At 69.8% G+C, this 114,191-nt stretch carries 104 protein-coding genes (2 of these 104 cut by a window edge); 59 read left to right on the top strand and 45 right to left on the bottom strand.

Annotated features, from left to right (window positions below; genetic code table 11):
• The 3 genes from OG266_RS15820 to OG266_RS15810 all read right to left on the bottom strand — a co-directional run.
• Positions 1-17 carry the start of a hypothetical protein gene (locus OG266_RS15820; protein WP_266455172.1) on the bottom strand. 232 nt of this gene lie to the left of the window's left edge, so only the first 17 of its 249 coding nucleotides appear in the window; its start codon is at positions 15-17; its stop codon lies beyond the left edge, outside the window.
• Entirely contained in the window at positions 14-511 is a 498-nt protein-coding gene (locus OG266_RS15815; RefSeq protein WP_329545775.1) for a sigma factor-like helix-turn-helix DNA-binding protein, read from the bottom strand. The genes OG266_RS15820 and OG266_RS15815 overlap by 4 nt, the downstream gene beginning before the upstream one ends.
• Before the next feature lie 288 nt (positions 512-799).
• Positions 800-1,306: a MarR family winged helix-turn-helix transcriptional regulator gene (locus tag OG266_RS15810; protein ID WP_266463803.1), complete on the bottom strand. Its 507-nt coding sequence runs from the start codon at positions 1,304-1,306 to the stop codon at positions 800-802.
• A gap of 164 nt (positions 1,307-1,470) precedes the next feature.
• Between OG266_RS15810 and ilvA the strand changes: the two genes are divergently transcribed.
• The 3 genes from ilvA to OG266_RS15795 all read left to right on the top strand — a co-directional run bounded on the left by ilvA (position 1,471) and on the right by OG266_RS15795 (position 4,807).
• Positions 1,471-2,700, top strand: coding sequence for a threonine ammonia-lyase (ilvA, locus tag OG266_RS15805; RefSeq protein WP_266455168.1), 1,230 nt, complete (start codon positions 1,471-1,473; stop codon positions 2,698-2,700).
• A gap of 227 nt (positions 2,701-2,927) precedes the next feature.
• Positions 2,928-3,953 (top strand): ATP-binding cassette domain-containing protein, encoded by a 1,026-nt coding sequence (locus tag OG266_RS15800; RefSeq protein WP_326720965.1) that lies wholly within the window; start codon positions 2,928-2,930, stop codon positions 3,951-3,953.
• Positions 3,950-4,807, top strand: a complete 858-nt coding sequence (locus OG266_RS15795) for an ABC transporter permease (protein ID WP_371546297.1) — start codon at positions 3,950-3,952, stop codon at positions 4,805-4,807. Before OG266_RS15800 ends, OG266_RS15795 begins: the two co-directional genes overlap by 4 nt.
• A 114-nt stretch (positions 4,808-4,921) precedes the next feature.
• On the opposite strand, the gene greA is transcribed toward OG266_RS15795, so the two are convergent.
• Both greA and OG266_RS15785 read right to left on the bottom strand, forming a co-directional pair.
• Positions 4,922-5,419: a transcription elongation factor GreA gene (greA, locus tag OG266_RS15790; protein ID WP_266455162.1), complete on the bottom strand. Its 498-nt coding sequence runs from the start codon at positions 5,417-5,419 to the stop codon at positions 4,922-4,924.
• A 168-nt stretch (positions 5,420-5,587) separates the two neighbouring features.
• Positions 5,588-5,986: a DUF4307 domain-containing protein gene (locus tag OG266_RS15785; protein ID WP_371546295.1), complete on the bottom strand. Its 399-nt coding sequence runs from the start codon at positions 5,984-5,986 to the stop codon at positions 5,588-5,590.
• Positions 5,987-6,168: 182 nt separating this feature from the next.
• Between OG266_RS15785 and mca the strand changes: the two genes are divergently transcribed.
• The gene (gene mca, locus OG266_RS15780) at positions 6,169-7,029 is read left to right on the top strand and encodes a mycothiol conjugate amidase Mca (protein WP_266463800.1); all 861 of its coding nucleotides are present in this window, start codon (positions 6,169-6,171) and stop codon (positions 7,027-7,029) included.
• Positions 7,022-7,333, top strand: a complete 312-nt coding sequence (locus OG266_RS15775; protein ID WP_371546293.1) for a hypothetical protein — start codon at positions 7,022-7,024, stop codon at positions 7,331-7,333. The genes mca and OG266_RS15775 overlap by 8 nt, the downstream gene beginning before the upstream one ends.
• Before the next feature lie 209 nt (positions 7,334-7,542).
• Here OG266_RS15775 and OG266_RS15770 read toward each other — a convergent pair whose 3' ends face one another.
• Positions 7,543-10,746, bottom strand: coding sequence for a tetratricopeptide repeat protein (locus tag OG266_RS15770; RefSeq protein WP_371546292.1), 3,204 nt, complete (start codon positions 10,744-10,746; stop codon positions 7,543-7,545).
• 133 nt (positions 10,747-10,879) lie between these two features.
• Between OG266_RS15770 and OG266_RS15765 the strand changes: the two genes are divergently transcribed.
• The 5 genes from OG266_RS15765 to OG266_RS15745 all read left to right on the top strand — a co-directional run bounded on the left by OG266_RS15765 (position 10,880) and on the right by OG266_RS15745 (position 19,733).
• Entirely contained in the window at positions 10,880-12,919 is a 2,040-nt protein-coding gene (locus tag OG266_RS15765) for a thioredoxin domain-containing protein (RefSeq protein ID WP_371546290.1), read from the top strand.
• A gap of 201 nt (positions 12,920-13,120) precedes the next feature.
• Positions 13,121-14,374 carry a glycosyltransferase gene (locus OG266_RS15760; protein ID WP_266455148.1) on the top strand — a complete coding sequence of 418 codons (1,254 nt, stop codon included), beginning with the start codon at positions 13,121-13,123 and terminating at the stop codon, positions 14,372-14,374.
• A gap of 60 nt (positions 14,375-14,434) precedes the next feature.
• Positions 14,435-16,102 carry an ArnT family glycosyltransferase gene (locus OG266_RS15755; RefSeq protein ID WP_371546288.1) on the top strand — a complete coding sequence of 556 codons (1,668 nt, stop codon included), beginning with the start codon at positions 14,435-14,437 and terminating at the stop codon, positions 16,100-16,102.
• Entirely contained in the window at positions 16,099-17,310 is a 1,212-nt protein-coding gene (locus OG266_RS15750) for a glycosyltransferase family 2 protein (RefSeq protein WP_266455143.1), read from the top strand. Before OG266_RS15755 ends, OG266_RS15750 begins: the two co-directional genes overlap by 4 nt.
• A 155-nt stretch (positions 17,311-17,465) precedes the next feature.
• A complete protein-coding gene (locus tag OG266_RS15745; protein WP_371552802.1) occupies positions 17,466-19,733 on the top strand; it encodes a galactose oxidase-like domain-containing protein in 2,268 nt (755 codons plus the stop codon).
• Positions 19,734-19,764: 31 nt separating this feature from the next.
• Here OG266_RS15745 and OG266_RS15740 read toward each other — a convergent pair whose 3' ends face one another.
• The 4 genes from OG266_RS15740 to OG266_RS15725 form a co-directional block, all read right to left on the bottom strand.
• Positions 19,765-20,490 carry a Mut7-C RNAse domain-containing protein gene (locus tag OG266_RS15740; protein ID WP_371546286.1) on the bottom strand — a complete coding sequence of 242 codons (726 nt, stop codon included), beginning with the start codon at positions 20,488-20,490 and terminating at the stop codon, positions 19,765-19,767.
• 33 nt (positions 20,491-20,523) lie between these two features.
• Entirely contained in the window at positions 20,524-21,165 is a 642-nt protein-coding gene (locus tag OG266_RS15735) for a TetR/AcrR family transcriptional regulator (protein ID WP_371546284.1), read from the bottom strand.
• Positions 21,162-22,739: an MFS transporter gene (locus OG266_RS15730; protein ID WP_266455131.1), complete on the bottom strand. Its 1,578-nt coding sequence runs from the start codon at positions 22,737-22,739 to the stop codon at positions 21,162-21,164. Before OG266_RS15730 ends, OG266_RS15735 begins: the two co-directional genes overlap by 4 nt.
• 360 nt (positions 22,740-23,099) lie before the next feature.
• Positions 23,100-23,858: a hemolysin III family protein gene (locus tag OG266_RS15725; RefSeq protein ID WP_266455128.1), complete on the bottom strand. Its 759-nt coding sequence runs from the start codon at positions 23,856-23,858 to the stop codon at positions 23,100-23,102.
• 338 nt (positions 23,859-24,196) lie between these two features.
• Here OG266_RS15725 and OG266_RS15720 point away from each other — a divergent pair, with 338 nt between their 5' ends.
• The 10 genes from OG266_RS15720 (at position 24,197) to OG266_RS15675 (ending at position 36,984) form a co-directional block, all read left to right on the top strand.
• Positions 24,197-26,029 (top strand): phosphoenolpyruvate carboxykinase (GTP), encoded by a 1,833-nt coding sequence (locus OG266_RS15720; RefSeq protein ID WP_371546282.1) that lies wholly within the window; start codon positions 24,197-24,199, stop codon positions 26,027-26,029.
• Between the two features lie 306 nt (positions 26,030-26,335).
• Positions 26,336-27,346, top strand: coding sequence for a serine/threonine-protein kinase (locus OG266_RS15715; protein WP_323178274.1), 1,011 nt, complete (start codon positions 26,336-26,338; stop codon positions 27,344-27,346).
• Entirely contained in the window at positions 27,330-27,809 is a 480-nt protein-coding gene (locus OG266_RS15710) for a hypothetical protein (RefSeq protein WP_329545764.1), read from the top strand. The genes OG266_RS15715 and OG266_RS15710 overlap by 17 nt, the downstream gene beginning before the upstream one ends.
• Positions 27,810-27,938: 129 nt before the next feature.
• Positions 27,939-28,886, top strand: coding sequence for a hypothetical protein (locus OG266_RS15705; protein ID WP_371546279.1), 948 nt, complete (start codon positions 27,939-27,941; stop codon positions 28,884-28,886).
• Between the two features lie 41 nt (positions 28,887-28,927).
• Positions 28,928-29,689 carry a hypothetical protein gene (locus tag OG266_RS15700; protein WP_266455118.1) on the top strand — a complete coding sequence of 254 codons (762 nt, stop codon included), beginning with the start codon at positions 28,928-28,930 and terminating at the stop codon, positions 29,687-29,689.
• Between the two features lie 28 nt (positions 29,690-29,717).
• Positions 29,718-30,515: a PP2C family serine/threonine-protein phosphatase gene (locus OG266_RS15695; protein WP_371546277.1), complete on the top strand. Its 798-nt coding sequence runs from the start codon at positions 29,718-29,720 to the stop codon at positions 30,513-30,515.
• A complete protein-coding gene (locus tag OG266_RS15690) occupies positions 30,512-31,666 on the top strand; it encodes a hypothetical protein (RefSeq protein ID WP_329545761.1) in 1,155 nt (384 codons plus the stop codon). Before OG266_RS15695 ends, OG266_RS15690 begins: the two co-directional genes overlap by 4 nt.
• Before the next feature lie 155 nt (positions 31,667-31,821).
• On the top strand, positions 31,822-32,640 hold the full coding sequence (locus OG266_RS15685) for a hypothetical protein (protein WP_371552801.1): 819 nt from the start codon (positions 31,822-31,824) through the stop codon (positions 32,638-32,640).
• Positions 32,637-34,814 carry a bifunctional serine/threonine-protein kinase/ABC transporter substrate-binding protein gene (locus tag OG266_RS15680; RefSeq protein ID WP_371546274.1) on the top strand — a complete coding sequence of 726 codons (2,178 nt, stop codon included), beginning with the start codon at positions 32,637-32,639 and terminating at the stop codon, positions 34,812-34,814. The genes OG266_RS15685 and OG266_RS15680 overlap by 4 nt, the downstream gene beginning before the upstream one ends.
• Before the next feature lie 61 nt (positions 34,815-34,875).
• Positions 34,876-36,984, top strand: coding sequence for an ABC transporter substrate-binding protein (locus tag OG266_RS15675; RefSeq protein ID WP_371546272.1), 2,109 nt, complete (start codon positions 34,876-34,878; stop codon positions 36,982-36,984).
• A 20-nt stretch (positions 36,985-37,004) separates the two neighbouring features.
• Here the strand turns inward: OG266_RS15675 and OG266_RS15670 are convergent, their stop codons facing one another.
• From OG266_RS15670 to OG266_RS15645, 6 genes are all read right to left on the bottom strand, one after another.
• Positions 37,005-37,592, bottom strand: a complete 588-nt coding sequence (locus OG266_RS15670) for a hypothetical protein (protein ID WP_371552800.1) — start codon at positions 37,590-37,592, stop codon at positions 37,005-37,007.
• A 22-nt stretch (positions 37,593-37,614) separates the two neighbouring features.
• Positions 37,615-39,165 carry a substrate-binding domain-containing protein gene (locus OG266_RS15665; protein WP_371546270.1) on the bottom strand — a complete coding sequence of 517 codons (1,551 nt, stop codon included), beginning with the start codon at positions 39,163-39,165 and terminating at the stop codon, positions 37,615-37,617.
• Positions 39,162-40,337, bottom strand: a complete 1,176-nt coding sequence (locus OG266_RS15660; protein ID WP_371546268.1) for a toxic anion resistance protein — start codon at positions 40,335-40,337, stop codon at positions 39,162-39,164. The genes OG266_RS15665 and OG266_RS15660 overlap by 4 nt, the downstream gene beginning before the upstream one ends.
• A 13-nt stretch (positions 40,338-40,350) precedes the next feature.
• Positions 40,351-41,424 carry a hypothetical protein gene (locus OG266_RS15655; protein WP_371546267.1) on the bottom strand — a complete coding sequence of 358 codons (1,074 nt, stop codon included), beginning with the start codon at positions 41,422-41,424 and terminating at the stop codon, positions 40,351-40,353.
• A gap of 457 nt (positions 41,425-41,881) precedes the next feature.
• Positions 41,882-42,301: a hypothetical protein gene (locus OG266_RS15650; RefSeq protein ID WP_371546265.1), complete on the bottom strand. Its 420-nt coding sequence runs from the start codon at positions 42,299-42,301 to the stop codon at positions 41,882-41,884.
• A gap of 103 nt (positions 42,302-42,404) precedes the next feature.
• Entirely contained in the window at positions 42,405-43,616 is a 1,212-nt protein-coding gene (locus tag OG266_RS15645; protein ID WP_266455093.1) for a pyridoxal phosphate-dependent aminotransferase, read from the bottom strand.
• A 126-nt stretch (positions 43,617-43,742) separates the two neighbouring features.
• Between OG266_RS15645 and OG266_RS15640 the strand changes: the two genes are divergently transcribed.
• Both OG266_RS15640 and OG266_RS15635 read left to right on the top strand, forming a co-directional pair.
• Positions 43,743-44,366 (top strand): hypothetical protein, encoded by a 624-nt coding sequence (locus OG266_RS15640; RefSeq protein ID WP_371546262.1) that lies wholly within the window; start codon positions 43,743-43,745, stop codon positions 44,364-44,366.
• Between the two features lie 151 nt (positions 44,367-44,517).
• Entirely contained in the window at positions 44,518-45,390 is an 873-nt protein-coding gene (locus tag OG266_RS15635; RefSeq protein WP_266455087.1) for a serine protease, read from the top strand.
• Positions 45,391-45,409: 19 nt separating this feature from the next.
• Here the strand turns inward: OG266_RS15635 and OG266_RS15630 are convergent, their stop codons facing one another.
• Both OG266_RS15630 and OG266_RS15625 read right to left on the bottom strand, forming a co-directional pair.
• A complete protein-coding gene (locus tag OG266_RS15630; RefSeq protein WP_371546260.1) occupies positions 45,410-47,032 on the bottom strand; it encodes an amidohydrolase family protein in 1,623 nt (540 codons plus the stop codon).
• A gap of 20 nt (positions 47,033-47,052) precedes the next feature.
• Positions 47,053-48,330, bottom strand: coding sequence for an amino acid deaminase (locus OG266_RS15625; protein WP_371546258.1), 1,278 nt, complete (start codon positions 48,328-48,330; stop codon positions 47,053-47,055).
• Positions 48,331-48,476: 146 nt separating this feature from the next.
• Here OG266_RS15625 and OG266_RS15620 point away from each other — a divergent pair, with 146 nt between their 5' ends.
• From OG266_RS15620 to OG266_RS15605, 4 genes are all read left to right on the top strand, one after another.
• Positions 48,477-49,496, top strand: a complete 1,020-nt coding sequence (locus OG266_RS15620; RefSeq protein ID WP_371546257.1) for a sugar kinase — start codon at positions 48,477-48,479, stop codon at positions 49,494-49,496.
• On the top strand, positions 49,493-50,272 hold the full coding sequence (locus OG266_RS15615) for an IclR family transcriptional regulator (protein WP_371546255.1): 780 nt from the start codon (positions 49,493-49,495) through the stop codon (positions 50,270-50,272). The genes OG266_RS15620 and OG266_RS15615 overlap by 4 nt, the downstream gene beginning before the upstream one ends.
• 7 nt (positions 50,273-50,279) lie before the next feature.
• Entirely contained in the window at positions 50,280-50,690 is a 411-nt protein-coding gene (locus OG266_RS15610) for a RidA family protein (RefSeq protein ID WP_371546253.1), read from the top strand.
• Positions 50,691-50,813: 123 nt separating this feature from the next.
• The gene (locus tag OG266_RS15605; RefSeq protein WP_371546251.1) at positions 50,814-52,298 is read left to right on the top strand and encodes a GntP family permease; all 1,485 of its coding nucleotides are present in this window, start codon (positions 50,814-50,816) and stop codon (positions 52,296-52,298) included.
• 78 nt (positions 52,299-52,376) lie between these two features.
• Here the strand turns inward: OG266_RS15605 and OG266_RS15600 are convergent, their stop codons facing one another.
• From OG266_RS15600 to OG266_RS15590, 3 genes are all read right to left on the bottom strand, one after another.
• Entirely contained in the window at positions 52,377-52,634 is a 258-nt protein-coding gene (locus OG266_RS15600; RefSeq protein ID WP_371546249.1) for a hypothetical protein, read from the bottom strand.
• A complete protein-coding gene (locus OG266_RS15595; RefSeq protein ID WP_266455063.1) occupies positions 52,631-52,978 on the bottom strand; it encodes a hypothetical protein in 348 nt (115 codons plus the stop codon). The genes OG266_RS15600 and OG266_RS15595 overlap by 4 nt, the downstream gene beginning before the upstream one ends.
• A gap of 129 nt (positions 52,979-53,107) precedes the next feature.
• Positions 53,108-53,956, bottom strand: coding sequence for a helix-turn-helix domain-containing protein (locus OG266_RS15590; protein WP_371546247.1), 849 nt, complete (start codon positions 53,954-53,956; stop codon positions 53,108-53,110).
• 388 nt (positions 53,957-54,344) lie between these two features.
• Between OG266_RS15590 and OG266_RS15585 the strand changes: the two genes are divergently transcribed.
• A complete protein-coding gene (locus OG266_RS15585; protein ID WP_371546245.1) occupies positions 54,345-54,767 on the top strand; it encodes a hypothetical protein in 423 nt (140 codons plus the stop codon).
• Between the two features lie 159 nt (positions 54,768-54,926).
• On the top strand, positions 54,927-55,559 hold the full coding sequence (locus OG266_RS15580) for a hypothetical protein (protein ID WP_371546243.1): 633 nt from the start codon (positions 54,927-54,929) through the stop codon (positions 55,557-55,559).
• A gap of 86 nt (positions 55,560-55,645) precedes the next feature.
• Here OG266_RS15580 and OG266_RS15575 read toward each other — a convergent pair whose 3' ends face one another.
• The gene (locus OG266_RS15575; RefSeq protein ID WP_266455052.1) at positions 55,646-57,013 is read right to left on the bottom strand and encodes a M14 family metallopeptidase; all 1,368 of its coding nucleotides are present in this window, start codon (positions 57,011-57,013) and stop codon (positions 55,646-55,648) included.
• 335 nt (positions 57,014-57,348) lie between these two features.
• Between OG266_RS15575 and OG266_RS15570 the strand changes: the two genes are divergently transcribed.
• Positions 57,349-58,668, top strand: a complete 1,320-nt coding sequence (locus OG266_RS15570) for an Nramp family divalent metal transporter (protein WP_371546241.1) — start codon at positions 57,349-57,351, stop codon at positions 58,666-58,668.
• 37 nt (positions 58,669-58,705) lie between these two features.
• Here OG266_RS15570 and OG266_RS15565 read toward each other — a convergent pair whose 3' ends face one another.
• The 4 genes from OG266_RS15565 to OG266_RS15550 all read right to left on the bottom strand — a co-directional run bounded on the left by OG266_RS15565 (position 58,706) and on the right by OG266_RS15550 (position 63,164).
• Entirely contained in the window at positions 58,706-60,004 is a 1,299-nt protein-coding gene (locus OG266_RS15565) for a hypothetical protein (protein ID WP_371546239.1), read from the bottom strand.
• Positions 60,005-60,067: 63 nt separating this feature from the next.
• The gene (locus OG266_RS15560; RefSeq protein ID WP_266455044.1) at positions 60,068-60,583 is read right to left on the bottom strand and encodes a SigE family RNA polymerase sigma factor; all 516 of its coding nucleotides are present in this window, start codon (positions 60,581-60,583) and stop codon (positions 60,068-60,070) included.
• Positions 60,584-60,671: 88 nt separating this feature from the next.
• On the bottom strand, positions 60,672-61,322 hold the full coding sequence (locus OG266_RS15555) for a hypothetical protein (RefSeq protein WP_371546237.1): 651 nt from the start codon (positions 61,320-61,322) through the stop codon (positions 60,672-60,674).
• 150 nt (positions 61,323-61,472) lie between these two features.
• Positions 61,473-63,164, bottom strand: a complete 1,692-nt coding sequence (locus OG266_RS15550) for a chitinase (RefSeq protein WP_371546236.1) — start codon at positions 63,162-63,164, stop codon at positions 61,473-61,475.
• A gap of 411 nt (positions 63,165-63,575) precedes the next feature.
• Between OG266_RS15550 and OG266_RS15545 the strand changes: the two genes are divergently transcribed.
• The 17 genes from OG266_RS15545 to OG266_RS15465 all read left to right on the top strand — a co-directional run bounded on the left by OG266_RS15545 (position 63,576) and on the right by OG266_RS15465 (position 78,531).
• The gene (locus OG266_RS15545) at positions 63,576-64,517 is read left to right on the top strand and encodes a hypothetical protein (RefSeq protein WP_371546235.1); all 942 of its coding nucleotides are present in this window, start codon (positions 63,576-63,578) and stop codon (positions 64,515-64,517) included.
• Between the two features lie 73 nt (positions 64,518-64,590).
• Complete coding sequence (gene cpaB / locus OG266_RS15540) at positions 64,591-65,304, top strand: Flp pilus assembly protein CpaB (RefSeq protein WP_371546234.1); 714 nt, start codon at positions 64,591-64,593, stop codon at positions 65,302-65,304.
• A 138-nt stretch (positions 65,305-65,442) separates the two neighbouring features.
• A complete protein-coding gene (locus OG266_RS15535) occupies positions 65,443-67,062 on the top strand; it encodes a CpaE family protein (protein WP_371546232.1) in 1,620 nt (539 codons plus the stop codon).
• Between the two features lie 77 nt (positions 67,063-67,139).
• Positions 67,140-67,508: a TadE/TadG family type IV pilus assembly protein gene (locus OG266_RS15530; protein ID WP_371546231.1), complete on the top strand. Its 369-nt coding sequence runs from the start codon at positions 67,140-67,142 to the stop codon at positions 67,506-67,508.
• A gap of 24 nt (positions 67,509-67,532) precedes the next feature.
• The gene (locus OG266_RS15525; RefSeq protein ID WP_266455025.1) at positions 67,533-68,873 is read left to right on the top strand and encodes a CpaF family protein; all 1,341 of its coding nucleotides are present in this window, start codon (positions 67,533-67,535) and stop codon (positions 68,871-68,873) included.
• A gap of 25 nt (positions 68,874-68,898) precedes the next feature.
• Positions 68,899-69,843 (top strand): type II secretion system F family protein, encoded by a 945-nt coding sequence (locus OG266_RS15520; RefSeq protein WP_266455023.1) that lies wholly within the window; start codon positions 68,899-68,901, stop codon positions 69,841-69,843.
• A 13-nt stretch (positions 69,844-69,856) separates the two neighbouring features.
• Positions 69,857-70,747, top strand: coding sequence for a DUF5936 domain-containing protein (locus tag OG266_RS15515; RefSeq protein ID WP_371546229.1), 891 nt, complete (start codon positions 69,857-69,859; stop codon positions 70,745-70,747).
• The gene (locus OG266_RS15510; RefSeq protein ID WP_371546227.1) at positions 70,744-72,222 is read left to right on the top strand and encodes a sensor histidine kinase; all 1,479 of its coding nucleotides are present in this window, start codon (positions 70,744-70,746) and stop codon (positions 72,220-72,222) included. Before OG266_RS15515 ends, OG266_RS15510 begins: the two co-directional genes overlap by 4 nt.
• A complete protein-coding gene (locus tag OG266_RS15505) occupies positions 72,215-72,949 on the top strand; it encodes a response regulator (RefSeq protein ID WP_371546225.1) in 735 nt (244 codons plus the stop codon). Before OG266_RS15510 ends, OG266_RS15505 begins: the two co-directional genes overlap by 8 nt.
• Before the next feature lie 117 nt (positions 72,950-73,066).
• Positions 73,067-73,270 (top strand): hypothetical protein, encoded by a 204-nt coding sequence (locus OG266_RS15500; RefSeq protein ID WP_329545736.1) that lies wholly within the window; start codon positions 73,067-73,069, stop codon positions 73,268-73,270.
• On the top strand, positions 73,267-73,881 hold the full coding sequence (locus OG266_RS15495; RefSeq protein ID WP_371552798.1) for a pilus assembly protein TadG-related protein: 615 nt from the start codon (positions 73,267-73,269) through the stop codon (positions 73,879-73,881). Before OG266_RS15500 ends, OG266_RS15495 begins: the two co-directional genes overlap by 4 nt.
• Positions 73,882-73,896: 15 nt before the next feature.
• Entirely contained in the window at positions 73,897-74,487 is a 591-nt protein-coding gene (locus tag OG266_RS15490) for a hypothetical protein (RefSeq protein WP_371546223.1), read from the top strand.
• Between the two features lie 2 nt (positions 74,488-74,489).
• Positions 74,490-75,146: an OmpA family protein gene (locus tag OG266_RS15485; protein WP_329545734.1), complete on the top strand. Its 657-nt coding sequence runs from the start codon at positions 74,490-74,492 to the stop codon at positions 75,144-75,146.
• A 160-nt stretch (positions 75,147-75,306) separates the two neighbouring features.
• Positions 75,307-76,254, top strand: coding sequence for a hypothetical protein (locus OG266_RS15480; protein WP_371546221.1), 948 nt, complete (start codon positions 75,307-75,309; stop codon positions 76,252-76,254).
• A gap of 161 nt (positions 76,255-76,415) precedes the next feature.
• The gene (locus tag OG266_RS15475; RefSeq protein WP_371546219.1) at positions 76,416-77,051 is read left to right on the top strand and encodes a dihydrofolate reductase family protein; all 636 of its coding nucleotides are present in this window, start codon (positions 76,416-76,418) and stop codon (positions 77,049-77,051) included.
• Between the two features lie 40 nt (positions 77,052-77,091).
• A complete protein-coding gene (locus tag OG266_RS15470; protein ID WP_371546217.1) occupies positions 77,092-77,964 on the top strand; it encodes an LLM class flavin-dependent oxidoreductase in 873 nt (290 codons plus the stop codon).
• A gap of 45 nt (positions 77,965-78,009) precedes the next feature.
• On the top strand, positions 78,010-78,531 hold the full coding sequence (locus OG266_RS15465) for a GNAT family N-acetyltransferase (protein WP_371546215.1): 522 nt from the start codon (positions 78,010-78,012) through the stop codon (positions 78,529-78,531).
• On the opposite strand, the gene OG266_RS15460 is transcribed toward OG266_RS15465, so the two are convergent.
• Entirely contained in the window at positions 78,516-79,028 is a 513-nt protein-coding gene (locus OG266_RS15460; RefSeq protein WP_371546213.1) for a DinB family protein, read from the bottom strand. The genes OG266_RS15465 and OG266_RS15460 overlap by 16 nt on opposite strands.
• A gap of 130 nt (positions 79,029-79,158) precedes the next feature.
• On the opposite strand from OG266_RS15460, the gene OG266_RS15455 reads away from it, so the two are divergent.
• Complete coding sequence (locus OG266_RS15455) at positions 79,159-79,974, top strand: class I SAM-dependent methyltransferase (protein WP_371546211.1); 816 nt, start codon at positions 79,159-79,161, stop codon at positions 79,972-79,974.
• Positions 79,975-79,982: 8 nt separating this feature from the next.
• Here the strand turns inward: OG266_RS15455 and OG266_RS15450 are convergent, their stop codons facing one another.
• From OG266_RS15450 to mgrA, 3 genes are all read right to left on the bottom strand, one after another.
• Positions 79,983-81,134 carry a winged helix DNA-binding domain-containing protein gene (locus tag OG266_RS15450; RefSeq protein WP_371546209.1) on the bottom strand — a complete coding sequence of 384 codons (1,152 nt, stop codon included), beginning with the start codon at positions 81,132-81,134 and terminating at the stop codon, positions 79,983-79,985.
• A 403-nt stretch (positions 81,135-81,537) separates the two neighbouring features.
• Positions 81,538-81,873, bottom strand: a complete 336-nt coding sequence (locus OG266_RS15445) for a DUF192 domain-containing protein (protein ID WP_371546207.1) — start codon at positions 81,871-81,873, stop codon at positions 81,538-81,540.
• Positions 81,874-82,328: 455 nt separating this feature from the next.
• A complete protein-coding gene (gene mgrA / locus OG266_RS15440) occupies positions 82,329-83,369 on the bottom strand; it encodes an L-glyceraldehyde 3-phosphate reductase (RefSeq protein WP_266454989.1) in 1,041 nt (346 codons plus the stop codon).
• A 153-nt stretch (positions 83,370-83,522) separates the two neighbouring features.
• On the opposite strand from mgrA, the gene OG266_RS15435 reads away from it, so the two are divergent.
• The 4 genes from OG266_RS15435 to OG266_RS15420 all read left to right on the top strand — a co-directional run bounded on the left by OG266_RS15435 (position 83,523) and on the right by OG266_RS15420 (position 88,736).
• Complete coding sequence (locus OG266_RS15435) at positions 83,523-84,296, top strand: isoprenyl transferase (protein ID WP_266454987.1); 774 nt, start codon at positions 83,523-83,525, stop codon at positions 84,294-84,296.
• Between the two features lie 353 nt (positions 84,297-84,649).
• Positions 84,650-85,975: a PhoH family protein gene (locus OG266_RS15430; protein ID WP_266454984.1), complete on the top strand. Its 1,326-nt coding sequence runs from the start codon at positions 84,650-84,652 to the stop codon at positions 85,973-85,975.
• Between the two features lie 417 nt (positions 85,976-86,392).
• Positions 86,393-87,109 (top strand): transglycosylase SLT domain-containing protein, encoded by a 717-nt coding sequence (locus OG266_RS15425; RefSeq protein WP_266454981.1) that lies wholly within the window; start codon positions 86,393-86,395, stop codon positions 87,107-87,109.
• A 136-nt stretch (positions 87,110-87,245) separates the two neighbouring features.
• Positions 87,246-88,736, top strand: coding sequence for an AI-2E family transporter (locus OG266_RS15420; RefSeq protein WP_371546204.1), 1,491 nt, complete (start codon positions 87,246-87,248; stop codon positions 88,734-88,736).
• A 115-nt stretch (positions 88,737-88,851) separates the two neighbouring features.
• Here the strand turns inward: OG266_RS15420 and OG266_RS15415 are convergent, their stop codons facing one another.
• The 5 genes from OG266_RS15415 to OG266_RS15395 all read right to left on the bottom strand — a co-directional run bounded on the left by OG266_RS15415 (position 88,852) and on the right by OG266_RS15395 (position 93,789).
• Entirely contained in the window at positions 88,852-91,194 is a 2,343-nt protein-coding gene (locus OG266_RS15415) for an ABC transporter permease (RefSeq protein WP_371546202.1), read from the bottom strand.
• Complete coding sequence (locus OG266_RS15410) at positions 91,191-91,880, bottom strand: ABC transporter ATP-binding protein (protein WP_266463776.1); 690 nt, start codon at positions 91,878-91,880, stop codon at positions 91,191-91,193. The genes OG266_RS15415 and OG266_RS15410 overlap by 4 nt, the downstream gene beginning before the upstream one ends.
• Positions 91,881-91,903: 23 nt before the next feature.
• A complete protein-coding gene (locus OG266_RS15405) occupies positions 91,904-92,431 on the bottom strand; it encodes a PadR family transcriptional regulator (protein ID WP_266454972.1) in 528 nt (175 codons plus the stop codon).
• A 138-nt stretch (positions 92,432-92,569) separates the two neighbouring features.
• Positions 92,570-92,857, bottom strand: coding sequence for a hypothetical protein (locus tag OG266_RS15400; RefSeq protein ID WP_266454969.1), 288 nt, complete (start codon positions 92,855-92,857; stop codon positions 92,570-92,572).
• Positions 92,854-93,789 (bottom strand): SPFH domain-containing protein, encoded by a 936-nt coding sequence (locus OG266_RS15395; protein ID WP_371552797.1) that lies wholly within the window; start codon positions 93,787-93,789, stop codon positions 92,854-92,856. Before OG266_RS15395 ends, OG266_RS15400 begins: the two co-directional genes overlap by 4 nt.
• Before the next feature lie 259 nt (positions 93,790-94,048).
• On the opposite strand from OG266_RS15395, the gene OG266_RS15390 reads away from it, so the two are divergent.
• Entirely contained in the window at positions 94,049-96,343 is a 2,295-nt protein-coding gene (locus OG266_RS15390) for a transglycosylase domain-containing protein (protein ID WP_371546200.1), read from the top strand.
• Positions 96,344-96,404: 61 nt separating this feature from the next.
• On the opposite strand, the gene OG266_RS15385 is transcribed toward OG266_RS15390, so the two are convergent.
• The 4 genes from OG266_RS15385 to OG266_RS15370 form a co-directional block, all read right to left on the bottom strand.
• A complete protein-coding gene (locus OG266_RS15385) occupies positions 96,405-97,868 on the bottom strand; it encodes a catalase (protein ID WP_371546198.1) in 1,464 nt (487 codons plus the stop codon).
• Positions 97,869-98,039: 171 nt separating this feature from the next.
• Positions 98,040-100,184, bottom strand: a complete 2,145-nt coding sequence (locus OG266_RS15380; RefSeq protein ID WP_266454960.1) for a SpoIIE family protein phosphatase — start codon at positions 100,182-100,184, stop codon at positions 98,040-98,042.
• A gap of 370 nt (positions 100,185-100,554) precedes the next feature.
• Positions 100,555-101,247, bottom strand: a complete 693-nt coding sequence (locus OG266_RS15375; protein WP_371546196.1) for a DUF402 domain-containing protein — start codon at positions 101,245-101,247, stop codon at positions 100,555-100,557.
• Between the two features lie 115 nt (positions 101,248-101,362).
• A complete protein-coding gene (locus tag OG266_RS15370) occupies positions 101,363-102,748 on the bottom strand; it encodes a class II fumarate hydratase (RefSeq protein WP_329545718.1) in 1,386 nt (461 codons plus the stop codon).
• A 145-nt stretch (positions 102,749-102,893) separates the two neighbouring features.
• Between OG266_RS15370 and OG266_RS15365 the strand changes: the two genes are divergently transcribed.
• Together OG266_RS15365 and OG266_RS15360 are read left to right on the top strand one after the other, a co-directional pair.
• Positions 102,894-103,409 (top strand): SigE family RNA polymerase sigma factor, encoded by a 516-nt coding sequence (locus tag OG266_RS15365; RefSeq protein ID WP_326720891.1) that lies wholly within the window; start codon positions 102,894-102,896, stop codon positions 103,407-103,409.
• 65 nt (positions 103,410-103,474) lie between these two features.
• Entirely contained in the window at positions 103,475-103,912 is a 438-nt protein-coding gene (locus OG266_RS15360) for a PASTA domain-containing protein (RefSeq protein WP_371546193.1), read from the top strand.
• Between the two features lie 64 nt (positions 103,913-103,976).
• Here the strand turns inward: OG266_RS15360 and OG266_RS15355 are convergent, their stop codons facing one another.
• Entirely contained in the window at positions 103,977-105,644 is a 1,668-nt protein-coding gene (locus tag OG266_RS15355; protein ID WP_371546191.1) for a fumarate hydratase, read from the bottom strand.
• Between the two features lie 201 nt (positions 105,645-105,845).
• Between OG266_RS15355 and OG266_RS15350 the strand changes: the two genes are divergently transcribed.
• The gene (locus OG266_RS15350; protein ID WP_266454944.1) at positions 105,846-106,562 is read left to right on the top strand and encodes a DUF1707 domain-containing protein; all 717 of its coding nucleotides are present in this window, start codon (positions 105,846-105,848) and stop codon (positions 106,560-106,562) included.
• A gap of 208 nt (positions 106,563-106,770) precedes the next feature.
• Positions 106,771-107,148 (top strand): WhiB family transcriptional regulator, encoded by a 378-nt coding sequence (locus OG266_RS15345; protein WP_266454941.1) that lies wholly within the window; start codon positions 106,771-106,773, stop codon positions 107,146-107,148.
• 195 nt (positions 107,149-107,343) lie between these two features.
• Here OG266_RS15345 and glpX read toward each other — a convergent pair whose 3' ends face one another.
• Positions 107,344-108,375 carry a class II fructose-bisphosphatase gene (glpX, locus tag OG266_RS15340; protein ID WP_266454939.1) on the bottom strand — a complete coding sequence of 344 codons (1,032 nt, stop codon included), beginning with the start codon at positions 108,373-108,375 and terminating at the stop codon, positions 107,344-107,346.
• 126 nt (positions 108,376-108,501) lie between these two features.
• On the opposite strand from glpX, the gene OG266_RS15335 reads away from it, so the two are divergent.
• The gene (locus tag OG266_RS15335) at positions 108,502-109,020 is read left to right on the top strand and encodes a DUF4245 domain-containing protein (RefSeq protein WP_371546188.1); all 519 of its coding nucleotides are present in this window, start codon (positions 108,502-108,504) and stop codon (positions 109,018-109,020) included.
• 103 nt (positions 109,021-109,123) lie between these two features.
• Here the strand turns inward: OG266_RS15335 and OG266_RS15330 are convergent, their stop codons facing one another.
• From OG266_RS15330 to OG266_RS15315, 4 genes are all read right to left on the bottom strand, one after another.
• On the bottom strand, positions 109,124-109,714 hold the full coding sequence (locus OG266_RS15330; RefSeq protein WP_329545713.1) for a malonic semialdehyde reductase: 591 nt from the start codon (positions 109,712-109,714) through the stop codon (positions 109,124-109,126).
• Between the two features lie 165 nt (positions 109,715-109,879).
• On the bottom strand, positions 109,880-110,128 hold the full coding sequence (locus OG266_RS15325; protein WP_371546185.1) for an exodeoxyribonuclease VII small subunit: 249 nt from the start codon (positions 110,126-110,128) through the stop codon (positions 109,880-109,882).
• Between the two features lie 9 nt (positions 110,129-110,137).
• Complete coding sequence (gene xseA / locus OG266_RS15320) at positions 110,138-111,346, bottom strand: exodeoxyribonuclease VII large subunit (protein WP_329545711.1); 1,209 nt, start codon at positions 111,344-111,346, stop codon at positions 110,138-110,140.
• A 176-nt stretch (positions 111,347-111,522) separates the two neighbouring features.
• Positions 111,523-112,914 (bottom strand): APC family permease, encoded by a 1,392-nt coding sequence (locus OG266_RS15315; protein ID WP_371546183.1) that lies wholly within the window; start codon positions 112,912-112,914, stop codon positions 111,523-111,525.
• A gap of 97 nt (positions 112,915-113,011) precedes the next feature.
• Between OG266_RS15315 and OG266_RS15310 the strand changes: the two genes are divergently transcribed.
• Positions 113,012-114,016 (top strand): 4-hydroxy-3-methylbut-2-enyl diphosphate reductase, encoded by a 1,005-nt coding sequence (locus OG266_RS15310; protein WP_266454926.1) that lies wholly within the window; start codon positions 113,012-113,014, stop codon positions 114,014-114,016.
• A gap of 96 nt (positions 114,017-114,112) precedes the next feature.
• A protein-coding gene (gene ppgK, locus OG266_RS15305) for a polyphosphate--glucose phosphotransferase (protein WP_266454923.1) crosses the window boundary here: on the top strand, positions 114,113-114,191 show its 5' portion. Its footprint extends 668 nt past the window's final position; the window shows 79 of its 747 coding nt (coding positions 1-79); it begins with the start codon at positions 114,113-114,115; the stop codon falls past the right edge of the window.

Here is a 114,191-nt window from a genome sequence, read left to right as displayed (position 1 = left end):
CGCTCACGCACACTCATGACGGCACCACCTTCGCCAGGGCCGGTGCCGGTCCGCGCGGCGGGTGCAGCAGGGTCGCCATCGCGCGGGCGCAGATCGCCCGTACCCGTTCCGTGGGGAGCCCGAGCAGGGCAGCAGTCTGTTCCTCGGCGACCCCCTCGTACAGCCTGAGGACCAGGATCAGCCGCTCCTGGGGCGCCAGGCGCGCCAGGACACTGTCCGACGACGGGCGGGCCCGGCCGAGGCCTCCGTGCTGGTGCCAGGCGCCGCGTGCGAAGCGGACGGCCAGGTGCTGGCGGGCGTGGTCGTACGGATCCTCGCCGCGCAGCCTGTCCCAGGAGGCGTACGTCTGGGCGAGGGCCAGCGTCAGCAGGCGCCGCGCGCGTGGGTTGGCGTCCCGGGGCTCCGCCGTGAGCAGTGTGGCGGCATGCAGCAGTCGCCCTGCCGCGCCCGCGACGAACGCCTCGAACTCCCGGGCCCGGCGGGCGTTTTGGGACACCTGCCGTTCGCGCAACCGTGCCTCCCGCCTGAGGCCGACCCTGAAAGAAACGGGGCCCCGGCCGCGTACGACAGGCCGCACCGCGTACGACAAGGACCCGATCTCATATGAGGCCAGACGCGGCCTCCCGGTCAAGGGCCGGGCACACATGCACGCGCGCGGGGAGGGAAAAGCGAACCCCGCGCACGCGCGCGTGGAGGGAAAACGGAACCTCGCGCACGCGCGCGCGTGCTTGCAGGCATGGAGGGGCAGGACCTCGCGCGCGTGGAGGACCTGGGCGCCGGATCCGGCGCCCGGTGCGGCTCAGGAAGCCGGCTGCGACTCGCCCACCGGCGGGCCCTGGGCGGCCTGACGGGCCGAGAGCGCGCTGTTGAAGCGCGTCAGGAGCGTGCAGAACGCCTCGCGCTCCTCCGGCTCCCAGTCCTCCGTCAGCTCGGCCATCAACTGGCGCCTGGAGGAGCGCACTTCGTCGAGGCGGGACTGCCCGCGCGGCGACAGCTGGAGCACCACCGCGCGTCCGTCCTCGGGGTGCGAGGTGCGCTTGACGAGCCCGGTGTCGACCAGCGGTGCCACCTGCCGAGTGACCGTCGAGGAGTCGATACCCATGCTTGCGGCGAGCGCCTTGACGCCCATCGGGCCTTCCTTGTCGAGGCGGTTGAGCAGGAGGTAGGCGGCGCGGTCCATGGAGTTGCGCACCTGCCCCACCCCGCCGAGCCGGGTCTGTTCGGCACGGCGCGCGAAGACCGCGACCTCGTGCTGCAGGGTGTCGAGAAGACCGGTGTCACCGACGGTCGTCATGTCCATCGACATCTCTGGTGTTGTGGGCATGGCCGGGGGCTCAATTCATGCGTGGGGAGCTGGGTTGGGGGACAGGGTACGCGGCCGGGGCGCGGGCCGTACCGACGCTGCGTAAACCAGTCTCGGAGCGTGGTCACACCGGGAGGAGAGCCGTGTGAACTGCGAGACTGGTGGTCATGAGCTACAGCACGGCTGACTCCTTGCCCAGCGTGACTCTCGACGACGTACGCGGCGCGCAGAAGATGCTCACGGGTGTGGCGCGGATGACCGCGATGGAGGGCAGCAGGTACCTGTCCCAGCTGGTGGGCGCGCCGGTGCACCTCAAGTGCGAGAACCTCCAGCGCACGGGTTCGTTCAAGCTGCGCGGCGCGTACGTGCGGATCGCGGGGCTGCTTCCCGAGGAGCGCGCCGCGGGTGTCGTCGCCGCGAGCGCCGGCAACCACGCGCAGGGCGTCGCGCTGGCCTCCTCGCTGCTCGGGGTGCGTTCCACTGTCTTCATGCCCACCGGCGCGCCGCTGCCGAAGGTCGCGGCCACGCGCGAGTACGGCGCCGAAGTGAGGCTGCACGGACAGGTGGTGGACGAGACGCTGGCCGCCGCCCAGGAGTACGCGGAGCGGACGGGGGCGGTGTTCATCCACCCCTTCGACCACCCCGACGTCATCGCGGGGCAGGGCACGGTCGGCCTGGAGATCCTGGAGCAGTGCCCGGAGGTGCGCACGATCGTCGTCGGGATCGGCGGCGGAGGCCTCGCCGCGGGCATCGCGATCGCGGTGAAGGCGCTGCGTCCCGATGTGCGGATCGTCGGTGTGCAGGCGGCGGGCTCGGCGGCGTACCCGCCCTCACTTGCGGCCGGGCGCCCGTTGTCGATCGAGAACCCGGCGACGATGGCCGACGGCATCAAGGTCGGGCGGCCGGGCGATGTGCCGTTCCGGATCATCGGGGACCTGGTGGACGAGGTCGTCACGGTGTCCGAGAACCATCTGTCCAGTGCGCTGCTGCTCTGCCTGGAGCGGGCCAAGCTGGTCGTCGAGCCGGCGGGTGCGAGCCCCGTCGCGGCGCTGCTGGCCGAGCCGGGCGCCTTCGAGGGCCCGGTCGTCGCGCTGCTGTCGGGCGGCAATGTGGACCCGCTGCTGATACAGCGCATCCTGCGCCACGGCATGGCGGCGAGCGGCCGCTACCTTGCGGTCACGCTGCGTCTGACGGACCGCCCAGGCGCCCTGGCCACACTTCTCGGGGTGTTGTCAGTGGCCGACGCTAACGTCCTCGATGTGAGCCACGTACGGACCGATCCACGGCTCGGGCTCACGGAGGTGGAGGTCGAGCTGCACCTGGAGACGAAGGGGCCCGAGCACTGCGCCGAGGTGAACCAGGCGCTGCGCGAGGCGGGTTACACGGTCATCGACTGAGGTCCGCTGAGCTCGCCCGAGGTCGTCTTCGCAGGTCAGGGGCGTTGTCAGTGCGAGGTGGAAAAATCTGTTGAGTGACGCGATACATCGCGTTACGGTGTGTCCCTCGCCACATATCCCACCACAAGTCTGTCCGGGCGGTCGAACGCTTTTAAACGCCGGGCGGGACAAAACAGCGAAAACTAAGCTCCTTCCTAGGAATTCCCCAACCACTTGGGAGACCCCACATGCCAGGCGCCATCTATGCCGAAGGCCTGGTGAAGACCTTCGGTGACGTAAGGGCTCTGGACGGCGTCGATCTCGATGTCCCAGAGGGAACCGTGCTGGGCCTGCTCGGGCCGAACGGCGCGGGCAAGACGACGGCGGTCCGCTGTCTGACCACCCTGCTGCGGCCCGACAGCGGCAAGGCGATCGTCGCGGGCGTCGACGTCCTCAAGAACCCCGACGCGGTGCGCCGCCGGGTCGGTCTGTCCGGGCAGTTCGCCGCGGTCGACGAGTATCTGACCGGCCGCGAGAACCTCCAGATGGTCGGCCAGCTCTACCAGATGAAGGCGAAGGCCGCGAAGGTCCGGGCGGAGGAGCTGCTCGAGCAGTTCAACCTCACGGACGCCGCCGAGCGCACCGCCAAGACCTACTCGGGCGGTATGCGCCGCCGGCTCGACCTGGCGGCAGCGCTCGTCGTCTCGCCGCCGGTGATGTTCATGGACGAGCCGACGACCGGCCTGGACCCGCGCAACCGCCAGCAGCTGTGGGAGGTCATCAAGCAGCTCGTCTCCGGCGGTACGACCCTGCTGCTCACCACCCAGTACCTGGAAGAGGCCGACCACCTCGCGCACGACATCTGCGTGGTCGACCACGGCCGCGTCATCGCCCGCGGCACCGCCGACCAGCTCAAGGCGCAGACCGGCGGCGAGCGCGTCGAGGTCGTCGTGCACGAGCGCGAGCACATAGAGACGGCTTCCGAGGTGCTGCGAGGTTTCGGCAAGGGCGAGACCACCGTCGAGGAGCACACCCGCAAGCTCACGGTGCCCGTCACCGGCGGCGCCAAGCTCCTCGCCGAGGTCATCCGCGAGCTGGACACCCGCGGCATCGAGATCGACGACATCGGCCTGCGCAGGCCCACCCTGGACGACGTCTTCATCACCCTCACCGGCCACGCGGCCGAGGAGAAGGAAGAGGGCAACGGAGTGGCAGCCGACAAGGACGGCAAGGACAGCAAGGGCCGTAAGCGCAAGAAGGAGGACGCGAAGTGAGTGCCGTCACCGACGCCGTGCAGGTCGCGGCGCCCACCAACCCCGTCGGCCAGTCCATCCGAGACTCGCTGGTCATCGCCAAACGCAACCTGATCAGAATGTCCCGGATCCCGGAGATGGTGATCTTCGGACTGATCCAGCCGATCATGTTCGTGGTGCTGTTCAGCTATGTCTTCGGCGGTTCCATGCAGATCGGCGGCAGCACCAGCTCCACCGACTACCGCAACTTCCTGATGGCCGGCATCTTCGCGCAGACCGTCACCTTCGCCACCGCGGGCGCCGGAGCGGGCATCGCCGACGACATGCACAAGGGCCTCATCGACCGATTCCGCTCGCTGCCCATGGCGCGCGGCGCGGTGCTGACCGGGCGTACGCTCGCCGACCTCGTCCAGACCGCGCTGACCCTGCTGGTCCTCGCCCTGGTCGCCCTGCTGGTCGGCTGGCGGGTCGGGTCGGACGGCGACACCAACGCCGGCAAGGTCCTCGGAGCCTTCGGGCTGCTGCTCCTGTCCGGGTACGCGTTCACCTGGATCGGCGCGCTCATCGGCCTCTCCGTGCGCACCCCGGAGGCGGCCACCTCCGGCGGACTGATCTGGCTGTTCCCGGTCACGTTCATCTCGAACGCCTTCGTGGACTCCAGCAACATGACGCCCTGGCTGCGTCACATCGCGGACTGGAACCCCTTCAGCGCCACGGTGCAGGCATCCCGCGAGCTCTTCGCCAATCCGGGTGTCTCACAGTCGGACGCCTGGCCCATGCAGCACGCGGTCTGGGCCTCGCTGATCTACTCGGTGCTGATCGTCCTGATATTCAGGACGCTGGCGGTGCGCAAGTACCGGTCCGCCACCGCATGACCGGGGCATGACGATGCCCCCGGCGCGCGGCCGGGGGCATCGTCGCAGTACGTGGTCCTGGGCGAAGGCGGGTCCTGGACGTACCTGGTCCCGGACTCCGGGCGGGGCCTGGGATCAGGCCTGGTACGGCACGGCCTTGAGGATCTTCACCGAGGCGAGCTTCCCGTTCGGCAGCTCGTACTGGGCGTCCTCACCGACCTTCTTGCCGCTCACGCCGGAGCCCAGCGGGGACTGCGGCGAGTACGTCTCGATGTCGGCGCTCGCGTACTCCCGCGAGGCCAGCAGGAAGTCCAGGGTGTCGTCCTCGTCGCCGTCGAAGGCGATGGTGACGACCATGCCGGGCGCGACCGCACCGTCCGCCGCGGGAGCCTCGCCGACCTTGGCGTTCTCCAGGAGCTGGGTCAGCTGGCGCACACGGAGCTCCTGCTTGCCCTGCTCCTCCTTGGCCGCGTGGTACCCGCCGTTCTCGCGCAGGTCGCCCTCCTCGCGCGCCGCCGCGATCTTGGTCGCGATCTCCGTGCGCGCGGGACCAGACAAATACTCCAGCTCGGCCTTGAGCTGGTTGTACGCCTCCTGGGTCAGCCAGGTGACGTTCTCGCTGGTCTGGGTCACAGGTGCTCCTCGTAGGTACTGGGAATACAAAGCATCGCCCTACCCAGAAGAATGTTCCTTCACGGGTGGGCGAAACCACGAGCCTAACAATTCCGCGGCTGAAGGGGGAGGACATAAGACATCAGAATTACGTCAACGCAGGTCAGCACGTAAGTGCTGGGGGTGACGTCAGTCGTTGTGGCAGCCGAGCAGCTCTGCGGTGGTGCCCTTGGCGGTCGTGCGCAGTGTGAGGACCTGGTCGATGCGCGAGGAGTCCTGGTCGAAGCGGAAGTCCGCGCGGCCCACCTCGGCGCCTTCCGCGTCCTGTGAGCGCAGTGTGCAGTAGCCCTTGGCGTCGGCGTCCTTGCGTACTTCCAGGTGCACCTTGACCTCGGTGTCCGAGGCGCTGAAGGTGATCACCTCGGCGCTGATCTTCGTCCCGGCGATGTGGTCGTACCCGTACCAGCCGATCAGGACGAGCAGGATCACGCCCAGTGCACCGCCGACGACCTTGAGTTTCCGGTCGGCGCGCTCGTCCGCTGAGCGGCCGTACCGGCCCTCGGGCAGCTGCGTGCTCGCCGTACTCATGGTCGTCCTCTCGGCAGGAGCCCCGGCTCGGACCCGGGGAGGGCCAGGGGCCGGGCCCCGGAATTATTCGCCCTTCGGTTCCGTCACTATAGAAGCCGCCCTTCAAGCTGATTCACGCCGGGCGCGACTTCCCGACTGGCCGACTTACTGAGGATTGAGTCTTGACTGACCAGCTGCGACTGATGGCCGTGCACGCCCACCCCGACGACGAGTCGAGCAAGGGCGCGGCCACCATGGCGAAGTACGTGTCCGAGGGGGTGGACGTGCTTGTCGTGACCTGCACGGGCGGGGAGCGCGGCTCCATCCTCAACCCGAAGCTTCAGGGCGACAAGTACATCGAGGAGCACATCCACGAGGTACGCAAGAAGGAGATGGACGAGGCTCGCGAGATCCTCGGCATCAAGCAGGAGTGGCTGGGCTTCGTCGACTCGGGGCTGCCCGAGGGCGACCCGCTGCCGCCGCTCCCCGAGGGCTGCTTCGCGCTCGAGGACGTCGACAAGGCGGCCGGCGAGCTGGTGAAGCAGATCCGCACCTTCCGCCCGCAGGTGATCACCACCTACGACGAGAACGGCGGTTACCCGCACCCCGACCACATCATGACCCACAAGATCTCGATGGTGGCTTTCGAGGGCGCGACGGACACCGAGAAGTACCCCGAGTCGGAGTTCGGCACGGCGTTCCAGCCGCAGAAGCTCTACTACAACCAGGGCTTCAACCGCCCGCGCACCGAGGCGCTGCACAACGCGCTCCTCGATCGCGGCATGGAGTCGCCGTACGGGGACTGGCTGAAGCGCTGGTCGGAGTTCGAGCGCACCGAGCGCACGCTGACCACGCACATTCCGTGCGCCGAGTTCTTCGAGATCCGCGACAAGGCGCTCATCGCGCACGCCACGCAGATCGACCCCGACGGCGGCTGGTTCAAGGTCCCGCTGGAGCTCCAGAAGGAGGTCTGGCCGACCGAGGAGTACGAGCTCGCCAAGTCCCTCGTCGATACCTCCCTCCCCGAGGACGACCTCTTTGCGGGCATCCGCGACAATGCCTGACATGAGCGCAAGCCTGGCACTGACGCACCTCGTCCCCCTCGCCAAGGAGGTCGACGAGAACAAGGTCACCCCCGGCGTCCTCGGCTTCATCGTCTTCGCGGCGATGGCCCTGGCGGTGTGGGCACTGATGAAGTCCATGAACCGGCACATGGGGAAGGTCAAGGACAACTTCGAGCAGGAAGCGGAGGCGGCGGCCTCCGCGGCCGCCGCCGGCGAGAAGAGCGGTTCCGGGACGGCGCCCGCCTCCGGTGCCACCGGTGGGAAGGCCTCGCCCGCCAAGGCCTCGCCGGCGAAAGCCGAGTAGGGCCGGCCCGCGAAGGTCGAGCAGGGCTGACCCGCGAAGGCCGAGGCGGGTCGACCCGCGGCACGGCGCCCGCAGCACACCGGGAACCGGGACCGGAGGACCGGCAGGCGACCCGTCCCCGGCCGCGGCCGGTCGCCGTGGCGCTGGGACGTTCACCCTGCGTCGCGCCGACCGTCACCCCGGCACCGCTCCGACCGTCGCGCCGACTGTCACCCCTGCACCGCCCCGACCGTCACCCCCATCACATCCCGGGCATGCCGCTTGGGCACCATCTGCAGCCGCCACGCCTGCCACCCGGTCTCCAGGCTGACCCCCCGCTCCAGCAGCAGCTGATACGAATCGATGTAGTCGTCCAGCTTGCTGTCCCGTGACGGATGCCCGGTGCGGGACAGCTGGCTCAGCTCCTCCTGGGCCACGGCGGTGCCGATCTCGGAGCCGCCCGGGGCGGCATAGGGGAGCAGGGTGCAGCGCAGGAAGCGGGCCCAGTCCTCGCCGCGGCGGTCGCCGTACGAGGTGAAGAGGGCGATCGCCTCGTCGCACAGCTTCAGGGCCTGCTGGGTACGGGCGTTGCCCCCGTCGACCACGGCCAGCTCCAGGCACGTCCACGCCTCCCCGTGGGCGACGCCGATGCGCTGGAAGTCGGCGCGGGCGTCGACGAGGAGCTGGCGGGCGAAGCCGGAGTTCCGCAACGAGCCGGTCTGGCCCGCCCGTTGGTCGCGGGTGACGCGGGCCGAGTGGTGGCGGGCGCAGGCCAGCCCGTACACGTCGCGCATCCGGGAGAACATCGTGCGGGAACGTTCCAGCTCACGGACCGCCTGGTCCAGGTTGCCGGTCTCCTCCAGGGCCTGGCCCAGGTAGTACACCGTCCATGCCTCGCCGCGCGCGTCCTCGTTGTCGCGGTGCCGGGAGGCCGCCTGGCGCAGGCCGTCGACCGCGGGGGACGGGTCGCCGGCGACGAGACGGGCGCGGGCCAGCTCGGTCAGGGCCCACGCCTCGCCCCGCGGGTCACGCGTGCGGCCGTACAGGTCGAGGGCCTCGCGCAGCTCGCGCTCCGCACGCGGTACGTCGCCCATGCGCAGGCCCAGTTGGCCGAGGTGGAAGTGGGCCCACGCCTCACCGTGCACCGACTCGCTCTCGCGGTGCAGGACCAGGGACCGGGTGAGCAGGTCCAGAGCGATGGCGAGGCGGGAGCGGTCGCGCTCCACGCCGGCCAGCGCGTGCATCGTCCAGGCGCGGTCTCCGGCCAGCTCGGGCGAGGACTGGAGGTCGATGGCCTCCTGGAGCTTCGCCGCGGCCTCGGTGAGATTGCCCTGGTGGTGGAGGGTGATGCCGAGGGAGCAGAGCGCCAGGGCCGCGCCCGCGTCGTGGTGGGCCTCGAAGTAGAGGTCGACGACCGAGGAGAGTGTCGTGCGGGCCTTGTCCAGTTCGCCGAGCTGGCGGGCCGCGATGCCCGTACGCCACTGGACCGAGCGGACCAGGAGGCCCTGGTCGACCGCCTGCGTCAACTCGCTGATCTCGCCCAGGCGGTAGAGGTCGCCGCGCAGCAGGCAGTAGTCGCAGAGGGCGCCGAGGAGGTGGAGTACCGCGGCCTGGTCGACGCCTTCCGCGTGCCGCAGGGCCGCCGTGATGAAGCTCGACTCGTCGTCCAGCCAGCGCAGGGCAGCGTCGAGCGAGGTGAAGCCGTGCGGCCCGAACTGATCGGCCCGCGTGGACGTCTTGCCGTCGACCAGGCGGATCACCGAGTCCGCCAGCTCCGCGTAGTTCACGATCAGGCGTTCCTGCGCCGCCGTACGCTCGGCCGGTTCCTCCTCGTCCAGGAGGCGGGCCTGCGCGAAGGTGCGTACGAGATCGTGCAGGCGGTAGCGGCTGCCGCGGACATGGTCGACGAGGCCTGCACGCGAGAGCGCGGTCAGGTGGCGGGTGGCCTCCGCCTCGTCCGTGGCGAGGAGGGACGCGGCCGCCACCGCGCCCAGGGAGGCGCGGCCCGCGAGGGCCAGGCGGCGCAGAAGCCGGCGTGCCGTGTCCGTCTGGTCCGTGTAGCGCAGCCACAGGACCCGTTCGACCGGTTCGACGGGTCCGTACGCCGCCAGGTCGGAGGCCAGTTGGCGCGGGGTCCGGGGGCCGAGCGAGGAACCCGCGATGCGCAGGGCCAGCGGCAGACCGCCGCACAACTCCCTTACGAGGTCGGAGGATTCGGCGTCGTACGGGCCCGACTTGTCCTGCGCAGCGGCGTTCAGCAGCTCCTCGGCGCCCGCTGCCTCCAGTGCCTCGACCGGGAGCTGGTGCACCCAGGCGGCGAGGTCGGCGGGCAGGTCGAGGGGTTTGCGGGCGGTGACCAGGACCAGGCTGTCCGAGCGCTCGGGGACCAGGATGCGCACCTGCTCGGCGTCGTTCGCGTCGTCAAGGACGATCGTCACCGGCAGGCCCGTCAGATGCTGGTGGTACAGCTCGCTCAGCCGCCTGACCTGCTGATCCTGCGAGGAACGTTCCCGGAAGAGCAGTTGTTCGCGCGGCGCGCCGAGACGATTCAGCAGATGGAGCAGCGCGTCACGGGTCGTCAGCGGCGGCTCCTCGGCGCTGTCGCCGCGAAGGTCCACCACGCACGCGCCCCGGAACTGGTCCTTCAGGGCGTGCGCCGCCCGGATCGCGAGCGTGCTGCGGCCGGAGCCCGGCGCGCCGTACAGCACCACCACCGTCGGCTTGGTCTCCGTGCTCGCGCGGGCCGCGTGCACCCACTGCGCGACCCGGGACAGCTCGGTGCGCCTGCCCGTGAACGGGCCGTCCAGATCGGGAAGTTGGCCGAAAGACTGCTCCAGGACACTGCGCCGCCTCGCCGCGGCGCTCTTGTCGGTGCGGCGCAGCTGGGGCGCACCCTGCTTGGCGACCGTGGCGGCGCTGAGTACGCGCTGCTGATCGAGGAAGGGCCGGATACCGCGTACCTCCAGGGCCGTCAGCCACTGCAGCCGCAGCTGCTCGGCGCCCCCCGGCTGCCCGAGCGCCCCGGCCCGGCGGCTCGCGGCCGGCAGATGCGAGGCGGTCACCTTGACCACCGTGGCAGCCGCGCCCACCACCGCCACCGTCGCCCCCGCACCGAGCGCCGTCCCCGCGCCCGTGCCGAGCGCCAGGTCCGCGACGACGGCCGCGATCGCGGCAACGGCCGCCACCATCAAGGGAGTTCCGCCGCCCTCCTGGGCGTACCGCTGCCCGAACGACAGCTGCCCTGCCTCCGCCTCGTCGAGTGCCTGCGTATACGCCCCGTACTCCTCGGCGGCCGTCTCGCCCATCGCCTCCAGTGAACCCCGAGCCCGCGAAAGCAGCACGCCCCTGTCGGTACGTCCGCCCGACCGCCGTACCTCTTCCTCCACGGCCCGGGCCAACAGCCGCTCGGCATCCGCCCGGTGGCTGTCCCGCATGTCACGTCCCCCTCCGGCGGCAACATCTGTCGCCGTCAAGTGTCCTGCGTGCGGGGCATCCGCGCGAGGGTGCGCGCGGATCATCACGGTGCCTTCGCAGCGATGGGGGGTGCGGTGCGCGAGTATGGGAGCCATGCCGAACCGACTGGCCCATGAGACGTCCCCCTACCTCCTCCAGCATGCCGACAACCCCGTCGACTGGTGGCCCTGGTCGGCCGAGGCCTTCGACGAGGCACGCAAGCGGAACGTGCCGGTGCTGCTGAGCGTCGGCTACAGCAGCTGTCACTGGTGCCATGTCATGGCTCACGAGTCCTTCGAGGACGAGGCGACAGCCGCGTATCTGAACGAGCACTTCGTGAGCGTCAAGGTGGACCGGGAGGAGCGGCCGGACGTCGACGCCGTCTACATGGAGGCCGTGCAGGCCGCCACCGGCCAGGGCGGCTGGCCCATGACCGTCTTCCTCACCCCCGACGCCGAGCCCTTCTACTTCGGGACCTACTTCCCGCCCGCCCCCCGCCACGGCATGCCCGGTTTCCGGCAGGTGCTGGAGGGCGTGCGCAGCGCCTGGACCGAGCGGCGCGACGAGGTGGCCGAGGTCGCGGAGAAGATCGTGCGGGACCTCGCCGGGCGGGAGCTGAGCTACGGGAACGCCTCGGTTCCGGGGGAGGAGGAGCTCGCCGGGGCGCTGCTCGGGCTCACCCGTGAGTACGACGCCCAGCACGGCGGGTTCGGCGGTGCACCCAAGTTCCCGTCGTCCATGGTGATCGAGTTCCTGCTGCGGCATCACGCGCGGACCGGTTCCGAGGGCGCGCTCCAGATGGCCGCCGACACGGGGGAGCGGATGGCGCGGGGCGGGATCTACGACCAGCTCGGTGGTGGGTTCGCGCGGTACTCCGTCGACCGCGAGTGGGTGGTGCCGCACTTCGAGAAGATGCTGTACGACAACGCCCTGCTGTGCCGTGTGTACGCGCACCTCTGGCGCTCCACCGGCTCCGAGCTCGCCCGCCGCGTCGCCCTGGAGACCGCCGACTTCATGGTGCGTGAACTGCGCACGAACGAAGGGGGGTTCGCCTCCGCGCTCGACGCCGACAGCGACGACGGGAACGGCAAGCACGTCGAGGGGGCGTACTACGTGTGGACGCCCGGGCAGCTCAGGGAAGTCCTCGGTGAGGATGCCGAACTTGCCGCCCACTACTTCGGGGTGACCGAGGAGGGCACCTTCGAGGAGGGGGCTTCGGTCCTCCAACTTCCGCAGCACGAGGGCGTGTTCGACGCGGAGAAGATCGCCTCCATTCGGCAGCGCCTGCTCGCCGCCCGCGCGGAGCGCCCGGCCCCCGGCCGCGACGACAAGATCGTGGCCGCCTGGAACGGGCTCGCGGTCGCCGCCCTCGCGGAGACCGGCGCCTACTTCGAGCGCCCCGACCTCGTGGAGGCCGCGATCGGCGCCGCCGACCTCCTCGTACGGCTGCACATGGACGACCGGGCGCGGCTGTCCCGTACCAGCAAGGACGGTCAAGTCGGGGCGAACGCAGGAGTGTTGGAGGATTACGCGGATGTCGCCGAGGGGTTCCTCGCGCTGGCGGGAGTCACCGGTGAAGGGGTGTGGCTGGAGTTCGCCGGGTTCCTTCTCGACCATGTGATCGTGCAGTTCACGGACTCCGAGTCGGGTGCCCTGTACGACACGGCGGCCGATGCCGAGCGGCTCATCCGCCGTCCGCAGGATCCGACCGACAATGCGACGCCCTCGGGGTGGAGCGCGGCGGCCGGCGCGCTGCTCTCGTATGCGGCGCAGACCGGGGCGGAGCCCCATCGGACCGCCGCGGAACGGGCGTTGGGTGTCGTGAAGGCGCTCGGGCCGCGCGCGCCCCGCTTCATCGGCTGGGGTCTGGCCGTGGCCGAGGCGCTGCTCGACGGGCCGCGTGAGATCGCCGTCGTGGGCCCGATGGAGGACCCCGCCACCCGGGAACTGCACCGTGCGGCGCTCCTGGGCACCGCACCGGGCGCCGTCGTCGCGGTCGGCGCTGCGGACAGTGACGAACTTCCGCTGCTCGTCGACCGTCCGCTGGTCGGCGGTGAGCCCTCCGCTTACGTTTGCCGTAACTTCACATGTGACACGCCGACCTCCGATGTCCAGCGTCTGCGCGAGGCCGTGGGTGGCGGAAACGTCGCCTGACAAGGGATTACAGCGACCGTAAACCTCCGACGTAGCGGGATACGTCCGGGTACTCGCCGATACTCGACCGAGGATTCCGAAACATTCTATTTATCTGATGAGCTTTCTGGCTTCACAGTTCCCCCATAGTCTCTGCACGGTGACGCGGCAGGAGTGACTCACTGTCGCGACAGGGGGCTTTAGGGGATCTGGGGGGATCTGTTGCTCACGTCTGTCTTTATTGCTGCCGTTTCGCTGGCCTTGTTCTGGATGGCAGCCTTCACTTTGTGGTGGCAGATGCACGCCTGGCGTACGCCCGAGGTGCTCGCTTCCACCCGTTTCAGCAGTCCGGACGGCGGCGACGGGCTGTCGTTCTCGCTGCTGCTGCCCGCTCGGCACGAGCAGGCGGTACTCGACCACACCATCCAGCGGCTGCTGGAGTCGAGCCACGACGACTTCGAGATCATCGTCATCGTCGGGCACGACGACCCGGAGACCACCGAGGTGGCCCGCAGCGCCGAGGCGCGCGACCCGCGCGTCCGGGTCGTCGTCGACCACCACGAGAAGAAGAACAAGCCGAAGGCCATGAACACGGCGCTGCCGCACTGCCGCGGTGACGTCGTCGGAGTCTTCGACGCCGAGGACCAGGTCCATCCGGAACTGCTCGCCCACGTCGACCACGCGTTCCGTACGACGGGTGCGGACGTCGTCCAGGGCGGCGTGCAACTCATCAACTTCAACTCCAGCTGGTACAGCCTGCGCAACTGCCTGGAGTACTTCTTCTGGTTCCGGTCCAGGCTCCATCTGCACGCGCAGAAGGGCTTCATCCCGCTCGGCGGCAACACCGTCTTCGTACGCACCGACGTGCTCCGGGAAGCGGACGGCTGGGATCCCAACTGCCTCGCCGAGGACTGCGACTTGGGAGTACGGCTGTCCAGCGTCGGCAAGAAGGTCGTCGTCGCGTACGACTCCGACATGGTGACCCGGGAGGAGACCCCCGGCAGCCTGATGTCGCTGATGAAGCAGCGAACTCGCTGGAACCAGGGCTTCCTTCAGGTCTACCGGAAGAAGGACTGGAAGCAACTCCCGGGATTCGGGCAGCGGTTGCTAGCCCGCTACACCCTCATGACGCCGTACCTCCAGGCCGTCTCCGGCGTGGTCATCCCGCTCAACGTGGCCATCGCGCTCTTCCTGGACGTACCCGTCGGCATCGCGTTCATCACGTTCCTCCCGGCCGTGACCGCACTGGTCACCTTCGTCTTCGAGGTCGTCGGACTGCACGACTTCGGCAAGCAGTACGGGCTTCGCGTCCGGCTGGTCCACTACCTGAAGCTGATCGTCGGTGGCCCCTTCTACCAGGTGCTGCTGGCCGGCGCCGCCGTTCGCGCAGTGTGGCGCGAGCAACGGGGGCGCAATGACTGGGAGTTGACCAGTCATGTCGGCGCGCACCTCACCGAAGTCGAAGCGGCCCGCTAGCCGGCGGGATCGCGAGTTCGCCAGTCCGGTAGCCCGAGAGTCCCGAGAGGACATTTCCGCGTGACCTCCACCCTTCCCGCGGTGGCCACCTCCACGGTCCCCGCGCAACGGCCTTCCGCGCCCAAAAACGTCCCCGATCCCCGTCCGCCGTCGCGTTTTCGCCGCCCGAGCTCCGATCTGCTGCTGTGCGCCGCGCTCCTCGTGGCGATCATGCTCGTGCAGGGCTGGAACATCGCCGACTACCCGACCCTCAGCGACGACGAGGGCACCTACCTCGCCCAGGCCTGGGCCGTGCAGGAGGGCAACGGGCTCGCCCACTACACGTACTGGTACGACCACCCGCCACTCGGCTGGATACAGATAGCCGCGCTCACCTGGATCCCCGCCCAGTTCAGCCCGGGTCTGATGACGGTCGGCTCGATGCGCTTCGCGATGCTCCTGATCAGCGCCATCAGCGCGGTCCTCGTCTACGTCCTCGCGCGCCGCCTCTCGCTGCCGCAGTGGGCGGCCGGACTCGCGATGGTGCTCTTCGGACTGTCGCCGCTGTCGGTGGTGCTCCAGCGGGAGATCTTCCTGGACAACATCGCGGTGATGTGGACGCTGCTGGCGTTCTGCCTCGCCGCATCCCCGAGCCGCCATCTCTGGCACCACTTCGGGGCGGGCATCGCGGCCGCGGCGGGCGTGCTCACCAAGGAGACGATGCTCGTCATCCTGCCCGCGCTCCTTGTCACCATGTGGCGGCACGGCCACCGCGACACCCGGAAGTTCGCGCTCACCGGGGCCATCACCGCGTGCGTGCTGATCGGCATGGCGTACCCGCTCTTCGCCCTGCTCAAGGGCGAGTTGTTCCCGGGCTCCGGCCATGTGTCGCTCTGGGACGGCATCACGTACCAGATGAGCCGCCCCGGTTCGGGCTTCATCCTCGACTCGGGCACCGGCTCGTACGGCGTGCTGCAGTCCTGGCTGTACTACGACCGCGTGCTGCCCCTCGGCGGCCTCGCGGGTGCGCTGCTGCTCCTGCTCACCTGGCGCTGGTCGGTCACCGCGCGCGCCCTCGCCGGACCCGCGCTCACCGTGGCGATCCTCGCCCTGGTGGCGATGCGCCCGAGCGGCTACCTGCCCGCGATGTACGTCATCCAGGCCCTGCCGTTCCTCGCACTGGTCCTCGCCGGCGGCACCGCGAGCGTCGCCCACGCGGTGCTGCGCAGATGGCGCAGCGCCGAGGAGAAGCCGTACGTCCTGTGGGGACGGCGGGTGACGGCGGCCTTGCTCGTGGCGGGCGCCGCCTTCTACGTCGTACCGCGCTGGTACGACGGTGACCGCACCGCCGTCACCGTCGACGCCAACGCCCCCTACCGGGCGGCCTCTTCGTGGCTCAGGACCGAGGTCGAGAACCCGGCGGAGACCCGTGTCCTCGTCGACGACGCACTCTGGCTCGACCTCGTGCACGCCGGCTACGAACCAGGGCTCGGCGTCATCTGGTTCTACAAGGCGGACCTCGACCCCGCGGTGACCGAGACGATGCCGCGCGGCTGGCGCGACCTCGACTACGTGGTCGCCTCCCCGACGGTACGGCGCGACGCGGTCGACCTGCCCAACGTCAAGGCCGCGATGGAGCATTCGACGCCCGTTGCCACCTTCGGCAAGGGCGAGGACCGGATCGAGATCCGGCAGATCGACGACAGCGACGACATCACGACCACCGCGAGCGACGGAGGCAGTCGATGACCAGCTTCGAGAGCACCGTCCCCGACGAGCTGGGCGACCCGGCCGTACGAGCCGTGGAGGTTCCCGAACCCGGCGCCGTCACCATCGTCGTGCCGACCTTCAACGAGGCGGCGAACATCGGGGAGTTGCTGTACCAGATCACCGAGTCGGTGCCCGCGCGGCTGCCCTGTGAGGTCCTCTTCGTGGACGACTCCACGGACGACACCCCCGAGGTGATCCGCGAGGCCGCGCAGGACTGCCCGTTCCCCGTCACCGTGCTGCACCGCGCCGAACGCGTGGGCGGGCTCGGCGGCGCGGTCGTCGAGGGCCTGAAGGCCGCGACCTCCGACTGGATCGTCGTCATGGACGGAGATCTGCAGCATCCGCCGTCCCTGGTACCGGAGTTGGTCGCCACCGGTGAGCGCTCCTCCGCCGGACTCGTCGTCGCCTCGCGCTACATCAAGGGCGGCAGCCGCGAAGGGCTCGCGGGCGGCTACCGCGTCGCCGTCTCGCGCGGCGCGACCTGGCTGACCAAGACGCTCTTCCCGCGCAAGCTGCGCGGCATCAGCGACCCGATGAGCGGCTTCTTCGCGATCCGCCGCAGCGCGGTCACCGCCGAGATCCTCCAGCCGCTCGGCTACAAGATCCTCCTCGAACTCGCGGTGCGCAGCCGCCCCCGCGAGGTCACCGAGGTCCCGTTCGTGTTCCAGGACCGGTTCGCGGGCGAGTCCAAGTCGACGGCGCAGGAGGGCTTCCGGTTCCTGCGCCATCTGGTCGGACTGCGCACCGCCTCACCCGTCGCGCGCATGGTGGTCTTCGGCCTGATCGGCGCCACCGGCTTCGTACCGAACCTGCTGGGCCTGTACGCCCTCACCGCCGCCGGAATGCACTACCTGCCGGCGGAGATCGTCGCCAACCAGCTCGGGGTCGCCTGGAACTTCCTGCTCATCGAGCATCTCCTCTTCCGCGAGCGACGGAAGCACCGCCACTGGGGGGACCGCGTCGGCCGGTTCGCCCTGATCGCCAACGCCGATCTGGTGCTGCGCATCCCGCTGATCGCCCTGTTCGTGGGCCACTTCGGGATGGGCGCACTCTCCGCCACCGCACTGGCCCTGGTGACGACCTTCGTCCTGCGCTTCGTAGGGACCGAAGCGCTGGTCTATCTGCCGCGCCGCAGCAATGAGCCCGCGGGCGGGAGCCGTAGCCGCACAGCAAGGAGAGCCGCGTGACACTTCGCGTACGACCACGACTGAGACCACGGCGGAGAACATCACTTCTGGCCGTGGCGGGCCTCGCCGCGGGCCTGCTGCTCATCTCGCCGCAGCCCGCCTCCGCCGCCAACCTCGTCACCAACCCGGGCTTCGAGACGGCCGGCACGGACGGCATGCCGTACTGCTGGGAGAAGTCGGGCTGGGGCGACAACGACTTCACCTTCTCCACGGTGGCCGACGCGCACTCGGGCACCAAGGCGATGAAGGTCGAGCTGACCCGCCGGGTCTCCGGTGACCGCAAGGCGCTGATCACCGAGTCCGCCACCTGTGCGCCGGTGGTCACGGTCGGCAAGCAGTACGACCTCGGACTCTGGTACAAGACGACGACCCCCGACGCCTCCCTCACGCTCTTCCGGCACGACACGACGGCGGGCTGGCAGTACTGGACCGACCTCAAGACGCTGGAAATGCAGGGGAGTTGGACGCAGGCGACGGTCCGTACCCCGGAGGTCCCGGCGGGTACCGACCGCATCACCTGGGGCGTCTCGGTGTACGGCACGGGCTCCGCGACCACCGACGACTACACGATGGAGCAGGTCGCCGACACGCTCCCGCCGGCCACCTGCACGGGTACGGCCGAGCAGTGCGCCAACGGCAAGTGGGACGTGCTGCCCACGCAGAACCCGGTCCGCTCCATGCACTCCGTCGTCCTCAACAACGGCAAGGTGCTGCTGATCGCGGGCTCCGGCAACAGCGAGGAGCAGTTCAACGCGGGCACGTTCACCAGCGCGGTGTACGACCCGGTGAACGGCACGTACAAGACGATCCCCACGCCCAAGGACATGTTCTGCGCCGGTCACGTCCAGCTCGACGACGGGCGCGTGCTCGTGATGAGCGGCAACAAGGCGTTCCCGGTCGTGGGCGGGCACGGGTACGAGGGGTACAAGGACTCGTACATCTTCGACCCGGTCACCGAGACGTACAGCAAGACGAACGACATGAACGACGGCCACTGGTATCCGTCGGCGACCGAGCTCGGCAACGGTGACATCATCTCCTTCGGCGGTCTGCGCGAGGACTCCACCGGTTCGGTGACCGCCGAACTCTGGTCGGACGCGCAGCAGCAGTGGTTGCCGCTGTGGCAGGTCAACCAGACCTGGTCGTACTGGGGTCTGTACCCGTCGATGATCCTGATGCAGGACGGCCGCCTCTTCTACTCGGGCAGCCATGTCTTCGGCAACGGCACGCCGGGCACGGGTTCGGCGATCTACGACTACGGCGCGAACACGGTGACTTCGGTCCCGGGGCTCCAGAACAAGGACGAACGCGACCAGTCCGCAAGCGTGTTGCTGCCCCCGGCCCAGGACCAGAAGGTCCTGACGATCGGCGGCGGCAACATCGACTCGAACCCGGACGCCAACCGGCTCACCGACATCATCGACCTCAAGACCGCGAACCCGTCGTACACCGTCGGTCCGCCGCTTCCGCAGGGCACGGTGGATCTGGGCGCCGGTGCGGTGGCTCAGACGGGCAACCAGGGCAAGATGTACGTCTCCGCCGTACTGCTGCCCGACGGCAAGGTGTTGGAGACGGGCGGCGCTCTGCACAACCGCGCCAACCCGGTGTACGAGTCGTCGATCTTCGACCCGGCGACCTCGACGTTCGACCCGGTGGCTCCCGACCCGGAGGAGCGCGGCTACCACTCCTCCGCGTTCCTGCTGCCCGACGGCCGTGTGATGACGACCGGCGACAACCCGGGCAACGGCACGTGGAACCATGACGTGTCCATCTACACGCCGCCGTACCTCCTCAAGGGCACCCGCCCGACGATCACTTCGGTGATCGACAACGAGTGGGTGTACGGGGACACACAGCGCATCACCACCGACCGGCCCATCGCCAAGGCCGAGTTGATCCGTCCGGCCGCGGTGACGCACTCCTCGGACCCGAACCAGCGGTTCGTGGACCTGCCGCTGTCCGTGGACGGCAACAACGTGGACCTGAACGTGACGAGCAATCCCAACCTGGCGCCGCCCGGCTGGTACATGCTCTTCGCGGTCGACGCCAACGGGGTGCCGTCGGTGGCCAAGTGGGTGCATCTGCAGGGCCCGTCGGCACTCGCCGCCGAGTCGACCGCCGAGGCGCACGTCCACTCCTTCGCCGACTCGCTCCAGGGCACGGTCACCGAGCCCGGCAAGAAGCGGACCTCGCAGAAGGTCAGCCCGACGATCTCCGGCTGCGACCGGCACTACGGCTCGATCAACGTCTGCGTGCCGACCGTCTTCCCCGACGAGGTGAAGAAGACGACGGCCGCCCGGTGCGCGTGGCTGAAGACGAACGACTACGGGCGCCTGAAGGTCAACGGCAAGGACGACCCGCTCAAGCTCGATCCGAGCAAGGACGGGGTGGCTTGCGGGGCGAAGGATCTGAAGAAGCGGTAGGCATCTGAGGGGGCGTCAACGGTTCCTCTCCTCAGGTCCCGAACTCCGTGAGGGCGCGCTCCACGATGGCCTCCAGGCTGTCGTGGTGCGCGCCCTTCCAGTACGCGCGCCCGCACTCCTGGCATTGCGCGAAGACGTCGTACGACCGCTGAGTCCCGCTTTCCAGCCGCTCCGCGACGTCTTCCTTGCTCGCCTCCTTGAGCAGGCCGTTGCACGCCGTGCAGCGTGTCCAGGGCTTCAGTTCGGGCGCGAACCGGCCAAGGACGTCCCGGAGTTGGTCGTCCGGCTGGGTGCTGTAGATGAAGGCACCCGCCCACAGTTCGCGGCGGTGGAGCAGTCCGCGGTCGCGGCTGAGCAGCACGCGCCGCTCGGCGGCGGAACGCGCGGCGAGGGCCGGGTCGCCGATGTCCGTCGACTCGTACGCCGTGTCCACGCCGAGCAGCCGCAGCCGGCGGGCGAGGGTGCCGAGATGGACGTCGAGCAGGAATCGCAGGGGAGCGCCGGGAACCTGCTGCGGGCGCTCGACCGGTCGCACGCGCACGGACTCGCCCGCCGCCGGAACATGGGACACGGGCACCTCGTGGCCGTCCACGACGAGCGTGCCGACCTCGGTCAGCGGGACGCCGAGGGACTCGACGACGTGGCCGAGGGTCGAGACACCGTCGGTGACGACCTCCGTGACACCCGCACGCCGTCCGGGCGCGACGAACATTCCCAGCTCGGGGGCGAATTCGACGTGGATCTCCGGTCCGTTCACCGGATCAGGATGCCACGGGGGTGGGCTGCGGCCTCAGTCGTCCTTCGCGGGCAGGCCGTGCTCGATGACCTCCAGGGCGCGGTCCAGGAGGGTGAGGAGGTCGTCCTGGAAATCGTGTTCGGCCCAGTACTGGGTGATCTCCGCGAGGCCGCCGATGAGGGACATCGTGTAGACGCGCGCCTCCAGGCTGTCCGGGTCCCGGCCGGTGCGCTCGGCGACCGCCTGGGCGAGCATCCGGCCGGTGACCGACATGCTCTCCAGCATCCGGGAGCGCACCGCGGGGACCTGGACCATGAGGTGCGAGCGGAGTCGGGTGGCCTCGGGCTCCCTCTCCATCCCGAAGCCGATGGCCAGCTTCATGACGTACCGCAGCGAGTCCATCCACGGCTCGTCCGCCGGCCGCTTGCGCAGTTCCTCCATCAGGATCGGGTCGAACTCGTCCGTGAGGACGATGTCCTCCTTGGTGGGGAAGTAGCGGAAGACCGTGGACGGGGAGACCTCGGCCGCCTCCGCGATCTGCTCGATGGTCGTCGCGTCGTACCCCTGCTCCTGGATCAGCCGGTATGTCGCGTGGCGGATCGCGATGCGGGTCTTCATCTTCTTCCGCTCGCGGAGCCCGAGCGGGGGCTCCGCGGAGGGAGTGGAGCTGTGTGCGGTGGCGGCCATGGTGCTCATTGTCGGGCATCTGCGGCGGCCGGGGCCACGTCGGTCTCCTTCTCGGGGGTGGGGCGGCCGGCGGGCTCGGACGGCTTCGCGTTCGGCAGCAGCGCCGCGGCCAGCAGCGCGGTGATGAGCGCCGCGACCCCGCTGACCAGCAGGACCAGGTTCATGCCGTGGATGTACGAGGCGTCGGCGGAGGCGGCGAGCGCGCTGTCGCCGAGCCGGCCGGCGACGACATGGGCGCCGACCACCGAGTCGGAGGCGGTGTCCGCGGCGGCGCGCGCAAGGCCCGAGGTGTCGAGCCGGTCGCTGTACGCGCCCGCCAGCAGCGAGCCGAGCAGGGCGATACCGATCGCGCTGCCCACCTGGCGCACCGTCATGAGGAGCCCGGAGCCGCTGCCGGCGCGGTCGCGGGGCAGCGCGCCGAGGGCGGCGGACATCGCGGGGACGACGGCGAAGCCGAAGCCGAGCCCGGCGATGGACAGCCACAGGGCGGTGAAGCCGTACCCGTCGTCGACCGTCGTACGGCTGCCCAGGATCGCGGCGAAGGCGAGCGCGACCAGGCCCGCGCTGATCACCGCGCGCGCCCCGAACCTCCGGATCAGCGGCTCCGCGCCCCTCGCGGCCACCAGCAGTCCGCCCATCATCGGCAGCAGCCGCACCCCGGTGGCGAAGGCGTCGTACCCGAGTACCGCCTGCAGATACTGCGGCAGCACGAACAGCAGCCCGGACAGGACGAACAGGACGAGGGTCGCGGCGAGTGTGTTGAGGAGGAAGCCGCGCTGGGCGAGGAGGGAGAGGTCCAGCATCGGGCGCGGGCTGCGGCGTTCGCGTACGACGAGGAGTGTGATCAGGAGCGCGGAAGCCGTGAACAGGGCGAGGATCAGCGGGTCGCCCCAGCCGCGGTGCGGGGCCTCGATGATCGCGTAGATCAGGATGCTGAGGCCGGCCGCGGTGTACGCGGTGGAGACGGCGTCGACCTTGGGTGCGGCCGGGTCGCGGGTCTCGGGGAGCAGGAAGACGCAGGCGGCGATGCCGAGCGCGGCCATGGGCACGTTGACCAGGAAGACCGAGCCCCACCAGAAGTGGTCGAGGAGCCAGCCGCCGATGATCGGGCCGAGCGGCATGCCGAGGGCGGAGGCGGCGGACACCGCGCCGACGGCCTTGGTCCGCTCGTCGGGTGCGAACAGCGTGGGCAGTACGGCCATCGCGAGCGGCATCACGAGCGCGCCGCCGATGCCCATCACGGCGCGGGCGACGATCACGGGCGTGACGTCGTCGACGAGGGCGCCGACGAGTGAGCCGGCCAGGAAGATGCCGAGCCCGGTGATGAGCATGCGGCGCCGTCCGAAGCGGTCGCCGAGCAGGCCGGCGGGGAGCATCAGCGAGGCGAAGACGACGACGTACGCGTCGGCCATCCACTGCTGCTCGCCGGTGGACGCGCCCAGGTCCCGGGCCATCGTGGGCAGCGCCACATTGAGGATCGTCATGTCGAAACCGAGCACGAGCATGCTCGCGACCAGGGCCCCGAGGGCCCACCAGCGGCGGGGGTCGCGCCGTACGGCGCCATCGTTAGTGACAGTAACCATGAAATGAGAGTAGCTCTCAAAAGGTGGTTGCTGTCAATGTGTGGAGGGGGAGTGGACGGGGAGGGCGGGCAGGGGGAGCTGCGGGGAGGGGCTCATTGTCAGTGCGGCATGTCACTCTGAGATGGGGCTGATTCACGGTCCGTGATGGAGGAGGGGGCTCGTCGTGATGGAGGGAGGGGGCTCGTGAGGAGCACTGTCAATGTGCTGGCGCTGCTGGTCGCCGCGCTGTGCGTGGTCGCGTTCCTGGTCGGCGGCGCGACCGCGGTCCTGGGGGTCGTGGTGGTGGGTGTGGCCGCCGTGACATGCAAAGTGGCCGCGGCTTCGAAGCCACGGCCACTGAGGGTGAGTCGGTCAAAAAGATCAGCCGTGCTGATAGGCCACCAGCGAGATCCCGACGTAGTGCACGACGAACGCCCCGACGGTGAGGGAGTGGAACACCTCGTGGAAGCCGAACCAGCTGGGTGACGGGTTGGGGCGCTTGATCCCGTAGATCACGCCGCCCGCGCTGTACATCAGCCCGCCGACGATCACCAGTACGAGCACGGCGATGCCGCCCGTCCGCATGAAGTCGGGGAGGAAGAAGACGGCCGCCCAGCCCATCGCGATGTAGCAGGGGGTGTAGAGCCAGCGTGGGGCGCCGACCCAGAACACCCGGAAGATGATGCCCGCCGCGGCCGCGGCCCAGATGCTCCACAGGAGCCACTGTCCCTTGGCTTCCGGCAGCAGCAGCATCGTCAGCGGTGTGTAGGTGCCCGCGATGATCAGGAAGATGTTCGCGTGGTCGAGTCTGCGCAGCACCCCGTCCATGCGCGGGCTCCAGTTGCCCCGGTGGTAGAGCGCGCTGACTCCGAACAGGAGGCAGGCCGTCAGGGCGAAGATCGCGCAGGCGACGCGGGCGCGTGTCGAACTCGCGAGAGCGGTGAGCACCAGGCCCGAGATGAGGACGGCCGGAAACATGCCGAGATGCAGCCAGCCGCGGAGCTTGGGCTTGATCTCGTCCGACAGCGACGGGTGCGGCAGCGACAGATGTGTGGAGGACGAGCGCGACGAGGAGTGCGCGACGGAACCGTGGCCGGCGGCCGGCGAGTCCGTGGGCGCGTCGGGGACGGACGCAGTCATGCGCTGAATCGTACCTACGGAACCGTAAGTTACGTATCAGGATGCCCTTATGAAGGGCGAATAGTGGCCATCGTCTCACGGGCGCCCGGGGCGCGATAGGCCGCGGTGCGCCGGGTGATGGGGGGTGAACCCCAAATGGCGCGGAGAAAACCCGGAGATGAGTGGCGATCCTCACTTCGCTCGTCTGTGAGGCCCTCTGGACATATGCGCGGTCTAGTCGGATGATCAAATGAGTGCGGTCGGCACCGGATGAGCGCCAGGGGATCCACCATCGTGAAGCGTCCGGGTCGCAGCCCCCACGGGGCACAAACAACAAAACCCCTCATTTAGGAGCAATCGTGGCGCGCGACATCGCGGCTCCCACCGTCGTACCCACCAACCACAAAGCACTGATCTCGTGGGTGAACGAGATCGCCGAACTGACCGAGCCGGACAGCGTGGTCTGGTGTGACGGATCCGAAGCCGAGTACGAGCGACTGAGCGAGGAACTCGTCCGCAAGGGCACCTTCAAGAAGCTCGACCCGATCAAGCGCCCCAACTCCTACTACGCCGCCTCCGACCCGACCGATGTCGCGCGGGTCGAGGACCGGACGTTCATCTGCTCCGAGAAGGAAGAGGACGCCGGCCCGACGAACCACTGGAAGGCGCCCGCCGAGATGCGGGAGATCTTCCAGGGCACGGACGGCAAGGGCGGTGTCTTCCGCGGCTCGATGCGCGGCCGGACAATGTACGTCGTGCCCTTCTGCATGGGCCCGCTCGGCTCCGACCTCTCCGCGATCGGCGTCGAGATCACCGACTCCGCGTACGTCGCCGTGTCCATGCGCACCATGACCCGCATGGGTCAGCCGGTCCTGGACGAGCTCGGCTCCGACGGCTTCTTCGTGCGTGCTGTGCACACGCTCGGAGCGCCGCTGGCCGAGGGCGAGGCGGACGTGCCGTGGCCGTGCAACTCCACGAAGTACATCTCGCACTTCCCGGAGTCCCGCGAGATCTGGTCGTACGGCTCGGGCTACGGCGGCAACGCGCTGCTCGGCAAGAAGTGCTACGCGCTGCGCATCGCCTCCGTGATGGCGCGCGACGAGGGCTGGCTGGCCGAGCACATGCTCATCCTCAAGCTGACCCCGCCGCAGGGCGAGTCCAAGTACGTCGCCGCGGCCTTCCCGAGCGCCTGCGGCAAGACGAACCTTGCCATGCTGGAGCCGACGGTCGGCGGCTGGACCGTCGAGACGATCGGTGACGACATCGCGTGGATGCGGTTCGGCGAGGACGGCCGGCTGTACGCGATCAACCCCGAGGCCGGTTTCTTCGGCGTCGCGCCCGGCACCGGTGAGCACACCAACGCCAACGCGATGAAGACGCTGTGGGGCAACTCCGTCTTCACCAACGTCGCGCTCACCGACGACAACGACATCTGGTGGGAGGGCATGACGGAGGAGACTCCGGCCCACCTCACCGATTGGAAGGGCAACGACTGGACGCCGGAGTCCGGTACGCCCGCCGCCCACCCCAACGCCCGCTTCACCGTCCCCGCCGCGCAGTGCCCGATCATCGCGCCCGAGTGGGAGGACCCCAAGGGCGTGCCGATCTCCGCGATCCTCTTCGGCGGCCGGCGCGCGACCGCCGTACCGCTGGTCACGGAGTCCTTCGACTGGAACCACGGTGTCTTCCTCGGCGCGAACGTCGCCTCCGAGAAGACCGCCGCGGCCGAGGGCAAGGTCGGCGAGCTGCGCCGCGACCCGTTCGCCATGCTGCCGTTCTGCGGCTACAACATGGGCGACTACATGGGTCACTGGATCGACGTCGCCAAGGACAAGGACCAGGCGAAGCTGCCGAAGATCTACTACGTGAACTGGTTCCGCAAGAACGACGCGGGCAAGTTCGTGTGGCCGGGCTTCGGCGAGAACAGCCGTGTCCTGAAGTGGATCGTCGACCGCCTCGACGGCAGGGCCGAGGGCGTCGAGACCCCGATCGGCATCCTGCCGGCCAAGGGTGCCCTGGACACCGACGGGCTCGAACTGTCCGAGTCCGACCTCGACTTCCTGCTCACCGTCGACAAGGACGTGTGGCGCGAGGAAGCCGCGCTCGTACCGGAGCACCTCAACACGTTCGGCACGCACACGCCCACCGAACTGTGGGACGAGTACCGCGCGCTGGTGCAGCGCCTGGGCTAGTCCACGGAGATCTCCGCGGCCGGTCGGACTTGCCCTGACCTGCGACGTCGTCAAGACCGGCCGCGGTGACCGCAACTCGGGGGAGGCCGGGGCCGCGCACAACGGTGTGCGTGGCCCCGGCCTTCTTGCGCGTCGGACGCCATCTCGACGGGGTGTCGCACGTCGTCCCGCTGCGCGCGGCACGTGGTCCTGCTTGCGGGTCGAACGTAATCCCGGCCCCCATTTCCGCCATCACCTCTGCCACGGCGGGGATTTCGCGGGACACTCGGGACATCCTGCAACGAACCCTGGATCGAGGTGAGCGGGGTGCGCACGCCCGTCAGTGACCCCCTGAAGATCGGGCCGTACCGCATCGTCGGACGGCTGGGCTCCGGCGGGATGGGATGGGTGTATCTCGGCCGTTCGCCGGCCGGGCGCGAGGTCGCGGTGAAGGTGGTGCGGGCCGAGCTGGCGGCGGAGAGCGAGTTCCGGGAGCGCTTCGCGCGTGAGGTCGCGGCCGCGCGGGTGGTCAGCGGCGCGTACACCGCAGCCGTCGTCGACGCCGACACCCAGGCCGAACTGCCGTGGCTGGCCACGATGTACGTGCCCGGACCCTCGCTCGCCGAAGCCGTCCGCACCGACGGACCGCTGCCCGAGCCGCAGGTACGGCAGCTGGGCGCGGGCCTGGTCGAGGCGCTCCAGGCTATCCACGCCGCCCGCGTCGTACACCGTGACCTGAAACCGGCGAACGTGCTCCTCGCCTCCGACGGTCCGCGCGTCATCGACTTCGGGATCTCCCGCGTCGACGGCGTACCCGGGCTCACCCAGACCGGCATCGTCGTCGGCACACCGCCGTTCATGTCGCCCGAGCAGATCAAGGGCGCGAAGGTGGGGCCGCCCAGCGATGTCTTCTCCCTCGGCGGGGTGCTGGTGTTCGCCCTGTCGGGAAGGCCCCCGTTCGGGAGCGGCGACGCCGTGCGCTTCCGGGTCGTACAGAGCGAACCCGAACTCGACGCCGTACCCCGGGGAACGCGCGAGCTGATCGCGCGCTGTCTGGCCAAGCGGCCCGAGGACCGGCCTCAACTGGACGAACTGCTCGCCGCGTTGCTGGAGGAGACCCCGAAACCGGCGTCCTGGCCGCCGCCCACCGTGGCCCACAGCATCAAGGTGCGCACCAGTGATCTGGCCGACCGCCGCAGGGCCGCGGCCGCGGGGCGCGGGGCCGGTACGAGTGTGTCCGTGCCCTCCTGTCTGCTGCTGCACGCCCAGGCGCTGCTGGACGCCGGGCTGACCGACGCGATGGTCGCCGAGGCGGTGGGCCGTGGCGGCGACGCCTGATTCCTCACCCACGCGTTTTCCCGGCCGGGAGCCCGAGGTACTCGAGATCGGTGCGCACTGGCGGCGGATGGTGGAGAGCTGGGTGGCCGGACGGAACTACCACACCGTGACCGACACCGTTTCCGTGTCCATGCAATTCGATCTCAAGGAGACGGGACGGCAGGTCACCGTGAGATTCATGACCACCAAACGGCTACTGGTCGCCTTCGTGACGGATGGTCATTATCTGCGCCAGGATCAACTGGCGGTCGCCGCCGCGGCCTCGAACGCATGGAATACCGAACAACTGAATCCCATGCTCTCGGTATGGGACGTACGGGGGCCGCGGCCCTGTCTCGCCGGGGTCTGCGATCTGCCGCTGACCTGCCGGATGACGCAAACGGATTTCGATGCTTTGGCCAGTGATTGGGTGGAACGGGCGAGGCAGATGTTCATCCGCTGCCATCAGGTATTCAAGTTGTAGAAGTGAAAGCGGTGGTTTCCCTAAAACCCTTCCGGGCGCACGCCGGTTGCCCTCACTATGGGCGAGTGCCTTTTAGGCCACGGGGGGTTGCCCATGAGGCGTTCACTGTTTTGCGCGGTGTTTTTCGGAATGCTCGTCGCCCTGCTTCCCGCGGGTGCGGCGGTGGCCGACACGTGCGACGAGAACTTCGGGGCCCGGCTCAAGTGCTGGTCCCAGTCGATCGACGAGTTCGGTGTCCTGGTCACCCTGGACGACCAGGTGCCCTTCGACGACAAGGCGGGCGACCTCGGCGCCACCAAGCAGACCCTGTGGGACAACCGCCAGAACCTCGTGGTCGAGGTGCCGGAGGGCGGGAAGACCGGTGAGGGCGGAACAGCGCTCCTGCTGCTGGCGGGCACCGGCTGGGTGGACCCGAAAGCCACCATCGACAGACTTCCGGGGACTGCTCGGCAGGGACTGCCCGCCTGTGAGCCCGCGAAAGCCGGTGACCCCGGCTACCTCACGGAACTCCACTCCGCCTGCGGTCTGCTCGCCGCCAAGTCGCTGACCGGCCAGGAACTGATGGACGCGGCTCCGGCCACCTACCGCGCCAAGCAGTCGTTCTCCGTCTCCACCTCCGGCAAGTCCTCCGTCTGGGACGACCTCCCCCTCGTAATCGTGAGCGCCCTCCTCGTAGTCCTGCTTGCCGCCCTCGTGCTCGCCATCCGCCGCTCCTCCCGCGCGGCGCCCCGCCGCACCCTCGCCGCAGCGGGCGGCAGCACGATTCCCACCACGAACAGCCGCGCGGCCGACGAGAAGACCACCCACCTCAGGGTGGAGCCGGCCACCCGCCACGGGCGCCGGGTCGGCAACGTATCCGGCCCCGCGAGGTCCGCCGTCGTCCGCACCGAACTGCACCCGCAGGGCTACGTCGAGCTCGGCCGCGTGCTGTACCGCGCCGTGTGGGCGGAGCCCGGCCGCCCGCCGCCCGCGCCCGGCCAGCTCGTCGACGTCACGGACGCACGCGAGCGCGACTCCGACGTCCTGTACGCCTTCCCGCCCACCACGGGACGGCACGCCAAAGGCACCCGGTCCTGAGGCCCGTGAGACACCCCGGAAACCAGGAGAAGAGAACAGAGATGCACAGCGATCACCCGCCCACCATGCCGGCGGAGTACGCCGACATCGAGTTCGAGAACAACGCGCAACGCCTGCCCCTCGTGCTCTGCCTCGACACCTCCAGCTCCATGGCGGGCCGCCCCATCCAGACGCTCAACAACGCGCTCATGGAGTGGACCCGGGAACTGCACGACGACGTCAGCCTCAGTTACAGCGTCGAGGTCGCCGTGGTCACCTTCGGCGGCCAGGGCGTCGTCGCCTGGCGCGGGCCCCAACTCCTGGACCCGCGCGCCCCGGTGAGCCCCTTCGTGCCCGCCCACATGTTCCGGCCGCCGCAGCTCGCCGCCGCGGGGGTGACCCTGATGACGGAGGCCGTCGAACTGTCGATGCACATCGTCGCGGCCCGCAAGGCCGAGCTGCGCGCCTCCGGACTCCAGTACTACCGGCCGCAGATCTGCCTGGTCACCGACGGTCTGCCGACCGACGGCACGGGCCATCTGACCGACTCCTGGCACCGGTTGATCCCGGTACTCGCCGACGAGCAGAGCGCCCGCCGCTTCCGCCTGTACGCGATAGGGGTGGGCGGCATCACGGACATGGGCGAGCAGGTGCTCCAGGCGTTCGCCCCGAAGTTCAACGCCCGGCTGCAGGGGTTCCCGTTCCGGGAGCTGCTCCAGATGATGTCGGCGAGCGCGAACGCCGAACAGAAGGGCGCGGGCGACGAGGTCTTCGAGAAGATCTTCAGCCAGTTCAAGACCCAGCGCCCGGCCTGGGAGTCCTGACCGAATGACCGGATGGGGATCCTGACTCATGGCCGGAGCGGAAAAGCAGGAATCGCCGTGGCGCATCCACGGCATGAGCGTCGAGGGCTACCGCCACCGCCGCCAGGGCCTGCCCTGCCAGGACGCCTGCGCCTACAAGGCGTCGGCGTACGTGGCGGTCCTCGCGGTCGCGGACGGCGCGGGCAGCCGTCCGCGCTCCGAGGAGGGGTCGAGGCTCGCGGTCGAGCTGGCCACCGAGCACTTCGCGCGGCGGGCCGACGCGGCGGCCGACTGCCGGCCAGGAGAGGCCGTCCACGAACTGCTCGAAGACGCCTTCCACGATGTCAGCAAGGTCTTCCTGGACAGGACAGGGGCCGACGCCGCCGACTTCGCCACCACGCTCACCGTCGTGGTGCTCGCCCCCGGCTGGCTGGGCCAGCTCACCGTCGGCGACGGCTTCGTCGTACTGCGAGCCGGTACGGAGGACGGGGAGCGGCAGTTCCATCTGCTGCCACAGCCGCGGGCGGCCAGCGAGTACAGCAACGAGACGGTCTTCCTCACCTCGCCGGACGCGGCCCGCTGGGTGCACACCGACTGTGTGTCAGACGAGGGGATCGACGGCGTGCTGCTCTCCACCGACGGGCTCGTGCAGGCCGCGCTCACCCGGGCCGCCTCCGGGGCGCAGTCGCCGAACGCGTCCTTCGCCGACGCCGTGTTCCGCTCCCTGGACACGGTCACCGACGACGCCCACGAGGGACTCGCCACGCTGCTCAGGTCGGACCGCCTCACCGCCCTGAACGCCGACGACAAGACGCTGCTGCGGGCCGTGCGCAAGGCGCGGCCATGAGCGGCCTCACGGTGTTCCTGGACGGGAAGCCCGTCGTCCTGGCGGAACTGCCCCTGAAGGGCGGCGGCCAGGCGGCCGTCTACCCGGTCGTCGGCGACGACGGCATCGTCGTCAAGCTCTACCGCGAACCGCCAGGACCCGAACAGGAGCGCCGGCTGACGCGGATGCTGACCATGTCCCCGCTCGCCGCCCGCCCCACCAACGCCTCCCAGCCACCCGAACTGGCCTGGCCCACCGCGCTCGCCCGCGGCCCCCGGGGCGAGTTCCTCGGCTACGCCATGCGCCGCTTCGGCGAACCCCAGCACGTCCAGCTGATCGGCCTGTTCACCCGCGCCCAGCGCCTCAAACTCTTCCCCGGACGGGCGGACTGGCGCTTCCTGCTCGGCGTCTCCTGGAACCTCGCCTTCATGACGGCCCGTATGCACTACGACAACCTCGTCATCGGCGACTTCTCCAGCAGCAACGTCGTCGTCGACGGGAACGGCTTCGTCACCTTCCTCGACTGCGACTCCATCGCCTTCACCGACCCGGTGACCGGGGAACCCTTCCCCTGCCTGATGCACACCACCGACTACTCGTCCCCCGAGCGCCAGGCCGGCGGCCCCGCCACCCGCGCCACCGACGACTTCGCCCTCGCCGTCCTCGTCTACCAGCTGCTCACGGCGGGCAACCACCCCTTCGGCGGCGTCCCGCACGACAGCGCCTCCGAGTCGACCGTCAAGGACAACATCGCCGCCAGCTGCTCCTACGTCGTACGCCCCGAACTGGTCGTCATCCCGCGCGGCACCGTCGACCCCTCCGTGCTGCCCCCGGAACTCCTCACCCTGGCCCGCACCGCCTTCGGCCCCGGCGTACAGGCCCCCGCCGCGCGCCCCCAGGCGGAGGCGTGGCTGCGCGCCCTGGACAGGGAACGCGCGCTGGTACGGGTCTGCCGGAACCGCCCGCTGCACGCGTACGGGTCCCATCTGCCGACCTGCCCGTGGTGCACGCGGGCGGCGGTCACGGGGCACGACGTGTTCAACGGGCCGGTGCCGGTTCCGGTGCCGGACGTGCCGCCGGAGGAGACGCAGCCGTGGCCCGCGGCCCTGAAGGTCGGCCTGCTGATCCTGGCGGTGCTGATCCTGGTGATCATCGTGGTGCGGCCAGGATGAATCCACAGCGCCATGCTCCGCCGTCAAAGCCCATAACTGCTCATGTTTGTAAGGGTAGTTGGCACCCAAGTGCGTTTACATGCGCCACACTGATTACAGGGGTGCGGGCATAGGGGTGGGAGTGACGCATGACCGGGTGGAGGCCAACCTTGGCCGTGGCGGCGGGGGTGCTGCTGCTGGCGGGGTGTACCAGTGGAGCGGGCGATGAGCCCAAGACGGAGGGGACACCGAAGAAGAGCTCCGGCGCGTCTCCTTCGGCCTCGGCGTCGCCCGTGAACGAGCCGTACACGCTCGCCGAGGACCGGGCACCGAGGACGCGGGCCGAGGCCGTCGCCTTCGTTCGTGAACTCACCGTGCGCCCCGACTACTTCGGCACCGGGTACCGCAAACGCGATCCCTTCGAGAGCGATCCGGCCGAGTGGGCCGTACTCGGCGAGGACTGCCTGTGGCGGCGCGAGGCGCTGCCGAACACCGTACTGGCCAGTCTCACGCGGATGTACGAGCTGCCGACGAAGGGCGGCAAGGGGCCGGTGTACGTGTCGTTGACCGTCACCGTGCACCAGGACGTCGTGTCGGCACGGCGCGACATGGCCGGGTCGCTGGAGGAGGCGCTGCGCTGCCCCGAGCAGCAACTGAACGCCACGGACCGGGTGCGCGGCCTGTACTCCCGGGTCGACGCGTTCGCCGACGGGCGACCCGTGATCTCCGACGACGACCTGACGGAGAGCGGGAACTGGGTCGCCGCCGGCGGCAAGGCGCATCCCTTCGACTGGTACAAGTTCCGGCTGGGGTCGGTCACCCTGGCCGCGACCGCGCGGCACGGCTCGGGCCGGACCGAGGCCGAGGACTCCACCGTCACCACCGACATGGGCAGGGGAATGACCTTCGTCGCGGCGAGCATCGACGGCCGGGGCAAGGCGGGCGATGCGAGTGCCACCGCGGAACCGACCGAGACGAAGGGGGCGGGACAGTGAGCGAACCGCTGCGGTCCTCCGACCCGTCCCGCATCGCGGGGTTCCGGCTGCTGCGGCGGCTCGGCGCGGGCGGCATGGGCGTCGTCTACCTCGGGCGCACCGACTCCGGGGCACTCGCCGCGGTCAAGGTGATCCGGGGGGAGGGCGCCGACGAGGACGACTTCCGGGCCCGGTTCGCGCGGGAGGTGGAGCTGGCGCGAAGGGTGGACAGCCCCTGGGTGGTTCCCGTCCTGGACGCGGACGCCGAGGCACGCGAGCCGTGGCTGGCCACCGCGTTCGTCCCCGGGCCCTCCATCGCCGAGGCGGTCGCCGCGCACGGCCCACTGCCGTCGCGTGCCGTACGCGTCCTGGGCGGGCTGCTGGCCGGGGCCCTGAATGCAGTGCACACGGCCGGGCTCGTACACCGGGACGTCAAGCCGGGCAACGTACTGCTCGCCCTGGACGGACCGCGCCTGATCGACTTCGGCATCGCGCGCGCCGCCGACGACACGGCACTGACCGCGTCCGGGCTCGTGGTCGGCACCCCCGGTTTCCTGGCCCCGGAGCAGGCCCAGGGGCAGTCCGCCACATCCGCGAGCGACGTCTTCGCACTGGGCTGCGCGCTGGCGTACGCCGCGACCGGCACTCCTCCCTTCGGCACCGGCACGCCGGATGCCCTGATGTACCGCACGGTCCACGACGAGCCCGAACTCGATCGTGTGGAGGGCGAGTTACGGCCCCTGGTGGAACGCTGCCTGGCCAAGGACCCGGCCGCGCGGCCCACGGCCGACGAGATACGCGGCCTGCTCGCCGATGACGCTCCGGACGCCTCCGGCGGCTGGCTCCCCGACCCCGTCGCCCGGATGGTCGCCGCACGGGCTGCCGAGAGCCTCGCCTTCCCGGACGTCGAACCCACGATCGTGGACGATCCGGCCGTCCCCGCCCGGCACCCGGCACGCCGCCGCCTGCTGCTGGCCGGCGGTGCGCTGCTGCTCGCGGGCGGCGGAACCGGAGCGGCGGTGTGGGCGTCGGAGGACGACGGGAAACCGTCCGCGAGCAGTGGGCGTCCCCTGTACGTACTCGGCGTGCACACGACCACCAGCACGAGTGAGGCCGCCGTCAGCCGGGCCAGTGAACGCGCCGCCCGCCTCGCCGTCGCCGAGCACAACGCCACGCCCAAGCGCTCCTACGACCTGAAGGTGAAGGTCCTCGCCGACCAGGGCGACGCGGACACCGCTCAGGAAGTGGCCCGTAAGTTCACCGCCGACCGGAACGTCGTCGCCGTGCTGGGACCGGTCGCCGAGCTCCCCATGCAGAGGGCCGCGGCCGTCTACGGTGCGGCGGGGCTGACCCATGTCTCCAGCACCACGGGCCAGCAGGACTACTTCCTGACGTCGCCGAAGACCTCGTTCCAGAGCGGCCCCGCCCACGCCGCGCTCGGCGGCTGGATCGGACTGCACGCCTTCATAACCCAACAGGTGGTGCGGGCCGGCGTCGTGATCGACCGGGCCGGGGGCCCTGCCATGCAGGACCAGGGCACCCAGGTGGTCGGCAACTGGCGCAACATCCTCAAGAGCGAGGTCGTGCCCCGCGTCGTCGCGGAGGACACGGACGACGGCCCGAAAGCGGTGCGCGAACTGCTCGCCGCCGGTGTCGGGGCCTTCGCGTACCTGGGCCCCCTGGACGCCACCGTCCGCACGGCCCGGTACCTGGCCACGGCCGGCTTCACCGGACCGCGCTGGATGCAGCACCAGTTGTACGGCTCGGACTTCCCGCGCCTCGCGGGTGCGGCGGGCGACGGCTGGTTCGTGGTGACGGACGCCGTGGACCCCTCCGTACTGACGACGAAGCGGGCCAAGGACTTCACCGCGGCCTGGCGGAAGCGCTACGGCAGCGCTCCGGAGCCGTACGCGACCGAGGCTTACGACAGCGTGGGGATGCTGCTCGCCGAGTTCGCCCGCACGGTCCCGGCCGGGGCACGTCGGCGGCCGGTGCGGGCCGATCTCGCTGTGCGGCTGGCGAAGGTGAAGTACCAGGGCATCGCCCGGACGTACGCCTTCGGCGACTTCCACCAGTACGACAACAGCTCGACGGGCTGGGCGGACGAGACCTTCGTCCACGAGGTCCGTGGCGGGCGGTTCAGACAGCTGGGATCACTCGGCGATCTGAACCGCGCGGCGCAGAGCCAGGGCTGAAGTGCTGGAGTGAGGCCCGGAACCGGCGGGCGGGAACGACAGGGAAACGGAGGCGGCTGACGTGGAACGGCTCCTGCCCGCCGATCCGTCCCTGATCGGCGGCCACCGGCTCGCCGGCCGGCTCGGCGCGGGCGGCATGGGCGTCGTCTACCTGGCGCGCTCGCCGCACGGCGCGTGGTGCGCGCTGAAGGTGATCCGCGCCGAGTATGCGGACGACCCCGGCTTCCGCGCCCGCTTCCGCCGCGAGGCCGAGCTGGCCGCGCGCCTCACCAGCCGGTGGACCGTGCCGGTCGTCGCGGCCGACGCCGACGCCCGCTCCCCGTGGCTGGCCACCGCCTATGTGCCCGGACCGTCCCTCGCCGAGGCCGTGGCGCTGCGCGGACCCTGGCCCGAGGCGCAGCTGCGCAGCCTCGGTGCCGTGCTGGCCGAGGCGTTGGACGGGGTGCACGCGGCCGGGCTGGTCCATCGGGACGTCAAGCCCGCGAACGTGCTGCTGGCCGCGGACGGGCCGCGCCTGATCGACTTCGGGATCGCGCGGGCCGTCGGCGCGACCGCGCTCACCACGGACGGCACCGTCGTGGGCTCCCCCGGCTACCTCTCGCCCGAGCAGGCCCGCGGGCACACCGTGGGTCCGCCCAGCGACGTCTTCTCGCTCGGCTGCGTCCTCGCCCACACGGCCACCGGCCGGCCGCCGTTCGGCACCGGCGGCGCCGCGGCCGTGCTGTACCGGACCGTGCGGGAGGAGCCGGACCTGGACGGCGTACCGGAGAGCCTCGACCGGACCGTACGGCGATGTCTGGCGAAGGAACCGGAGCGGCGCCCGAGCGCCCGTGAACTCCAGGACGTCTTCGGCGAGTTCGCCGTGGACGAGTGGCTGCCCGAAGGGCTGCCGGCCCTGGTCGCCGCCCGTGCCGCACGCGTCCTCGACCTGCCCGTTCCCGACCCCACCATGCTCGCCGGGCCCTCCCCCGTGGACGCACCGCCCTCGCCCACCCGGCGGCGCCTGCTCGTCGCCGGGGCCGCGCTCGGTGTCATCGCGGTGGCCGGGGCGGGCGCGTGGTGGGAGTGGGGCCGGGCCGACGCGTCGGCGAACACCGGCTCCGTACGGCGGTCCCGCCACGTGGTCACGCTGCTCGGCAGCCCGGACGACCCCTACTTCACCGACCACCGGCGCGGCGCCCTCCTCGCCGTCGAGCAGCACAACCAGGACGCCCGGCGCACCGTGGACCTCGTGCTGCGCACCGCGGACGACGGCGGCACCGCGACGGGCTCCGCCGCGACGGCCGCCCGGCTGGCCGCCGACCCGGACGTGTCCGTGGTGATCGCCGCGGGCACGAACGCGACCGTGCCCGCTGCCCTCGCCCCGTGTACGAAGGCCCGGCTGACCGTGCTCGTCACCCGTGCCGACACCGAGGCCCTGGAGGTCGTCAACACCACCACCGCCCTCGTGTTGCGCACCACCCAGACCGTCGGCCCGTTCGCGGCAGTGATCTATCTGAACCGGGTCGTCAAACCCGCCCGCACGGTGGTCGTGCACGACCTGGCCACCGAGGCGGAGAGCCTGGCCGCGGTCCGCATCATCACCGTCTACGGCAAGCTCGACGGCGGGACGTCGGTGGAGGAGGTCGCCGCGGACGAGGACTTCACCGGGGCCGCTCGCCGCATCGCCGCCCGCCCCCGCGACGCCGTCTTCTTCGGCGGGGTGAGCCCCGACCGCGCCGCCGCCTGCGCCCGCGCGTTGCGGGACGCGGGCCACCGGGGTGCCAGGGTCGCGGGCGAGCACGTCCTCGGCGCCCCCTTCCTCGCCGTCGGCGAGGACTGGAGGATCAGTACGGGCTACACCGACGCGAGCGCCGACTCCCGTACCAAGGCGTTCGCCGCCGCGTTCCGCGCCCGCCACGGACGCGCCCCGGGCGCCTGGGCGGCCGAGGCGTACGACGCCGTCCGGTTCGCCGCTCACGGCCTCGCCTCCGTCGGCGACGACGGCCGCACCGCCCTGCGCTCGGAACTCCTGCGCCGCCCCTGGCAGGGCATCACCCGTCTCATGAGCTTCGATGCCTCCACGCAGAACTTCAAGGCCGACGAGGACGGCGGAGGGTTCCTGTTCCGGGTGACCGGGGGAACAGTCCGCTTCGTGGCGCGCTCCGCCGACATCGGCAAGAAGACGTGACCCGTACCCCGGGACCTCCGCTAAGAGCGCCCCCGGTCCTCCAGATACCGTGTGAGCGACTCCTGCCGCCGCGCCTCCGTCTCCCGCAGCTGTGCCGCCAGCCGTTCCGACTCCTCGTGGAGCACGGCGAGTTGGCGCTCCAGGTGGCGTTCCGGCGGTTCGGTGCCGGGTGTCATCCGGGTCCACCACCGCGTCCGTACGAAGGTGTCGACGGCCTCGGGAATGTCCTGCCGTACGGCCCGGGACAGGGTGTGCACCCCCTCCGGGTCCTGCGCGAGGACCGCGGCGACCCAGCCGGGGTCCAGCAGGGCGGTGAGGAGTTCGGTGAGCTCGGTGAGGCGGCCGGCCGCCGCGGGCGGCAGCTCGACGCCGTCCAGGTACTCGCGCAGTTTGCCGAAGTCACCGCGCAGTTCGTCGAGTTGGGCGGACGGGTCCGGGAAGTCGGGGAGCGGCGGGCGTTCCGGCGGCGCGATCAGGGCGCCCGCGCCGTACAGACCGAGGACGACGGCGGGCCAGTACGCGCCCGCGAGCCCCGTGAAGGTCAGCGCGAGCCCGGCGATCCCGCCCGCGCTCCCGGCGAGGTTCTTGCGGGACTCCAAGTAGCCCATGAACCGGCTGGTCCCCTTGGTCCTATTGGTAGCCACGGATCTCCTCGAAGGCGCCGTCGAGCGAGCCCTTCTGGGCGTCGAAGAGACGGCCGCCGGTCAGGTCGGCGATGTGCTGGAGCTCGCCGCGGTCGGAGTCGCCGAAGAGGATCGGGAAGACGGGTATCTCCTGCTCGGCGGCGGGCAGTCGGCCGTAGAAGCCGTCGAACTCGTCAGCGCTCGCGCCGGCTGTGTTCTCGCCGTCCGTCATCAGCACGATCGACGTGAACGTGTCGTCGTCGGCGCCCAGATGCTCGTACGCCTTCTCCAGCGAGGTGAAGATCGCGGTGTCGCCCTCGGCGCTGAGCGCCTTGGTGTCCTTGCGGATGCCGTCGAGCCCGGCCTGCGGGTCCTCGGGCCGCACCACGTGCGTGCGGACGCTCTTGACCTCGGAGCCGAAGGGCATCAGCGTCACCTCCTCGCGCTCGCGGAAGTCGCTCGTCAGATCGGTGAGCGCCTTCTTGAGCCGGTCGAGGCGGCCGTCCTCGCGCATGGAGCCCGAGGTGTCGAGAACGTATACGGTCCTCGACGGTCGGCGGAGCTTGTTCTCATAGGCGTCGAGGAGGCCGTCGGCGACCGACTGGCTGCCGGGGAAGGGGAGTTCGCGCCTTCTGCTGGTGTCGAGGCCGGTCGCCGGGGCGACGGAGGCGACGACCGGGCGGCGCAGGGTCTCCTCGGTGATCTGCTGCTGGGCGGCCGGGGCGCGCAGGGCCTCGGTGAGACGGCGGACGTCCTCGCGGGTCTCCTTGGAGGACGAGGCGAGGGAGGTCAGCGGATAGTCCGCGGTCACCACGCCGTCGCTCGGCCGGATGACGGTGAGGCCCTTCATGCCCTTGAGGACCGACTCGTAGTTGAGCAGGGCGTCCACGGTGCCGCGGCGCTCGTAGGCGGCCGCCAGCCAGCCCGAGGAACCCGAGGTCAGCTTCTGCCCCTGGAAGAACTCCTTCAGCTTCGGCGTCGCCTTGTCCACGTCCGCGTCCGTCAGCGCCGACTGCGCTCCGGACAGGCCCGAGGCCACCGAGATCAGCGTGGAGAAACCGGAGTTGGAGCGTGCCGGATCGGTCATGCCGTACGTCAGCTTGCCGGCCGCCACCGCCTTCTCCACCTGCGACCAGGTGACGTCGTCCGGCTGCCAGCCCAGCTCGCTCACGGTCGCCGTCTTGACCCCGATGGCCACCGGGCTCGACATGATCGGCGTCTCCGACACGACCTTCTTCGCCGCGTCGGAACGCAGGTGCAGATAGTCGTTGGACGACAGCCACAGGGCGTCGTACGAACCGTCCACCTTGCCCTGCGCGAGCAGGTCCACGGCGGCGAGGGTGCCCATGTAGGTGGGCTTCACCGTGATCCCGGTGTCCTGCTGGATCTTCTCCAACACCGGTGCCATGTCGCTGAGTTCACTGGAGGCCAGGACGCGGAGGGTGCCGGGTGTGGGTTCTGTCGGCGCCTTGGGGTCCGTCGTGTTGTCCGCCGTGCAGGCCGATACGGCGAGCAGAGCCGCCGCCGTCAGTACGGCGAACGCGCTTCGTCGTCTCATCCGTTCCCGCCTTCCAGGGCACCCTGCGAGCGGCTGCGCTCCAAGTACGCGCTCGCGTGCTGGAGTTCGGAGGTCAGGGACTCGACCGTCACGGCCATGGCCTCGGTGGCCTGGACCTTGTAGGTGTCGATCGCGTCGAGTGTGCGGTAGATCTGCTGGAAGGCGCTGCGCAGGGTCTCCGCGCCGACGGCCGGGTCGGCGGCGATCCGCTGGATCTCCCCGCTCTGCGTGGCGAGCATCTCGGCGTTGCCCCGGATGAGGTCCTCCGTCGTACCGCGCAGGGCGTTGACCTGGTCGACGACCTTGCGCTGGTTGTCGAGGGCGGAGGCGAGCATCACGGAGATGCGCAGCGCGGACACGGTCGTGGTCGCGGCCCGGTCGACGCCCTTGATCAGCTCTTCGTTGTTGCGGCGTACGACGTCCATGGCCAGGTATCCCTGGGCGCACACGGCCAGTTGGGTCAGCAGGTCCTGGTGCTTCTGCCGTACGGGGAAGAGGACGTCGGAGCGGAGGGTGTCGGCCCCCGCCGGGTCCCTGGCCTCCACGCCCGCGATGTGCGCCTCGACGGCCGTGTCCAGGGCCTGGGTGAGGACGACGTACTCCTGGAGCTTGCCCATCGTCTCCCAGAGCCGGACCCGCTCGGTCTGCAACGCGGCGTTGTCCCGGCGCAGTTCGTCCTGTCCGCCGCGCAGCGAGCCAACGATCTTGTTCAACGTGCCTTGCGCGGAGGCGTACTTGGCGACGTGGTCGCGGAGCTTGTTGCCGCCGGGGAGCCGGGAGAGGAACTTGCGGCCCTTGCTCGCGGGCAGGTCGCGCGGGTCCAGGTCCTCCACGACTCGCCGGAGTTCGACGAGCGAGCCCGCCACGTGCGACTGGGCGTCCTCGCCCTTGCCGGGGAGGCTCCGGATGGTGCGCTCCAGCATGCGGTTGGACTGTGCGGCGGCGCCCCGCATCTCGCCCGCGCCCAGGCCCGCGATCTCGCCGACCTTGCCGGCGAACTCGGGGGAGCGGGCGTCCAGGGTGGCGAGCCCGCCGACGTACTCGGCGGCGCGGCGCGCCATGTCCTCGTGCACGGCCGGGTCGACGGGCACGAGCCCGCCCGCCTTCTCGCGGGGCACGGGCGCCACGGCCTCGGGCGGTGTGAGGGTCAGTGTGTTCGGTTCAGTGCTCATTGCGTGCTTCCCCCTACTTCCGGGCCCGGAGTGCCATCTCGTGCAGCACCTTGGAGGCGGGCACGGGCGCCTGCCGGACGCCGGTCAGCTTCTGATTGATGTACCTGGTCTGGGCGGCGGTCGCCTCGGTGAACTCCGTGCTCGCGCCCTGCGGCCGGAACCCGTGCCGGACGGCGAGCTTGCGCAAGGTCGGGTCGGTGCTGAGGAGTTCGCCGAGCGCACGGCCCTCAGGAGTGAGCGGTACGACGGTGTGGTCGCTGTTCGCCGTGGTGTCCGGGTAGAGGACGGCGAGGTCGCCGACCTCCTGGCCCTGGACGAGCAGCGAGGCGACCTGGGACTCGTAGGCGAGGACGAGCGGGTTGCCGGCCCCGCTGATGAAGTCCCTGAACGTGGCGTCCGTACTGCTCTGTTGAGCGCCCTGGACGCTGATCAGCTTGTGCATCAGGGGCGCGGTGCGGGTCACGGCGGCGTTGTCCGCGGCCACGCGTCCGCCGTCGGCGACGTACGAGGCGGCGGCGAGGTAGAGGGCGCCGGAGTTGGAGGTCTCGGGGTCGGTGGTGGCGATGAAGAGCGTGCCGGTCAGCTCGCCGTACTTCTCGGAACCCTTGAGTTCCTGCCAAGTCCGGTCCTGCTCGGCCGCCTTGAGGTAGGCGGACATCTTGAGGGTGCCGGTGGCCTTGTCGAGCACCGCGAGGCCGTTCTTCTCCAGGACCTCGGCGGCGTTGCGGTGGGCCACGACGACGAGGGGCGAGTAGAAGGGCCGGGGGAGCGGCTTCTGTGCGTGGTACTTGTCGGCCAGCTCATCCGCCGGCGCCTGGCTGGAAGGGAAGGCGAAGTCGTACCCCTTGAGGTCCAGGCCCTCCATGGCCCAGGACCCGGAGGTCTCCGTCTTCACGGTGTAGCCCTTGGCAGCGAGGGCCTTCACCACGTCGGGATCGGCGAAGAACTCCGCCTTCTCCGATCCGATCACTCCTTGCACGGTCTTCGTTGCCGTGCCCTTGTCCTGACCATCGCGGCCTGCGACGACGGCTGCTACCACTCCGCCGATCAGCAGCACCGCCAGGACGATTCCTACGATGCGTCTCACACCCGAGAGCGTGCTCCCGGACTCCAACATTCCCCCCGGCGCGGGGTGAACACGGGGTGACGACGGGGTCCCGGTACGCAACCGGAACGGGGGGTGCCGCTACGGGGGTCCACTGCACGGGGCTGTCCGGTTCCCGCCGTTGCACCGGGCGTCTCGCTGCGCGAGGGCTGCACCGGCTCGGCACCGCCGAAGGGTGCGGTGGGGGCGGGGCGCCGCCGCGGCGGAAGGAACTGGCCCGACCAGCGCCGGTCGGGCCAGTTCCTTCCGCCGCAGCGGCGCTCAGCCACGATGGCGTTTGACGGCGGTGCCGAGTAACCGCAGCCCACCGAAAACGCCGGGGTCCTCCAAAACGGGGGCAAGCGAAACCCCCGCGACAGCGAACGCAGTGCTGTGGCACCCGGTCCGCACGTCGCTGCGGTGCGCGCGGACCGGGGCCGTATGAGGGGAGCGCGGAGGCTCAGTGGGCCGCGAGAGATGCCGGGGCGGTGGCGGACGCGTGGGCGTCCATGCGCTCGGCGGCGAGTATCGCGGCGGCGGTGTCGGCGCGGGACGCCGCGACGACGAGGGCGCGGCCCGCGAGGGCGTGCGCGCGCTGGTGGAGGGAGAGGAGCCGCGGCTCGTGAAGGGCGTCGGCCACCGACGACCGCACCGGCGCCACCCCGTCCCGCAGCCGGGCCACCTGCGCGGTGAGCCGCTCACCCGCCGCGTCCAGATCGCCGGACGGCGCGATCGCACGGATCTCGTCGGTCACCGCGAGCAGCGCCGCGAGATGACCGGCCAGCTGGATGTCCAGCTCCTCCTCGCGCGACCGATGGGGAAAGTCGGAGGTGGCGCCGGCCGTCGTGTGGACCGACTTGGTGCGGATCGGTTCGTACATGGGACGGCCTCCTGTGCTCTGACAGGATCCCATCCTAGCTTGGATTCCGTCTAAAGTTGAGCGGGATCGCAGAACCGGTCAAAGCGCACACACAGCGTGAGTGTCAGTGCTGGCCGTAGCCGTCCAGGAAGTTGCCGATCCGCGTCACCGCGTCCGTCAGATCCCCGACCGTCGGCAGGGTGACCACCCGGAAGTGGTCCGGCTCGGGCCAGTTGAAGCCCGTCCCCTGAACCACCATGATCTTCTCGCGGCGCAGCAGGTCGAGGACCATCTGCCGGTCGTCCTTGACCTTGAACACCTTCGGGTCCAGCCGCGGGAAGAGATACAGCGCCCCCTTCGGCTTCACACAGCTCACGCCGGGGATCTGCGTCAGCAGCTCGTACGCCACATCCCGCTGCTCCTTCAGCCGCCCGCCGGGCAGGACCAGGTCGTTGATGGTCTGCCGCCCGCTCAGCGCGGCGACCACCCCGTGCTGACCCGGCATGTTCGCGCACAGCCGCATGTTCGCGAGGATCGTCAGCCCCTCGATATAGGAGTCGGCGTGCGCGCGCGGCCCGGAGATGGCCATCCAGCCGACCCGGTAACCCGCCACGCGATACGCCTTCGACATCCCGTTGAAGGTGAGCGTGAGCAGATCGGGGGCGATCTTGGCGGTCGACGTGTGCGTGACACCGTCGTAGAGGATCTTGTCGTAGATCTCGTCCGAGCAGACCAGCAGGTTGTGGCGGCGGGCGATGTCGGTCAGCCCGCGCAGCATCGCATCGTCGTACACCGCGCCCGTCGGATTGTTCGGGTTGATGATCACGATGGCCTTGGTGCGGTCGGTGACCTTCCGTTCCACGTCCGCGAGGTCGGGCATCCAGTCGGACTGCTCGTCGCAGCGGTAGTGCACGGCCGTTCCGCCGGACAGTGACACGGCCGCCGTCCACAGCGGATAGTCCGGCGCCGGTACGAGCACCTCGTCGCCGTCGTCGAGCAGCCCCTGCATCGCCATCACGATCAGCTCGGACACGCCGTTGCCGATGAAGACGTGCTCGACGTCCGTCTCGATGCCGAGGGTCTGGTTGTGCATCACGACGGCCCGGCGCGCCGCGAGCAGCCCCTTCGCGTCGCCGTACCCGTGCGCCGAAGACACGTTCCGCAGGATGTCCTCGAGGATCTCGGGCGGGCACTCGAACCCGAACGCCGCCGGATTCCCCGTATTCAGCTTGAGGATCCGATGCCCTGCCGCTTCCAGCCGCATCGCCTCCTCGAGCACCGGGCCCCGGATCTCGTAACAGACATTGGCGAGCTTGGTCGACTGGATCACCTGCATGTCCGTGAGCTTACGGCCGGGTAACGCCGGGCGGGGCGTGTTTTCCACCACGTGAGACGGGACGATTTGTTCGCCTTTCTCCCGTCGCTGTCCCCAGACCCCTCGCAGTCTCTACAATCCGCCCCCATGTCCCAGCAGAACGGCGAGCCCGAAGCCCCGCCGAGGGTGTACCTCCCGCAGAACGACGACGAGGCGCCCCCGGCCTACGAGGCGTACGCGGATCCGGCGGCGGCCCACGGCTGGGAGGACGTGCACGTCGGCGACGACGCCGACACCACCCCGCTGGCCGCCGTCCCCGCCGACACCTCGGCACGCCAGGACCGACTGCTGCGCCGTCGCCGTGCCCGGCTGCTGCGCCGGGCGGCGGTGGCCGGCGGCGCCGCGTGTGCCGTCCTCGTAGTCGTGACAGTCTCCGGATTGTTCGACTCCGGGTCGTCAACGGCTCCGGGCGACCGCGTCCGTGAGGCGACCTCGCCCGCGGAACCCGCCACGGGCACGACTGCATCCACGGACGGTTCCGTCCCGAGCGCCGGAGCGTCGTCGTCGCCGGATCCGTCGCCCGACCCGTCCGATACGTCGGCGAGCGCGCCCGGCGCCTCCCCGGGCGCCAGCGGATCGGCGTCCGAGGCTCCCACCACAGGGACCTCTTCGGCGGCGACGGGGACAGCCACCGCCACGGCCGACCCGGGCCAGGGCAACGGCAACGGCAACCCCGGCCAGGGCCAGGGAGCGAGCAAGCGGCCCAAGTAGCCCCCGGGCGCGGCCTCTTGAGCGCACGGCTTGAACCAGCGGCCGGAAACAACTCCTTGTCCCCTCCCGCCCACCCCCTCACAATGCGCATGACAAAACAGAAGGTGACCGGAAAACCTTCGGTCACTCACGTCGCAAGAGGGGACCCCACATGAGAAAGCCTCTCGTTGCCGCGCTCTTCGCCCTGGTGATCGCCGGGGCGGGCGCGGTACCAGCGGTCGCGGCACCGGCACCGGCACCCGCGCCGGAGACCGTGGCCGCGACCACCGAAGCCGCCGCGCCCACGATCCAGGCCGTCAACCTCGCCGGCACCGTCGCGCTCAGCAACTGTTCCGGCTCGGTCGTCCGCTTTCCGAACTCCCTGGACACCGACCCGGCGCTGGTGCTCTCCAACGGCCACTGCCTGTCGACCGGCTTCCCGGAGCCGGGCGAGGTGCTCGTCAACCAGGCCTCCAGCCGCACCTTCGGGCTGCTCAACTCCGCCGGCACCCGGGTCGCGACCCTGCGCGCCAGCAAGCTCGCCTACGGGACGATGACCGACACGGACGTCTCGATCTACCAGCTCACCAGCACGTACGCGACGATCAAGAGCTCGTACGGGATCTCCGCGCTGACCGTGCAGAACACACACCCGACCGCCGGCACCGCCATCACCGTGGCGTCCGGTTACTGGAAGACGCTCTACAACTGCAACATCGACGGGTTCGTGTACCGGCTGGAGGAGGGTGACTGGACCTGGAAGGACTCGGTCCGTTACACCTCTGCCTGCCAGACCATCGGCGGCACCTCGGGCTCACCGGTGATCGACCAGTCCACCGGGAACGTCGTCGCCGTCAACAACACCGGCAACGAGGACGGCGGGACCTGCACGGTGAACAACCCCTGCGAGGTCGACGAGAGCGGCAACGTGACCGTCCGCGAGGGCATCAACTACGCCCAGGAGACCTACCTGATCCCGGCCTGCTTCACGACGGGCAACCAGCTCAACCTGAGCGCGAGCGGGTGCACTCTGCCGAAGCCGTAAGGCATGGGCGGGCGGTCCGTCACACGGGACTGCGACGGACCGCCCGCCCGGCCAGTACGTCCGTACGCCGGCCGTCCTCGATGACGAACCGGCCGTCGATCAGCACGTGCGGGATGCCGGTCGGGAGCGTGCGCGGGTTCTCGAAGGTGGAACCCGCCGCGACCGTGGCCGGGTCGAAGAGGACCAGGTCGGCGCGGTAGCCCTCGCGGACGAGCCCGCGGTCCGGCAGCCGCAGCCGGGCGGCGGCCCGCCCGGTGAGGTGGGCGATGCACTCCTCCAGCGAGAGGACGCCCAACTCCCTTACGTAGTGGCCCAGATAGCGAGGGAAGGTGCCGTACGCGCGCGGGTGCGGCTTGTCGCCGCGCAGGATGCCGTCGGAACCGCCGGTGTGCACGGGGTGCCGCATGATCGTGCGGACGTTCTCCTCGTGGCCGACGTGCTGGAGGATCGTCGGGCCGAGGCCGTCGTCGAGGAGGAGGCGGCGGGCGGTCGTCCAGGGGGCCTCGCCGCGCTGGTCGGCGGAGGCCTGGACCGTGCGGCCGACGTACGGCGCGAGGGCGGGGTCGGTCACTCCCGAGATCTCGATCGTGTCCCACTCGATGGGGACGCCGTGGCAGCCGTCGGCGCCCACGACCTCCATGTGGTGCCGGATGCGTTCCGCCGTGGTGTCGTCCCGCAGGCGGGCGAGGATCGACTCCGGGCCGCCCTCGCTCGCCCAACTCGGCAGCATCGCCACGAGGGTGGTGCAGCCGGGGGTGTAGGGATACGTGTCGAGGGTGATGTCGGCGCCCTCCGCGAGCGCCTTGTCCAGGAGGGCGAGGAGGTCCGGGGCCCTGCCCTCGTTCACGCCGAAGTTCATCGTGGCGTGCGCGAGGTGGAGCGGGCAGCCGGCCTCGCGGGTGAGGGCCACCATCTCCTCGTACGCCTCCAGGGCGCCCGCACCGTAGGAGCGGTGGTGCGGGCAGTAGTAGCCGCCGTGCTCGGCCACCACCCGGCACAGTTCGGTGAGTTCGGCGTCCTTGGCGTACATGCCGGGGGTGTACGTCAGGCCGGAGGACATGCCGACGGCGCCCTCGCGCATTCCGGTGGCCACCAACTCCCGCATGCGGTCCAGCTCCTGGGGTGTCGCCTCGCGGTCCTCCCAGCCGACGGCGAGCATCCGCACGGTGCCCTGGGGGATGAGGTAGGCGGCGTTCACCGCGATGCCCTCGCCGTCGAAGCCGTGGTCGAGCCGGTCCAGGTACTCGCCGACCGAGCGCCAGGTGAAGTCGATGTCGTCGCCGTGGCCGTTCCAGCCGGTGATCGTCCGGCGGACCTCGGCGAGCGTACGGTCGTCGACCGGGGCGTACGACAGGCCGTCCTGGCCGATGACTTCGAGGGTCACCCCCTGCGCGGCCTTCGCGCTGTGGTCCGGGTCCCGGAGCAGCGCGAGGTCGCTGTGCGCGTGCATGTCGATGAAACCGGGGGCCAGCGCCAGGCCTTCGGCGTCCAGGACGCGGCGGGCCACGGGACGCTGGCAGCCGGCCGCCGCGGCCTCCTTGACCACGGTGGTGATCACGCCGTTCTCGATGCCCACGTCGGCGCGGTAGGAGGGCTCTCCGGTGCCGTCGACGACTTCCGCGTCGCGGATGACGAGGTCCATCACAGCTGTCTCCTGCTCTCCTAGAAGAAGGTGCGGATGTAGTCGACGACCGTGCCGTCCGCCTCGACGAGCGGGATCAGCTGCCACTTGTCGAAGGACGTGCAGGGGTGGGACAGGCCCATGCCCAGCCAGTCGCCGACCTGGACGTCCGCCTCCGGGGCCGTGCGGAGCCAGCCGTGCTGGTCGGAGAGCCCGCTGACCGTGACGCCGGTGGCCGGGCGCTCGGTGCCGTCGCGGCGGACCACCTGGGCCTCCGGCAGATCGAGGTCGTACGCGGCGTCCCGCTTGCCCGCGTTGACGAAGGCCTGGTCGGGGGAGGGCCGGGAGACGACCTGGGCCCACAGCCGGAAGGCGGGGTGCAGGGCGCCCTCCTCGGGGACGCGGGTGAAGGGGGTGAGCTTGCGGTAGTGGCCGTCGTCGTGCGAGACGTACGCGCCGGAGCGGAGCAACTTCAGTACGGGGAGGGAGAGTTCGGGCATCTCCGCGAACACGTCCGCCACCGCGTCGAACCAGGCGCTGCCGCCCGCGCTGACGACGATCTCGTCGAGGCCCGTGAACCGGCCCGCCTTGTCGAAGTCCGCCGCCAGCGAGGTGAGCCGGCGCAGCCACGCGTGCACGCGCTCGGGGTCGGCCTGCGGGACCTCGCCCTCGTAGCCCGCGACGCCGACCAGCCGCAGCGTCGCCGTCCCGGCCACCGCGTCGGCGACCGCCGCGCACTCCGCCTCCGTACGGACGCCGGTACGGGCGCCCTCACCGGCGGCGAGTTCTACGACGACGTCCACGGGGCGGGGGGCTCCGAAGAGCGCGGCGTCCATCAGCTCCACGCCGCGTACGGAGTCGACGTAGCAGATGAAGCGGAAGTCCGGGTCCGCCGCCAGTTCGGAGGCGATGTGGCGCAGGGCCGGTGCGTCGACGAGTTCGTTCGCGAGGAAGATCCGGTCGATGCCGAACTCCCTTGCCACGCGCACCTGGTGGGGGACCGCGAGGGTGATACCCCAGGCGCCGTGCTCGATCTGCTTCCAGAACAGCTGCGGGGCCATCGAGGTCTTGCCGTGCGGGGCGAAGGCGAGGCCGTGACGGGTGGCGTAGGTCTCCATGAGCGCGAGGTTGTGGTCCAGGCGCTCGGCGGAGAGGGCGAGGACGGGGGTGGTGAAGCCGTCGGTGAAGAGGTTGCGGCGCTGGGCGGCCAGTTCGCCGACGGTCAGGCCCTGGGCGTCCGGGGGGAGGCCCTTGAAGCGGTGGTCGACGCGGTCCGCAGTGAGAGCGGCCAGCTGTGCTGCGGCGGTGTCGGCGCCCATGGGGCCTCCCGGATTTCCTGATGAGGTGCGTTGCAGTATATGCAACGCTCATTGCGTATGTCGCTTACTGCTGTCTAACATCCCAGCCAACGCAGGGTCAACGGTGCCGATGCCGTTGCCCGAGAGAGCAAGGGGCCCCAGCCATCGTGACCGCCTTCGACGTCGTAGCACTCGGCGAGTCCATGGTCACGTTCCTGCCGTCCGGGCCGGGGCGCCTGGCCGATGTCCCGTCGTTCGAGCGGGGGATCGGCGGCGCGGAGTCGAACGTGGCGTGTGTGCTCGCCGCCACCGGTCACTCCGTGCAGTGGGTCAGCAGGGTCGGCGCGGACGGGTTCGGCGATCACCTGGTGGAGGCGATCGCCTCGTACGGCGTGGACACCTCCGCCGTACGACGGGATCCCGCGCGTCCGACCGGCATCTACTTCCGCACGGCGGGCGACCGGGCGACCGACGCGCACGAGGTGGCGTACTACCGGGCCGGATCCGCCGCCTCCGCGATGACCGTGGACAACATGGACCTGGACGCCGTCCGGTCCGGCCGTGTGCTGCATCTCTCCGGCATCACGGCCGCGCTGTCCGACGACTGCCTGGCCCTGCTGCGGGAGCTGACCTCCCAGCGCCCCGGCCAACCCCTCGTCTCGTTCGACATCAACCACCGGGTGAACCTCTGGGACCGCCAGGAATCGGGTCCCGTCCTCCTGGAACTGGCCCGCGGCAGCGACCTCGTCTTCGTCGGCGAGGACGAGGCCGAGACCGCCTGGGGTGTCACCGGCGGCCCGGCCGCGATCCGCGCCGCGCTGCCCGAACCCCGGACTCTGGTCGTGAAGCAGGGTGTCCGGGGCGCCACCCTCTTCGACGGCGACCGGGCAACGTTCGCGCCCTCCGTCCACGTCGACGTCGTCGCGGCCGTCGGCGCCGGTGACGCCTTCGCCGCCGGGTTCCTCTCCGCGACCCTGCGCGGGCTCCCCGCCAGGGACCGGCTCCGGCACGGCCACCTCATGGCGGCGGCCGCCCTCACCGTCCCGGGTGACCTGGCCGCGCCTCCCTCCCGCGACCACGCCGACCGGCTGGCCGCTCTGGACGACGAGGCGTGGGGGACACTTCGACTCGGCCCCGGCTGGACCGAAGCCGTCACGCGGGCCGACGAGGAGGTACGTACCCCATGAGCCAGACCGTCGACCGAGCGCTGAGCATCCTGCCGCTGCTCGCCGAGGGCCCCGCCGACCTCGGGCAGGTCGCCGACCGGCTCGGCGTGCACAAGTCCACGGCGCTCCGCCTCCTGCGCACGCTGCACGAGCACGGGCTCGTCTACCGCCAGTCCGACCAGCGCTACCGCCTCGGCGCCCGCCTCTTCGCCCTCGCCCAGGAGGCGGTGGAGAACCTGGACATCCGGGAGATCGCCCACCCCCACCTCGTACGGCTGAACGAGCAGTGCGGGCACACCGTCCACCTCGCGGTGTACGAGGAGAAGGAGGTCCTCTACATCGACAAGGTGGAGAGCCGGTACCCGGTGCGGATGTACTCGCGGATCGGGAAGCCCGTCGCCATCACCGTCGCCGCCGTCGCGAAGCTGCTCCTCGCCGATCTGCCCGAGCCCGAGCGGCGCGCGCTCGCCGACAAGCTCGACTACCCCATGTACACGGCCCGTTCGATCCCCAACGCCCCCGCCTTCCTCAAGGAGCTGGCCACGGTGCGCGAACAGGGCTGGGCCACCGACCTCGGTGGTCACGAGGAGTCCATCAACTGCGTGGGCGCCCCCATCCGCGGAACCGACGGACGGGTCGTCGCCGCAATGTCCGTCTCCGCACCCAACGTCGTCGTCACCGCCGACGAACTCCTCACCCTGCTCCCGCTGGTGCGCCGTACGGCGGACACCATCAGCCGCGAGTACTCAGGTAAGCCCACCGCCAGAGAAGCCGCCCCAGCTGCCCCGAAGGAATGAGCACGGCATGACCGACAAGATCGCCCTCACCCCCAAGACCCACGCCACCCCGCCCGCCAAGTTCTCGCACGGCGTGCGGAAGGGGAACATCCTCCAGGTCGCCGGGCAGGTCGGCTTCCTCCCGGCCGTCGAGGGCCAGCCGCCCACGACCGCAGGTCCGGCGCTGCGCGAGCAGACCCTCCAGACCCTCGCCAACGTCAAGGCGATCCTCGAAGAGGGCGGCGCGAGCTGGGACGACGTGATGATGATCCGCGTCTACCTCACCGACGTCGACCACTTCGCCGAGATGAACGGCATCTACAACACCTACTTCGAGGAGCAGGGCCTCACCGCGCCCCCCGCCGCCCGCACGACGGTCTACGTCGGTCTGCCGGCCGGACTCCTCATCGAGATCGACGCGCTGGCCGTACTCGGCTGACGCTCCTCTCCCCACCTCTCCCGCACCCCGTACGTCGTCACGGTGCGGCGCCCGTCATCCCTTGGGCGCCGTGCCGCGATCCCCCACGCCCGAAAGCTCTATGCACTTAAGAAGAGGTCCCCCTTGCTCTCCTATCCGCTCGCAGCGACAGCCCCCGTCCCCGAGACCCCACCCCACACCGGCGGCCTGCTCCTCCTCATCGACGGCACCGCCGGACTGCTCACGGTCGCCGCCCTCGGCATCGCCCTCCTGCTCGTCCTCATCATCAAGCTGCGGCTCCAGCCCTTCGTCGCGCTGCTCGCCGTCTCCATAGCCGTCGGCCTCTCGGCCGGGCTGTCGGTCACGGAACTCTTCGGCACCGTCCAGAGATCCACGGCCGTCTCGGTCATCGAGTCCGGCATGGGCGGCATCCTCGGCCATGTCGCGATCATCATCGGCCTGGGCACGATGCTCGGCGCGATCCTCGAAGTCAGCGGCGGCGCCGAGGTGTTGGCGTCCCGGCTGCTCGGGCTGTTCGGCGAGAAGCGGGCCCCGCTCGCGATGGGCCTCACCGGCCTGATCTTCGGCATCCCGGTCTTCTTCGACGTCGGCATCTTCGTCCTCGCGCCGATCGTGTACGCCGCCGCCAAGCGCTCCGGCAAGTCGATCCTGCTGTACTGCCTGCCGCTGCTCGCGGGTCTGTCCGTGACGCACGCGTTCCTGCCGCCGCACCCGGGCCCGGTGGCCGCCGCCGGACTCCTGCACGTGGATCTCGGCTGGGTCATCCTCATGGGCGTGGTCTGCGGACTCCCCGCCGTGGCCGCCGCCTGGGTCTACGCCGCCTGGATCGGCAAGCGGATCTTCGTCGCCGTACCGCAGGACATGGTCGAGGCCGCGGCGGAAGCCAAGCTGGCCGTACGGGAGGAGCAGCGGGCGTCCGGCGTCGAGCCGCGCGAGAGCCCGGTCCCCCTCGGCACCGTCATCGGCATCATCGGTACGCCGCTGGTGCTGATCCTGGCGGCGACGTTCTCCTCGATCGCGCTCGACCCCTCCACCACCCGCTCGGTGATCGAGTTCTTCGGCAGCCCGTTCGTGGCCCTGACCATCGCCCTGCTCCTGGCGTACTACCTGCTCGGCATCCGGCGCGGCTGGTCCCGCAAGTCCCTTGAAACGGTGTCGACTTCATCCCTCAAGCCGGTCGGCAACATCCTGCTCGTGGTCGGCGCGGGCGGCATCTTCGGCGCCGTACTGAAGGCCAGCGGTGTCGCCCAGGCCCTCTCGGACACCTTCAACGACGTCGGCCTGCCGGTCCTCGTCCTCTCCTACCTGATCTCCGTCGTCCTGCGCGTCGCCCAGGGCTCGGCCACCGTCGCCATCGTCACCACGGCCGGCATCGTCGCCCCCCTCCTCGCCGAGGGCGACCACTCCCAGGCCTTCGTCGCCCTCGTCATCATGGCGATCTCGGCAGGCTCGATCTTCGCCTCGCACGTCAACGACGGCGGCTTCTGGATGGTGGCGAAGTACTTCGGCATCAGCGAGCGCGACACCCTGAAGTCCTGGACGGTCCTGGAGTCGGTGCTGTCGGTGGCGGGGTTCGCGGTGGCGGCGGTGTTGAGTTTGTTCGTGTAGGGGTACGGCGGCTTGCTCGGGCCGGTGAGGTGGCGGTGGCCCCCTCACCGGCCCGGCGGCTCAGGCGTCGTCAGAGGCTCAGAATCCCAGGTAGGTGATCTGGACGACGTAGACGCGTTCGCTCCGCACGACGACCTGGTACCTGAACCAGCCGCCGGAGACGATGATCTCGCCGCCTTTCGGGTCGATGCCCTCATGGGCGCGGCCGCGGACGTGAAGAGCTTCGGCCGCCCTGACCAGTTCGTCGGCCCTGCAGGAAACAGTGGCCAGGAAGTCTGCCGGAGCGGCGCGCGCGGTTTCTTCGGCCCCGAAGGCGTACTCCCATTTCCAACTCACTCGCGAACTGCCTTCAGGGCCTCTTCGAGGACCGCGCTCAGCTCGCGAAGAGCTTCCTGCGCGATGGCCGGATCCTCGTGCTCCAGGTCCTTCTGCGCCTGGTCGTAGCGGGCGGTCAGGTCCGGGCGACGGGCGATCTCGATCTCCTTGGCCCAGATCAGCACCCAGCTCTGCACCGGGCTGAGGGACTGCCACTCGACAGCCTTGGCGAAGGCCTCGTCCTTCATGGCCTGCATCTCGTCGAGACGTCCCGGGGCGACCACGGCGAGGGCCGCACGGAGGGCATCCGGCGTCAGTTCTGGACGGGGGATCAGCTCGTGTCCGTGTTCGGACTGGGTGCTCATCGTGTCCTCCTGTGGGCGCTCGGGCCAGGGTATCCGGCCGGGCTGCCGACGGGAGTGGGCAGAGAACACGTGCTGAGGACTGGCCATGGTCGTGTCGGGGTCTCTCGTTCTGGGCACCGCAGCCGGCGGTCAGATGGTCACTGCGGGGATTCGGTCACGGCAGTCGCGGCAGCGGCCTGGTTCCGGGCCTCGGAAGGCGCGGTCGCAGTCGTCGCAGTTCCGGAGCGGGTGTCGGACGGGTGGTGGTGATGAGGGGGCTCGGAACGGGGGTGGCGGTGGCAGCTGGGTGGTCAGGCGGTGGGCCAGGAGGGCTGCCGGGCGGCACAGGGGGTCCGGGAGATCCGTGGTCAGGGCTTGGCGTACGGCGGTGGGGGTGAGGTCGCGTTCCAGCCAGGCGGCGACGCCGGGGGCCAGGTGGCTGGTGTCGTTGGTCGTGAGGAGCAGGCGGGGGTCCTCGCGGCGGAGGCCGGCGAGGAGGTCGGTGGCCTGCTGGAGGAGGGTGGGGGAGGGGTACGACGGCTGCGGGACGGCGGGGAGAGGTTTCTTGCGGGTCGGGCGGGGCTTCTTCGCCGGGGCCGGGGTGTGGTCGGGCTCGTCATGGTTCCGTCGTCCGGGCTGGTTGCAGGAGATCGTGCGGCTGACGATGCGGCCGCCGGGGACGCGTTGGCGTTCGCGGCGCAGGTAGCCGTGGGCCTCCAACTCGCGCAGGGCGGCGGCGATACGGGTCGTGCCCTCGGGGAAGCGGGCGGCGAGGGTCTTGATGTCGACGCGGGCGCGCTTGGGGAGAGACTGGATGTGGCAGGCCAGCCCGATCGCGAGGAGAGACAGCTCCGCGTGCTGGACGAGGTGGTTGCCGACCACCGTGAAGCGGGTGGAGTGGCGGGTGTGATCGTGGTCGAGCCCGCCCGTGCGGGGGTGGTTTTTGCCCGCGATACCGGACTGGGCGCGCGAGGGCGCGCTAAGGTTTTGCGTATCCATCGGGAAGCGGCTTTCTTCCTTGGTGGTGAGGCCCTCGCATTGGGATTGCAGTCCCGGCGAGGGCCGTTGTATGTCTGCGTTTGTGTTGCGGCGAGCGTAAGGCAAGCAACCAGGCCGAAATCCAGCTGAGTTGGTGATGTTCACTCGCGAGGGTGACGCTGCGCCACGGGCGGGAGGGAGGGGTGGGGTTTGGTCGGTTTCTTTCCCTCTCGTGTTTCTTGGGGAAGACCACCCACGGCACCGGAGCATGGGTTTCTGGAGTGCGGTGGGGCGGCAACTGAAGCTGCGGCGAGAGGCGGTGGGGATGAGGGGCGCGGAGTTCGGTGTGGCGTCGAGCAGCGTCATTCCCAGCACGGGCCACGCCTCCCGCCTGTGACAGTGCAGCCGCGTGGTGTCCGTCTCGCTGCGTAAAGTGTTGGCTCGTCTGCCCGTCTGTGATGGCTGCGCGCACACGGACGGTTTCCCGTTCGACCCGAAGGACGGAGCCGTGCCCGACCGACCTGAGATTGTCTGCATCTGCGGCTCTACCCGGTTCGTGCACGAGATGAGCGCGGCGAACCGTGATCTGACCTTCGCAGGTGTCATCGTCGTCGCGCCAGGCGTCTTCCTGCGCGCCGAGGATCACGAAGCAGACGAGTTGATCACCAACGAGCAGAAGACCGCGCTGGACGCCCTCCACCTGCGCAAGATCGACCTGGCTGACCGGGTTCTGGTCGTCAACCCAGGCGGGTATATCGGCGAGTCCACCAGCAGGGAGATCGCATACGCCCACGCCACCGGCAAGCCGATCTCGTTCACCGATCCCTTCTGACCAGTAGACGCTTCGTGGTGCGCGCGGGCAACGAGTCTCGGTCAGCCTTGGAGCGTGTTGCTGGAGGGTCTTCGAATTCGCCCCCGTACCGTCCATCCCCCAAGAAGCCTTCTGCCCCCGGCGCCCCATGGCACAGCTTCGTCCGCCATACTTCCGGCTGTGGAGCAGCGCATAGGTTCGAGCAGCCAGCCCCTGGAAGGCGCCGGGTTCGACCCGGCCTTCATCCCCGGGCTCACCTCACCCGTGTCCGGAGAGCCGGCGGACGCCGGGTCCCCGGACGACTCCGTCGAGGCGGAGGCGAAGCCGGAGGCCGAGGCCGAGGCCGAGGAGTCCGAGGGACCCTCTCTCGAGAAGGCCGATCTGGAGAAGGCCGATCTCGAGAAGGCAGAGAAGTCCGAGGAGGTCGAGGAGGCGGAGGAGGACGAAGCCCCCGACGGCCCCGTCTTCGAGGCCTCCGACCGTCGCGCGAAGATCGCCGCCGACCACAAGGGCGTACGGCTCGCCCTGGACGACCAGGCGTGCGAGTTCCGCTGGGACGAGATCGGCGCCGTGGAGACGGAGTCCCCGCGCTTCGGCAGGCGGTTCACCATCACCGTCCACACTCCCGACCGCCGCTGGTACCCGATCGAGATCGAGGCGGCGTCCCGGGCGCGGTTCGGCGAGTGGGAGGAACGGCTGGACGCGGTCCTGGACGCCTACTTCGAGGACGGCGACGAGGACGCGGAAGAGGCGGACACCGAGGTCGACGAGACCGAGGTCACCAAGGCAGACGTCGAGGACAGCGCCCCGTAAGGGGCGCGGGGAACTGCGCGACCGGCCACGTACGGCCCGCAGTTCCCCAACGACCTAGTAGTTGTCCGCCTCACTCAGCGGAGCGTTCACGCGCAGTACGTCGCTTCCTTGCCGATGGACCGGTACATGCAGTCGGAGTTCTCAAGCAGCTGCAGCACCGCGTCCCGGTTGCGGGACGTCTCCCGGGTGATGACCTCGTCGGGCGGGTAGAAGCCGCCGCCGGACGCGGAGGACGGGTACATCTCGAAGGTGTACGCGAAGATCTTCTGGTTGCCCCACAGCCAGTCGTCGATCGAGCCGTCCGTGATGTAGAGGTCACTGGACTGCTCGGGCGTGTAACCGTTGCTGGCTGCCATCTTCCCGCCGACCGCGGCGAAGGCGTTGCGGTCGTCCAGCGTCATACCGGTCGCGGTGTTGGCGGTCGTGTAGCCGTAGGGCCACAGCACCAGTTGGCTGTACGTGTGGAAGTCGATGCCCGTCTTGATCTGCTGGGTGCCGCCGACGACCCGGCTGCGTACGAAGTTGGCGACGACCTTGACCTCGGGGGCGGACTCGGGTGCCGTACCGCGGTAGGTCTCCGAGGACGTCGACCCGGAGGAGCCGCCACAGCAGCCCCACTGGTAGTTCCAGTTGCGGTTGAGGTCGGTACCGACGTACGACGAACCGGAGTTGGGCTGGCGGTTCTTGCGCCACGAGCGGTACGCGCCGCTCGCGATGTCGTACTCGCCGCCGTCCGGGTTGAGGTCCGGGATGATCCAGATCTCCCGGGAGTTGACCACGCTGGCGACACGGGAGTCCGTGGCGTACTTGGAGGTCAGCTCCTTCACCAGATAGAGCGCCATCTCGACGGTGAGGTGCTCGCGGGCGTGCTGGTGGTGGGTGAACAGCACCTCGGGCTCGGCCTCGTCCGTACCGACGTTGTCGCTGATCTTGAGGGCGACGATGTTCCGGCCCTGGTACGAAGTACCGATGACGCGCTGGCTCACGAGGTTCGGGTAGGCCGCGATGACGGAGCTGATGTCGCTCGTCATCTCCGCGTAGTTGTGGTAGGTCGAGTCGGCCGTGGGGAAGTCGAGGACCCCCACGTCGGCCGCGCTCGAGCGGTCCGGTGCCGAGCCGAGCAGCGAGACCTCGTAGCCGAGCGAGCGCAGCTTCTTGATCTGGTCCGCGCGGCCCGAGACGACGACGGTCTCCGTGTCGGCCTCGTCCACGGTCACGCCGGTCTGCTGGATCGCCGTACGGGACGCGGAGTCCGAGTGCGTGTGCACCTCGTACTGGCGGACGGGGTCCGCCTCGGCCGCGGGGGCCTTCGCGCCGTCGGCCGTGGCGTCGGTGGCCGCGGTGAGGAGGGGTGCCGCGAGGGCGAGCGCCAGCAGAGTGGCGAAGGCGGCGGTGCGGCGGCCGCGTCTCTTTCCGGTGGTTCCGGCGCCGCTGCCGCGAATGCGAAGTCGCATGAAGTCTCCTTGTTTCTCCGGGCGTTCCGGGATCTCCGGAACGAAGGGAGTGGAGCGGGTGGGGGGTGGATCCGTGCGACGTGCCTGGTGCGGGTGTGGCGCTCATCGTGAAGGTCTGGCATGGTCAGGTCAAGAGACACCCATGGGTCGGTAGCGGGAATCGGCCGAAAAATGGGCCGGGGGATGTAGGCGGACGCTACCGCCCGACGCCCTCACCTGGCCCGTAGCCCCCCCCTGGCGTGTCATCGTCGCCCGGCCGGTTCCCTGTGCACATCGGGTGATGATCGAAGCGCGCTCCCTTGTGCCCACCTGTTCTTTACGCTCTCTTGAATCACATGACGGAGACCACTGGGAAATCAGCGTCAGGGGAGTCCATCTCCCAGCCCCGCAAATCCAGTTGGAAGTACATCGGCCCCGGCATCGTCGTCGCCGCGACAGGCGTGGGCGCCGGCGACCTCGTCGCGACACTCGTCGCGGGCAGCAACTTCGGCTACACCCTGCTCTGGGCCGCGGTCATCGGCTGCGTGGTCAAGATCTCCCTCGCCGAGGCGGCCGGCCGCTGGCATCTGTCCACCGGACGGACCCTCTTCGACGGCTGGGCGAGCCTGGGCCGGTGGACGACGTACTTCTTCGTCGTCTACGTGGTCATCTGGGGCTTCGTGTACGGCGCGGCGGCGATGTCGTCGAGCGCGTTGCCGCTGCAGGCGCTGTTCCCCGACGTCTTCCCGGACGACTGGTCGATCAAGCCGTGGGCGGTCATCTGCGGCCTGGTCGGCCTCGTGTTCGTGTGGTTCAACAAGTACGAGGTCTTCGAGAAGGTCATGACCGTGCTGGTGGGCGTGATGTTCGTCGTCACGGTCTACCTGGCGATCCGCGTCACCCCCAACCTCGGCGACGCCTTCGCCGGCCTTCTCCCCGTCCTCCCCGACGAGAAGGACTCGATCCTCAACACGCTCGGCCTGATCGGCGGGGTCGGCGGCACCATCACCCTTGCGGCGTACGGCTATTGGGTCAACGCGAAGGGCTGGACGAACACGGGCTGGATGAAGGTGATGCGCCTCGACAACCGCGTCGCCTACATCACCACCGGCATCTTCGTCATCTCGATGCTCTTCGTCGGCGCGGAGCTCCTGCACTCCGCGAACGTGGCCATCGCGAGCGGTGACAAGGGCCTCATCCAGCTGAGCGACATCCTGGAGGCCGAGTACGGCACGGCGACCGCCAAGTTCTTCCTGATCGGCTTCTTCGCCACCTCCTTCACCTCGCTCATCGGCGTCTGGCACGGCGTGAGCCTGATGTTCGCCGACTTCGTGGAGCGCTACCGCGGGACCAGGACGACCGGGGAGGAAGTGGCCTCGGGCGCCCGCGAGAAGTCCTGGCCGTTCCGTGCGTACCTGCTCTGGCTGACCTTCCCGCCGATCGTCCTGCTCTTCCAGGGCCAGCCGTTCCGCCTGGTGATCCTGTACGGCGTCCTGGGCGCCGCCTTCCTCCCGTTCCTCGCCCTCACCCTGATCTGGCTCCTCAACTCCTCCCGCACACCGAGCGAGTGGCGCAACGGGCCGCTCAGCAACGGCATGCTCGCCATCGCAGGACTGCTCTTCCTGGTCCTGTGCGTGAAGCAGATCTGGGACCAGCCGTGGGCGGACTTCCTCTAGCGGTCTCTTCTGGATGTCAGCCGAACTCTTCTGGATGTCAGCCGAGCTCGAGCCACTTCGCACTCGTGGCGATCGCCTCGAGCTGCTCGATCGTGAGCGCCGGAGTCCCGCGCGTCGCGGCGCGCTCCTGGCTGCCGGAGTTGAAGGCGCTGACCACCACACGCCTGCCGTCGGTCCTGATGGTGTCGGCGGTCCACATCACGACCCCCGCGCCGCCCTTCTCGCCAGGGCCCTGATGCGTGGCGACCTTCGTGCCGTCGGGCAGGGTCTTGGCGTCGGGGCCGAAGAGCTGGTCCTCGACGTCCGACATGTCGGGCTGCACGTTGATCTGGACGAGGCTCTCGCCCTGTCCGTCGTCGACCACGACATAGGTGTACTCGGTGTCCTGGCCGCCCTGTCCGACCACCTCGACGTCGTCGGGGAGCAGGGAGACGAGCGTCGACCGGATCGTCGCGCCGTCGATGCCGGCGGGCGGCTGGCCGGTGTTCTTCGGCTGCTCGGGCTTCAGCGACTCCTTCGCGTTCTCCGTGGACTCGGAGTACGCGTCGATGGCGGTGAGCCACGCCTGCGCCGTGACGACCTTCTTCAACTGCGCCGTGGACAAGGGCGGTTCGGGCCTGCTGACCGGCGCGTCCTTCTCGGCGGCGGCGTTCCACTCGCTCACGTTGACGTGCTGTCCCTGCGGGGTGACGAGGTCCGCGGTCCACCACTTCGTCTGGACGCGGAGGTCCGGATACTCGTACCCCTGGAAGATCGTGAGCACCGAGCCGTCGGACAGTCTGCTCGTCACGCACGCGGGGTCGTACGCGAACAGGACCTTGTCCGGGCACGCGGTCGCGGCGCGGGCCTGCTCGCTGCCCGGTTCGACCTGGTTGAGGCTGACGGCTACGGCCGCCTCGCCCTTGCCGTCGTCGTACACGAGCCCTGCGTACGGTGGCAGCGTCTCGTTCGTGCCGCGCGACTGCTGTCCGCTGAACTCGCCCTTGGGGAGCAGCTTTTCGAGGGTGCTTACGAGTTCGTCGCCGGAGACCGCGTCGGGCGTCGCGTGGCCCACGGTCGAAGACCCCGTGCTCGAGGCTCCCGCGCTCGCGGCCACGGACCGCTCGCCGCCCTCACCCCCGCCTCCGGGTACGAGCAGCGCCCCGCCCAGTCCCACCAGCGCGACGCCGGCGACGCCGCCCAGGACGGACGCCTTGCGCCGCACCAGGAGCCGGCGGCCGCGTACCTCCCCGGCGGTGATCAGGGTGCGCCGGTCGGTCTCGTAGGTCCCGCCTGCCTGGTGCAGGGCCGCGCCGAGCCGGTCCTCGAAGTGTTCCTCGGTGTCTTCAACGGGCATGGCGAACCAGCCTCTCCGCTAGGTCGTTGCAAGTGTCGTTAAGGTGCCGGCGCAGTCGCCGGTTCAGGACTTGGCGTACTCGCCGAGGGCGTCGCCGAGCAGGACACGCAGCCGGGCGAGGGCGCGGACGCAGCGGGTGCGTACCGCGGCCGAGCTGACGTTCATCGCGTCGGCGGTCTCCTCGATGCTGCGGTCCTCCCAGTAGCGCAGGACGACCACCGCCCGGTCCTTGGCGGACAGCCGGCCGAGCGCCTCGACCAGGGTCAGCCGCAGGGGCATGTCGGCGTCGGCCGAGTGCGGGTCGGGGACGTCGGGGAGCGTGTCGGTGGCACGCTCCCTGCTGCTGCGGCGCCGCTGGTGCGCGAGGAACGTACGGGTGAGGACGGTCTGGGCGTACCCCGCGGGGTTGTCGGCCCGCGAGACCCGGCCCCAGCTGACGTACAGCCGGCCGAGTGTCTCCTGCACCAGGTCCTCGGCGAGATGGGTGTCCCCACCGGTGAGCAGACACGCGGAGCGGTACATGTGCCCCGCACGTGCCGCCGCGAACTCCTGATACCCCTCGGCCCGGCCCTGTCTCATGAACTCCCCCGACGTCCCCCGAACTGCCTTCACTTCATTGATGCGGTGGACCCACGGAAATGTTTCACCCCGCCGGGCGCGGACGGCCCTAGGCGCGAAGGCTTGCGCTCAGCGTGGCGATTCCGGCCCGCTTGGCCTGTGCCATGCGCTCCTTGTCGCGGGCGATCTCCCGGTGCAGGTCCGGGGGAGTCCGGGTGCCGCGTTCCAGTGTCATGAGGTCCGTGGCCCCCGGCAGCGCGATCACTCCGCCGAACTCGGGGTCGCCGGCGAACCAGGCGCCGTGCTCCATCTCGCCCGTCCAGCGTTTGCGCTGGAGCGGGTTGACCGCCCGCATGGTCCTGGACCAGTCGCCGTCCGGGTCGGTCCGTACGCGCACGGGGAGCGCCATCGTGTCCTTGACGCCGGGGGCGGGACGGACGGACGCGCGGTACTCCCAGGGGTACACACGAAGAATCCGTCGGATCCTGCGCAGGCGCAGGACAGGACCCAACGAGTACAGCGCGTAGGCGAAGGTGAACGGGGCCGCGACGACACACAGGAGGCCGACGACGCGCATCCACATCGGCTGCGTCGTGGGCCGGTCCCCGAGCATCCCCATCACCACCAGGGTGGCAAGCAGCAGAATGATGACCGGCGGCAGCACCGCACCCGCGCGCAGCCGTGCGAGCTGCCAGTTCCGCCGGGTCTCGGGGTCGTCGAAGGCGCACTCGTCCGTGGGGATCTGCACGGGGGGTGTCATCTGGCGAGGCTCCTGCTTCGGGATTCCGAGAGTCTAGGACACCCGCCTTAGGCATCCCTCACCAAGAAGTGTGCGGCGCCGCCGGTTTTCCGGCGGCGCCGCACAGGCGAGGTGTCGGACGGTGCTACGGCAGTGCAGTGCCGGACGGTGCTACGGCAGCGCGTGCACGTGCGGCCCGACCGCGTTCGACCACGCGTTGCCCGCCGTGGCGTCCCAGTTCGTCGACCAGGTCATCGCGCCGCGCAGGTCCGGGTAGGTCCTGGACGGCTTGAAGGTGCCGCAGCCCGTGCCCTTGGCGAGGCAGTCGAGGGCGTTGTTCACGATCGTCGGGGAGACATAGCCGCTGCCCGCGCCGCTGGTGGAGGCGGGGAGGCCGAGGCCCACCTGGGACGGGGCGAGGCCGCCCTCCAGCTGGATGCAGGCCAGCGCGGTCAGGAAGTCGACCGAGCCCTGCGAGTACACCTTGCCGTCGCAGCCGAGCATCGAACCGCTGTTGTAGTACTGCATGTTGACGACGGTCAGGATGTCCTTGATGTTCAGCGCCGTCTGGAAGTAGGCGTTGGACGTGGACTGCATGTCGATCGTCTGCGGGGCCATCGTGATGATGAGCGAGGAGCCCGCCTTGCTGGACAGGGACCTCAGCGCCTGCGACATGTACGTCGCGTTGAGACCGTTCTCCAGGTCGATGTCGACGCCGTCGAAGCCGTACGTCGTCATCAGCGAGTAGACGGAGTTGGCGAAGTTCGTCGCGGACGTCGAGTCGTTGATCGTCACCGTGCCGTTCTGGCCGCCGATGGAGATGATGACCTTCTTGCCCGCGGCCTTCTTGGCGGCGATGTCCGCCTTGAACTGGTCGACGGTGTAGCCGCCGAGCCCGGCCGAGTCGAGGTTGAAGGTGACCGCGCCCGGCGTCGTCGTGGCGTCGGCGAAGGAGACCGCGATGATGTCGTACTGGGACTGGACGGCGGAGATCCGCTGGACCGTCGCGCCGTTGTTGAAGTTCTGCCAGTAGCCGGTCACGGCGTGCTTCGGCAGCGTGCCGCCCCCGCCGCCGGTCGCGGTCGTCGTACCGGTGACCGCCGCCGACTTCGCCGACTCACCGGCCGAGTTCGTCGCGGTGACCTGGAAGGTGTACGAGGTCGAGGCGGCCAGCGAGGACACGGTCGCCGAGGCGCCAGTCACCGACTGGACCTTCGTGCTGCCCTGGTAGACGTTGTAGCCGGTCGCGCCCGAGACCGTGTTCCAGGCGAGGGACACGGAGGACGAGGACGTGGAGGAGACGGCCAGACCGGCCGGGGCCGCGGGGATCGTCGGGGCCGGGTCGCTGCCACCGCCGCCGTCCGGGCCGAACACCGAGAGGTCGTCGGCATAGTAGGCGGCCTGCCCGTACCAGCCGTGCGTGTACACCGTCACCGAGCTCGTCGAGGAGCCGGTGGTGAAGGTGGTCGTCAGCTGCTTCCAGGCGGCGGAGTCGGGCGTCCAGGTCGACACGTCCGTCGTACCCGTGCCGGTCACGCCGAGGTAGGAGTACCCGCCCTGCACCCAGGCGCTCAGCGTGTACGTCGAGTTGGGCTTGACGGCGACGGCCTGGGTGCACTTGGCGTTGTCCTGCCCGGCCGGCGTGCCCTTCAGCGCGGCCGCGCCGCCGTGCACCGGCGAGGTGACGGTCGTACCGCTGCCGGCGGAACACGTCCAGTTGGTCAGGCCCGACTCGTAGCCGGCGTTCTTGGCGTTGTTGATGTCCGCGGCCTCGGCGTCGGTGGCGAGCCCGGCGACGGTGAGGAAGGAGGCGGTGACGGCGGCGGCGAGGAGTCCCGCCCAAGTGCGTCTGCGTCCGGGCATGCCTGATACGCGGTCCACTGGGACCTCCGGTGAGGGGGAGGGGATGGGGAAGATGTGGGGAGGGCATGGGGAACGGTGGCCACCGTTGTTGGGGTACAAGGTGGTCCAGACCAATTGGGTTGTCAAGACCTCTGGCGGCCCTCGGGTCCCTCAACGGCCTTACTGGCGTACCGAGTTGTGGCATATGCGCCTCACTCTCCGTTGATCAAGCCCGCACCTTCAGTGAGTTGATCTCGCGAAGTCGGTGTTGAGCGGGGCATGCCGTGGATATGGTGCTGATGCAGGAGGGCGTCACAGTGGCGATCTGTGGCCATATGTGACGGTCCATGGCGAAACAGGGGCGGTCCGAGGCGGTGGTTGACCACTCCGCCGCAGGGAACGGCCCGCCGCAGCGAACGGGGTGTGTGCAGCGTGCCGACCGCGATAGCCGTCACCAGTCCCGACCTGGTGCTCCCACCGCACGACCGGCAGATCCCGCCCGCAGTCGTCCAGCCCCTCGACACCCTCGAAAGCTCCCTCCTGGGGATGCACGCGCTCATCGAGCAGCACGGGTACGTCATCTCGCTCTACCCCGCCTCGGTCTCAGGCGAGGTGACACAGCGACTGCGCACCGTCCGCTCCGTCCTGGAGAGCGACCGCATCGCACTGCTCGGCATCGACCTGCCGCCGCTCGGAGTCGCCCTGCTGGCACAACAGTTGAGGCAGCTCTCGGTCTGCGACTTCAGTCCGGGCGTACTCGCCTCCGCCGCGCGTCTGCTCGCCCACTACATCTACGCAGGCGCCCTGCTCGGCTCGGTCGCCAAGCTCGACCGGGTCCCGGTGTCCCTGAAGTCCCACGCCAAGTCCTGGGTGCCGGGCGCCCAGTTCGCCGTACTGGCCAATCCGCGACCGCAGCTCGTGCGCGTCGGCCAAGAGGAGCTCGCCGGGCCGGAGTTCGGCACGCGGCTGCTCGCCGCCGCCGGCCAGGCACCCTCCGACTGGGTCACCGAGACGCTCGCGCCCGCCTGGCGGGTGCAGGGCGTCGCGACCGTACCGCTGCCGGAGGAGTCGACGCGCTGGTGGGGGACCGGGAAGCTCGTCGAGTTCGCCGCCGGGCTGTACGACGTGTCCGTGCTCTACCAGCTCGTGTCGTCCGTCCGGCGGGAACAGTGCCACTGGTGCGGGCTCGAACTCATCGGTGACCGCTGCGGGTTCTGCGCGGCGCCACTGCCACCGGCATCGGCACAGCCGTCGCCGTCGCCATCATCTTCACCGTCGTCCATCCGTTCGACTTCGGCCTCCCCATCGGAGCTTCCGGCTGCCACCGCGCGGGCAGCCTCTTCTGTACGCGCCCTGCCCCCGGGCGCCACATAAGCACCACGGAACAACACCAGGTACGACCGCTCGACCCCGCCGTCCCCGCCCCACGAACGAGGTTGTCCGGATCATGAACTCACGCCAGCGCCGCGGCGTCATCCTGCTGGTCCTCTCGGCCCTGTGCGCCATCGGTGCCTTCGCCGGAGTGCTCTCGGTGATCCGTGACGTGAACTCCAAGGTCGGCCCGGAGGTCGCGGCGTACCGCCTGAAGGACGACATCGCGCCCTACAAGGAGCTGTCGGCCGACCAGTTCGAGAAGGTCGAGATGCCCGAGCGGTGGCTGTCGTCCACGGCCGTCACCGACCTCTCCCAGATCCGCGGCAAGATCGCGGTCACCCGGCTGGAGAAGGGCTCCCTGCTCCAGGCCGACATGATCGTGGACCGGCCCGCGCTGGAGGCGGGCCAGCAGGAGATCGCGATCCTGATCGACGCGTCGACGGGGGTCGCGGGCAAGATCAACCCGGGTTCGCGGGTCAACATCTACGCCACCTTCGAGGCCGAGGGCGACACGGGCGTCGACCAGTCCAAGGTCATCGTGGTGAACGCCCGGGTCATCGACGTCGGCAAGCTCACCGCGCTCGACCCGGGCCAGTCCACGGCCGAACGCAGCCGGACCGCCACCCAGGCCGTCCCCATCACCTTCGCGCTCGGCACCGTCGACGCCCAACGCGTCGCGTACGCCGAGTCGTTCGCCGAACACGTCCGGCTGGCCCTGGTCGCGGGCGGCGCGGACAGCACCGTCGCTCCCGGCGACCGCACGTACACCCTCGACGAGGACAAGTAGGAGGCCGGGCATGACGACCACTAGGCCGGGCATGACCAGCACGCGGCCCGGCGTGACGAGTACGCGGCCCGGCGTCACGTGTTCGCGGCCAGGCGTGACGAATACGCGGCCAGGCGTGACGACCCATAGGCGGGTCCGATGACCATCCGTATCCTCCCGGCCGTCGGAGACATCGACTCGGCCCGCGCGCTCACCACACTGCTGAGCCAGCTCGCGGACGCCGAACCGGCCCCGCCGGTCCCCGACTCGACCGCTCTCCTCGACTCCCTCGCGCGTCTCGCGGGGGAGTCCCTGGACGAGCTGCCCGAGGTCGTCCTCGTCCACGAACGAATAGGCCCCGTACCGGCGTTGGACCTGATCCGGGACCTGGTGATGCGTTTCCCGGCGGTCGGCGTCGTCCTCGTCACCGCCGACACCGGCAACGGCGTACTCACCGCCGCCATGGACTCAGGCGCCCGCGGCATCATCGGCCTGCCGCTGGCCTACGACTCCCTCGCGGAGCGCGTCCAGGCGGCCGCCGCGTGGTCGCTCGGCATGCGCCGCCACCTGGTCAGCGGCACACCGGAGCTGTACGCGGGCCCCGGCGGCACGATCGTCACGGTGACCGGCGCGAAGGGCGGCGTGGGCGCGACGGTGACGGCCGTCCAACTCGCCCTCGCCGCACGGGCGTCGGGGCGTGACGTGGCCCTGGTCGACCTGGACCTCCAGTCCGGTGACGTGGCCTCCTACCTCGACGTCCAGTTCCGCAGGTCGATCGCCGACCTCGCCGGGATCAGCGACATCAACCCCCGCGTACTCCAGGACGCCGTCTACACCCACGACACCGGCCTCGGCCTGCTCCTCGCCCCCTCGGAGGGCGAACGCGGCGAGGAGGTCACCGACCGGGTGGCCCGCCAGGTCCTGGCCACCCTGCGCTCCCGCAACGACGTCGTGATCGTCGACTGCGGATCCCAGATGAACTCCGCGACCGCCGCCGCCATCGAGATGGCCGACCAGGCCCTCCTGCTCGTCACCCCCGACGTGATCGCCGTCCGCGCCGCCAAACGCATGATCCGCATGTGGGACCGCCTCCAGATCCGCAAGGCCGAGGAGACGACGACCGTCGTCAACCGCTTCGCCCGCGGCACGGAGATCCAGCCGTCCCTCGTCGAGAAGGTCACCGGCACGAAGGTCGCCCGCTCCGCCGTACCCGCCGCCTTCAAGGAACTCCAGTCGGTGGTCGACGCCGGCCGCCTCCAGGACCTGGACGCCCGCTCCACGGTGAAACAGGCGCTGTGGGCACTGGCCGGCGAGCTGGGACTGGTCGTCGCCCAGGAGGGCGGAGGAGGCGGCAGGCGCCGTAAGTCCTCACCCTCGGACCGCGGAGCGCTGGCACTCCGCCGCAAGGGCGGCGACCGGGGGGCCGTGACCCTCGAATTCGCCGGGATGTTCCCGCTGTTGCTCGTCGTGATGACCATCCTCTGGCAGTGCGTGCTGTACGGCTACTCGTACTCCCTCGCCGGGAACGCGGCGGACGAGGCGGCCCGGGCTGCGACGGCGGCGTACGCGGTCGACGGCGATGTGGGCGGTGCGTGCCAGGCGGCGGGGAGCGAGCATCTGCCGGGGGCCTGGGACGGCGCCCAGATCGGGTGTGCCCCCGCCGGCTCGCTGATGAGGGCCACCGTCAGCGTCCAAGTACCGCTGTTCTTCCCGGGGTTCGACGCGGGGTGGAGCGTGAGCGGGGAAGCGGGCGCGGCGTTGGAGGGTGATGGCGGATGAGGCTCTCCCCTCGACCACGGCGTCGGCTCCGGGGTGTGGGGCCTGGGCTGCGGGGCCTGAGGCCTGGGCTCCGGGGCTTGAGGCCTGGGCTCCGAGACCTGAGGCATCGGCTACGGGACGACCACGGCGTCTCCATCCTGGAGTTCACCGGGTTCCTGCCCATCCTGCTCGTCGTCGGCATGGCCGCCATCCAGCTGGGCCTCATCGGGTACGGCATCAACCAGGCCGGCACCGGGGCGCGAGCCGCCGCGCGGGTCGCCTCGCAGGGCGGGGACGGCGCGGCGGCCGGTCAGGCCGCGGTGAGCGGCTGGCTCAACCCGGCCGTGGCGGCTCCCGAAGGCCCCGACCTCACCACCGCCACCGTCACCGTCCAAGTCCCCGCCGTCATACCTCTCTTCAACCCCGTGACGGTCTCCCGCAGCGCCACCATGCCCACCGACGACTGACAGCAACAGGGAGGAGCCGAAGCCATGAGTCTGCGTTCCCGTATCGCCGCCCCCGACGAGGGGGGACCCGCCCGTGAGGACGGACACCTCGTCGCCGTCTACCGTTCGAAGCTGCTCGAAGAGATCGACCTCGCCGAGATGTCGAGCCTGGCGGCGGCCGAACGCCGGGTACGCCTGGAGCGCGTCCTCGGCCACATCATCAGCCGCGAGGGCCCGGTTCTCTCCTCCGCGGAACGCTCCCAGCTGATCCGCCGAGTTGTCGACGAGGCGCTCGGACTCGGCGTCCTCGAACCGCTCCTGGCCGACGCGTCGATCACCGAGATCATGGTCAACGGCCCGGACTCGATCTTCGTGGAGCGAGCGGGGCGCGTGGAGCAGCTCCCGCTCCGCTTCGCCTCCAACGAGCAGTTGATGCAGACCATCGAGCGGATCGTCTCCACCGTCAACAGGCGGGTCGACGAGTCGAACCCGATGGTCGACGCCCGCCTCCCCACCGGCGAGCGCGTCAACGTCATCATCCCGCCGCTCGCCCTCACCGGACCGACCCTCACGATCCGCCGCTTCCCCCGCGCCTACACCCTGCCCGAGCTGATCGGCCTCGGCACCCTCGACGAGCAGATGCTCATGCTCCTCGCGGCCTTCGTACGCGCCCGCTTCAACGTCATCGTCAGCGGCGGCACGGGCAGCGGCAAGACGACCCTGCTGAACGCTCTCTCCGGGCTCATCCCGTCCCACGAACGCATCATCACCATCGAGGACTCGGCCGAACTCCAGCTCCAGCAGGAGCACGTCATCCGCCTCGAATCCCGGCCCCCGAACGTCGAGGGCAAGGGCCAGATCACCATCCGCGACCTGGTCCGCAACTCGCTGCGCATGCGCCCGGACCGCATCATCGTCGGTGAGGTCCGCGGCGGTGAGACCCTCGACATGCTCCAGGCCATGTCGACGGGCCACGACGGTTCGCTCGCCACGGTCCACTCGAACTCCGCCGAGGACGCGCTGATGCGCCTCCAGACCCTCGGCTCGATGTCCGAGGTCCAGATCCCCTTCGAGGCCCTGAAGGACCAGATCAACTCGGCCGTCGAGGTCGTCGTGCAGCTCTCCCGCCACGCCGACGGCTCCCGCAAGGTCACCGAGATCGCCCTGCTGGTTTCGCACGGCCGCGAACAGTTCCGCATCGCTCCCGTCACCCGCTTCGTCCCCCGCCCCGTAGGCCCCGACCGGGTCGTTCGCGGCCACTTCGAGCACCTCCCGCTCCCGCGCTCCATCGCGGAGAAGCTGTACGTCGCCAACGAACCGCTGCCACCGGCCTTCGGAGTGGCCGAGGCGATCGACGTACTGAACACGAGGCAGGCCATCGGATGACTTCCACGGCTGAGAGGTGTGAGCCATGAACAACAACCCCGCCCTGCTCGCCCTCGGCGCGACGATCCTGTGCGGCACACTCGCCGTCGCGGGCATCCACTCGTACGCCTCCGGACGCGCCCAGCGCCAGGCACTGGTCGACCGTCTCGCCGGCGCCGGCCCCCTCCGCACGGCGGCAGGCCGGGTACGCCGCTTCGCGGGCATCGACCGCCGGGTCCGCCGCACCAGCATCGGCCGCTCGATCCACCTGCGCCTGTCGGCGACGGGACTCGACGTGACGGCGGGGGAGTTCTTCACGTACGTCACCGCCGTCGTCGTGGCGCTGTGGCTGATCGCGGCGGCGACCCTGGCCCCCTTCTTCGGCCCGATCGCCGCCCTCCTGGGCGTCTGGAGCGCGGCCTTCTTCCTCAACTGGCAGCGCCAGAAACGCATCGAGGCCTTCATCGCCCAACTCCCCGACGTGGCCCGCCTGCTGGCGAACGCGACGGCGGCCGGACTGGCGCTGCGGACGGCCCTGGCGATGGCGGCGGAGGAGCTGGAAGCCCCGGCGGGCGAGGAACTCGCGCACGTGGCCGACCAGTTGACGATGGGCAGGACCGTCGAGGACGCCCTCGCCGAACTCTCCGAACGCCTCCCGTCCCGCGAACTGATCGTCCTGGTCACGACTTTGGTGCTCGCCAACAAGGCAGGCGGATCGGTCGTCAGCTCCCTCCGGAACCTCACCCAGACCCTGGAGGACCGCAAGGAGACCCGCCGCGAGGTCCGCACGATGCTCTCCGAGGTCAACGCCACCGCCTTCACGGTCCCGTTCCTGGGCATCGGCTCACTCGTGCTGATCAACTCCTCGAACGAAGGAGCCCTGGCCCGGGTCACCGGCTCCCCGCTCGGCCAGGGCCTGGTCCTGCTGTCCCTGGGCCTCTACGCCGTCGGCTTCTTCGTCATCCGCCGCCTCGGCAAGATCGAAGTATGAGGGAGGGATCACGTTGCTGACGCTGCTGCTCGCTCTCCTCATGGCCGCCTCGGTCGCGGGCGTCCTCCTGGGCATCCGCATGATCCGCGCCGACGCCAAACTGCCCTCCGACCTCGTGCTCGCCCTGGAGGTCGGCGGAACCCGCGTCTCCAAGGCGGACTCGGCCGTCGACCGCCTCGGCATGCGCTTCGCGCCCTCGGTCCTGCGCCTGATGGGCCCCCGCCGGGTCGACGCCAAGCGCCGCCGTATCGACATGGCGGGCAACCCCGGCGGCCTGACCCTCAACCGCTACGCGGCCCGCCGGGCGGTGTACGGCATCTTCGGCGTCGTACTCGGCTTCGTCTTCCTCTCCAACGGCCAACTCTTCCTCGCCGCTCTGACCTTCGCCTTCGGCGTGGTGGCCGCCGACGCCCTCATCTGGCAGGCCGTCCGGGAACGCAAGGAGGTCATCGACCGCACCCTCCCCGACTTCCTCGACGTCCTCGCGGTCGTCGTCTCGGCGGGCCTCGGCTTCCGCCAGGCCCTGGACCGCGTCGCCGAGAAGTACGAGGGCCCCTGGGCGGACGAACTGCGCATCACGCTCCGCCAGATGGACGTGGGCGTCAGCCGCCGCCAGGCCTTCGACGAACTCCGCAAACGCAACTCCTCCGAACAGGTCGCCCAGTTCGTCTCGGCCCTCCAACAGGGCGAGGAACTCGGCTCCCCCATCGCCGACACCCTCATCCAGCTCGCCAACGACATGCGCCGAACAGACGCCCAGAACGCCCGCCGCCGCGCCGCGAAAACCATCCCCAAGGCCACGATGGTCACCCTCGTCTTCATGCTCCCCGCGACAATGATCCTGATCGCAACAGGCATGTTCCTGGGCTCGGGCACCGACTTCGGCTCGATCTTGGGCCGATGATGACTATGAGGCTGACGCGGCTGTGGGCCGCGGGCGCCGGCCGCAGTCACAGCTGCCGTCCCAGCTGTGGGCATGCGTGCCGCAAGGGGCGGCACGGGTGGGCACAGCGGCACCTCGCAAGCGCCGAGCAGCGCACCCACCCCGACGGTAACCAGGACGCCGGGCCCCCGGAAGCAGACGCGGGCTGGCCCAAGGGCGACGCCGGTTACCTCGCAGACGACGCCCCCGCCCCCGGCAGCATCCGCCTCCAACTGAACGCCCTACAGGCCCTATGCCGCCAGGCCTTCGCAGTACGCGGGGCAGCCATAGCGATAGGCGCCCCCGTTGCGATGGCCAACGCCACGGACGGCCCACCCCGCTACGCCGTACTGGCCGCGGCGGTCCTCGGCGTCATGGGCTCGTACGCCATGCTCCGAGACTGGGACCGCTTCGGCCCCCGCCTCCTGGCCCACCCCACCCTCATGGCCGTGGACCTCACCTTCGGCGCGGTCCTCCTCCTGACCGCCTCCCCGGCCTCCCCCCTCGCCTACGCGACGGTCTGCACCCCGCTCCTGGCGGGCCTCCTGTACGGCTGGCGCGGCTCGGGCATCTTCACGGGCCTGCAGCTGATCGTCCTCCTCACCGTGTACAGAGCCTGGGCACACCACCCCGGAGCAGGCGCCAACACCCTCCTCATCGCAGGCTTCTGCATCGGCGCCGGCATCATCGGCGTCACCCTCCGCAACCTGATGTTCCGCTTCGGTACGGCCAGCCAGGCACTCTCCGAGGCGACCTCCCGCCTCGCCGTCGCGGAGGCGGTGGAGTCCGAACGAGCCCGCCTGGCCCGCGAGATGCACGACTCGGTGGCGAAGACTCTCCACGGCCTGGCCCTGGCGGCGGAGGCGCTTGCGGCATCGGCGGACGCCTCGGACCCGAAGGCGCTGGAGGCGCTCAAGGGCCAGGCGACAACGGTGGCGGGCGCGGCGCGCAGAGCGGCGGCGGAGTCCCGCGCACTCCTGTCGGACCTGCGCAGCCACACTGACCTCCTCTCCGAACTCACCATCCGCACGGCCGACTTCGAGTCACACACGCAGATCAGTACATCCCTGAACCACAAGGGTGGCCGCTGCCCGCCCCTCCCCGACACCACCGCCCACCACCTCCTGGCGATCGTGTCCGAGGCCCTGGAGAACGCCCACCGCCACGCGGACGCGAAGCGGGTGACGATCGAACTGGACGCCTCCGAGACCGATCTCACGGTCCGCGTCCAGGACGACGGCCGAGGCCTGCCCGGGGCCACCACCCTTCAAGACGCAACGAAAACCGGCCACTTCGGCCTGCTGGGCATGTCGGAACGGGCCGCCACCCTCAACGCCCGCATCCACCTGGGCCGATCCCCCCAGGGAGGCACAGAGGTAGCCGTAACGCTCCCTCTGGCCCTCCCCGCGACGCCCTGCGCACCCCACCCCCCTCAACAGGAGGCCGCACATGCCTGACCAGGCACTTCCCGGCCCGCCACCCCTCCGCGTACTCGTGGCCGACGACAACCCGGTCGTCCGGGCCGGCCTCACCGCGCTGCTCGGCGGCCACCCCGACATCGAGGTCGTAGCGGCGGCGGCCGACGGCGAAGAAGCCCTCACCTCCGCCGCCCGCCACGCCCCCGACGTCGTACTCCTCGACGTCCGCATGCCCGGCACCGACGGCCTGACCGCCCTGCCCGACCTGGCCCGAATCGCCCCGGTGATGATGCTGACGTACAGCCGTGAACCCGAGGTCGTGGCCGAGGCGTTGCTCCGGGGAGCGGCCGGCTATCTCGTCCACGGAGAGTTCACCGCCGCCGAACTGATCACCGCAGTACGCGACTTGAGGAACGGCACGCCGACTTTCACGAATTCACTCGGTGTTTCCTACGAACCGAACAAAAACTCTTCGCATCTGCAACCAGTTGTGGCACAGTCGTCAAAGGCTCGACTCACGCACGCGGCGGCCCTTCGTCGCCGCACCCTCAATCGGCCCGACTTCGGCCTGAGTTCAAGGGAGGTGGAGGTAATGGACCTCATCGCATCCGGCATGAGCAACCGCCAAATCGCCGCCACCTGCTTCATCAGCGAGAAGACCGTCAAGAACCACATCAACCGCATCTTCGCAAAGCTGCACAGTTCTTCGCGGAGCGAAGCGATCGCCCACTGGCTGGGGACTGCGCGGGAGGGGTGGAGGCGGTGACTCCGAGACGGACTGCAGTATGGGGAAGTTGGGCCCTTGGGCCCACTCGCAGTAGGCGGGTTCTCACGTACGGTGCTCGGGTCGGTAGTGGTGGTGTCGGGTGGGAGGCCAGTGACGATGAGCAGCTTCGAGGCGTGGACGCGGACCGTTGTCTCCCGAATGCGGGGCAAGGAGCGGGATGCGGGGGCCGGGTTCGTGGAGTACGCGGGCCTGATGATCATCATCGCGGGGATCTTCACGCTGATCGACGGTCTCGGGCTGGACGGGTTGATCTCAGACGCGATCCTCAACGCGGTCAACGACGTCATCGGCGGCGGCTGACCTCAGTACAACTGGGGAGCGACGGTGGACAGACGCTCCCCATCTACATCTGGCTGACGGTGATTCTGCTCTTTGCCGCGTTGGCCTTCTTCGTGTTCGCCCAGGCAGCGTCCGCCCGTAATGGTGCTCAATCCGCGGCGGACGCTGCGGCGTTGGCAGCGGCGCAGGACGCGCGGGACGAGCTGTTGCTCGACCTCGGGGACGCCATCGGTGCGGGTGACGACTGGCTGGACTGGCTTGACCTGACCGGCGATGCCGAGCTTCCGGCCGGAGGAACCGCCGAAGCGGCCGGGGAGTTGGCCGCTGCCAATGATTCGACCGTCCAGGCCATCGTGCCCCAGGCGGTGGGCGGCTACCCCGGTTTCCGAGTCGACATACAGACCAACTACACGGTCGGCGACTCGATCATCCCCGGTACCGAAGGCATGCAGGCGCAGGCCCATGCCATTGCCGTGGTCCAGCCGCGCTGCGAGTTCGATCTGAACGCGGATCCCACACAACCCGTGGAACTGGTCTGCGACGGCGAGACCGTGAACATCGACCCCGAAGATTTCGATCCGGACGACCTTCCTGACGCGTCCGTGATGTTCTCTGTGTATCTGGCCGAGTGAGAGGAAGCCGCACCGATGGACTTTCGGCACACCATGAAGGGCCGCAGGGCGCTGAGCGCGGTGGCGATCACGGCTGGGCTGCTCCTCACGGTGGCCGGCTGCGGCGGGGGAGACGACGACAAGTCCGAGGGCGCTCCGTCGTCGTCACCGGCGCAGAGCAACAGTGATGACGGGAAGGAGGAGTCGCAGGCTCCCCCGTCGGACACGGTCCTTGCTGAGGTCAAGGGCGAGGGCGGTGTGACTCTTACGATCTCGTCCGCGAAGCGTGACGAGGGCGGCTTCGTCACTGTCGAGGGCACAGTCACGAACGCTACCGGCAAGGCTTGGTCCGTGGGCAGCTGGCGAGGTGACGAGCGTGAGTTGGCCAAGAACGGCGGATCCATGGCGGGCGCCAGCCTGGTCGATGAGACAGGCAGGAAGAAGTACCTGGTCCTGCGTGACACCGAGGGCCGGTGCCTGTGCACGAGGTTTACCGGTGGCTTGAGCCAGGGCGAGAGCACCCAGTGGTTTGCCCAATTCCCAGCCCCACCCACCGACACCACCAAGGTCAGCTTCCAAGTAGGCGCCATGCCCCCCGCCTCGATCGAACTCACCGAGGGCGAGTAGCCATGGCCCTCACCTTCCGCCACACGGCGACCACGCTCACGGCCCTCGCGGTGCTGGCGACCCTTACCCTGAGCGACCCTCCGGCATACGCCGCCGACGACGACCCGAGCGCCCCACCGGGCAGCGTGACAACTTCCCCACCGCCCGAGGTGGACGCCAACAGCCCAGGCCTGAAACTGGCCGATGGCGGGACGCTCGCCCCCGCCAAGGTCCTCGACATCAAGTCAGTCGTAGAAGACCTAGGCGGCGAAGAGCGCCGAGAGGACACCAACTCGGACGTGACCTTCGCTCTGCAGGCCGAGGTCCTCTTCCCCAAGGACAGTTCGAAACTGAACCCCGAGGCCCGTTCCCGTATCCAGGCGATCGCGGACGAGATCAAGGCCACGAACGCGACGACCGTCCGTGTCTTCGGCTTCACCGACAACCTCGGCTCGTACGCCCACGGCCTGACCCTCTCCAAGAACCGCGCGGAAGTGGTCCACGACCAACTGGCCTCCTACCTCGGCTCGACGGACGTCACCTTCGAGGTCCGCGGCTACAGCGAGGACTACCCGATCGCCGACAACACCTCGGAACAGGGCCGCAGAAAGAACCGCCGCGTCGAGGTGACGTTCCCGCGGGGGGAGTCGAGCGGCGAATCGTCGGGAACCCAGAGCTGAGACGGGGATGCCGGACTGGGGCCACCTCGCGGAGACAGTGGGCGTCTGTTTCACGGAGGTCGTGCTGGTCCTCACCTTCCGCGTGAGGTTCTACGAGCCCTGGTTGCTTACAGCGACTCCTTGGCGGAGCGCCGGGAGGCCTATGAGGATCGCGCGTTCCGTGGTCGCCGAGCGCCCGAAACCGGCCGACGTGGGAGAGGTGACCGCGGCGATCGAGGCGAACGGCGCGCTTCCTCCCTTTCCGCCGGAGGAATTGGAGCGGCGGTTGTTCGAGGCCGAACTGGCCGACAGGGGACGCGAGTCCTGGCCGGTAGGGACGGTGATCGTGCCTTCGCTGCCGGTGCTGGTCCTGGTGCTCGCGTTCCCCGGCATGGAACTCCGGCTGGCTGCCGCCCTGGGTATCCCCTGGCTCACCTGGGGTTTCCGCGAGGCCTGGTTCCTGAGCCGCATAACGGCTCAGGATTGCCCGCTGTCCATCCACGGCGACTGCGCCAGAGCGATCCTCGCCTGCGGAAAGGTCAGGGAAAGACAGGGAGACAGCCTGTCGCTCGACGCCCGGGTGGAGGCAGTGATCCGGGACCTCGGCAGCTTCGCGGAGTACGGCCACTGGCAGGCCAGCGAACCCCGACGCAAGGAATTGGCCGAACACATCACCCAGGTGCAGGGCGCCTTGCGCGACGCTGCCGGCGCCGTGTTCCGCGACGGAGACGACGCGCTGCCGCCACTGGTCGCGAGGCTGGTCACGGTGATGGAGCGCGCGGCAGCGGGCCGTTGGACAGGTCTGCTGGATTCGGCCGCGCTACCCACCGAGCCGCTTCCCGTCCCCACCCCGACCCGCGGCCGGCGTCTCGCGGAAGCCGTCGGAGTCATGGCGCTCACGATGGGCGCCGGGGGTCTGGTGATCGGCGCGCTGGCACTGAACGCCCCGGCGCAGTACGCAGCCGTGATCGGTATGGCCGGCTTCCTGGGCGGCGGGCTTGCCTGGCGTGGCCGCCACCTCGGCCTCACCACCCGAGGCATCTTCGGCGCGGTCGGCTCGGGCCTCTCGGCCGGCCCAGCGCCCTCGCCCCCTGCGGACGCAGAAGGCGGTCGGCCGCTTCCGCCTTGATCGCACCGTACGTCGTCGCCCGCCCGGAGGCGATCGCCGAGCGCGAGCAGCCCCAGGCGATCGAGCCCCCAGGCGAAAGGCGTTTCACCCTGCTGGTCCCGTGCCCTCCTGGTTGACTGGTCACGTCCCTGTGTAGCGAGACGACCCGGGTGAGGTCCGCCATGCGAAAGATCGTCGTGATGATGTCGGTGTCCCTGGACGGGTTCTTCGAGGGGCCGAACCGTGAGATCGACTGGGCTGTGGACGACGAGGAGGTGTTCCGGAACGTCAACGCGGAGGTCAAGGGGCTGAGCGCCCTGCTGTTCGGGCGGCTGACCTACGAACTGATGGCCGGGTACTGGCCGGACGCGGACAAGGACCCCGCCAGCAGCCCGACAACGGTCGAGTTCGCGGGGATCTGGCGGAACATCCCCAGGCTCGTGTTCTCCCGGACGCTGCAACGGGCGGACGGGCAAACCACGATCGTGCGGGACGTCGTGCCCGAGGAGATCAGGGCGCTGAAGGAGCAGCCGGGCGGAGATCTGGGGCTCGGGGGCGCCGATCTCGCCGCCGAGTTCATGCGGCACGGTCTCGTGGACGACTTCCGGTTGTACGTCCATCCGGTACTCATCGGCCGTGGCAGGCGCCTGTTCCCGGAGACGGACTACCTCACCCGTCTGCGGCTCGTCGAGTCGCGGATCTTCGACAGCGGTGTCGTACTCCTGCGGTATACGCGTGCCGACACCGACACCGACACCGACACCGACACCGACACCGACACCGACACCGGCGGCGGCGGCGGCGGCGGCGAAGCGTAAAGCAGTTGTCCGCCGAGCCAGTCCTAGGTAGTAAGGCCACATGACTGGACTCGGTGCTGTGTTCCGGCCTCAGCTGCCCCCCGAGCGTCTGCGTGCCATGGCGCGCGTGGCGGACGAGGCGGGCCTTGAGGAACTCTGGCTGTGGGAGGACTGTTTCCTCGAAGGGGGGATCTCGGCCGCGTCGGCCGCCCTCGCCTGGACCGAACGGGTGCGGGTCGGCGTGGGCCTGCTGCCCGTGCCACTGCGCAATGTCGCCGTCACCGCGATGGAGACCGCCACGCTGCACCGCCTGTTCCCGGGGCGCGCGATCCTGGGCGTCGGCCACGGCGTACAGGACTGGATGGGACAGGTCGGGGCGCGGGCCGAGTCGCCCGTGACCTTGCTGCGCGAGTACCTGGAAGCGCTGTGCGCGCTGCTGGGCGGGAAGCGGGTCAGCACGGACGGGCGGTATGTGAAGCTCGACGGCGTCGCCCTCGACTGGCCGCCGACGCGGGCGCCGGAGGTTCTCACGGGCGCCACCGGCCCCCGTACGCTCCGGCTCTCCGGCGAGGCCGCCGACGGCACCATCCTCACCGCCGCCACCGCACCCGAGGGGGTACGGCGCGCACGCCAACTCATCGACGAGGGACGCAAGTCGGCGGGCCGGACCGGCCACCACCGGATCGTCGTCAACCTACATGCGGCCACCGGCCCCGACGCCGCCGCCCGGCTGCGCGCCGAGATCGCGGCCAATGGCGAGGACCCGGTGCCCGAACACGGAGTCGCCGGTGACGCGGACGCGGTCGCCAAGGCGGTCCAGCGCCTCGCGGACGCCGGGGCCGACACCGTGATCCTCCAGCCCACCGCCGACGAACCCGATCCCGAGGGCTTCCTGCGGTTCGTGGCAGGGGAAGTGCGGCCGCTCGTCCCCTGATGAGGGACCGGGAATTGTCAGTGCCCGGTGCCACACTTCCTGAGCATGAGGGACGACGTGCGAATCAGGGACGTACAGGACGCTGATCTGGAGCTGTTCTACGAGCAGCAGCTGGACGCGGAGGCGGTGCGGCGGTCGAGGTTCCCCTCCCGGGAACGGGAGGTCTTCATGAACCACTGGGTCACGAAGGTCCTCGGCGACAGCACCGCCTTCGTCCAGACGGTCACCGTCGCGGGCGAACCGGCCGGCAACATCGTGGCCTGGTGGGACGACCAACCGGGCCGGCAGAGTCAACAGGATCCGCGGCGCTTCATCGGCTACTGGTTCGGCCGCCCGTACTGGGGCCGGGGCATCGCCACCGAGGCCCTCACCCTCTTCCTCCGCCTTGAGAAGAACCGCCCCTTGTACGCCGACCCCTTCACCGGCAACACCGCCTCAGTACGCCTCCTGGAGAAGCACGGCTTCCAGCACACCGGCACGGTCCGCCACGGCGAGAACGAACACGCCATGCTCGTACTGGAAAAGCCCGACGAGCTGCACGAGGAGGGGAGTCAGCCCCGCCGGTGATCCCCCGCCCCACCGTCGATCAACTCCCGCACGATGTCCATGTGTCCCGCGTGCCGTGCCGTCTCCTCGACCATGTGGATCAGGACCCAGCGCAGGGAGACGGTCGTGCCGTGCGAGGACTTGCCGAGGTCGTCGAGGGAGAGCTCGTCGATGGTGTAGTCGGCGGCGGCGCGGGCGCGGCCGTAGAACTCCACGATCTGCGCCGTCGTCTCACCCTGGCCCGCGCTCATGTCCTCCGCCTTGTACGGGTCGAACCAAAAGGGCTCGACCTCGCGCCCGAACGTCGAGCAGAACCAGCCGTACTCGACGGACGCGAGATGCTTCACCAGGCCCAGCAGGTTCGTGCCCGACGGCGTCATCACCCGCCGCACCTGCTCGTCGTCGAGCCCCTCCAGCTTCCACAGCACGGCATCTCTGTGCCGGTTGAGACTCGCGTGCAGGCTCTCCTTCTCGCCACCGGTGTACGGAGTTCGGGCGGCCCCTGTATTCGTCGTCATGGCCGGAACGTAACAGCGGCCACTGACATCGCGGGGTCACGACAACGCAGGGCCACTGACAGCACACGGCGACCGCGACGCGCCGGAATTCATTCGCGGCACCGTCCGCCCCCTTGAGAAGATCCGCCGCATGACCGCGATCCGCAACCGCACCTTCGAAGCCCTCGTCAGCGAAGCCGAGGCCGCGTCCGTCGACGGCTGGGACTTCTCCTGGTTCGAGGGCCGGGCCACCGAGGAGCGGCCCTCGTGGGGTTACGCGCGGGCGATGGGGGAGCGGCTCGCACGCGCGTCCGCCGCGCTCGACATCCAGACCGGCGGGGGTGAAGTCCTCGACTCCGCACCGAAGTTGCCCCAGCTCACCGCAGCCACCGAGGGCTGGCCGCCGAACGTCGCCAAGGCCACCGCCCTCCTCCACTCGCGCGGCGCCGTGGTGGTCGCCGCCCCGGAGGACGCGCCGCTGCCCTTCGCGGCCGAGGCCTTCGACCTGGTCGTCAGCCGTCACCCCGTCCGCACCTACTGGGACGAGGTCGCGCGCGTCCTGCGCCCCGGAGGCACCTATTTCTCCCAGCAGGTCGGCCCGGCGAGTGTCGTCGAGGTCGTGGAGTACTTCCTCGGCCCGCAGCCGGACAAGGTCAAGAACGGCCGCCACCCGGACCTCGCCGTCGCCGCAGCCGAGGCCGCCGGACTCGACCTCGTGGACCTGCGCTCGGAACGCCTCCGCATCGAGTTCCACGACATCGGAGCCGTCGTCCACTTCCTCCGCAAGGTGATCTGGATGGTCCCCGGCTTCACCGTCGACCAGTACCGCCCCCAACTCCGCACCCTGCACGAGCAGATCGAGACCGAGGGCCCGTTCATCGCCCACAGCACCCGCTTCCTCATCGAAGCCCGGAAGCCCGAAGCCCGGAAGCCCGAAGCCCCGAAACCTGAATCCCGGAGGCCGTGACAGCGCGCCTACGCGTGCGCCCCCGCCGTCACCTTCCCGATCACCAACTCCGCCTTCGCCTCCAGCACTTCCCCCACCCGCTCCACCCGCACGGCCAACTCCCGTTCCCGCGCCGCCGTCAGCCGCCCCAGCGGCTCCACCGTGACCGTCGTACGCTTGCCCTGGCGACGCTGGTGCCAGACCCCCGCGACCACGCCGTCGACCAGGAGCACCGGGTAGTTGCCGGCCTGGCCGCCCGCGAGGGCGCGCTCGTACGCCGGCCCGGGGAACAGCGTCTCGCGCGGCTGGGCGGCGATGGCGTACGCGTCGAAGTAGGGGAGCAGCCGCAGCCCGCGCACGGGTTCCGCGGGGAACTCCGTGTCGCCCGCCACCACCCAGGCCGGTCCTCCCTCGAAGCCGACCTCTTCGATCTCACCGGCCGCGGCGGACGAGGCGAACAGCTCACCCGCCCAACCCCGGGGCGCCGCAAGCCACTTGGCGAAGTTCGCCACCGTCGCCGGTCCGTAGGCGCGCAGATAACGCCGTACGAGCGTCGAGAGCGCCGCATCCTCCGCCAGCGGTTCGAAGCGCGGAGGCCGTGTGTACGTCACCTTGCGGCCCCGGTTCGGCCCGAAACACAGCGCGCCCCGCTGTCCCGCCCGGTGCATCACCTGGCGCCAGCGCGGCCACATGGTCTGGAAGGCGGGCATCACCAGGTCCCCGGCCCAGGGCCCGGTGCGCGCCACCACCTCGTCGCTCAGCTCGTCGATGGTCAGGTACGTGCCGTCCAGGGCCTCCCCGATCGCCGCGACCACCTCTTCCGCCTGCGCCTCGGTGAGCCGCGCGTTCGGCGCGAACGGGCCCGAACCGGTCGGAATCGCCGCCAACACGGTTGTCCAGAAGGGGAGTTCGGAGGTGGGCAGCAGATGCACGGTTCCCCGGGGGCCGTGCATCTTCACCAGCGACCGGTGCTCCCACAGCGCCGCGCGTACGTCCGCCCGCGTCACCCCGTCCGCCCGCACCCCCACCGACACCTCGGCCGCCGACAGCACCTGCGCGTGCGCGCCGAGCATCGCGCCGACCACCTCGGCCACGGGGGTGCCGGTCTTCGCGGGCACGGTGAGGAACTGCCGTTCCAGCCGCCGTGCGCTCGCCTCGTCCCATGTGATCTTCACGGTCATGAGGCCGACGCTAGACCCGAAAGAGGTCAGATTCTGTCCGCTGAGGCGGCGGGCGCTGATTGACCGAAAACATGCGGATGTGGCCCATTCCGCATGAGATGTCCGTCCATATGGTGGACACCCGGCGGTGGGTGGCGGTGGATGGCGGCGCGTGGGTGGGTGCGTGTCCGGCGTGTGGCGCACAACTCACACGGTTTTCACATCGTTATCCAGAGTGGCTCGCCTCGGCTGTTTGCCTCACGTAAGTTCAGACCAAGGTAATTCGCGTGAGCAAAGCTGCGCGTGTGGCACCGCGCAGTGGAGGGGGCTGCGCGGTGCTGCGTCCACTTTTCTGACGCGACGTCACCCCGTCGGAGCCCGACGTCATCGGCATCGCACCGAGGTCACCGGCACCGGACCGACGTCACCGGCCCTGGACCACGAGCCGCACCCCGCGCCGCAGACCCCACCGCTCCATCGCCCCGGCTTCCGCCTCCAGGACGTGCCTGGCTCGCGGGCGCGGCAGCCCCACCCGACCCGGGCGCATCGTGCGTACCGCCAGGACCCGGAATTTCCCGTCCAGGTGTGCGACGTCGATCGCGAACCGCATCCCCACCGTGTGCACCGAGCTCGCCGGACTCAGCAACAGCGCCCCCTCGATCCCCTCCCGCCCGAGCAGTCCGCGCCGCCGGGCCCGCGCCGACTCGGCGAGTTCCAGGGGGACCGGCTCGGGGGTCTCGGGAGTGGTGAACGTCGCCATGGCTGCGAAGTTAGCGGTGGCGTCAAGCCGCCGTTCCCGACGCGCGTCACTCTCTTGGAGTACGTCCCGGCGAGTCGCCGAGGAAAACACAATCAGCGAGCAAACCCTCCGGATCTTTCCGAATCCTCCGCGGTTCTCGACGAACCCCTTTGATTCCGCTGTGATTCGGCCATGATCGCACCCTGAATCCGGGCTTCCGGGCCCATCGCGGCGTCGTCGGGCGATTCCGGAGAGTAGTTGTGGCACGCCGATGCACGCAGCATCACTTACGAAGGGTTATGGTGGAAACCCCCCCTCGGGCCGGTCCGTCTCCCCCCCACGGACCGGCCCGTTTTTTGTGCCCGCACACCGCCCGCCGGACGGGCGCCCCCGTGCGCCCCCCAGGCCCCGCGGCCCCCAGCCCCGGCGAACCCCGGTGACTCAGCGCCGACCGGCCCGGCGGATGCCCGACCGACTCAGCGCCTGCCGGCCCAGATGTTCGTCCCCGGCGTTGACACCGCGAACGCGTCGATCTCCTTCAACTCCTCGTCCGTCAGCTTCGGAGCCGACAGCGCCGCCAGGTTCTCCTCCAGCTGCCGCACGCTGGACGCACCGATGAGAGCGGAGGTCATCCGCTCGTCGCGCAGCACCCAGGTGAGCGCGAGCTGGGCGAGGGACTGGCCGCGGCGGGCCGCGATGTCGTTCAGCCCGTTCAGCCGGCGCACGACATCGGCGTCGCCCGCCAGGCCCGGGTCCAACGACTTGCCCTGGGTGGCTCGCGAGCCCTCCGGGATGCCCTTGAGGTACTTGCCCGTCAGCAGGCCCTGCGCGAGCGGCGCGAAGGAGATGCAGCCCATGCCGGCCGCCTCCAGCGCGTCGAGCAGGCCGTCGTCCTCCGTCCAGCGGTTGATCATCGAGTACGAGGGCTGGTGGATGAGCGGACGCACCCCCATCCCGGTCAGGATCGAGGCCGCCTCGGTGGTCTGCTCGGCGCTGTACGAGGACACCCCCACATACAGCGCCTTGCCCTGCTGGACCGCGGACGCGAGCGCGCCCATCGTCTCCTCCAGCGGGGTGTCCGGATCGAAGCGGTGCGAGTAGAAGATGTCCACGTAGTCGACGCCCATCCGCTTCAGCGAGGCGTCCAGGGACGACAGCAGGTACTTGCGGGAACCCCACTCGCCGTACGGGCCGGGGTGCATTTCGTAGCCGGCCTTGGTCGACAGGACCAACTCGTCCCGGTAGGGCGCGAAGTCCTGCTTCAGCAGCTTGCCGAAGTTGAGCTCCGCGGAGCCGGGCGGCGGCCCGTAGTTGTTCGCCAGGTCGAAGTGCGTGACGCCCAGGTCGAAGGCGCGGCGCAGGATCGCGCGCTGGGAGTCGAGGCCGCGGTCGTCGCCGAAGTTGTGCCACAGGCCGAGCGAGACGGCGGGCAGCTTGAGTCCGCTGCGTCCCGTACGCCGGTATTCCATCGATTCGTACCGCTCTGTCAAGGCGCGGTATACAGACGAGTCGTTCATGGTTACGAAGCTACGTCAGCGCGCTGACAACTCACAGGAGCGCCCTGTGCTCCATCACAGGGGAGCCCTGTACCCCAAGGGAACACTGCCTTCCCACAGGGGTAGGGTGTCGGCCCTGGGGGATCGCCATCTGCACGGAGGGGCTGACAACACGTGAACCTGCGCGACAACCTGCGCCGTCTTCTGGTCAGGTTCTATGCACGCAGGGTGGAAGGCCACCTCGACCACGATCAGGTGCCCAAGCACATCGGCGTCATCATGGACGGCAACCGGCGCTGGGCGAAGGCGGCGGGCTCCACCGCCGCACACGGGCACCGGGCCGGAGCCGAGAAGATCGAGGAGTTCCTCGGCTGGTGCTCCGAGACCGATGTCGAGGTCGTCACCCTGTGGCTGCTGTCGACGGACAACTTCGACCGTCCCGCGGAGGAGCTCGTCCCGCTCCTCGGGATCATCGAGAACGTCGTCCGCACCCTCGCCGCCGACGGCCGCTGGCGCGTCCACCACGTGGGCACGCCCGATCTGCTGCCCGGGCATCTGCAGCACGCCCTCAAGGAGGCCGAGGAGTCCACCGCGCACGTCGACGGAATAGTCGTCAACGTCGCCATCGGCTACGGCGGCCGCCAGGAGATCGCCGACGCCGTGCGCTCGATGCTCCTCGACGCCGCCGACAAGGGCGCCTCCATCGAGGACATCGCCGAGTCCGTCGACATCGACCTCATCGGCAAGCACCTCTACACCAGCGACCAGCCCGACCCCGACCTCGTGATCCGTACGAGCGGCGAGCAGCGGCTGTCCGGATTCATGCTCTGGCAGACGGCCCACTCCGAGTACTACTTCTGCGAGGTCTTCTGGCCGGCCTTCCGCAAGGTCGACTTCCTGCGCGCCCTGCGTGACTACGCGGCGCGACACCGGCGTTACGGCGGCTGACACACCCCCTTGTGACGCCCGGACCTCGGCACGGGCGCGCTCCTTCGGCATGCCCGCCGACGGCACCCCGGGGACACACGTCATCTGGAGTTAACGAACGCGTGGTCATATGCCCTGGCATGGCAGTGCGTGTTCGAGGGCATAAGCCATGCAGGTCGATGCCCGAACCACGGGCGTCGGATCTCAGCGGACGGCACGGGGCCGTCCGCCCGGGAGGCCCTTTGCACCAGCCCGACCGTGCGGTCAGTACGGACGAAGCGGAGGGCCGGTTTTCGGCCCGCGCATCGGCGCCGCAGACCGGTCCAGATCTCCTTCGTCGCTCCCCGACCTCATCCGAGGGGGTACGTCCTTCCGTGGTGACCAGCACAAAGCGCCGTATGCCAGACCGGCGCACCTATGTTCTCGACACCAGCGTCCTGCTGGCCGACCCGAACGCCCTGAACCGCTTCGACGAGCATGAAGTCGTGCTTCCGATCGTCGTGGTCACGGAGTTGGAGGCCAAGAGGCACCATCCCGAACTCGGCTACTTCGCCAGGCAGGCCCTGCGTCTGCTCGACGAGTTCCGAGTGCGGTTCGGCCGCCTCGACGCCCCTCTCCCGATCGGGGATCTCGGCGGAACGCTACGCGTCGAGCTCAATCACTCGGACCCCAGTGTGCTGCCCAGCGGCTACCGCCTGGGGGACAACGACTCCCGCATCCTCGCGGTCGCCCGCAATCTGCAGGCCGAGGGGTACGACGTCACGGTCGTGTCGAAAGACCTGCCGCTCAGGATCAAGGCATCCTCCGTCGGACTCCTCGCCGAGGAGTACCGCGCGGAGCTCGCCATCACGGGCAACTCCGGCTGGACCGGAATGTCCGAACTGACCCTGGCGGGCGAGCAGGTGGACATCCTCTTCGACGAGGGCCACGCGTACGTCCCCGAGGCGGCCGATCTGCCGGTCCACACGGGCTTGACGATCCAGTCGGAGCGCGGCAAGGCACTGGGGCGCGTCACGTCCGAGGGCAACGTCCGGCTCGTACGCGGCGATCGCGAGGCCTTCGGCATCAAGGGGAGGAGCGCGGAGCAGCGGATCGCCCTCGACCTTCTCCTCGACCCGGACATCGGGATCGTGTCGATGGGCGGCCGGGCCGGCACCGGCAAGTCCGCGCTCGCGCTCTGCGCGGGTCTGGAGGCCGTCCTGGAGCGGCGCCAGCACCAGAAGGTGATGGTCTTCCGGCCGCTGTACGCGGTGGGCGGGCAGGAGCTCGGCTATCTGCCCGGCTCCGAGTCGGAGAAGATGAGCCCGTGGGCGCAGGCGGTCTTCGACACCCTGTCGGCCGTCACTTCGCGCGAGGTCATCGAAGAGGTCACCGCACGCGGCATGCTGGAGGTCCTGCCGCTCACCCACATCCGCGGCCGCTCCCTGCACGACGCGTTCGTGATCGTGGACGAGGCGCAGTCACTGGAACGGAATGTGCTGCTGACCGTTCTGTCGCGAATCGGCGCCAATTCACGGGTCGTTCTGACCCATGACGTGGCACAACGGGACAATCTGCGAGTCGGCCGGTACGACGGCGTGGTTGCCGTCGTCGAGAAACTGAAGGGGCATCCACTCTTCGCGCACGTGACTCTGAACCGGTCCGAGAGGTCCCAGATCGCGGCACTAGTGACCGAAATGCTGGAGGACGGGCAGATCTGAACCATCTGAACCACCCTGACCCATTCCGTCAATGGGTGGCGGATGCACGGTAGTTGGCGCCGTCCGGCGAAGGCGAAGAGCCTAGCCGGGCGGCGTCTTGGTGCGTGCTTGTTTCCGGAAAACTCCTGAGGCAAACGGGGTGTGAGCTTTCACACGCAACTCAGAATTGCCTCCCGGCGTCGGGTTACGGCAGAGTCTCACTCCTGTCAGGCCCCGCATACGACACACCTGTACCCCCAGCGGTACGGCACAACAGGAACCTCAGAACTCCATAGAGCCGTCGTATGCCGCCCGCGCACCACGCGGCGCTCCCCGCAAGGGAGTTGCCCACCGGGCCCGTGCCTCCCGTGACCCCGCAGTTGGGAGGCCAGCGTCAAAGGGGCACGATTGCGTCCGCGAGGGTCACCTAAGCGGGCGATGCTGGAAGGAAACCGTGTGAGCCGGATTTCGGTCCGGGGATTCGCAGTGGCTTCGGCCACCGCGGTCACCGCTGTCGGAAGCGTCGTCGGAGTTGCCTCGGGCAGCACCGCTGTTCCCTCGAACGACGCCGAGGCGACGGCAAGCGACGCGACTCTCCTCGCGGACATACCCGCGGGCCAGCAGGCCCAGGTACAGACCGCATCCCTGACGCAGCAGGCCACCGCTCAGGCCATCCAGGCCGACGCGAGCGCCAAGAAGGACGCGGAAGAGGCTGCCCGTAAGCAGGCCGCCGACGACGCCGTCGCGAAGCAGAAGGCCGCGGAGAAGGCCGAGCAGGACGCCAAGGAGCGCAAGGAAGCCGAGGAAGCGGCCAGCCGCGACGCGACTCGCGACGCCAGCAGCTTCACCGTGCAGTCCTCCTACACCATCGCGCAGATCCAGGCCATGGCGCAGTCCATGGTGCCGAGTGGTCAGTACCAGTGCTTCAGCAACATCGTGGACCACGAGTCCAGCTGGAACTACCAGGCGGTCAACGCCTCCTCCGGTGCCTACGGTCTCTTCCAGGCCCTGCCCGGTTCCAAGATGTCGTCCGTCGGTTCCGACTGGCAGACCAACCCGGCCACCCAGATCAAGTGGGGCCTCAACTACATGAACGACCGCTACGGCAGCCCCTGTGATGCCTGGTCGTTCTGGCAGGCCAACAACTGGTACTGAGGCAGCGCTCAGCACGCCGGACGCTCAACCTTTCGGAGCCCCTCCCCGTCCTACGGGGAGGGGCTTCGGCCATGTACGGTCGGATCCGACGACTCCGGGGGGAGTGGTGGAGCGCAACGGGGGAAGAGGACGGATCATGTCGCGGGTACCGGATTGGCTCGGCCGGATCGGTGCCGGACTGACCGAGTTGGGCAAGCGGTTGGACGAGCGGCGGGCCGAGGTGGAGCGGGAGTCGCAGTCCGGGCCCGACGAACCGCCGGCGCGGCACCCCGCTCGGGCAGGCGGCGCGTCCTCGGCGGACGCCCCGTCCTCGCCGGAAGACGCGGCCCCGGGAGAGGCCAAGGCCTCAGGGGACGCACAGCCGCCGTCGGGCACGCCCGGCTCCCAGGACGCGGCAGTGGTCTCCGACCTCGCCGGCGCCCCTGCCGACCCCGCCTCGCCTCCCGCTCCTGTTCCCGCCCCCGCCCCCGCTGCTCCCGCACACGTGACCGCGGTGGCGGCACGCCCCGACCCCGCCGTGGCGGTGCCCTGGGGTGTACGGGTCGCGGCCGAGGCCGGCTGGCGGCTGCTCGTACTCGCGGGCACCCTCTGGGTGTTGATGCGGGTCATCAGCTCCGTACAACTCGTGGTGTTCGCCTTCGTGGCCGCGCTGCTCATCACCGCGATACTGCAACCCACCGTGGCCCGGCTGACTCGCTACGGGGTGCCGCGCGGGCTGGCCACCGCGCTCACCGCGATCCTCGGCTTCGTCGTCATCGGGCTGATCGGCTGGTTCGTGGTCTGGCAGGTCCAGGAGAACATCGACAACCTCTCCGACCAGATCCAGGACGGCGTCGACGAGTTGCGGAACTGGCTCCTCAACAGCCCGTTCCATGTGACCGACAAGCAGATCAACGAGATCGCCAAGAACCTGCGCGACGCGATCGGCACGAACACGGACCAGATCACGTCGGCGGGCCTAGAAGGCGTGACGGTCATCGTCGAGGCCCTCACCGGCATCCTCCTGACGATGTTCTCGACGCTGTTCCTGCTCTACGACGGCAAGAAGATCTGGCAGTGGACGCTCAAGCTGGTTCCGGCGGCCGCCCGTCCGGGTGTCGCGGGGGCGGGCCCGCGGGCCTGGCGCACGCTGACGGCGTACGTCCGCGGCACGGTGGTGGTGGCGTTGATCGACGCGATCTTCATCGGCCTCGGCATCTACTTCCTCGACGTCCCGATGGCCGTACCGCTCGCCGTCTTCATCTTCCTGGGCGCCTTCATCCCCCTCGTGGGTGCGGTGATCTCGGGAGCGCTGGCGGTGGTGGTCGCCCTGGTGACGCAGGGCCCCTTCACGGCGGTCATGGTGCTGGTCGTGGTCCTCGCCGTGCAGCAGATCGAGGGGCACATCCTGCAGCCGTTCATTCTGGGCCGGGCCGTACGGGTGCATCCGCTGGCCGTCGTCCTGTCGGTCGCCGCGGGTGGCATGGTCGCCGGGATCGGCGGCGCGGTGGTGGCCGTCCCACTGGTGGCCGTCACCAACACGGTGGTGGGCTACCTGCGTTCGTACAGCTCCGAGGAGCCCGGGGGAGCCACGGCGGTGGATGTGGCTCTGGCCCAGAACGCGCTCCAGGAACACCGCAGACGGTGAGGTAACCGGCCTGCTTGCGGGAGCGGCGCGCGGGGCCGAGCACGAGGAAGGCCGCAGCGCTCCGGGAAGCGCTGCGGCCAATTCCCGTACGGGTTCTCCCAGCCGTCCGTCGGTCCTACTCGGTACGCAGCCCGTCCGGCCGCATCAGCCGCAGCAGCGGCGGCAGGCTGAGCAGCGTCACCACGACCACGACCGCCGCACCGATGCCGGTCATCTGCAGCATGCTCGCCCAGTCCACCCGTACCGGGGTGCTCGCCATCTTCAGCAGGACCGAGCCCAGGGTCAGGCCCACCGTCGAGGCCAGGAGCAGGCCGAGGGAGATCGGGATCGCGGTCTGCCAGAGCACCGACAGGCTCAGTGTGCGGCGCCGGGTGCCGAAGGCGACCAGGGCCGACAGGAGCTTCTTCCGTTCGCGCAGCTGCTCGAGCTGGGAGACCAGCAGGCTCGCGCCGATCAGGAAGAGGACGCAGGTGGCGCCGACGAACAGGCCGGTGCGGATGGAGGTGTAGCGCTCGGACCGCTCGCTGGACGTCCACAGGAAGGGGTCCGCGAACGGGCTGATGCCCGCGGCCGTGTTCCGTACGTACTCGTGCACGTCCGGCACCGACTCGTCGAGGCTGAGGTAGAGCTGCCCGTCGACGGTCGGCGTGGCCTTCGCCGGCAGAGCGCTCGGAGTGATCAGGAAGCCACCGCGATACTGGCCGGTCGGGTCCTGGCTCGCCTTGGCCTGCTTCAGGCCCTTCGGCACGGTCCAGGCGATCTCCCGGCTCCGGGGGGAGTCGCTGTAGGACGGGTCCATGTAGAGCGTCTGGCCGGGCTTGGCCAGCTCCTCGGTGTCGGTGTCGTAGTCGACGCCGGTGACAGCGAATACGTCGCCGTCACGGCACGAGGGCAGGGTCGCCACCTCGCGCAGGGCGGCGCAGTCGCCGACGGTGAACCCGTTGGAGTGCTCGGGGTCCGTCCTGCTGTCGCCGAGGTAGCCCTCGGAGAGCGCCAGGACATGGCGTACGCCCTTGGTCCGCTCGAGCTTCTCGGCGGCCGGAGCGAGCGGGGTGCCGCTCGGCAGCGGCACCTGCATCTGTGCCCGTGTGAGGTCGTTCTGCGACACCGTGGTGAAGTCGTCCTCGACGCCGGCGAACAGCATCTGCAGGGCGATCGCCCCGGCCACCGCCACCGCGATGCCGTTGACCATGCGGGCCGCCGTTCCGCTGCTCAACTGGAGCCTGCGGACGGCCAGTTGCCAGGCGACCGGGCCGGAGCCGAGCCGGGCGACGACGGCCTCGACGACCCAGGGCAGCAGTGCGGTGATGCCGACGAGCAGCAGGATGACGCCGCCGATCACCAGGTACTGGTTGAAGTCCCCGTTCTCCCGGCCCTGCCCGATCATCGGGTAGAGCATCGCGAGCCCGCCAAGGGGCAGCAGCAGCCGCCACCACAGCCGGCGCCGTGCCGGCCGGGCCGAGCGCACCACACCGAGCGGCTCGATGACGACGCCGCGCAGCGCGAGCAGGGTGACCAGCACCGCCGCCGCCGGAACCGCGAGGGCGACCAGCGCGGCCAGCCCCGGCGAGGGGTTCATGTAACTGGGGAACACGCTGACGTCGAGAACCTCGACGGAGCCCGCGATCTCGCGGCCGATCAGGAAGAAGACCGTGCCGAAACCGAGCCCGACCACGGCACCCGCGAGCGCCTCACCGGCGGCGATCCGCCGGGTCATCCGGCTGTCGGAGCCGACCAGGCGCAGCGCCGCGAGCCTGCGGTCGCGCCGCTCGCCGCCGAACCGTACGGCCGCGGCGATGAAGACGCCGACCGGCGTAAGCAGCACCACGAACATGACGACGACCAGCAGGATCAGTACGGGATCCATCGGCTCGGACGACGGCAGCGGATCCCCGAACTTGTCGATGCGGACCACCTTGCCGCCGTTGACCTTCGGTGCCAGTCCCTCGCCGCCCGCGTAGAAGGCGAGTTCGGCCGAGCCGATGAGACCGGGCTCGCCGATGGTGCCGACGGTGCGGTACGGCAGCCGCTCGCGCAGCAGCTTCCCGCTGTCCGACTTCAGCAGCTCGTCCAGCGCGGGGGAGACCACCATCTCGCCTGGCGCCGGGAACTTGTCCACTCCCGGCGGCAGCGGGGCCCGGGGTCCCTCGGGCTCCAACTGCCGTCCCCGGACGTCCTTCTCGCGATAGGTGGTGCCGACGTTCGCGACGATCAGCGTGTTGTCGGCCTTCGCCACCTGATTGTCGCTGTACGTGATGTCCGTACGCGCGGTCTCGCGGTCGTGCCGGGCGGTCAACGCGCTCGGGATCGCGGCGGTGAGCAGCAGCAGTGCCACCCCGAGCCCGACGCCGACGGCCGTCAGCAGGACCCTGACCCAGCCCTCGCGTCCGCCGGTGAAGGCGAACCTGGCGCCCATGGCCAGGTCTCTGGCCCACTGGCGGACCCCCCGCGCCTTCATACGATCCGCTCCATGTCCCGGGACTTTCCATCGCGTACGACGATCTCGCGGTCGGAGTACGCGGCCACCCGCGCCTCGTGCGTGACGAGCACGACGGCCGCGTTGGTGGACCGGGCGGCCTCCGTGAGCAGGTCCATCACGCGCTCGCCGTTGAGCGAGTCGAGCGCGCCGGTCGGCTCGTCGGCGAACAGCACACGCGGGTCGGTGACCAGCGAACGCGCCACCGCCACGCGCTGCCCCTGGCCGCCGGAGACCTCGCCGGGCCGCTTGCCCTTGAGGTCGTCGACCTCCAGCTGCTCCATCCGCGCCAGCGCGGTGCGCTCGGCCTCCTTGCGGCTCGTGCCGTTGAGGCGCAGCGGCAGGGCGACGTTCTCGACGCAGGTCAACTCGGGTACGAGCTGCCCGAACTGGAAGACGAACCCGAACTCGGTACGCCGCAGGGCACTGCGCTGCGTGTCGTTCATCGTCGCCATCTCGCGGCCGTTGTACGTGATCGAGCCCGAGTCGGGCGTCACGATTCCGGCGAGACAGTGCAGCAGCGTGGACTTGCCGGAGCCGGAGGGTCCCATCACCGCGACGACCTCGCCGGGGTGTATGGAGAACTCGGCGCCGTCCAGTGCGGTCGTCGGTCCGTATGTCTTGCGAAGTTCCGACGCGGTCAGCAGGGAACCGGGAGGAGGAGTCATCGGGGTCCTCGGGGTCATGGTGGTCATCGGGTTGTCACCGCCTCGGCGAGTTGGCCGAGGCGGGCGGCGGTGAGCTCCAGCCACCGCAGATCGGCCTCGAGGTGGAAGAGGGCGTGGTCGCAGATCAGTTGGTCCGCGAGATCGCCCTTGCGCTTGCGGTCGGTCAGCATGCGCATCATGCGCAGGTGCTCCGAGCGCTGGGTGTCGAGGAGCTCGCTCGCGTCGCGGTGGGTCAGCAGGGCGAGGACGATCTTCGTGTAGAGGGTCGACTGCAGATAGGGCTCGGGCTTCTCGGGGGTCGCGAGCCACTGCTGTACGTCGGTGATCCCCGCCTCGGTGATCGCGTACCGCTTGCGCTCGGGACCGCCGCCCGCCTCTATCCCGTCGACCTCCACGAGACCGTTCTTCAGGAGGCGCGACATCGTCGAGTAGACCTGGCCGTAGTGCAGCGGCCGGTCGTGACCGAACTTTTCGTCGAAGGCCCGCTTCAGGTCGTAACCGTGCCGGGGCCCGGACTCGAGGAGTCCTAGGAGCGTGTGACCGATGGACATGGCGAGGACAATACACAGCACGTATACATGGTGTGTATACGTGCCGTGTATAGATCGGGATGGGGAGGTCAAGACCGCAGGTCAGGGGGCATTGTCACGGTTCTGTCACCGGTCTTTTCGCGCCCCCTGCCGGGGCGGCTAATCCTCGGAGTCGTCCGAGGCGGGCGGCCGCCCCCGCCGCGGGATCGGCCCGGTCCCGCCCGGCAGCCGGCCCGCCTCAGCCAGTGCCCTGCGCAGCAGGAACTCGATCTGGGCGTTGGCGGAGCGCAGCTCGTCCCCGGCCCAGCGGGCCAGTGCGTCGTGGACGAGCGGGTCCAGCCGCAGCAGCATCTGCTTGCGCTGCTGCTGCGGCCGTCGTCCGGGAGCGGAGCCCTTGGCGGGAGTCCCGCCGGGACCTGCCGCGGAGGGATCGGAAGGAACCGTCACTGGTAGAGGGACCCCGTGTTCAGGACGGGCTGCGGCGCACGATCCCCGCAGAGCACCACCATCAGGTTCGACACCATCGCCGCCTTCCGCTCGGAGTCCAGCTCCACGATGTCGCGCTCGGTGATCCGGGCGATCGCCGCCTCGACCATGCCGACCGCGCCGTCCACGATCTGCCGCCGTGCGGCGACGACCGCCCCCGCCTGCTGCCGTTGGAGCATCGCCGACGCGATCTCGGGAGCGTACGCGAGATGCGTGAAGCGCGACTCGATGATCCGCACTCCGGCGGCGGCCACGCGCGCGTGCAGCTCGACGGCCAGCTTCTCGGTGATCTCCTCGGCGTTGCCGCGCAGCGACAGTCCGCCCTCGTCGTGGGCGTCGTACGGGTACTCGATGGCGATGTGCCGCAGGGCCGCCTCGGTCTGGGTGGCGACGAACTCCAGGAAGTCGTCCACCTCGAAGGTGGCCTGCGCGGTGTCCTGGACGTTCCACACCACGACGGCGGCGAGTTCGATGGGGTTGCCGTACGCGTCGTTGACCTTGAGGACGGGGGTCTCGTGGTTGCGTACGCGCGTCGAGATCTTGGTCCTCGAGGTCAGCGGATTCACCCAGCGCAGCCCGTCCTGCCGGATCGTCCCCCGGTACCTCCCGAAGAGCTGGACGACGCGGGCCTCGCCCGGTGCCACGGTGTTCAGCCCGCACATGGCGGTGAACGACGCGATGGCGACCACGATGCCGCCGATGATGAGCGCGGCCTTGGGGCCGGTCGCGTCGACCGTCGTCGCGGTCGCGATCATGCCCGCGCCGAGCAGTAGCCCGACCAGGCCGAGCAGCAGCGCGAGCCCGCCTCCGATGCTGCGCGCGGCGAACTCCCGTACGCGTGGGGCGGGCATTTCGGGTACGTCGGCGATGGGTGTGGAGTCGTGCGCGGACATGAGCGTCCCCCCGTGGTCGTGGTTGCAGTGCGGCATAGCTTGAATCTAGCTAAGTGATATCACTTTACCCCGCTCGGCAACCTTCCACCCCTCTCGATCGTCGGTTCCATTGGGGCTGGAGTGTGTCGCGTGCTGATTCTCACGTCCGTAAAAGACGGGATCGGCCGCCCTTTGTCATATCGCGCGGTGTTAGTTTGCTGAGCTGACCTGAGCGATGAACCTGTGTGCCACACGAGAGTGAAGCGGAGCGGATCGACCCATGGGACGAGCGGACGAGAGACGAGCGCGGCAGGCGCAGGGCCACCGCCGCGCGGCGCCCAAGCGCTCGGCCAAAGGCAAGGCCGGCCGCCGCAGTGGCATACGCCGGTTCGTGAACTGGAAGACGCTCCTCGGTACGTTCCTCGGCTTCTGCCTGCTCGGCATGGGCGCCTTCATCGTGCTCTACATGATCGTCGACGTGCCCAAGGGCAACGCGGCCGCGCAGCAGCAGAGCAACGTCTACCAGTACAGCGACGGCTCGTCCCTCGCCCGCACCGGTGAGGTCAACCGCGAGGTCGTGGACCTGGCCGAGGTGCCCAAGGGCGTCCAGAAGACCTTCGTCGCCGCCGAGAACAAGACCTTCTACACGGACTCGGGAATCGACTTCAAGGGCACCGCCCGCGGTCTGTTCAACACCCTGTCGGGCAAGGGCCTGCAGGGTGGCTCGACGATCACCCAGCAGTACGTCAAGAACTTCTACCTCACGCAGGACCAGACCGTCACGCGCAAGCTGAAGGAAATGGTCATCTCGCTGAAGGTCGACCGCCAGACGTCCAAGGACGACATCCTCGCCGGTTACATCAACACCGCCTACTACGGCCGCACCGCGTACGGCATCCAGGCCGCGGCGCAGGCGTACTACCGCGTCGACGCGAGCGATCTCAGCGTCGAGCAGGGCGCGTACCTCGCCTCGCTCCTCCAGGCGCCGAGCCAGTACGACTGGGCGACCGCCACGGACACCGGCAAGGCCCTGGTCAAGGACCGCTGGAACTACACCCTGGACAACATGGTCGAGCAGGGCTGGCTGGACTCCGCCAAGCGCCAGGACATGAAGTTCCCGGTGCCCAAGGACCCGCAGGGCGCGCCCGGCATGGAGGGCCAGACCGGCTATCTGGTGAACGAGGCCGACAACACTCTGGCCAAGCAGCTCGTCACCCAGGGCGCGGCCGCCGACCTCGACGAGGCCAAGGCCCTGGTCGACGCGGGCGGCTGGACCATCAAGCTCAACATCGACAAGAAGAAGCAGGCGGCGCTGGAGAAGTCCGTCAAGGACAAGCTGACCAGCAACCTGGACGCCAAGGAGCGGGACGTCGACGCGGACGTCCAGGCCGGTGCCGCCTCCGTCGACCCGAAGACCGGCAAGGTCCTCGCGATGTACGGCGGCACGGACTACTTCAAGCACTACATCAACAACGCGACCCGCGCCGACTACCAGCCGGCGTCCACCTTCAAGCCGCTGATCCTCGCGGCGGCCCTGGAGCAGAGCGCCGAGACGCAGGACAAGAAGCCGATCACGGCGAGCACGGTCTACGACGGCACGAGCGGCCGCAAGGTCGAGGGCAGCGACATCGCCTTCGCCCCGCCGAACGAGGACGACCAGGACTACGGCGACGTCACCGTCCAGACCGCGATGAACAAGTCCATCAACTCCGTCTTCGCGCAGATGGGCGTCGACGTCGGGATGGACAACGTGCTGAAGGTCGCGGGTGACCTCGGTATGGACACCAAGGGCGTGCAGGCGGTGCCCGCGCAGACCCTCGGCACCATGGGCGCGAGCCCGCTGGAGATGGCGGGCATCTACGCCACCCTCGACAACCACGGCAAGAAGGTCACCCCGGCCGTCGTGGCGTCGGCGGAGCACAAGGACCGCAACGTCGAATTCCCCGACCCGATCGGCGACCAGGTCATCAGCGAGGAAGCCGCCGACACCGTCACCTCCGTACTGACCGGTGTGGTCGACGACGGTACGGCCCGGAAGTCGGTGGCCCAGGCGCCCGACCGCAAGGGTCAGCAGGTCGCAGGCAAGACGGGTACGTCCGACGACAACAAGTCGGCCTGGTTCACCGGCTACACGCCGAACCTGGTCACCTCGGTCGGCCTGTTCGGCGAGGGCGCGGTCGGTACCAAGGAAGCGGGCAAGCAGGTGACCCTGAAGGGCGCCGCGGGCGGTGGCCGTGTCAACGGCGGTGGCTTCCCGGCCCAGATCTGGGCGGACTTCACGTTCGGCGCGATGGGCAAGGTCACCAAGTTCGACCTGGACACCACGCAGGGCGCGGCGGTGGCGCCCACCGCGTCGCCCTCCATCACGCAGTCGCCGTCCACGACCCCCTCGTCGACGCCGACCACCGAGAAGCCGACGACCAAGCCGCCGACGAGCAGTAGCGCGCCCCCGACCCCGTCGGACGAGCCCACGACGAGTGCGCCGGCGACGACCGAGCCGGCGACCACGCCCACGGCGACGTCGAGCGACGACGAAGGGCTCCCGGAGGATCCGTTGGATCCGGACAGTCAGTAGGTGGACGAGAGGGGGGGCGCCCGGTGAACCACCGGGCGCCCCCCTCTCGCGTACCGCGTACTCAGCCTCCGTTGACCTCGTTGGCGATCCGGTCGCCGATCTCCTTGTCGATGTTGCGCCAGTACTGGAGCGCGCGGTCGAGGACCGGGCCCGACACGCCGGCCTGCAGATGACCGCTGACGTTGGACACCAGCCGGTCGCGGGCCGCGTCGTCAAGGACCTGGCGGACCATCGTGCCCGCCTGGCCCCAGTCGTCGTCCTCGCGGTGCAGCTTGGTCGCCTCGCGCACCAGCTCGCCGGCGGTCTGCCAGCTCGCGGGGTCACCGAAGCTCCCGTAGTCGGCCGCGGGTCCGCCGTAGGAGTTGGGCGCGTACGGGCGGGCGGCGTTCGACGGCTCGTAGCGCATCGGGCCGTCCTTGGCGTACGAGTTGAGCGCGGAGCGCGGCCGGTTGGGCGGCAGCTGGGCATAGTTGGGGCCGATCCGGTACCGGTGGGTGTCCGGGTACGAGAACAGCCGGCCGAGCAGCATCTTGTCCGGCGAGGGGCCGATGCCGGGCACCAGGTTCGAGGGCTCGAAGGCGGCCTGCTCGATGTGGACGAAGTAGTCCTCGGGGTTCTTGTCGAGGGTCATCCGGCCGACGTCGATCAGCGGGTAGTCCCCGTGCGGCCAGACCTTGGTCAGGTCGAAGGGGTTGAAGCGGTAGTCCGCGGCGTCCTCGAACGGCATGATCTGGACCTTCAGGCTCCAGCTCGGCGCGTTGCCGGACTCGATCGACTCGTACAGGTCCCGGCGGTGCAGGTCCCCGTCCTTACCGGCCAGCTCGTCGGCCTCGGCCTGGGTGAGGAAGTCGATGCCCTGGTCGGTCTTGAAGTGGTACTTCACCCAGAACCGCTCACCGGCACCGTTGATCCACATATAGGTGTGGGAGCTGTAGCCGTTCATGTGGCGGTACGTCTTCGGGATGCCCCGGTCGCCCATCAGCCAGGTCACCTGGTGTGCCGACTCGGGGGACAGGGTCCAGAAGTCCCACTGCATGTCGTTGCTGCGCAGCCCGGTGGCCGGGTGACGTTTCTGCGAGCGGATGAAGTCCTGGAACTTGATCGTGTCACGGACGAAGAAGACCGGGGTGTTGTTGCCCACGAGGTCGTAATTGCCGTGTTCCGTATAGAACTTGAGCGCGAAGCCGCGAGGGTCGCGCCAGGTGTCGGGCGAGCCCTGCTCACCGGCCACGGTGGAGAACCGGGCCAGCATGTCGGTGCGCCTGCCCGGCTGGAAGAGGTCGGCCTTGGTGAACTGGCTGATGTCATTGGTCACTTCGAAGAATCCGTACGCGCCACTGCCCTTGGCGTGCACCACCCGCTCGGGAACCCGCTCCCGGTTGAACTGGGCCATCTTCTCGATGAGGTAGTGGTCCTGGAGCAGGATCGGACCGTCGGGACCGACGGTGAGCGAGTGTTCGTCGCTCTCCACCGGAATTCCTGCGTTGTTCGTGGTGTACGGAACCTTCTGGGGTGCCTGCGTCACGAGCGTCCTCCCGTCAAAGAAAGAGGGTCGTCAGGTCGCTTCGTCCACCCCAGCAGTCAACTCCGCCGACGGGATGTCGGCAACATTTGGACGGGGTCCAATCCCAGTCCGGGTCCGACTGGCTGCTTTCGGTTCCGGCCGGCCGCTGAGGGGATCCCGCGCGGGTACCCCTCAGCTCCGGTTCAGCTCGAACCAGACGACCTTTCCGGTGCTCAGCCGGGTGGCGCCCCACCGTCTGGCCAGTTTGTTGACCAGGTAGAGCCCGCGTCCGTCCTCGTCCGTGGCGCGCGCCTGCCGCAGCCGCGGCAGCTGCGGCACGTCGTCGCCCACCTCGCAGCGCAGTACGTCCGTACGCAGCAGCCGCAGCGTCACCGGCCGCGTCGCATAGCGCACGGCATTGGTCACGACCTCGCTGACGAGCAGCTCCACGGAGTCGGTCATGTCCTCCAGACCCCACCGGGACAGCGCCCGCCGGGCGAGCTTGCGGGCCCGCCCCGGGGCCGCGTCCTCCGGCTCCAGGTACCAGTACGCGACATCGCTCGGCGCGATCCCGTCGAAGCGGGCGGCGAGCAGCGCGATGTCGTCGTCCCGGTCGCCCGGACCGAGCATGTCGAGCACGTCGTCGCAGAGCGCTTCCAGCGGCGGCGGATGGTCGGGCCCGGTCAGCTGCGCGGTCGCGGCGAGCCGCTCCCGCAGCTGCTCTATCCCGGTCCATACGTCCCTGAGGCGCGACTCGACCAGGCCGTCGGTGTACAGCAGCAGCGTCGCCCCGGCGGGCGCGTCCAGCTCGACCGCCTCGAAGTCCACCCCGCCCACACCGATCGGGGCGCCCGGCGGCACCCGCAGCACCTCGGCCCGCCCGCCCAGGTGCAGCAGGACCGGCGGCGGATGGCCCGCGTTGGCGATGGTGATCCGGTGCGAGACCGGGTCGTAGACCGCGTACAGGCAGGTCGCCATCCGGTCGGTGCCCAGGCGCTGCGCCTGCTCGTCGAGGTGGTGCAGCACCTCCTGCGGCGGCAGATCGAGCCCGGCGAGGGTCTGTGCGGTGGTCCGCAGCTGGCCCATGATGGCGGCCGAGGTCATGGAGTGGCCCATGACGTCACCGACGACGAGCGCGACGCGGCTGCCCGGCAGCGGGATCGCGTCGTACCAGTCGCCGCCGACCCGCGCGGTCTCGGCGGCCGGAAGATAGCGGGACGCCAGCCGCACACCCGTGGGCCGCGGCAGCGTCTCGGGCAGCATCGTGCGCTGCAGCTCGTCGGCGATGTACGCCTCACGCCCGTACAGCACCGCCTTGTCGATGCCGAGCGCGGTGTGCGTGGCGAGCTGCGCGGCGACCAGCAGATCGTCGGCCTCGAAGGCGAGCCGCTCCGGACGGCGCAGGAACAGCGCCGCGCCGATCACCCGGCGGCGGCCGCGCAGCGGGGCCAGGATCCCGCGCTGCCCGCACGGCACGACCAGCTCGTCGCCGAGCAGCTCGGGCAGCGCGGCCCGGGCCGCGGGCGCGTCCGCGAAGACGGGCCGTACACCGCGCAGCACCTCGGCGAGGGCGCCGCCGGGGCGCACCTCGCACAGCTCGGCGCTGACCGGCTGCAGCAGTTCGACGGGCTCCGGCGGCTGGAGCGCGGGCGAGAAGCCGTTCTCGGTGTCCCGCTCCGGGGGGATCCGGTCGGTGCGCCGCAGCCGCAGCACGAGGGGCCCGGTGGGCCGCTCGTCGCCGACGGGCAGCGGGTCGCGCAGATAGACCAGGATCGCGTCCGAGAAGGTCGGCACGGTCGCCCGGCACAGACCCATCACGATCTCGTCGAGGTCGATGCCGCGGGCGATCCGCCGGGTCGCGGCGCCCACGAAGCGCAGCCGGTCACCGTCCCGCCGCATCGGCATCGGGCCACCCGGCGGCAGCCCCTGTCCGGTGCGTCGCTCCTTGCTGCCGGAATCACCCGAGGACCGCTCCTGATCGGGGCCCTGCTGGACCGGGATGCTCTCGGGAGCGGGGCGCGGACGGTGCGGATCGGACTCGGTGGCCGAGGGCTGGGAGTGCTCGGGACCCGGGCCGGGGCCCGGGGAGGCCGACGACGGCGCGTCGGTGCCGGCGGACGCCTGGCCGCCGGACGGGCCGTTCTTGCCGCAGGGCACGGTCGTACCGGATCCGCTCGGGGCGTCTCCCGCGCGTGCCTGTACCGGTAACCCGCCGGCTCCCGGGGTCTGCAACGGCTGCTCCGGGGTACGCAGGAGCCCCCCGCGGGGGTCCGCGGGGGCGGGTGACCGGCCGGCGCCGGGCTTGCGGCGCTCGTGCGAGGTGGGGTGCTCCGTCACGCGTGTCGAATCCATCCGTCCGGGGCTGCACGCCCTGCGCGCAGTTCGTCCCGCAGCCCCGATACCCGGAATGTGTGCCCCAGGAACGGAATCTGCGCTTCGTCAGGACCGGGCCGGTCCGTTACCGGCCGGAGCGCCGTTGCGGCTCCGCCCGTCGCCGGCCCGAACGCCGTCGTGCCCCGGTCCGGCCGGTGCGGCCCGTACGGCCGTCTGCAGGCCGTACCGCCGTGGCCCTCGTACCCCTCGCTCACGTCCTGCCGCCCCTCGGTGACGTATGGTCAAGCCCGCCCCATACTGCGGGAGTTGTTGCTGCCGTGCGCCCTTGCGGAAGACGATCCTACGGTTGTACCACGGGGGCGCATCAAGGGTCTCATGAGGACACATGCGCGGGCGTACGGTCCCAGTCATCGGGGAGGGCGGGAACCGGCCATGCCGGATCCGGGCGCCAGCGCGGCCAGCCGTCCCGGAACGGCGCGCCCCAGGCACGGATCACGTCCACCGCCGACCACCCCGCTTCCCTTACCTTTGCCGCCAGTTGAGCGTCCATGAGACCGGCCCGCTGAGCCTGCGCGAACTCGTCCTCGTCCAGCCAGCGCCAACTCCGGTCCGGGTGGACGGAGATGTCCAGGAAGTGATCCTCGGAGTCGACTCCGCCCTCCCAACGGGCAAGCGGAGCCTCAAGGTTCACGTACCAGTTCTTGAAACGCCACCCCGGCTCCCAGAAAAGCCACACGGACCAGGGATCGCCGGGCCGCGCCAGCTTGAGCACCCCCGTGCCGAACCAGCGGTCAAGGCGCACGGTACGCGGCTTCGTGTAGCGGGACTCGAGCGGTTCTCCGTGCAGGGGCGTGCCGTCGGCGAGCACCGGCCGCACGCACTCCGTGCCGGGCGCCATCCACACCGCGAGAAGCTCGGCGTCGTCCTGTACGACGGTCACCGGGCGGCAGATGTGGAAGCGCGCGCCGGCGTTCTCCCGGTACCGCCACAGGATCTGACTCCCGGGGGCCCAGTGCGCCGTCGAACCGCCCGCTTCCACTTCTCTCACCGCTCCACCGTCTGTCATGACCAGATATTAGGTGCCCAGGGCATACGACGCTGCGGCGAGCGTCACGGTTCTCCCCAACCGGCACATGACGTAACGGAGGTGTCATCAGGCGTTTTTCGGAGGCTCTGCGCCGTTACGGACGCGTCATCCGCAGGACATCCAAGGCCTGGTCCAGCTGCTCGACCGTCAGATCGCCCCGCTCCACGTACCCCGACTCCAGGACGACCTGGCGAATCGTCTTCCGTTCCGCGAGCGCCTTCTTGGCGACCTTGGCGGCCTCCTCGTACCCGATGTACTTGTTCAGCGGCGTGACGACGGACGGTGACGACTCGGCGTACTCCCGGGCCCGTTCGCGGTGCGCGACGATCCCGTCGACGGTCCGGTCGGCGAGCAGCCGTGACACGTTGGTGAGCAGCCGGATCGACTCCAGTACGTTCCTGGCGATCACCGGGAGCATGACGTTGAGCTCGAAGTTGCCCGCCGCGCCCGCCGTCGCCACGGTCGCGTCGTTCCCGACGACCTGTGCGGCGACCATCAGCACGGCCTCCGGGATCACCGGGTTGACCTTGCCGGGCATGATCGAGGAGCCGGGCTGGAGGTCGGGGAGGCTGATCTCGGAGAGGCCCGTGCGCGGCCCCGAGGCCATCCACCGCAGGTCGTTGGCGATCTTCGTGAGGCCCACGGCGATGGTCCGAAGCTGCCCGCTGGTCTCGACGATCCCGTCCCGCGCGCCCTGCGCCTCGAAGTGGTCGCGCGCCTCGGTCAGCGGCAGCCCGGTGGTGCGGGCGACCTCCTCGATGACGGCGGCGGAGAAACCGGGGGGTGTGTTGATGCCGGTGCCGACGGCGGTGCCGCCCAGCGGCAGCTCGGCGAGCCGGGGGAGGGAGGCGTTCAGCCGCTCGACGCCGTACCGCACCTGGGCGGCGTACCCGCCGAACTCCTGGCCCAGCGTGACGGGCGTGGCGTCCATGAGGTGCGTCCGCCCCGACTTCACGACGTCGGCGAACTCCTCGGACTTGCGCTCCAGGGCCGCCGTCAGATGCTCCAGGGCGGGGATCAGGTCGCGGGTGACGGCGGCGGTGGCCGCGATGTGGATGGACGAGGGGAAGACGTCGTTGGAGGACTGGGAGGCGTTGACGTGGTCGTTGGGGTGCACGTCCCGGCCAAGCCGCTCGGTGGCGAGGGTGGCGATGACCTCGTTGGTGTTCATGTTGGACGAGGTCCCGGACCCGGTCTGGAACACATCGACGGGGAAGTGCTCGTCCCACCGCCCCTCCGCGACCTCGCCCGCCGCCTCCTGGATCGCCTCGGCGATGTCCTTGTCGAGCACACCGAGACGCGCGTTCACCCGGGCCGCGGCGCCCTTGATCCGGGCGAGCGCCTCGATGTGGGCGCGCTCGATGCGCTGGCCGGAGATCGGGAAGTTCTCCACGGCCCGCTGCGTCTGGGCCCGCCACTTGGCGTCCGCCGGGACGCGTACCTCGCCCATGGAGTCGTGCTCGATGCGGTATTCGCTCATGCCCGTATAGCGATCGGGACGGTGGGGATGTTCCGGGCGCTCGGCCACCCGGGTGCCGCTCTTGTGTGACCCAGGTCTCACGGCGGCCGTGCAGCAGACGAAGGGGTGTTCGCGTCGAGGAGGGGTGACAGGAAGGGGGAAGAGTGTGGAGACGGACTTCGACGGTTTCGTCGCCGCCCGGTCGGCCGCGCTGTTCCGGGGCGCACTCGTCCTGACGGGCAACCGGGACGCGGCCGAGGACCTGGTCCAGGAGACCCTGGAGCGGGCCTGCCGCAAGTGGCGCACGGTCTCCGCCAAGGACGCCCCGGACGCCTATGTGCGGCGGATCATGGTGAACCTGGCCAACGACCGCTGGCGCCGCTTCCGCCGCACGGTTCCGCAGGCGGACGGCCCCGACCGGGCCGCCCCCGGCGACGAGTACGGACAGGTCGACAGCAGGGACCAGTTGGTGCGCGCGCTGCAGCAACTGCCCATGCGGATGCGGACGGTCGTGGTGCTGCGGTACTTCCACGACCTCTCCGACGCCGAGATCGCGGCCGACCTGGACATCTCGCCGAGCACGGTGCGCTCCCAGCTCGCCCGGGGGATCGAGAAGCTCAGAAGCCAGTTCCCCGCACTCTCCGCCCCAACGCCGCGACAGCACACGGAAGGAATCCGATGACCTCGTACGGCGACGCACGGCCTTCCGGCTGTTCACCATTCGCCTCACCATTCGAAGAGGAACTGATGAACGCCATGAACCAGTACGCCAACTCCGCCGAGTCGCCCGACTTCGACGCGCCCCAGATCCTGCGCCGCACCCGGCGCAGGCGGACCGTCGGCATCGCCGCCGTCGCCGCCGCTCTCATCGCGGCGGGCGGCGGGACGGCCCTGGCCACCTCGGTCGCGGGCGGCGACGCGAAGCCGGCGGCGAGCCCCACGGCCGCCGGCAGCGACGCCACCACCATGCTCTACGGCACCGATCCGACCATCCCGATCGACTTCGCCGGCTGGAGCCTGGAGGGGGCCAAGTCGTACCTCGTGAAGACCCAGACGAAGCTCGGCACCGTCACCAAGAAGTCCGTCAAGGGCTGCAAGCCGGGCTCGGTGATCGGTGTGTCCCCGCACGCCCCGAAGATCGTCAACAACGGCGACACGGTCAGCTTCACCATCTGCGCCGGCTGATCAGGCACTGAACCGAAACGACGCCCGCCCCTGCACCAATCAGGGGCGGGCGTCCGTCACAGGATCACACCAGACCCGGCCCCCGCACCGGAATCGACGTGAACGTCGGCGCCGGTGCCGGATCCTGGAAGAAGTCGTTGCCCTTGTCGTCGACCACGACGAACGCCGGGAAGTCCTCCACCTCGATCTTCCAGACGGCCTCCATGCCGAGCTCCTCGTACTCGACGACCTCGACCTTCTTGATGCAGTCCTGGGCGAGCCGGGCCGCCGGGCCGCCGATCGATCCGAGGTAGAAACCGCCGTGCGCGTCACACGCGTTGGTGACCTGCGCGGACCGGTTGCCCTTGGCGAGCATCACCTTGGAACCGCCCGCCGCCTGGAACTGCTCGACGTAGGAGTCCATACGGCCGGCCGTCGTCGGACCGAAGGAACCGGACGCGTACCCCTCGGGGGTCTTGGCGGGCCCTGCGTAGTACACCGGGTGGTCCTTCAGGTACTGCGGCATCTCCTCGCCCGCGTCCAGCCGCTCCTTGATCTTGGCGTGCGCGATGTCGCGCGCCACGACGAGCGGGCCGGAGAGGGAGAGCCGGGTCTTCACCGGGTACTTCGTCAGCTCGGCGAGGATGTCGTCCATCGGCTGGTTGAGGTCGATCCTGACCACGTCGGAGGCCTCGTCGAGGTGCTCGTCGGTCGTCTCCGGCAGGAAGCGCGCCGGGTCCGTCTCCAGCTGCTCCAGGAAGACGCCCTCGGCGGTGATCTTCGCGACCGCCTGCCGGTCGGCCGAGCAGGACACGGCGATGGCGACGGGGCAGGACGCGCCGTGGCGGGGGAGGCGGACCACGCGTACGTCGTGGCAGAAGTACTTGCCCCCGAACTGCGCCCCGATCCCGATCCGCTGCGTCAGCTCGAAGACCTTCTCCTCCAGGTCCTTGTCCCGGAAGCCGTGCCCGAGCTCGGAACCCTCGGCCGGAATCTCGTCCAGGTAGTGCGCGGACGCGTACTTCGCGGTCTTCAGGGCGTACTCCGCGCTCGTACCGCCGACCACGATCGCCAGGTGGTACGGCGGGCACGCGGCCGTGCCCAGCGAACGGATCTTCTCCTCCAGGAACTTCATCATGGAGGCCTCGTTCAGAACGGCCTTCGTCTCCTGGTAGAGGAACGACTTGTTCGCCGAGCCGCCGCCCTTGGCCATGAACAGGAACTTGTACGCGCCGCCGTCCGTCGCGTACAGCTCGATCTGCGCCGGGAGGTTCGAGCCGGTGTTCTTCTCCTCCCACATGGTGAGCGGAGCCATCTGCGAGTAGCGCAGGTTCAGGTTCAGGTACGCGTCGTAGATGCCGCGGCTCAGGGCCGACTCGTCGCCGCCCTCGGTGAGCACGTTCTGCCCGCGCTTGCCCATGACGATCGCCGTGCCGGTGTCCTGGCACATGGGGAGGACGCCGGCGGCCGCGATGTTCGCGTTCTTCAGGAGGTCGAGCGCGACGAACTTGTCGTTGCTCGACGCCTCCGGGTCGTCGATGATCCGCCGCAGCTGCGCCAGGTGAGCGGGCCGCAGATAGTGCTGGATGTCGTGGATGGCCTCTTCGGCGAGCTTGCGCAGCGCCTCCGGCTCGACCTTGAGGAACGTCCGCCCGTCGGCGTCGAAGGTGGAAACACCCTCGGAGGTCACCAGCCGGTACGGAGTGGTGTCCTCTCCCTGGGGGAGCAGATCGGTGTACGCGAACTCAGGCATCTCGCCCATTCCTCACTCGACAGACAGCGGCATGCCTCCATTGGCAGCGTCCACCAGCGTAGAACCTGGCACGGACAGCGGGCTTGTGAGGTAAGGCTCAGTTCGGGTTCCGGACGGATGGCCGAGTGGCAGACCGGACGGTTTTCCACAGCTCGCGAGAAGGGGTAGTCGCGATCTATCGCGTTTGGGTACGCTGTTGCCGTGGACCTTCAGAAGCGCCCCGACCCGACAGTCCCCGCGCCGCCGGAGCGGACCGAGCTCCGTGCCTCGGACGCCGACCGTGACCGGATCACCGACATCCTGCGTGATGCCCTCGCGGAGGGGCGCCTCACCGCCGAGGAGCACTCCGAGCGCGTGGAAGGGGTGCTGGCCACGAAGACCGTGGGCGAGCTCGACCAGTTCGTACGGGACCTGCCCGCGGCCCACGGGCCCCGCGCGACCCCCGCGTACACGATCGCTCCCAACCGCCCCACCGCGGGCGCCATCCCGCTGGAGGCCGATCACCACGTGGTGGCGGTCTTCAGCGCCGCCGTCCGCAAGGGCCGCTGGCGCGCGGGCCGCCGCATCCACGCGTACTCGGTCTTCGGCAGCATCGAGATAGACCTCACCGAGGCGATCTTCGAGTACCAGCAGGTCGTGATCAAGGCGGTCTCGGTCTTCGGCAACGTGGAGATCCGCGTTCCGGAGAACGTGTCACTGCGGGGCAGCGGCGCCGGTGTGCTCGGCAACTTCGAGGTGGACACGCTGGATTCGGGTGATCCCGACGCACCCGTGATCTATGTGGACGGCCTCGCCGTACTGGGCAACGTCGAGGCGAAGCCCAAGCGGGGCAAGCTGATCGCGGACATCCTCGAACGCGTGACGGACCGGGTGTCGGACAAGCTGGACAAGAGTTTGCGCAAGCACCTGGACCGTTGACACATGTGAATTCGACGGCTCCCGCGGCGAATTGGTCCAGCCCCGTGAGCGCGGTACGAGGTCGGTCGCCGACGAGAATTCCCGGGTTCGGAACACAGTGCATAGGCGCGCGCACAGCGGGTAGGCCTTGCTGCATCGTCTCTTGGAGGGCGCTGCGGACTTCCCGCGGCGCTCAGCACGCTCGCGAAGCCGTCGTCAGGAGTAGACCGTGCTGCAACCGCCGCATCAGTCCCTGCAGGTAGCTGCCGTTCCGGCCCAGCGGGCGCCAGTGCGGGACAGGGATCAGGAAGCCCCGTGGCACACGGAGGCCGTGTGCCGACGGGACGAGGCAGGCCTGTTCTTCGCACCCTCCAAGGAACCCACCGCCGCCCGCCTCTCCCGTGAGGAGGCGGCGAAGCGGGTCTGCGCGCGCTGCCCGGTCATGGTCGAGTGCCGCGAACACGCACTCCTGCAACCCGAGCCCTACGGCGTCTGGGGCGGCCTCACCGCCGCCGAACGCCGAGTGGTCCTGGCCCGCCGCCGCCGCCGCGACCTCGAACTCAAGAAGGCCACACGCCCGACGGGGTCGATAGCGGCGGCCGGCTGACCGGCACACGCGAGAAAGGGGCGCCCCTCCGCACAAGGGGCGCCCCTTGGTCTTTTGATCTTTAGGGGCGCGGGGAACTGCGCGACCAGCCACGACGCACCCGCAGGTACGAACGAGCCGCAGTCACCCGGCGTCCACGCGGACTCGGGGTCGGCACTGACCCAGGCCCGCAGTGAACCGGCGAAACCAGCGGAGCTACTTCGCTCGGTCGAAGTCGATCGCGCTGTACGCCCGCAGCTTGCTCAGCCGGTGCTCCGACGTGATCCGCCGAACCGTCCCGGACTTGGACCGCATGACGATCGACTCGGTCGTAGCGGTCTCGGCGCGGTACCGAACCCCTCGCAGCAGCTCGCCGTCCGTGATGCCGGTGGCGACGAAGAAGACGTTCTCGCCGGAGACCAGGTCGTCCGTGTACAGGACACGGTCGAGGTCGTGGCCCGCGTCCAGCGCGCGCTGCTTCTCGTCGTCGTCCTTGGGCCACAACTTGCCCTGGATGGTGCCGCCCAGGCACTTCACGGCGCAGGCCGAGATGATGCCCTCGGGCGTGCCGCCGATGCCGAGGAGCAGGTCGATGCCGGTGCCCTCGCGCAGGGCCAGGATCGAGCCCGCGACGTCGCCGTCGGAGATCAGCTTGATCCGGGCGCCGGTCTCGCGGATCTCCTTGATGATCCCGTCGTGGCGGGGCCGGTCGAGGATGCAGACGGTGACGTCCTCGGGGGAGGACTTCTTGGCCTTGGCGACCCGGCGGATGTTCACCGACACGGGCGCGTTGATGTCGACGAAGTCGGCGGCCTCCGGGCCGGTGACCAGCTTGTCCATGTAGAAGACCGCGGACGGGTCGAACATGGTGCCCCGGTCGGCGGCGGCGAGCACGGCGATCGCGTTCGTCATGCCCTTCGCGGTGAGGGTGGTCCCGTCGATCGGGTCGACGGCGATGTCGACCTCGGCGCCGGTCCCGTCACCCACGCGCTCCCCGTTGAAGAGCATCGGGGCCTCGTCCTTCTCGCCCTCACCGATGACGACGACGCCGTTCATCGAGACGGTGGAGACGAGGGTCCGCATGGCACGCACGGCGGCACCGTCGGCGCCGAGCTTGTCGCCGCGGCCGACCCAGCGGCCCGCGGCCATCGCGGCTGCTTCGGTGACCCTGACGAGTTCCAGGGCGAGATTTCGGTCGGGGGCCTCGGCGGGGACCTCGAGTTCGGACGGCAGATGATGCTCGGTCATCGAGACGCACCTTTCTGATACGACGACGGCCGGATGAGGGTGTGCCCCCGACTCTATCGTTAGGCCGACAGAATGAGCAGGGGACCCCACGGATGAGCAGGCCAGGGCACCTGCGACGATAGGGACGTGGCAGGTACGAAAGGCAAGCAGTCGGTCCGGGACATGATCCTCTCCCTGGGCGTCATCGCGCTGGTGGCAGGCGTCATCTACGTGTTCATCCCGCACGACGACTCCGAACCCGAGCTCAAGCGTGTCGACTACCGCGTCGAGCTGCTCACGGCCCGCCGTGCGGCGAGCTATCCCGTGGCGGCGCCCGAGGGGCTGCCCACGGAGTGGAAGGCGACGTCGGTGCGTTACGACGGCTCGGAGTTCGACGCCTGGCACCTGGGCTTCCACGACCCCGACGGCCAGTACGTGGCGGTCGAGCAGTCCACCGAGAAGCCGGCCGCGTTCATCGACACGGCCAGCCAGGGCGCCGAGGAGACGAAGGCCACCCAGCGCATCGGGGACCAGACGTGGCAGCGGTACGAGGGTGCGAAGTACGACGCCCTCGTGCTCAAGGGCGAGGGCTCCACGACGGTCGTGACCGGGACGGCGTCGTTCGGACAGCTGACGAAGATGGCGCAGGCCCTGAAGACGGCGTAAGCGCCCCCGCGTGCAGGAAGGTGACGTACGCCCCCGCGTGCAGGTAGGAGAAGGGCCCCGGCGATATCGCCGGGGCCCTTCTCCGCAACTGGCTACAACCGCGTCAGACGGTCGTGATGACCCGCTCGCTCTCCAGGCGCGGCCCACGCGGGAACCACGCGTCCTCGCCCGGCCGGCCGATGTTGACGATCATCAGCGGGGTGTGGTCGTCGTCCAGGAACTCCTTCTGGACACCGGCGGCGTCGAAGCCGCCCATCGGGCCCGCGGCCAGGCCGGCGGCGCGGACGCCGATGATGAAGTACGCGGACTGGAGGGCGGCGTTCAGGGTGGCCGACTGCTCACGGGCCTCGCGCGAGCCGTCGAAGAGGCCCTTGGCGCCGGGGAAGTGCGGGAAGAGCTGCGGAAGCTCCTCGTGGAACTCGTTGTCGGCGGAGAGGATCGCGACCAGCGGGGCGGCGGCCGTCTTCGGCTGGTTGCCCTCGGCCATGTGCGCGACGAGGCGCTCACGGGCTTCGGCGGAGCGGACCAGGGTGATCCGCAGCGGCGACTGGTTCATGGCGGTCGGACCGTACTTGACCAGGTCGTAGATCGCCTGCACCTGCTCCTCGGTCACCGGCTCGTCGGTGAAGGTGTTCGCGGTGCGGGCCTCACGGAACAGCAGGTCCTGGGCAGCGGAGTCAAGAACGAGAGACATGGTTGAACCTTCTCGAGGGTGTGCGTCGGATCCGGGGGGATCGGCTGGCAATGACGACAGTACGTCGATGAAGTTTAAGGTTCAACCAAAAGCGGGGCATCGTGATCCGCTTCACAGACGCCGGTGTTGTTTTGCCAGGGAGCGGGCCTACAGGAAGCGTGGCTACTAGGACTCCGCGCCGTCCCCGGCCCCGTCCTCGTCCCCTTCGCCCTCTTCCTCGGCCAGCGCCGCGTCCAGCCGCGCCCGCGCCCCCTCCAGCCAGCGCCGGCACACCTTCGCCAGCTCCTCGCCCCGCTCCCAGAGCGCGAGGGACTCCTCCAGGGTCGTGCCGCCCGCCTCCAGCCGGCGTACGACCTCGATCAGCTCGTCCCGCGCCTGCTCGTACCCGAGCGCCTCGTCCACCTTGCTGGTCATGCGCCCACCCTATGCATCGACTCGTACGGAGAATTCACCCTCGGCGACCCGCGCCCGCAGCGGCTCGTCGGCCGTCACCTCGCCCGGGTCACGCACCACATGGCCGTCGGCCTTCTGCAGCACCGCGTAACCCCGCTGGAGCGTCGCGGCGGGGGAGAGGGCCACCACGCGCGCGCGGGTGTGCGTCAGCTCCGAGTCGGCGCGGTCCAGGAGATGGCCGAGCGTGCGCCGGCCGCGGTCCAGGAGCGAGGCGACATGGTCCGCCCGCTCGTCGACCATCCGGTGCGGATCCTCTATCGAGGGCCGGGCCAGCGCGTGCGCCAGGCCGCGCTCCTCGCGGTCGATGAAGGCATGGACGCTGCGCCGCGCCCGGTCCCGCAGCAGCCGCACCCGCTCGTACTCCTCGCCGACGTCCGGCACGACCTTCTTGGCCGCGTCGGTCGGCGTGGACGCGCGCAGGTCGGCCACGTAGTCGAGCAGCGGGGTGTCCGGTTCGTGTCCGATGGCCGACACGACGGGCGTACGGCAGGACGCGACCGCCCGTACGAGCTGCTCGTCCGAGAACGGCAGCAGGTCCTCCACGCTGCCGCCGCCGCGCGCCACGATGATCACGTCGACGTCCTCGATCGCGTCCAGGTCCTTCACGGCCTGCACGACCTGCGGCACGGCGTGCACCCCCTGCACGGCGACGTTGCGGACGTCGAAGCGGACGGCGGGCCAGCGGTGCCGCGCGTTCTCCAGCACGTCACGCTCGGCCGCGGACGCCCGCCCGCACACCAGCCCGATGAGCTGCGGCAGGAAGGGCAGCGCCTTCTTGCGCTCCGGCGCGAACAGCCCCTCGGCGGCAAGGGACTTCTTCAACTGCTCCAGACGGGCGAGCAGTTCACCCACGCCCACCGGCTTTATCTCGGTGGCCCGCAGCGACAGCTGCCCCCGTGGCGCGTACCACTCGGGCTTCGCGAGTACGACGACACGGGCGCCCTCGGTCACCACGTCGGCCACCGCGTCGAACACCTGCCGGTAGCAGGTCACACTCACGGAGATGTCGTGCGACGGGTCACGCAGCGTCAGAAACACGACGCCCGCGCCCGGACGCCGCGACAACTGGGTGATCTGCCCCTCGACCCACACCGCCCCGAGCCGGTCGATCCACCCGCCGATGAGCCGCGACACCTCACCGACGGGCAGCGGAGCCTCTGCGGACGTGTTGAGAGCCATGCCGCGAGAGTAGCCGCAGGCTCGGACAACACGGCTGCACGATCCAGCCCGTCCGGCGTTTGAGGACGAGGCCGTTCAGGCCGAAAGCGGGGGTCTGGGGGCGGCAGCCCCCAGGTACGCGGCGGGTAGGGGCGGAGGGGGCGAAAACCCACACGGCCGGCCCCAACGCCGGCCGACTAACCAGCCCCCTCGCCGCCCCGACCTCGCTGTCCCACCAGCACCGCCAGCCCCACCGCCAGCCAGATCGCCCCCACCACCTGGGCCGTCGCCGACGCCTCGACGATCACGGCGATGGTGATCGCGGCTCCGACGACCGGGACCAGGATGTGCCGCCACCACACGACAGGCCCACCCCGACGGCGTACGACGAACCAGCCCACCACACTCGCGTGCAGCAGCGTGAAGGCGGTCAGCGCACCGATGTTGACCACCGACACCAGGTGGTCGAGTCCGTCGTCGCGCCGGGCCGCCCAGACCGCCGCGACCAGCGTGATGACCGCCGCGCACAGCAGCGCAAGCCTCGGCACCCCGGAGTCGGTCTTCGACAGGACCCGCGGCAGCCGTCTGTCGCGGGCCATCGCGAACACCAGACGGCCCGCCGCGGCCTGCCCGGCGAGCGCCGCGAACGCCGCTCCGATCGCCTTGCTCACGGCCACCAGGTCGTGCAGCCAGGTCCCGACGGAGGCGTCCACGGCGTCGTAGAAGGCCGATCCCTGCTTCTCGGGATCGGCGGCGAGCTGATCAGACGTCGTCGGCTCGAGAAGCGCCACCAGGTAGGTCTGCGCCACGAACAGCACACCCGCGAGCACCAGGCAGAACAGCACCGCCCGGGCCACCTTCTCCGAACCGCCCGTCACCTCTTCCGCGAAGGAGGCGATCGCGTCGAAGCCCAGATACGACAGGACGGCGACCGACACGGCGCCGATGACCGCCGACAGCGCGAACGCCCCCTGGGTGCCGTCACCCGACAGCGGCGACAGCCAGCCGCGCTCGGCCCCGTCGCGCGCGAGTACGACGACCGCCGACACGACGAAGACAAGAAGGACCACGATTTCCATCGCGAGCACCAGGAAACCGACCCGGGCGGCCGCCCGTACACCCCACAGGTTGAGCAGCGTCGTGACGACCACGGCGAGCGCGGTCCACACCCACCGGGAAACCTCCGGGACCAGCGCGTTCATCGCGATCCCGGAGAAGAGGTACGCCACGGCCGGGATGAGCAGATAGTCCAGCATCGCCATCCACCCGGCGATGAACCCGGCCTCTTTTCCGAGGCCCACGCGCGCGTAGGCGAACACCGAGCCCGCCTGGGGGACCACACGGACCATCTGGGCGTAGCTGAAGGCGGTGAACGCCATCGCGACGGTGGCGACGACGTAGACCAGGGCCACGGCCCCGTGCGACTTGGCGTCCAGGGTTCCGAAGATGCCGACGGGTGCCATGGGGGCGATGAACAGCAGCCCGTAGACGACCAGGTCCCGGAAGCCGAGACTGCGCCGCAGCCCGCGTTCCTCACCGGTACCACCGGCGTCACCGGCCGCTCCGGCCGAGGTCTGCGTGTCGGACATCCGTGCCTCCCGAGAGTCGCGACTGGCCCCACCCCTCCCAGCTCCCCAACAGTCTCCCCAAGGAGGCGATCTTTGACCTGCCGAGCGCGGCCTTACGATGGGAGGCATGACTGCTTCGCCTGGCCGCCGTGTCCTGCTCGCCGCCCCCCGGGGCTACTGCGCGGGTGTGGACCGCGCCGTGATCGCCGTCGAGAAGGCCCTCGAGCAGTACGGGGCCCCCATCTATGTCCGCCATGAGATCGTCCACAACAAGTACGTCGTGCAGACCCTTGAAAAGAAGGGTGCGATTTTCGTCGAGCGGACGGCGGAGGTCCCCGAGGGGTCCATCGTCATGTTCTCGGCGCACGGCGTCGCCCCTGTCGTCCACGACGAGGCCGCGGCCGGAAAGCTCGCGACCATCGACGCGACCTGCCCGCTGGTCACCAAGGTCCACAAGGAAGCCGTCCGCTTCGCGAAAGAGGACTACGACATCCTCCTGATCGGGCACGAGGGCCACGAGGAAGTCATCGGCACCTCCGGTGAGGCACCCGAGCACATCACGCTGGTCGACGGCCCCTCGGACGTCGCCAAGGTCGAGGTCCGTGACCCGTCGAAGGTCGTCTGGCTCTCCCAGACCACGCTGTCGGTCGACGAGACGATGGAGACCGTCGACGCCCTCAAGAACAAGTTCCCGCAGCTCGTCTCCCCGCCCAGCGACGACATCTGCTACGCCACGCAGAACCGCCAGATCGCGGTGAAGAAGCTCGCCGAGGACGCCCAGCTGGTGATCGTGGTGGGCTCGAAGAACTCCTCGAACTCGATCCGCATGGTCGAGGTCGCCCTGGACGCCGGCGCCTCCGCCGCGCACCTGGTGGACTTCGCCTCAGAGATCGACGAGGCCTGGCTGGAGGGCGTCACCACGGTCGGTCTGACCTCCGGCGCCTCGGTCCCGGACGTGCTGGTCGACGGAGTTCTCGAGTGGCTGGCCGAGCGTGGCTACGGCGACGTGGAGACGGTGAAGACGGCCGACGAGTCGATCACCTTCTCGCTGCCGAAGGAGCTGCGCCGCGATCTGCGTGCGGAGGCGGCGGCGCTGGTGGCGGAGCGCACCGGAGAGAAGTGACCGGCCGGGCGGTCGCGGGGCGTCCGGACGTGAAGGTTCCGGCGCCGTACGCCGTCCGAGAAGTGACTGTCAGTCGCAGGACGTAACGTGGGATCCATGCAGATCTTTGGTGTGGACATCGGTGGTTCCGGGATCAAGGGCGCTCCTGTGGACCTGGACCGCGGCGAGTTGACGG

It is taken from the genome of Streptomyces sp. NBC_00554 (assembly GCF_041431135.1).
GTDB lineage: Bacteria > Actinomycetota > Actinomycetes > Streptomycetales > Streptomycetaceae > Streptomyces.
Note: the sequence above shows the minus strand (reverse complement) of the source record. Positions and strands in the feature narration are given on the sequence as shown.

Excerpts from the sequence above, each read along its gene's own strand:
- OG266_RS15420 (WP_371546204.1), top strand. The coding sequence starts at position 87,246 with ATGTCGCGGGTACCGGATTGGCTCGGCCGGATCGGTGCCGGACTGACC.
- OG266_RS15590 (WP_371546247.1), bottom strand. The coding sequence starts at position 53,956 with ATGGATACGCAAAACCTTAGCGCGCCCTCGCGCGCCCAGTCCGGTATC.
- OG266_RS15370 (WP_329545718.1), bottom strand. The coding sequence starts at position 102,748 with ATGAGCGAATACCGCATCGAGCACGACTCCATGGGCGAGGTACGCGTC.
- OG266_RS15485 (WP_329545734.1), top strand. The coding sequence starts at position 74,490 with ATGGCCCTCACCTTCCGCCACACGGCGACCACGCTCACGGCCCTCGCG.
- OG266_RS15660 (WP_371546268.1), bottom strand. The coding sequence starts at position 40,337 with ATGAGCACTGAACCGAACACACTGACCCTCACACCGCCCGAGGCCGTG.
- OG266_RS15695 (WP_371546277.1), top strand. The coding sequence starts at position 29,718 with ATGGCCGGAGCGGAAAAGCAGGAATCGCCGTGGCGCATCCACGGCATG.
- OG266_RS15640 (WP_371546262.1), top strand. The coding sequence starts at position 43,743 with ATGTCCCAGCAGAACGGCGAGCCCGAAGCCCCGCCGAGGGTGTACCTC.
- OG266_RS15550 (WP_371546236.1), bottom strand. The coding sequence starts at position 63,164 with ATGCCCGGACGCAGACGCACTTGGGCGGGACTCCTCGCCGCCGCCGTC.
- OG266_RS15555 (WP_371546237.1), bottom strand. The coding sequence starts at position 61,322 with ATGACACCCCCCGTGCAGATCCCCACGGACGAGTGCGCCTTCGACGAC.
- OG266_RS15570 (WP_371546241.1), top strand. The coding sequence starts at position 57,349 with ATGACGGAGACCACTGGGAAATCAGCGTCAGGGGAGTCCATCTCCCAG.
- OG266_RS15405 (WP_266454972.1), bottom strand. The coding sequence starts at position 92,431 with ATGTCCATCGGTCACACGCTCCTAGGACTCCTCGAGTCCGGGCCCCGG.
- OG266_RS15535 (WP_371546232.1), top strand. The coding sequence starts at position 65,443 with ATGACCATCCGTATCCTCCCGGCCGTCGGAGACATCGACTCGGCCCGC.
- OG266_RS15785 (WP_371546295.1), bottom strand. The coding sequence starts at position 5,986 with ATGAGTACGGCGAGCACGCAGCTGCCCGAGGGCCGGTACGGCCGCTCA.
- ilvA (WP_266455168.1), top strand. The coding sequence starts at position 1,471 with ATGAGCTACAGCACGGCTGACTCCTTGCCCAGCGTGACTCTCGACGAC.
- OG266_RS15800 (WP_326720965.1), top strand. The coding sequence starts at position 2,928 with ATGCCAGGCGCCATCTATGCCGAAGGCCTGGTGAAGACCTTCGGTGAC.
- OG266_RS15525 (WP_266455025.1), top strand. The coding sequence starts at position 67,533 with ATGAGTCTGCGTTCCCGTATCGCCGCCCCCGACGAGGGGGGACCCGCC.
- OG266_RS15355 (WP_371546191.1), bottom strand. The coding sequence starts at position 105,644 with ATGCCTGAGTTCGCGTACACCGATCTGCTCCCCCAGGGAGAGGACACC.
- OG266_RS15705 (WP_371546279.1), top strand. The coding sequence starts at position 27,939 with ATGCTCGTCGCCCTGCTTCCCGCGGGTGCGGCGGTGGCCGACACGTGC.
- OG266_RS15595 (WP_266455063.1), bottom strand. The coding sequence starts at position 52,978 with ATGAGCACCCAGTCCGAACACGGACACGAGCTGATCCCCCGTCCAGAA.
- OG266_RS15375 (WP_371546196.1), bottom strand. The coding sequence starts at position 101,247 with ATGACAGACGGTGGAGCGGTGAGAGAAGTGGAAGCGGGCGGTTCGACG.
- OG266_RS15610 (WP_371546253.1), top strand. The coding sequence starts at position 50,280 with ATGACCGACAAGATCGCCCTCACCCCCAAGACCCACGCCACCCCGCCC.
- OG266_RS15390 (WP_371546200.1), top strand. The coding sequence starts at position 94,049 with ATGGGACGAGCGGACGAGAGACGAGCGCGGCAGGCGCAGGGCCACCGC.
- xseA (WP_329545711.1), bottom strand. The coding sequence starts at position 111,346 with ATGGCTCTCAACACGTCCGCAGAGGCTCCGCTGCCCGTCGGTGAGGTG.
- OG266_RS15460 (WP_371546213.1), bottom strand. The coding sequence starts at position 79,028 with ATGACGACGAATACAGGGGCCGCCCGAACTCCGTACACCGGTGGCGAG.
- OG266_RS15505 (WP_371546225.1), top strand. The coding sequence starts at position 72,215 with ATGCCTGACCAGGCACTTCCCGGCCCGCCACCCCTCCGCGTACTCGTG.
- OG266_RS15500 (WP_329545736.1), top strand. The coding sequence starts at position 73,067 with ATGAGCAGCTTCGAGGCGTGGACGCGGACCGTTGTCTCCCGAATGCGG.
- OG266_RS15615 (WP_371546255.1), top strand. The coding sequence starts at position 49,493 with ATGAGCCAGACCGTCGACCGAGCGCTGAGCATCCTGCCGCTGCTCGCC.
- OG266_RS15560 (WP_266455044.1), bottom strand. The coding sequence starts at position 60,583 with ATGAGACAGGGCCGGGCCGAGGGGTATCAGGAGTTCGCGGCGGCACGT.
- OG266_RS15735 (WP_371546284.1), bottom strand. The coding sequence starts at position 21,165 with ATGAGCACCATGGCCGCCACCGCACACAGCTCCACTCCCTCCGCGGAG.
- OG266_RS15730 (WP_266455131.1), bottom strand. The coding sequence starts at position 22,739 with ATGGTTACTGTCACTAACGATGGCGCCGTACGGCGCGACCCCCGCCGC.
- OG266_RS15360 (WP_371546193.1), top strand. The coding sequence starts at position 103,475 with ATGAACGCCATGAACCAGTACGCCAACTCCGCCGAGTCGCCCGACTTC.
- OG266_RS15415 (WP_371546202.1), bottom strand. The coding sequence starts at position 91,194 with ATGAAGGCGCGGGGGGTCCGCCAGTGGGCCAGAGACCTGGCCATGGGC.
- glpX (WP_266454939.1), bottom strand. The coding sequence starts at position 108,375 with ATGACCGAGCATCATCTGCCGTCCGAACTCGAGGTCCCCGCCGAGGCC.
- OG266_RS15445 (WP_371546207.1), bottom strand. The coding sequence starts at position 81,873 with ATGGCGACGTTCACCACTCCCGAGACCCCCGAGCCGGTCCCCCTGGAA.
- OG266_RS15775 (WP_371546293.1), top strand. The coding sequence starts at position 7,022 with ATGCCTGACATGAGCGCAAGCCTGGCACTGACGCACCTCGTCCCCCTC.
- OG266_RS15470 (WP_371546217.1), top strand. The coding sequence starts at position 77,092 with ATGACTGGACTCGGTGCTGTGTTCCGGCCTCAGCTGCCCCCCGAGCGT.
- mca (WP_266463800.1), top strand. The coding sequence starts at position 6,169 with ATGGCCGTGCACGCCCACCCCGACGACGAGTCGAGCAAGGGCGCGGCC.
- mgrA (WP_266454989.1), bottom strand. The coding sequence starts at position 83,369 with ATGAACGACTCGTCTGTATACCGCGCCTTGACAGAGCGGTACGAATCG.
- OG266_RS15330 (WP_329545713.1), bottom strand. The coding sequence starts at position 109,714 with ATGTCTCTCGTTCTTGACTCCGCTGCCCAGGACCTGCTGTTCCGTGAG.
- OG266_RS15810 (WP_266463803.1), bottom strand. The coding sequence starts at position 1,306 with ATGTCGATGGACATGACGACCGTCGGTGACACCGGTCTTCTCGACACC.
- OG266_RS15745 (WP_371552802.1), top strand. The coding sequence starts at position 17,466 with ATGCCGTACTGCTGGGAGAAGTCGGGCTGGGGCGACAACGACTTCACC.
- OG266_RS15700 (WP_266455118.1), top strand. The coding sequence starts at position 28,928 with ATGCACAGCGATCACCCGCCCACCATGCCGGCGGAGTACGCCGACATC.
- OG266_RS15455 (WP_371546211.1), top strand. The coding sequence starts at position 79,159 with ATGACCGCGATCCGCAACCGCACCTTCGAAGCCCTCGTCAGCGAAGCC.
- OG266_RS15690 (WP_329545761.1), top strand. The coding sequence starts at position 30,512 with ATGAGCGGCCTCACGGTGTTCCTGGACGGGAAGCCCGTCGTCCTGGCG.
- OG266_RS15565 (WP_371546239.1), bottom strand. The coding sequence starts at position 60,004 with ATGCCCGTTGAAGACACCGAGGAACACTTCGAGGACCGGCTCGGCGCG.
- OG266_RS15450 (WP_371546209.1), bottom strand. The coding sequence starts at position 81,134 with ATGACCGTGAAGATCACATGGGACGAGGCGAGCGCACGGCGGCTGGAA.
- OG266_RS15650 (WP_371546265.1), bottom strand. The coding sequence starts at position 42,301 with ATGTACGAACCGATCCGCACCAAGTCGGTCCACACGACGGCCGGCGCC.
- OG266_RS15630 (WP_371546260.1), bottom strand. The coding sequence starts at position 47,032 with ATGGACCTCGTCATCCGCGACGCGGAAGTCGTCGACGGCACCGGAGAG.
- OG266_RS15670 (WP_371552800.1), bottom strand. The coding sequence starts at position 37,592 with ATGGGCTACTTGGAGTCCCGCAAGAACCTCGCCGGGAGCGCGGGCGGG.
- OG266_RS15575 (WP_266455052.1), bottom strand. The coding sequence starts at position 57,013 with ATGCGACTTCGCATTCGCGGCAGCGGCGCCGGAACCACCGGAAAGAGA.
- OG266_RS15645 (WP_266455093.1), bottom strand. The coding sequence starts at position 43,616 with ATGCAGGTGATCCAGTCGACCAAGCTCGCCAATGTCTGTTACGAGATC.
- OG266_RS15425 (WP_266454981.1), top strand. The coding sequence starts at position 86,393 with ATGCTGGAAGGAAACCGTGTGAGCCGGATTTCGGTCCGGGGATTCGCA.
- OG266_RS15510 (WP_371546227.1), top strand. The coding sequence starts at position 70,744 with ATGATGACTATGAGGCTGACGCGGCTGTGGGCCGCGGGCGCCGGCCGC.
- OG266_RS15665 (WP_371546270.1), bottom strand. The coding sequence starts at position 39,165 with ATGAGACGACGAAGCGCGTTCGCCGTACTGACGGCGGCGGCTCTGCTC.
- OG266_RS15475 (WP_371546219.1), top strand. The coding sequence starts at position 76,416 with ATGCGAAAGATCGTCGTGATGATGTCGGTGTCCCTGGACGGGTTCTTC.
- OG266_RS15625 (WP_371546258.1), bottom strand. The coding sequence starts at position 48,330 with ATGGGCGCCGACACCGCCGCAGCACAGCTGGCCGCTCTCACTGCGGAC.
- OG266_RS15520 (WP_266455023.1), top strand. The coding sequence starts at position 68,899 with ATGAACAACAACCCCGCCCTGCTCGCCCTCGGCGCGACGATCCTGTGC.
- OG266_RS15635 (WP_266455087.1), top strand. The coding sequence starts at position 44,518 with ATGAGAAAGCCTCTCGTTGCCGCGCTCTTCGCCCTGGTGATCGCCGGG.
- OG266_RS15325 (WP_371546185.1), bottom strand. The coding sequence starts at position 110,128 with ATGACCAGCAAGGTGGACGAGGCGCTCGGGTACGAGCAGGCGCGGGAC.
- OG266_RS15315 (WP_371546183.1), bottom strand. The coding sequence starts at position 112,914 with ATGTCCGACACGCAGACCTCGGCCGGAGCGGCCGGTGACGCCGGTGGT.
- OG266_RS15490 (WP_371546223.1), top strand. The coding sequence starts at position 73,897 with ATGGACTTTCGGCACACCATGAAGGGCCGCAGGGCGCTGAGCGCGGTG.
- OG266_RS15725 (WP_266455128.1), bottom strand. The coding sequence starts at position 23,858 with ATGACTGCGTCCGTCCCCGACGCGCCCACGGACTCGCCGGCCGCCGGC.
- OG266_RS15770 (WP_371546292.1), bottom strand. The coding sequence starts at position 10,746 with ATGCGGGACAGCCACCGGGCGGATGCCGAGCGGCTGTTGGCCCGGGCC.
- OG266_RS15410 (WP_266463776.1), bottom strand. The coding sequence starts at position 91,880 with ATGACTCCTCCTCCCGGTTCCCTGCTGACCGCGTCGGAACTTCGCAAG.
- cpaB (WP_371546234.1), top strand. The coding sequence starts at position 64,591 with ATGAACTCACGCCAGCGCCGCGGCGTCATCCTGCTGGTCCTCTCGGCC.
- OG266_RS15750 (WP_266455143.1), top strand. The coding sequence starts at position 16,099 with ATGACCAGCTTCGAGAGCACCGTCCCCGACGAGCTGGGCGACCCGGCC.
- OG266_RS15765 (WP_371546290.1), top strand. The coding sequence starts at position 10,880 with ATGCCGAACCGACTGGCCCATGAGACGTCCCCCTACCTCCTCCAGCAT.
- OG266_RS15465 (WP_371546215.1), top strand. The coding sequence starts at position 78,010 with ATGAGGGACGACGTGCGAATCAGGGACGTACAGGACGCTGATCTGGAG.
- OG266_RS15310 (WP_266454926.1), top strand. The coding sequence starts at position 113,012 with ATGGGAGGCATGACTGCTTCGCCTGGCCGCCGTGTCCTGCTCGCCGCC.
- OG266_RS15395 (WP_371552797.1), bottom strand. The coding sequence starts at position 93,789 with ATGTCCGCGCACGACTCCACACCCATCGCCGACGTACCCGAAATGCCC.